The sequence below is a fragment of the Actinomadura sp. B10D3 genome (assembly GCF_039871695.1).
Lineage (GTDB): Bacteria > Actinomycetota > Actinomycetes > Streptosporangiales > Streptosporangiaceae > Spirillospora > Spirillospora madurae.
In genome coordinates this window covers 395,004-497,121 of the sequence record NZ_JBDPLY010000003.1, presented here as the reverse complement: position 1 = coordinate 497,121, position 102,118 = coordinate 395,004, and the positions used below count along the sequence as shown (strand labels likewise).

Sequence of the window (102,118 nt, the reverse complement as noted above, 5' to 3'; positions counted from 1 at the left end):
CCTCCTGCGGGAACCGGGACTCCTCATCCACCTCCGCCGCGAAAGGAGCGATCTTGGCCTCGGCCAGTTCACGTACCGTGGCCCTCAGCAGCTCATGCTCCTCGGACGGGGCGTACGCGGGAAAGTCGCTCATCGGATCCTCCACGGCACCGGACGCACGGCGCGCCTCAATACTTTGACGACCAATATTTGGACGCCAAAATAAACGAGCCGGAAGGCGCCGTCAAGGCAGGGCCCCCCGCCGGAACCGCCCGGCCCGGCCCATGATTCCCTGCGGGTATCACTGGATGCCATTTTCGTGTTGGACCTGGATCAATCGGCCATCCTAGCCTCGGAGCATGAAGCAGACTGCGCCCGACGACATCGCCCGCCGGCTCGGGTCCGGGCTCCTCTCGTTCCCCGTCACCCACTTCCGCGACGACCTGGCGTTCGACGAGGACGCCTACCGGGCGCACATCGTCCGACTCGGCGGGCACGACGTGGCCGGGCTGTTCGCCGCGGGCGGGACGGGCGAGTTCTTCTCGCTGACGCCGGACGAGGTCGGGCGGGTCGTGCGCGCGGCGGTCGCGGAGGCGCGCGAGGGGCTCCCGGTGATCGCCCCCGCCGGGTACGGGACGGCGACCGCCGTGGAGATGGCCAGGGACGCCGAGCGCGCCGGCGCCGCCGGCCTGCTGCTGTTCCCGCCGTACCTGACCGAGGCCTCGCAGGAGGGCCTGGCCGCGCACGTCCGGGCGGTGTGCGCGGCGACCGGGCTCGGCGTGACGCTCTACAGCCGGGCGAACGCCGTGTACCAGGACACGACGGTCGCCGCGCTCGCCGAGGAGTGCCCCACCCTCGTCGGCTACAAGGACGGCGTCGGCGACCTGGAGCTGATCACGCGGGTCCGGTCCCGGCTCGGCGACCGCCTCGTCTACATCGGCGGGCTCCCCACCGCCGAGACGTTCGCGCTCCCCTACCTGGAGCTCGGCGTCACGACGTACTCGTCGGCGATCTTCAACTTCGTCCCGGAGTTCGCGCTGGCCTTCTACGCCGCCGTCCGCGCGGGCGACCGGGACGGGGTCCGGCGGCGGCTGGCCGAGTTCGTCCTGCCGTACTGCGACATCCGCAACCGCAGCAAGGGCTACGCGGTCAGCATCATCAAGGCGGGCCTGCGTGTCACCGGGGCGCCCGCCGGCCCCGTCCGCCCGCCCCTGACGGACCTGACCGAGGCGGAGACCGCCGACCTCGCGGCGCTGGTGAAGCGGGCGGTCTGACGTGGCGGGCGTCCCGGCGGGCGAGGCGACCCTGGACCGGATCGCCTGGATCGAGCTGTCCTCGGTCACGCTGCCGCTCGCGTCGCCGGTCAGCGACGCGAAGGTGCTGACCGGCCGGCAGCGGCCGATGACCGAGGTCGTGTTCCTGTTCGCCGAGATCGGCACCGAGCGGGGCCACGAGGGCATCGGCTTCGGCTACTCCAAACGCGCCGGCGGCCCCGGCCAGTTCGCGCACGCCGCGGAGATAGCGCCCGCCCTCCTCGGCGAGGACCCGAGCGACATCGGCAGGCTCGGGACGAAGCTGCTGTGGGCGGGCGCGTCCGTCGGCCGCAGCGGGCTCGCCACGCAGGCGATCGCCGCCATCGACATCGCGCTGTGGGACCTGAAGGCCCGGCGGGCGGGCCTGCCGCTGGCCAAGCTCCTCGGCGCGCACCGCGACTCCGTCCGGTGCTACAACACCTCGGGCGGGTTCCTGAGCGCGCCGCTGGAGGAGGTGCTCGATAACGCGGAGGCGTCCGTGCGGGCCGGGATCGGCGGCGTCAAGATCAAGGTCGGGCATCCCGACCACGCCGAGGACCTGCGCCGCGTCACGGCCGTGCGCGAGCGCCTCGGCGACGCGTTCCCGCTGATGGTGGACGCGAACCAGCAATGGGACCGGCCCGCCGCCCTGCGGATGGGACGGGCCCTTGAGGAGTTCGGCCTCACCTGGATCGAGGAGCCCCTCGACGCCTACGACGCCGAGGGCCACGCCGCGCTCGCCCGCGCGCTCGACACGCCCATCGCGACCGGCGAGATGCTCACCAGCGTCGCCGAGCACTGCGAGCTGATCGACAAGGAGGCCGCCGACATCCTCCAGCCGGACGCGCCGCGCATCGGCGGCATCACCGGCTTCCTGCGCCTCGCCGCGCTCGCCGACCACCGGCACCTCGGGCTCGCGCCGCACTTCGCCATGGAGATCCACCTCCATCTGGCCGCCGCGTACCCGAGCGAACCGTGGGTGGAGCACTTCGACTGGCTGGACCCGCTGTTCGAGGAGAGGCTGACGATCGAGGACGGGCGGATGCACGTCCCGGCCCGTCCCGGCCTCGGCATCACGCTGAGCGAGCAGGCCCGCGCCTGGACGACGGCCCGCACGCTGGTCGGCGACCGCCCCTGAGACTCTGTTGACCGGACAGGATTCGAACCTGCGACCCGCTGCTTGTAAGGCAGCCGCTCTCGCCGACTGAGCTACCGGTCACCGCCTCCGCCGGAGTGGAGGCCGCTGCTGGAGCAGGGGTCGAACCTGCATGACGTGATTCAGAGTCACGCATCCTGCCATTGGATGATCCAGCATGGGTGCCCGCCGGCGGGCGGTGGCGTCCGCCCGCCTCGGGCACGTGCAGAACCAGCCGGGGGTCGTTACTCCCGCCGGTCCAGTCCAGAGCCGCACGCGGGAATCGAACCCGCTCCTCCTGGTTGGAAGCCAGGTGCCTCACCATTTCGGCCTGTGCGACATGGCAATCTCGGATGTATAGGAAAGAGGTGGACGAAAAAGGCCGCCGGGATCTTTCCCTGACGGCCTCCGGAGAACCTGGCGGTCCTATCCAGAGGCGGTTCCGGCGACGGCGAAGCCTCGCCCCGGCCCGGCTCCGAAGGGCTGCGGCGCCTGCTGCTCGTTGACCACGGTCATCTCCGCCGCTCCCTCCCTGTCCGTTCCGTTCGGCTCGTTACTCATATGATGCGGAACCCCGCCCGATGGTTCAACGCATTTTCACAGAGGGCCGCCCCGGGCCATTCTGGATGAGTGGCCCGGGGCGGTCGGTCGATCCCGTCAGACCGCCTTGCGGCGCGTGCGGGCCGGGCGGCCGCGCGAGGGGGTCAGCAGCCGCTGCAGAACGCGGAACGGCAGGGTCACGATGCTGACGATCGTGCCGATGATTGCGCTGAGCGCTGCGCTGATGCGGCGCATCTGGGTTCACTCCTTCAGGTCGTCCTGAACGACCCGTACCCGTACGCCGCGTTTTACACGGATTTGGCGCCGGCAATGACCGTTGCGGAGAATTCCTCGGACACGGCGACCCCGGCCCCCAGGCCGCCGCGCTCGACGGCGGCGACCGCGCCGGCGACCTGCCGCTCGCTCGTCTCGAACAGCAGGTGGCCGCCGGGAGCGAGCCATCCCGCCGCCTCGGCGGCGACGCGGCGCAGGACGCCGAGACCGTCCGGGCCGCCGTCGAGCGCCACCCGCGGCTCGTGGTCGCGCGCCTCCGGCGGCAGCAGCGCGACCTCGCCGGTCGGGACGTAGGGGACGTTGCAGAGCAGCACGTCCACGCGCCCGCGCAGCGCGTCCGGGAGCGGTGCGAAGAGGTCGCCCTCGTAGGCCAGCCCGCCGTAGGGCGCGATGTTGCGGCGGGCGCAGCGCACCGCCGGGGGCTCGATGTCGGCGGAGTGCAGGATCGAGCCGTCCAGGCGGGCGGCGAGCGCGGCGCCGAGCGCGCCGGAGCCGCAGCACAGGTCGAGGACGACGGGCCGCGCCGGGGCGAGCGCCTCGGCCCGCCGGACGAGGAACTCGGTGCGCCTGCGGGGCACGAAGACCCCGGGCTCGACGGCGATCCGCAGCCCGCAGAACTCGGCCCAGCCGAGGACGTGTTCGAGCGGCTCCCCGGCCGCGCGCCGCTCGACCATGGCGGAGGCGTCGCCGGGGGTGCGGGCGGTCGAGAGGATCAGCCGCGCCTCGTCCTCGGCGAACACGCAGCCCGCGGAGCGGAGCCGGGCGGCGATCCCGGATTCGGTGAAGGAGTCAGTCATGGGCGCCGGAAACTGTATCTCACTCCCGCAACCGTCCTGCCGCGGGCGGTGTTCACCCGGTATGAACATCTATGCGAGCAGGGCCGCGGAGGCCGACTGGGCCGCGCTCGCCGGCGAGATGGACGCGTACGGCAGCGCATTGACGCCCCCGCTCCTGACCAAGGACGAGTGCGCGGACATCTCCTCCCTCTACGGCGAGGTGGAACGGTTCCGCTCGACGATCGACATGGAGCGGTACCGGTTCGGCGCCGGGCAGTACCGCTACTTCGCCGAACCGTTCCCCGCGCCGGTCGGCGAACTGCGCGCGGCGCTGTACCCGCATCTGCTGCCGATCGCGCGGGAGTGGGCGGGCAGGCTGGGGCGTCCCGCCCCGTGGCCCGACACGCTCGCGGAGTGGCTGGAGATGTGCCACGCGGCGGGCCAGACGAAGCCGACGCCGATCCTGCTGAGCTACGGGCGGGACGACTGGAACGCGCTGCACCGCGACCTGTACGGCGACCTGGTGTTCCCGCTGCAGGTCGTGATCGGCCTGGACGAGCCGGGCGCCGACTACACCGGCGGCGAGTTCCTGATGATGGAGCAGCGGGCCCGCGCGCAGTCGCGCGGGACGGCGACGCTGCTGCCGCGCGGCCACGGGCTGGTCTTCACGACCCGGGACCGGCCGGTGCGCACCAAGCGCGGCTGGTCGGCGGCCCCGATGCGGCACGGCGTCAGCGTCGTCCGGTCGGGGCGGAGGCACACGCTGGGGCTGGTGTTCCACGACGCCGCGTGAACGTACGCCGCGTGACCGTACGGACCACGCATCCTGGGGCGGGAGAATGAGGCGTCGTCCAGATACGGGGGTCACGGGTTGCCGGAGAAGCTCGACCTGAGGGCCGACTGCGCGAGCTGTGCCGGGCTGTGCTGCGTGGCGCTGCCGTTCGCGAAGTCGGCCGACTTCGCGTTCGACAAGGACGCGGGCGAGCCGTGCCGGAACCTTCTCGCCGACTTCCGCTGCGCCGTCCACGCCGATCTCCGGCGGCGCGGGTTCACGGGCTGCACGGTCTTCGACTGCTTCGGCGCCGGCCAGAAGGTGTCGCAGCAGACCTTCGCCGGCCGGGACCGGCGGAAGGATCCCGACCTCGCCCGCCGCATGGTCGAGGTGTTCCCGGTCATGCGGCGGTTGCACGAGATGCTCTGGTACCTGGACGAGGCGGTGGCGATGCCCGCCGCCGAACCGATCCGGCCCGAACTCGGGGCCGCCTACGACGAGGTCGACCGGCTCACCCGCCAAGAACCCGGCGACCTCGCCGGACTCGACGTCGGGGCCGTCCATGAGCACGTGAACGTCCTGCTGGTGCGGGCCGGCGAGCTCGCGAGGGCCGGCGTCCCCGGGCCGAAGAGGAACCGGCGCGGGGCGGACCTCATCGGGGCGAAGTTGAAGGGCGCCGACCTGCGCGGGGCCGACCTGCGCGGGGCGTACCTGATCGCGGCCGACCTCCGGGGCGCCGACCTGCGCGCCGCCGTCCTGATCGGGGCGGACCTGCGGGACGCCGACCTGCGCGGCGCCGACCTCACCGGAGCCGTCTTCCTGACCCAGCCGCAGGTGGACTCGGCCCGGGGCGACGCCGCGACCGGCCTGCCGCCGGCGCTCCGCCGGCCCGCCCACTGGGCGGCCCGCGCGACCTGATCTTGTTTAGGGCGCCGGTCCAGGGGGCATTTCCGCAGCGCACGTCATCGGGGGGTGCGCGTGGCACGGGTGAGATGGTGGGGCACGGGTGCCGTGGCGCTCGTGATGCTCGTCCTCGGCGCCGGCCTGCCGCTGGTCGACCGGGCCCTCGGAACCCGCGGGAAACGGCTGGCGGCGGGAACGGTGGTGGCGGTCGGAGCGCTGCGCGACGGCGTCCGGCCGGTGACGTTCTCCGTCCCGTCCGGCGGCTGGGTGCTGGACCGGGCCGGTAGTTCGCTCGCCGTCGACGCCGAGTTGTCCAGCGGCGGCGTCGTCTTCACCCTCAGCGTGGTGGTGCCGCTCGGCACCCTGGACTCGCGGAGGCTGTGGCACGGCCTCGGACGGATCGTCGCCGCCGGCGGGCACGCGCGCCTGGGCGCCGAACCCGCCCCGATCATCACCTCGCACGGCCTGACCGGGCTGACGGGACGGCTCGCCGGGCGGGAGCGCTTCGGGACGGCCGCGGTGTTCACCGGGGAGACCCTGGGCGCCACGGTGACGGCGGCGGGGCCGCCCGCCGCCTACCGGAAGATGGCCGCGGAGGTCGAGGCGATGGTGCGGACGGTCAGGATCGCGGCGCCATGGCACTGACCCGCGACGCGACGGCACCGGCCCGCGGCGCGATGGCGCGCCGCCCGGCGTTCTGGCTGTGGGCGGGCGCGTGCCTGCTCGGCGCGTTGATCGCGTTCCGGCTGATCGGCGCGCACGTCGCGGCGTTCCCCGGCGGCTCCATCGCCGGTCTCGCGCTGATGGCGCCGGCCCTGGCCGCCGGGGTGTGGATGCTAAGGCGGCTGCACCCGGTCCGGTCGCGCCCGGTCGGGTACGCGCTGATCAGCGTGGCGTGGGGCGGGCTGGCGGCGTTCGGGACGGCGCTTCCCGCGAACGCGGCGTTCCAGGCCGTGCTCGCCAAGACGGCGGGGCCGGACTTCGCCGCGGTGTGGGGCGCGGCGATCGCCGCGCCGGTCGACGAGGAGATCCTCAAGCTGCTCGGGGTGGCGACGCTGGCGCTGATGGCGCCCTCGGCGATCCGCGGCCCGCTCGACGGCTGGGGGTACGGCGCGCTGTCCGGGCTGGGGTTCCAGTTCGCGGAGAACTTCCTGTACGTGCTGAACACGATCGTCCTGACGGGGGCGACACAGGACGCCAACGCGGCGTTCTTCTCCTTCGGGAGCCGGGTGGTCGGCGGAGCCTGGTGGAGCCACTGGGCGATGACGGCGGTCGGCGGCGCGGGCCTCGGCTGCCTGCTCGGCAGGGCGTCCCGGACGGCCTTCCTGGCCGCGGCCGGGGCGTTCGTGCTCGCGATGGCGCTGCACTCGTGGTGGGACGCGCCCGTGATGTCCGGTCTCGCGCTGATGCCGGTGAAGGGGGCGCCGATCCTGCTCGCCGCGATCGTCACGTACCGGCTGGCCCGCCGCCGCTACCTCTCCCATTTCCGGCGGACGGTGCACGCGGAGACCGCGAGCGGCGTGTTCGTGCCGGGCGAGGGCCATGTGCTGGCGTTCCGCAAGTGGCGGCGCAAGGAGCGGTGGGACGTGCCGGCCGGGGAGCCGCGCCGGCTGCTCGCCCGGCTCCGGGCCGCCGAGCTCGACCTGATCGAGGAGGGGCTCGGCGGCCTCGAACCCGACCCGCTGGCCGCAGCCCGGCTGCGGGCCCGCATCCGCGACCTGCGCCGCGACCTCAGGGCCTCGGCCGCGAACCCGCGCGTGGCGTGACGAGCAGGACGGCGCCGCACACGGCGGCGGCGAGGAACATCGCCCGCGCGGAGCCGCCCGCGTCCGGCCCGACGGACGCGAACGCCCCCATGATCGCGGCGCCGAGGGTGGCGCCGAGCTGCCGGACGGCGTTGAGCAGGCCGCCCGCCGCCCCCGCCGTCCCGCCGGGCGCCGCGGCGACGACCATGGTCGCGAGGGCGGGGAGCGCGAAGGAGACCCCGAAGCCGGTGCAGAGCAGCCCCGCGACGAAGGCCGGGTAGGACGCGCCGGCCAGCAGCGCCGCGCCGAAGAGCACTCCCCCGGCGGTCAGCAGCCCGAGCCCGGCGAGGACGGGCGGGCGCGCCCCCGTCCGCGCGACGATCCGGCCGGTGAGGAGCGGGTTGAACGCGAACGGCAGCGTCATCGGCAGGAACGCCAGCCCGGTCTCGAACGGTGTCAGTCCGAGGGCCTGCTGGAACACCAGCGGCAACACGAACAGGACACCGGTCATGACGAACGTGACCGCCGCGCCGGCGGCCAGGGCGGCCGGCATGCCGGGGGCGCGCAGCACGGACGGCACGAGGACCGGAGCCGCGCTCCGCCGCTCCCGCGCCGCGAACGCGGCACCGGCCGCGACCGCACCGGCGGCCGAGCACGTGGCGTGCACGCCGGCCCCGTCTCCGAGGGCGATGAGCGCGTCGGTGAGCAGGCCCAGCGTCGCGCAGGCGAGGAGCTGCCCCGGCACGTCGATGCCGCGCGGGCCGCGCGGGCAGTGCACGGGCCGCCCGGCGACGAGGGCGAGGACGACGGCCGCGATCGGCACGTTGATCAGGAAGATCGCCCGCCAGCCGGCCAGGCCGACCAGCGCGCCGCCCGCGAGGGGGCCGGCGGCGAGCGCGGCGCCGCTGGTCGCGGCCCAGGCCGCCACGGCGCGGGCGCGTTCGGCGGGCGCCGGGTACAGCCGGGCGATCATGGCCATGGACGCGGGCACGCAGGCCGCGGCGGCGGCGCCCAGCACCGCGCGCAGCGCGACGAGCGTCCACAGGTCCGGCGCGGCGGCGCTGAGCAGGGACGCCAGGGCGAAGGCCGCGATGCCCGCGCGGAAGACGCGGTGCGCGCGGTACCGGTCGGCGACGGCCCCGGCCGACAGGAGCAGCGCCCCGAACACGACGGTGTAGCCGGTGACGGCCCATTGCAGGCCCGCGACCGTCCCGTGCAGCGAGCGGGCCAGGTCGGGTTCGGCCACGGCGAGGACGGTCGTGTCGAGCAGAACCATGAAGTACCCGAGGGAGACGCCCAGCAGGGCGAGGCGGCGCCGCCTGCCGGAGACGTCCGCGGGCGCGGGTGAGAGAACCGAGGTCATGGCCGCCAAGTCTCGGAATCCGGGGCGCCGCGCTCCACCGGCGCGACCGTACGGAGCGTTCGGAATATCCGAACGGACGCCGCAGGTTGCCACCGTCATGGAACTGCGCCAGCTGAGGACGTTCGAGGCCGTCGTCCGCCACCGGACCGTCACCGACGCCGCCAACGCGCTCGGTCTCGCGCCCTCGTCGGTCTCGGAGCAGATCCGGTCGCTGGAGCGGTCGCTCGGCGTGGCGCTGTTCGAGCGCGGCCCGCGGGGCATGGTGCCGACCCCGGCGGGCGAGCGGATGCGCGAATGGGCCCGGCGGCTGCTCCGGCAGGCCGAGCAGGCCCGCGCCGAGGTCGCCGGGGAGCGGCCGGCGCTGCGGCTCGGCGCGCTGGAGTCGATCGCCGCCGCGTACGTCCCGGGCGTCCTGGCGAGACTGGAGCGGCGCCGTCCCGACCTGCGGGTGGAGGTCCGCTCGGACGCGGCCCGCGACCGGCTCCTGGACGCGGTCGCCGCCGGCGAGCTGGAGGCCGCGCTGCTGCTGGACGCCGGCGACGGCGTCGGCGGCCTCGGCTTCACCCCTCCGCCCGCCCCGCTGGACCACGTCGACCTGGAGGCCGTGCCGCTCGCCCTCGTCGCCGCGCCGGACCACCGCCTCGCCGGCGCGGCCCGCGTCTCCGCCGGCGACCTGCGGGGCGAGAGGCTGCTGGTGAACATGCCGGAATGCTCGTTCTGGATGGCCGGCGAGCGGCTCCTCGGGTCCGCGGTCGAGCGGGTGAGGGCGGGGAGCGTGACCGTGATGGCGGCCTGGGCGGCGCGGGGCCTCGGCATCGCACTGCTGCCGGAGTTCGCCGTCCGGGACCGCCTGGAGGCCGGGACCCTCGTCCGGCTGGCGCTCGACACCCCCGGCCTCGGCCTGCGCCTCGTCTGGCGCGCCGACCGGGAGGCCCTCCCGGGCATGCGCGAGATCCTGTACGCGGCAAGCGCCTGAGCTGCCCTGACACGCCCGGAGACGGTCTCCGGGTGGCGTTTGCCCTACCCCGCCCCGGGTACCGGGCCAGCGGAAACGGTGCTCTGCCTGGGAGAGGCACGATGGCGGGACGGAAGAGGCGCGGGGCGGCGGCCGCCGACAGGCTGGAGAAGATCGTCTGGGGCGTCAACGACCGGCTCGGCTCGGGCGAGTTCCTGAACCGGAACATCCGCAAGGCCTTCCCCAAGCACTGGTCGTTCCTGCTCGGGGAGATCGCACTCTACTCGTTCGCCATCCTGATCCTCACCGGCGTGTACCTGACGCTGTTCTTCAAGCCGAGCGGCGGCACGGTCGTCTACGACGGCTCGTACACGCCGCTCCGGGGCGTCACGATGAGCGAGGCGTACGCGTCCACGCTGCACATCTCGTTCGACGTGCGGGGCGGGCTGCTGATGCGGCAGATCCACCACTGGGCCGCGATCGTCTTCATCGCGGCGATCTGCGTGCACCTGCTGCGCATCTTCTTCACCGGGGCCTTCCGTAAGCCGCGGGAGATCAACTGGCTGATCGGCACCACGCTGTTCGTGCTCGCCATCGCCGAGGGGTTCGCGGGCTACTCCCTGCCCGACGACCTGCTGTCGGGGACCGGGCTGCGGATCATGCAGGGCATCGTGCTGTCGATCCCGGTCGCCGGGACGTACCTCGCGCTCTGGGTGTTCGGCGGGGAGTTCCCCGCGAGCGAGGAGTTCCTCCCGCGCCTGTTCACCGTGCACATCCTGCTCGTCCCCGGCATCCTGCTGGCGCTCGTCGCCGCGCACGTGATGATCCTCTGGCACCAGACGCACACCATCTTCCCGGGACGGGGGCGGCGCGAGCGGGCGGTGACCGGCGAGCCGACGTTCCCGCACTTCGCCGCGCAGAGCACCGCCTACTTCCTCATGGTCTTCGGCGTCCTGGCCGGGATGGCGGCCTTCCTCCAGGTCAACCCGGTGTGGCTGTACGGCCCGTACGACCCGGACCAGATCTCGGCCGGCTCGCAGCCCGACTGGTACGTCGGCTTCCTCGAAGGCGCGCTGCGCATCATGCCGGCCTGGTCGACGACGGTGTTCGGCTACACCGTCTCCTGGAACGTCCTGCTCCCGGCGGTCATTCTGCCCGGGGTCTTCTTCACGCTCATCGCGCTTTACCCGTTCGCGGAACGCTGGGCCACCGGCGACGAGCGGCTGCACCACCTGCTGGACCGGCCGCGCAACGCCGCGACGAAGACCGCCATCGGCGTCGCGGTCGTCGCCTGGTACGGGAACCTGTGGGCGGCCGGCGGCAACGACGTCCTCGCCGAGACGTTCGGCATCCCGCTCTTCGTGACCACGTGGATCTTCCGGGTCGGGTTCTTCGTCGCCCCCCTCATGGCGTTCGCGGTCACCCGGCGGATCTGCCTCGGCCTCCAGCGCCGCGACCAGCAGGTCCTTCAGGAGGGCGTGGAGAGCGGCCTGATCATGCTGCGGCCCGACGGCTCCTACGCCGAGCGGCACGTGCGGCCGCCGGAGGAGACGGAGGCGGTGCTGAACGTCCGCCGGCCCCGCGAGCTGGTCGCGCCCTACCCGCACCACGTCATCCCGCTGCCGACCCCGGACCGCGTCCGCACGCAGGTCCGGACCCGCGTCAACCGCTTCTACATGAACTACCAGTCCGAGTCGCACGGCGGCGGCCAGGGCAACCTGGAGAAGGGGCCCGAGGAGGACGGCCGGAACGGCACGTGACCGCCGTCACCGGCCCCGGCTTCACCGGCCCCCGGGCGGCGGCAGCGCGGGCCGGGCCTCCTGGGGCGGCTCCGTCAGCGGGTGGTGCAGGTCGAACGCCGGCCGGACGGAGCGGATGCGCGGCATCGACGTGAAGTTGTGGCGCGGCGGCGGGCAGGAGGTCGCCCACTCCAGCGAGCCGCCCATGCCCCACGGGTCGTCGGTCCCGACCTTCTCGCCGCGCCGCCACGTGCGCACGACGTTCCACAGGAACGCGAACGTCGACGCGCCGAGGACGAACGACCCGATGGACGAGACGAGGTTCAGGGCGGAGAACTCGTCCGCGTAGTCGGCGACCCGGCGCGGCATCCCCTCGGCGCCCAGCCAGTGCTGGGCGAGGAACGTGGTGTGGAAGCCGATGAACAGCGACCAGAAGTGTATCTTGCCCCACGTCTCGTCGAGCTTGGTGCCCGTCATCTTCGGCCACCAGAAGTAGAAGCCGCCGAACATGGCGAACACCACGGTGCCGAACAGGACGTAGTGGAAGTGCGCGACGACGAAGTAGGAGTCGGTGACGTGGAAGTCCAGCGGCGGGGAGGCGAGGATCACCCCGGTCAGCCCGCCGAACAGGAACGTCACGAGGAACCCGACGGCGAACAGCATGGGCGCCTCGAAGCTGAGCTCCCCCTTCCACATGGTGCCGACCCAGTTGAAGAACTTGATCCCGGTCGGTACTGCGATCATGAACGAGGTGATCGAGAAGAACGGCAGCAGGACGCGCCCGGTCGCGAACATGTGGTGCGCCCACACCGTCATCGACAGGCCGGTGATCGCGATGGTGGCGGCGACCATGCCGAGGTAGCCGAAGAGGGGCTTGCGGGCGAACACGGGAACGATCTCGGTGACGATGCCGAAGAACGGCAGCGCGACGATGTAGACCTCGGGATGGCCGAAGAACCAGAACAGGTGCTGCCACAGCAGCGCGCCGCCGGTCGCGGGGTCGAAGATGTGCGCGCCCAGCCTGCGGTCGGCCTCCAGCCCGAGCAGCGCGGCGGCGAGGACGGGGAAGGCCATCAGCACCATCAGGCTGGTCAGCAGCGTGTTCCAGGTGAAGATCGGCAGCCGGAACATGACCATGCCGGGGGCGCGCATCGCGATGATCGTGGTGATCAGGTTCACCGAGGTGAGGATCGTCCCGAAGCCGGACACCACCAGGCCCATGATCCACAGGTCCCCGCCGTGGCCGGGCGAGTACGTCTGCGACGTCAGCGGCGCGTAGCCGAACCATCCGAACGCCGCAGCCCCGCCGGGCGCGGCGAACCCGAGGAGCACGATGACCGCGCCGAACAGGAAGAGCCAGTAGCTCAGCGTGTTCAGCCGCGGGAACGCGACGTCCGGCGCCCCGATCTGCAGCGGCACGACGACGTTGGCGAACCCGGCGAACAGCGGCGTCGCGAACAGCAGCAGCATGATCGTGCCGTGGATCGTGAACAGCTCGTTGTACCGCTGGGCGCTCACGACCTGGAGTCCGGGCTCCAGCAGCTCGGACCGCATGATCACGGCCATGACCCCGGCGATCAGGAACATCGTGAAGGAGGTGGCGAGGTAGAGGTGGCCGACGACCTTGTGGTCGGTGGTCGACAGGATCCTTCCGACCCGCGTGCCCTTGCGGTGACGAGCGAGCGCGTCGCCGACGCTCGTGTCCTGCACGGCCGTCATCCGGCCCTCCCCTCCCTCGTCCCGACCCATCCGGGCACTTGCCGCACAGGACGGTTCCAAACGCGGCGGCGGCGCGGCGGTGATCCGGGGGATGAAGCCGGGACGATCGGGAAGGGCGCCCCGGAAAGGCACACGCAAAGGAGTTCCCCCCGTGCGACAGGACAATCTCACCCCGACCGGGGGCGACCCGCTCGTGACGCTCGACCTGGCGCACCGCATCGCGCCCGGCTGGCGGCTGTGCCAGGTCACCACCGCCGACCGGGACGCCCACCGCTGGCATCTGCGGCACGACGGGCACGCGGCCGGCGCGGTGACGCACGTCCTCGACCTGCGCGGGCGCCGGACGGGCTGGGAGGCCCGCGACGCGCGCGGGTTCAGGCTCCGCCCCGGTCCCGGCCCGGAGGCGTACCGGCGGGCCGCCCCCCACCTGTGGGCGACGCGGACGGCCGCCGTCCGGGCCGCGGCGCGCGCCCACCGCTGCCCGTGAGGCCCCCGGCGGCGGACGTTTCGCCGCGGACACCGGGGTAGGGCCGCCTGGGAACCGGGCCCCGTCCACGGGAGGAGCACGATGAAGGCTGTCACCTGGCACGGCAAGCGCGACGTCCGCGTCGGCACCGCGCCCGACCCGGAGATCAAGGAGCCGGACGACGCGATCATCCGGGTCACCTCGTCCGGCATCTGCGGCTCGGACCTGCACCTGTACGAGGTGCTCGGCCCGTTCCTCACCGAGGGGGACGTGCTCGGCCACGAGCCGATGGGGATCGTCGAGGAGACCGGCTCCGAGGTCACCCACGTCAAGCCTGGCGACCGCGTGGTCATCCCGTTCAACATCTCCTGCGGCCACTGCCACATGTGCGAGATGGAGCTGTTCGCCCAGTGCGAGACGACCCAGGTGCGCGAGCACGGCATGGGCGCCGCACTGTTCGGTTACACGAGGCTCTACGGGCAGGTTCCGGGCGGCCAGGCCGAGTACCTGCGGGTGCCGCAGGCGCACTTCGGGCCGATCAAGGTCCCGGAGGGGCCGCCGGACGAGCGCTTCCTCTACCTGTCGGACGTCCTGCCGACCGCCTGGCAGTCCGTCGACTGGGCCGACATCCCGGCGGGCGGATCGGTCACCGTGCTCGGCCTCGGCCCGATCGGGCAGATGGCCGCCCGGATCGCCCGGTACCTGGGCCACCGGGTGATCGCCGTCGACCTCGTCCCGGAGCGGCTGGAGATGGCGCGCCGGCACGGCATCGAGGTGATCGACTCCGACGAGGCCGACGACGTCCCGGACGCGGTCCGGCAGCTCACGGGGGGCCGCGGCACCGACTCGGTGATCGAGGCGGTCGGGATGGAGGCGCACGGCTCGCCCGGCGCCAAGCTGGCGCAGACCCTCACCGGCCTCATGCCCGGCACCGCCGCCGCGCCGCTGATGCAGCGGGTCGGGGTGGACCGGCTCGCCGCGCTCGGCACCGCCATCGAGATCGTCCGCCGCGGCGGGACGATCTCCGTCATCGGCGTGTACGGCGGCATGACCGACCCGCTGCCGATGCTGCGGATGTTCGACAAGGGCATCGGGCTGCGGATGGGCCAGGCGCACGTGAAGAAGTGGATCGGCGACCTGATGCCGCTCGTCACCGACGACGCCGACCCGCTCGGCGTGATGGACCTCGCCACGCACCGCTGGCCGCTGGACGAGGCGCCCCGGGCGTACGAGATGTTCCAGAAGAAGCAGGACGGTGCCATCAAGGTGCTGCTGCAACCCTGACCATTTTGCGTTCAGCGGGCCCACCCGATCGCGAGGTAGGCCGCGAACGTCAGCAGCAGGTAGAGGGGAGGCGCGGCGGGCGGCCATCGGGTCCGTCCGCGCCGGAAGCGCCACACGGCGAGCGCCGGGACGATGAGCGGGAGGACCGCGAGGAGCGTCCACCCGTCCGGCGCCCGCGAGAAGGCCGCCAGCAGGCAGACCGACAGCACCGGCACGGCCAGGGCCAAGGCCACCGTGCCCTCGACGCCGAGCGTCGTGACGTAGGTCCGCTCCCCCGGCCGCGGCGCTCGCGTGATCTTCCCGGCGAGCTCCGGGTGGCCCGCCGCCAGCACGACGACGGCGACGGCGACGAGGCCGTACCGGTCCGCCCCGTGCCCGGCCTCGTCCAGGTAACCCGCGTAGAGGTACAGGTGGAGCAGGACGGGCACGGGGAGGCTCACCAGCAGGCTGGTGAACAGCTTGTCGGCGGACGGGCGCCGCCACCGCAGGTGCACACCGATCGCCCCGGCCGCATAGCCGAGCTGGACGAGGAGGATGCCCGCCCGCCACGGCCAGGCGGCGTTGAGGAGGCCCAGCACCACGACTCCCGCGCCGTACAGCACGGCCAGGTCGCCGGCACGCACCGCCCCGGCCGCGAGCGGGCGTCCCGGGTGGAACCGCCGGTCGTAGTCCAGGTCGCGGATGTCGTCCAGCGCCCGCATCAGCAGCAGGTCGACGAAGAGCGACACCGCCGCGACCGCGGTCCCCGTCCCGGGCCGCCGTCCCGGCGCGTCCGGGTCGACGGCGGCGAAGAGGCCGCCGACCCCGCAGGCCAACAGCACCGCGACCGCCAGCGACGGCACCGGCGGATGGCTCCCCCGGACGAACCGGACGATCCGCCCGCCCCGGCCCGTCACGGCCGGCGGGGCCAGGTGACGGGCAGGTGCCACAGGCCGCGGACGAACATGTGGTCGCGCCAGGCGAGCCGGGCCGGGTCGACGGCCAGGGCGAGGTCGTCGAAACGGCGCAGGAGCGCGGCGATGGCGATCCCCAGCTCCGCGCGGGCGTGCGGCGCGCCGAGGCACCTGTGGCGGCCGTGCCCGAAGCCCAGGTGGGGGTTCGGGGACCGGCCCGGGTCGAACGCGTCCGCCCTGGGGAAGGCGGCGGGGTCCCGGTTGGCCGCGTCGGTGAGCGGCACGACGACGTCGCCGCGGGCCAGCGGCGTCGCCGCCAGCTCCGCGCCGGCGAGCAGGACGTGGGGGTGCCCGCCCGTGCCGGCGAACCACACCCAGCGCAGGTACTCCTCCACGGCCGCCGGGATCAGGGACGGGTCGGCGCGGAGCCGGGCGGCGAGACCGGGACGCGTGACCAGGTCGAGCACGCACGCGGCCAGGAAGTTCGACGTGGTCTCGCCGCCCGCCATCAGCAGCCCGTACCCGAACACGACGATCTCGTCCTGGGACAGCTCGCAGCCGTCGAGGAGCGCGGTGAGCAGGTCGTCCCCGGGCAGGGCCCGGCGCGCCGCGACCTTGCCCGCGAAGTAGCCGCGCAGGCCCTCGTGCGCCGCCTGCACCTCGCCGCCCGAGTGGTGCCCGGCCGACATCAGCGCGCTGACCCACGGCAGCAGGAGCCCGAGGTCGCCGGTGGGGACCCCGAGCATGTCGCAGATCACCGCGTACGGGAACGGGGTGGCGAACCGGGCGATCAGGTCGGCGGGCGGGCCGTCCGCCTCCATCTCGTCCAGGAGCCGTTCGGCGACCGCCTCCATGCGGGGCCGGGCCTCCTCGGCGCGGCGGGCCGTGAACCAGGCCTGGACGGCCCTCCGGCGGCGGGTGTGCGCCGGAGGGTCGCTCGCGGCCAGGGCGAGGGTCTCGGGCGTCCGGGCGAACAGCGTGCCGCCCTTCCAGGCCTCGCGGCTGAACCGGTCGTCGGACAGCACCGTCCGCACGTCGGCGTGCCGCGTGACGAGCAGGGCCTTGTGCCCGCCCGCCAGCACGACCGGCACCAGCGGGCGCTCGCGGAGCCGCCGCAGGTGCTCCTCGTCCAGCGGGACGCCGGGACGGGCCGGCAGGGGGAAGTCCATGAGTCTCCTTCAGGCGCTCAGCGGCGGGGGCAGCGAGGCGTCCTGGGCGCGGTGCCCGTCCCGTTCCAGACCGGCCAGGCGCGCCGAGGTGAGGGCCGCGCGGAACAGCTGGATGCCGCGGGCCGAGCTGGGGTCGACGCCGGACAGGTCCCGGATGCGGTCCAGCCGGTAGTGCAGGGTGCGGCGGTGGATCCACAGCTCCCGCGCGGCGCGCTCGCGGTCGAGGTTGCAGGCCAGCAGCACCTCCAGCGTCCGGCGCAGGTCGGTGCCGGCGTCGAGCGGGGACAGCACGGAGGCGAGCCGGCCGCGGATGCCGGGCTGCCCGAGGATGGCGAGCTCGACCAGCAGCTCGTCCGCCCGGTAGGGGCGGTCCTCGGCGTCCGGGATGGCCTTGACGATCGTCAGCACCCGGGACGCCTCCTCCAGCGCGGCGGGGATGTTCGCGACGCCGCGCCGGCAGGACTCGGCGGCGTGCACCGGCCCGCGCGTGCAGGCGGCGAGCCCGGCGGTGAACTCGGCCGCCTGGTCCTCGGCGCGCAGCTGGTCGGCGGCGGGGAACAGCACGACGAGGCCGGACAGGTCGCCGGAGTACAGCACGCCCTCCCACGATTCGAGCAGCTCGCCGGCCCGCTCCCAGTGCGCGTCCGCCACGCGCCCGGGGACCTCGCAGCGCAGCGCGAGGTACGCCGGCGCCAGGCGGACGCCGGCCGCCTCGGCGATGACGCCGGCCGGGGCGCCGTCGATCAGGGTCTCGGCGAGGAGCCGGCGCAGCGGCCGCGACCGCGCGCCCTCGCACGGCACCTCCGCGTAACCCTGGATGCAGGCCTCCCGCGCGCCGACGGCGAGCCGCGCCGCGTGCGCGGTCAGCTCGGCCATCTCGGCGAAGCAGCCGGGCGGCGCGATCGTCCAGCAGGTGCGCGCGGCGGCGGCGAGCGCGAGGTCCCACGCCTCCGACAGCACCGGCAGCGGGATCGCCTGCCGGGCCGCGAGGACGCCGAGGTCGCGGAACCGCCCCCAGTCGTCCTCGGGGAGGGGGCCGCCCGCGAGGACGAGCCCGAGCAGCCGCGCGCAGGTCTCGCGGCCCCCGCCGAAGATCGGGCCCGCCGCCCGCCTGATCGGCTGGTAGGCGGGGTGCCCGTGCAGCGCCTCCCGGACCGCCGTGGCGAGCCGCGGGCAGTGCGCGGTGAGGACCTCCCGGAGTGCCCCGGAATCGGTCATCGGCGAATCCCCCCTACGCGACGGCCAGCCGGAACCTGGGCAGGTGGCCGGCGGTCTCGTCCACCAGCCGGTGCAGCTCCCGGACGCAGCCCGGATCGCCGCCCAGCCCGTCGAGCAGGCCGTGGGCGCGCTCGACCAGCGGCGCGACGCAGTCGGCGTAGGACTCGATGATCTCGTCGTCGAGCATCCAGGCGGTCAGCTCGGTGCGCGCGGCCGCCGAGTGGCGGGCGGCGGCGTGCAGGGCGAGCGCCTCCCGGCGGCGCGCGGCGGGCAGCGCGGCCAGCAGGTGGACGAGCAGGTAGGTCGCGGTGCCGTTGGCGAGGTCCTCGTGCCGGCCCGAGGCGAGGTCGCGCTGGTCGTTGACGAGCTGGCGCAGCACACCGAGCGCGCGCCCGTACGCGCGCCAGCCGTCGACCCGGCGGCCGCCGACCCCGGCGAGGCACGCCGCCGAGGCGGCGGCCATGGCGTAGGGGGCGCCGGTCTTGCCCTCGTACCCGTGCAGCACCGACGCCGGCGACGCCACCGGTGCCCGCTCGGTGAGGTCGCGGAGCTGGCCGTCCACGGCGTCCAGCCACCCGCGGGAGACCTCGTCGGCGAGCGCGGCCCGGACGGCGGCCCCGGCGGGCAGCCCGGCGATGATCCGGCCGGGCAGCTGGCCGCCGACGGCGAGCGCGGTGAGGATCTTCATCCCGGAGGCGCGGGCCTCGACGCTCCGGGCCGCGGTGTCTTCGGCCGGGGCGGCGTCGGTGAGGTCGTCGAGGTAGCGGGCCGACGCCCACCAGAGCAGGTGGATCACGGCGACGGGCGCGGCGGGGGCGGGATCGCCGGTCTCCGCGCAGTGCACCAGCAGCGGCAGCGTGATCATGCCTTTCATACCGGGACGCGAGCCCTTGGCCCGGACGAGCTCGAAGAACTCGGCGAGGAACTCCGCTATGGCGCCGCCGACCATCTCGCGGCCCTCGTCCAGGCCCATCGCGAGGCCCTCGGCGAGCAGCTCGCACAGCCGCGCCATCTCCGCCTCGACCTCGGCGATCGCCCGTTCCTGGGCGGCCCTTCCGAACACTCCTTCGTCCACGTGCCAAGCTCCTCTGCTGCTGCGGGGTGTATCCGGGCCCGGCCCGGAGGTCGCGATGCGCGCCGGCCGCCCGGCGGCGCCCGTCATCGGGTGGCGCGCTCGTCCATGACCCGGACCGTGCCGGCGCGCCCGTCCAGCTCGATCCAGGCGCCGTCGGGGATGCGGGCGACGGCGCCGCCGACCGCGACCGCGGTGGGCACGCCGAGCAGCCGTCCCGTGACGGCGGTGTGCGAGAGCAGGGTGCCGCGCTCGACCACCAGGCCGGACGCGGCGATCATGAGGGACAGCCAGCCGGGGTCGGTCTCCCGCGCGACGAGGATCCGGCCGGCGCAGCCCGCCGGGGCGATGCCGGGGTCGAGGACCACCTTGGCGCGGCCCCGGACGGTGCCGCCGCTCGACCCGAGCCCGCGCAGCACGTCGCCGCCGTCCGCGGCCGGCCGCGGCCCCACCGGGCGGGCATGCGCGAGGGCCGCCGCGACGGGCCGCCCGGCCGGAACCGAGAACAGCGCCGGCGGGAGCGGGACGTCCAGGTGGCGGAGGCGCTCCGCGCGCCGCACCGCCGCGAGGCCGCGCAGGTCCGAGCCGGGGAGGGTGCCGTCGAACGCGCCGGTCACCTCGTCGGCGGTGAGGTCGAGGACGTCCCTCGGGTCGTCCAGCGCCCCGGCCGCGGCGAGTTCGGCGCCGAGCCGCCACAGCACCTCGCGGGAGAGCCCGAACAGCTGGGTGCGGCAGAACCGGGTGTCCTCCCGCGCCCGGACGAACCACCGCATCAGGGACAGCAGCGCGTCCAGCACGGCGCGCTTCGCCGGGTTGCGGCACGCCTCTCGCAGCCGCCTCCGGGCCTGCGCCGCGGCGCGCGCCTCGTCCGCCCGGCCGCCCGCGACGGTGGCGCCGCGCCGGACCAGCGGGGCGATCGTCCCGGCGAGCATCCAGGGCCGCTGCCGCGGGGTGGGCTCGTCGAGCTTGAGGTCGTGGAGCGCGCGGTCCCCGTAGCGGCGCAGGTACGCGCGGGCGGCGGCGGCGATGCCCGAGCCGTGCCGGCCGGCGGCGATGTCGTCCCAGACGGCCCGCAGGTGCTCCTCCTCGGTCCGCCCGCCGGGGCCGGCCAGGAGCGCGTCCTTCAGGTCCGGGATCCCGGCGGCGCGCTCGGCGAGGGCGACCGCGGCGCGGGCCGCGGCGAGCGAGCGGTTCTCGCGGCCCCCGCACAGCAGCCCGGCGAGCAGGTCGGGACCGGCGCCCGCCCACCGCCGCAGCAGCGCCGTGCCGGCCCGCAGGACGAGCAGCCCGTAGATCCCGTTGGCGAGCGTGACGCCCCAGCGCACCGACACCTCGGCCCACACCCGCCGGTACAGGGCGATCAGCTCGTCCGGGGACCGTCCGGCGAGCGGGCGGGCCGCCGGGTCGTACACCTCCGCCATCAGTCCGTCCCACCAGCGCAGGAACCGGGCGGTCGCGCGGCGGTGCCCGGCCGCGCGCCAGGCGGTCGCGGGCAGCGCGGCGGCGACGCGCGCCCGCGGCCACCGCCGGGCCGCGCGCGCCTCGCCGGTGACGCCCATGGCCTCCTCCCAGCCGGCGCGGACGAGCTCGAAGGCGGGGAGCCGCCCGTGCAGCTCCTGCCAGTCGTCCAGCCGGTAGTGGACGCGGCCGTCGAGAAGCCCGACCATCCGCCCCGTCCGGTGCGCGTTCGCGCGCAGCCGCCGGGCCGGCACGCCCATCCGTCGGTAGAGGTCGGTGAAGGCCAGCTCGTAGAACGTCCGGGCCTGCGAGTAGGTGAGCGCGCCGGACACCCCGGGGAAGCTCTCGGTGATGTTGTGGTTCCCCCAGTACACGCGGGGGCCCGTGTCCCGCGCCTCCCCGGCGAGAGGCCGCGCCTGGACGAGGTGGACGGTCCCGTCGGGCGTGATCGTCCCCTCGATGTCCTGGGGGCGGCCGAAGTGCTCCTCCACCCGGGCCGCGAGATCCGCGACGTCGCGTGCCTCGGGGTCGGTGAGCACCGGCGCCCGCCGCAGCCCGTCCGGCACGGCGACCACGCGGGTGCCGCTCTCGCCCGGGGCGGGCGGCCCGGCCATCCGCCGCTTGAGGACGATCTCCGCGCGGACCCCGCCGGTCTCCGGATCGACGAAGAAGTGGTCCACGTCGGCCTTCTCCTGGACGACGCCCTCCCCGATGCCGTGCGCCGCCGCGACGACGTGGCGGCGCGCCCCGTCCCGCGGGTCGCGGGTGAACGCGACGAACGAGCGCGTCCCGGGGACCATCCGCTGGATCCCGACGGCGACCCTGGCGCCCGCGGGGTCGGCGCCCTTCAGGATCCGGTAGCGGACGGCCTCGGGCTTGAACGCCGACGCCCAGCAGCGCGCCACCGCCGCCAGGAGCCCGGCGCGGGGCACGTACAGGAAGCTGTCGCTCATCCCCGCGAACGGGTCGTCCTCGGAGTCCTCGCCGCCGCCCTCCCCCGGCACCACGCAGGCGCGGACGGCCGCCGTCCCGCCGGGGCCGGCGAGCGCGTCGAACGCCTCAAGGAGCCCGCCGGCGAGGTCGCCGGACGGCACGGCGCCGGACAGGGCCGACGCCGCCGAGGCGCACCAGTCCGCCACCGGCAGCGAGGCGGCCGGCGGGAGCGCGTCCCGCAGGGAGGCGAGCGCCCGGTCGAACTCGTCCGCGGGCAGGCAGAAGAAGCCGGGGACGGGGAAGCCCGCCGCGCGCAGCGCCTCCAGCCGCGCGAACTTGTGGCCGATCTCGCCCATGGTCACCACACCTTCGGCAGGACGCGCGGCGTGCCCGCGGCGTACTGCGCATAGCCGGGAACGTCCGAGAGCGCGCTCTCCTCCACCCGGATCCGCCAGCCCACGGCGGCGCCCAGCAGGAGCAGCGCCGCCGCGCTCGCGGGGCCGGGGAAGAAGCACGTGAAGCCGACGTGCGCGAGCAGCATCCCCGCGTAGGCCGGATGCCGGACGATCCCGTAGAGCCCGCCCGTGACCACCCGATGGCCGTCCTGGCGCATCACGTGATGGGAGTAGAACCGCCCGAGCGCGCGGATCGCCGCCTGCCGCAGCGCGACGCCGGCGGCGAAGGCGGCGGACGGGACGAGCAGCCACGGCGACCAGCGCTCCCACGGCAGGGGCCCGAACGAGGCCGCCGCGACCAGCAGGAGGCGCGCCAGACCGTACGGGAGCAGCGTCCGCGCGTCGGACGGCGGGGCGGCGGCGCGGCGGAACGTCACCGGGACCTCCAGCAGGAGCCAGCCCAGGTAGCCCGCCAGCAGGCACGCCGCGTGCGCCTCGGCCCCACCGTCCCGTCCCGCGTGCAGGACGATGCCGGCGACCGCCGTGCCCGCCCCGGCGAGGAAAAGCAGGCGAGGCGCGAGCGTCAGGAGCCTCATGGCGCCGCTCACCGCGCCCTGGCGCGCTCGTACTGCTCGGGATCCACCGCGTACGCCTCGTACGCGAGCGACCCGAGACAGGCACCGGTCGCGGCGTCCGCCAGCGTCGCCGCGCACCGCGACCGGCGTCCCGGGACGCGGGCGACGGGCCAGCGCAGCAGCAGCGGGACGTCGCGGTCGACGCGGTAGGGGATGTCCAGCCGCAGCGCCACCCACAGCAGCGTCGTGTCCATCGGCCGGCCGTGCTCCGCGTGCTCCAGCAGGGTGGCGAACTGCCGGCCCGCCTCGACGATCTCCACGGGCGACCGGAACGCGGGCGGCGGCCCCTCCCCCGCGGGCGGCTGGAGGACGGCGGCCTCCACCACCGCCCGGCCCCGCCGCACCGGCTCGCCGACCAGGATGTTCTCCGGACGGTGCCGGTGCACGAGATCCGCGGGCGCGCTCCGGGACGGGGCCGCCGCCCCGGCGGTGCCCGTCCGCGCCGGCGGGTGCGGCGCCTCGCCGCTGAACGCGATGGAGCCGCCGCACACCTCCTCGCCGCCCTGCCGGGCGGCGACCGTCCACGCCCGGTTGTCGCCCGGCACCGGGCGGCACGAGAGCGTGGTCCCCCGGTCCAGCTCGCAGAACCGGCTGAAGCCGAGGCCGGCGACGACCCGCTCCGGGCACCGGCCGCGCGCCCGCAGCCGGTCCGCGCGAACCGCCAGGTCGAGCAGGCCGCTGAACAGCAGCATCCCCGGCACGTGGTCGAGCGGGTGGTCGAAGTAGAAGGGATCGGACTCGTCGACGACCAGCTCGCGGAATCGATCGATGACGGACCCGTTCATGCGCCACTCCCTCCATTTGCTGACCCCAAGCGCGCCGGCCCGCGCCGAAAACGGCGCCGCCGCCCTTCTCGGGAAGCGCGGATAAGCCGACCGGACGGCCGTCATCTTGCTACAGAATTGCGCGGGGCTGTACTGCACTGCCGGGCAGTCCGGGCCGCGCCCGGTTGCCGGGCCGGGCAGCCCGGCGCGGCCCGGACACGCTCCGTACAAGGCCTCCCGGGGACGAAAAGCGCATGTCAGCGTCCGCTTGCAGGACGCGGCCGGGCGGCGGGCGCGGCCGACCGCGCACGTCACCCGGCTCCGCGAAGATCGACCGCCGCGCGTTTCCGAGAGATCAGCAGCGCGTTTTTGCGCGCGAATCTCACAAGGTATATTTTCAAATTATTGAGAGTTTGACGGGATACCGACTCGGCCTGTGATGTTGCCCACAAATAATTGGCAGAATGCGGCCAGCGCGGCGGGGCGGGGGGCCGGGCCCGCCGGGGCGCCGCCCGGCGCGCCCGGCGCCGTGTTGTCAGCGGGCTGACAAACGCCGCCCCTGACGGTGAAGGCCGCTGAGTGTCGCGGATCACCCCGCCTGCCTAGGTTTGGGACGACGCGGGCCCGGGCCCGCCGAGCACGCGCGACGGAGGTGCCACCGTGACGACGGCGTACGACGACACGCGCCCCGGATCACCGGCCATCGAAAGCCTCACGGACGAGCCGTGGCGCGACGTCCCGGCGGAGGAGGCGCGGTGGATGCGCCCCCGGCTGCCGGACCTGCTCGGCGTGATGGTCGAGGGCGTGCTGCGGCATGTGCCCGAGTACGACCGGCCGGGCCACGCGGCGTACTGGCGGGTGGCGGAGGCCGCCGTCGCGCAGGCGATGGAGCACTTCGTGCAGGTCATCGCCGACCCGGACACCTCGTGGGCGGAGGTGTACCAGGTCTTCTTCGACGTCGGGTACGGCGAGGCCGTCGAGGGCCGCAGCCTGGAGCATTTGCAGAACGCGATGCGGGTCGCGTCGCGGATCGCCTGGCGGCACCTGGCGGTCGAGGCCGAGCGGCTCGGCCGCCCGCCGGCGCTCGTCAGCCTGCTCGCCGAAGCGAACTTCGCCTACCTGGACGCGCTGGCCTCCGCCGCGGCGCACGGCTATGCCCGCGCCCGGGAGAAGGCCGCCGGGGAACGCGAGCAGCGGCGCGGCCGGCTGCTGACCCTGCTGCTGTCGGACCCGCCGGCGCCGCCCGAGGTCGTCCGCGAGCAGTCCGCCCGCGCGGGCTGGCCGCTGCCCCGGCGGCTCGCGGTCATCGTGCTGCGGCCCCGGCCCGGCAGCGGCGGGGAGGGCCCGGCCGGGCTGCCGCCGTCCCTGCTGACCGGCCTGGACCGCGGCCGCCCCTGCCTGGTGATACCCGACCCGGACGGGCCCGGGCGCCTCGACGAGCTCGGCGCGACGCTGGCCGGGTGGACGGGCGCGATCGGCCCCGCCGTGCCGCCCGGGGAGGCCGCGACGTCGCTGACGTGGGCGCGGCGCGCCCTCGACCTGGCGCCCGCCGCGCCCGCCTCCGCCCGGGGCGCGCCCATCTCCGCCCGGGGCGCGCCCATCTCCGCCCGGGGCGCGCCCATCTCCGCCCGGGGCGCGCCCATCTCCGCCCGGGGCGGTGGGCGGCGCGCCCGGCGCGGTGGGGTCCTGGTGCGGGCCGAGGAGCATCTGCCCGGCCTGCTGCTGCGCGAGGGTGCGTCGCTCGCCGCGCTCGTGGCGGCCCGGCGCCTCGCTCCGCTGGACGAGGCCGGCCCGCGGCAGGGACTGCGGCTCGCGGTGACGTTGCTGGAATGCATGAAGCACGGATTCAACGCCACCGGCGCCGCCGAAGTCCTGTGCGTGCATCCGCAGACGGTCCGTTACCGGCTGGCGCAACTGCACCAGATGTTCGGTTTCGACATCGAGGACCCTGGGATCCGGCTTGAGATGATGCTGCTTCTGCACACCTGGATCCAGCGCAACGGCGGCTGATCCGCCCGCCCCGCCGCTCCCCGCGCCGGGCCCCGAAATCCGCTACGGTCGGGGTCGCCGCGTAGGCGAGGGGAAGGAAGTCACAGAACACATGGCCGAGAAGGTCATTCGGGTGGACGACATGGACGGCTCCGAAGGAGCCGATGTCGCAAAGCGAGACTTCGAAGTCTTGGGCCGCACGTTCACCATCGACTTGAGCGATGACAACTACAAGCGGCTGAACGAGATGCTGGACGCCCTCGCGCCCTTCATCGAGAACGCCGCGGAGGTGAAGCCCGCGGGGAAGGGCCGCAAGTCCCGCGTCGCGAAGATCAAGGGCTACACGAACGGCGATGTCCGCGACTGGGCATTGCGTCAGGACATCGAAGTCTCCGAACGTGGCAAGATATCGGATGAGGTCTATGCTGCATTCATCGAGGCACATCCGGACGCCAAGCCGGACGCATAGCTAGAGGGAGTCCCCGCATGGCACAGAAGGTCGAAGTCCTTCTCGTCGACGACATCGACGGTGGAGAGGCCGACGAGACCGTCAGCTTTTCCATCGATGGCACGTCATATGAGATCGACCTGAGCAAGAAGAACGCCGCCAAGCTGCGCAGCGGCCTTGAGCCGTTCGTGGCGAGCGCGCGCAAGGCGCGCAAGACCCCCGGCAGGGGTGGTCGCGGGACGCGTACCGCGGGCAGCCGCGAGCGCTCCGCCGAGATTCGCGAGTGGGCGAAGAGCCGGGGCATCAAGGTCAATGAGCGGGGCCGTATCCCCGCCAATGTGATCGAGCAGTACGAGGCCGCGCACTAGCGGCGCGCGCCGCGCGGCCGGCGGCGTTCCGGCGCGACAGCGAGGGGCCGGGGTGAGAATTCGCATCACCCCGGCCTCTTGCGTGCGCAAACGTGCGCAACGGGCAAATCGCCCTCATTCTCGGGGTGAATGCCGGGAATGGAGCGCCCGCGCAATAGGCGGGCACGGGCGTGATAGAGGCCCCACGGGGCGCGGCTCACACGGGCGGCAGGTCCAGTTCCCGTCCCGCGCGCACTGCGCCGGCGACGCGCTCGCGCAGTGCCTTCTCGGCCCGCCGGGCGTCCTCGGCCATTCCGCGGATCTCCTCGCCGGCCATCTCGTCCCCCACGGTGCTCGCCAGCAGGTCCCGGTAGCGGGCGTTCTGCTCGGGCAGGCCCTGCAGGACGCGCGCCTCGTGGTAGGCGTCGTCGGCCTCGCCGGCCCGCCGCGCGTACGCCTCCAGCGCCTCGATCCGGCCGCTGACCGAGCGGACCGAGAGCGCCAGCGCGCGGTCCTGCGGCTCCAGGAGGGCCCGGACGTCCGCCGACAGCCGCTCGGGCTGCTGGGCGAGGCGCTCCCGGCGCAGCCGCGTGTGGGTCGCGAGGGCCTCCGCGATGGCCCACTCCTGGCGGGGCAGGACGACCGCGTTGTTGATGTCGTCCAGCAGCCCGGCGCCGTGCGCCTGCGACCCGAGGACGGCGTCGACGGCCCGCTGCGCGCGGACGAGGAGCCGGGCGGCGGGCCGGTCGAAGTCGCCGGGCAGCAGGTAGCGGCCGTGGTTCTCGCGGGCGGCGCGGGCGGCGGCCGGCTCGCCCGCGTGGCGCAGCGCGCCGAGGGCCCAGCCGGCGAAGCTCGCGGCGGTGAGGACGACCGCGGCCTCGATCTGGCCGAGCAGGAGCAGCAGGATCTGCAGGGCCGGGGTGAGCATCATCGCGAGGACGGGCAGCCTCCCCCACCGGCTCGCCTCGCCCACCAGGGTGTCCTCGTCCAGCGAGGCGACGAAGCAGACCCGCAGCCACCCTCCGGGCAGCACCCCGTAGAACATCGCGAACGCCGGGATCCACACCAGCCGCGCCACCACCGTGGCCGCGCGCAGCCGCGGTGGCGGCGGCGCGGGCATGCAGGCGGGGACGAGCCGCTCGGACGATCCGGCCAGCAGCGCCCGGTCTCCGCCGCCGATGGCCGGATCGAACACCGGACGGGGACGGTCCTGCTCGTTCATCGCCACTCCCCACCGCGTCTCGGAGCCTGGCTCCGGCGCCGCACCCGCGGCGCCCCGCTAGTCCTGGAGTTCCGCCCACACCTGCCGGTCGCGCTCGGCCGTCCAGATGCGGGGTCGCTCGACGCCGTCCATCTCGTCCCAGAGGCGGGAGACGTCGAACGGCAGGCAGTGCTCGAAGATCGGCCAGTGCCCGTACCCGGGGGCGAGCGCCTTGTGCACGGCCTCGAAGGCGTCCTTGAGGGTGCCGCCGTCCCGGCGGACCCGGCCCACCTCGTCGATCATGGTGGTCAGGAAGGCGCGGGTCTGCGCGACCGCGGCGTGCGCGGCGTCCCGGCCGTGCGCGACGGCGCCGCGCCCGCCGACGAGCGTCTCGGCGCCGAAGGAGCCGACGTGGTCGAGCGTGCCGGACGCCCATTCGCGGTGGAACGCGTCCCCGGTGTAGAGCGCGGCCTGCGTCTCCACGAGGTCGCCGGCGAACAGGATCCGGTGCCGGGGCAGCCACGCGACGATGTCGCCCTCGGTGTGGCCGCGGCCGCAGTAGGCGAGGTCGAGGTCGCCGCGGTCTCCGCCGAGGTCGATGGTCAGGGTGCCGGAGAACGTCACGGTCGGCCAGGTGAGCCCGGGGATGCCGTCCGGGTCCTTGAAGAGCCGGGGCATCCTGCCGTACTCCGACTCCCAGTCCTGTGCGCCGCGCTCGGCGATCAGCGCGCGGGTCAGGTCGTGCGCGATGACCACCGGGGCGCCGAACGCGCTCGCCCCGAGCGTGCGGACGGCGTGGTAGTGCGACAGGACCAGGTACCGGACGGGCTTGTCGGTGTGCTCGCGCAGGACGGCGAGCCAGTCGCGGGCCGCCGCCGGGGTGGCGAGGGCCTCGAAGCAGACGACGAAGTCCTCGCCCTCCACGGCGCCGACGTTCGGGTCCCCCTCGGCCGTGAGCGCGTACACCCCGTCGGCCAGGACCTCAAGCGTCTGCGTCTTGTCGCCCAGATCTGCGGACGACGCGAACGGTCTGGGCATCGGTGCCCCCTCGCACTCGTGGCCGCGGGTCTTCCCGTGCACAGATTTTCATTCCACGCATAGCGGGTGATAACCGTCCCGGCCGCCGGGTGGGGAGGACGCCGCCCGCGGGGTAGGAGGGATCTTGAACGCGCCGCGCGGAAGGAGGGGCCCGGGTGAACGCCGCGCTCGGACTGCTGGCCGTCCTCGTGCTGACCGCCGCGACCGGTTACTTCGTGGCGCAGGAGTTCGCCTTCGTCACCGCGGACCGCCCCGCCCTGGCCCAGCGCGCGGCGGAGGGCGACCGCGCCTCGGCCCGCGCCCTGAAGGTGATGGGCCGGCTGTCGTTCATGCTGTCCGGCGCGCAGCTCGGCATCACGGTCACCGCGCTGGTGGTCGGGTTCATCGCCAAGCCGGCGCTCGCCGACCTGATCGACCCGGTGCTGCGCGCGGGCGGGGTGCCGGACGCGGCGTCCGGCGGCGTGGCGGTGGCGCTCGGGTTCGCGCTCGCGACGGTGGTCCAGATGGTGATGGGCGAGCTGTTTCCGAAGAACCTGGCGCTGGCGCGGGCCGAGCCGCTCGCGCGGGCGCTCGCCGCGTCCACGCTCGGCTACCTCGCGATGGCGGGGCCGCTGATCCGGCTGTTCGACGCGTCGGCGAACCGGCTCGTCCGTGCGGTGGGCATCGAACCGGTGGAGGAGCTGCGGCACGGCGCGACGCTGGAGGAGCTCGGGCACATGATCGGCGAGTCCGGCGAGCAGTTCCAGGAGGGCCACGCCGACCTGCTGGAGCGCGCCCTGGTCTTCTCCGAGCGGGACGCCGAGGCGGTCATGGTGCCCCGCGTCGACGTGGTGAGCGTGGCCGCGACCGCGGACGCCGCCGGGCTGAGCGAGATCATCGCGGCCAGCGGGCACACCCGCTACCCCGTCCTCGGCGAGGGCGTCGACGACGTCGTCGGGGTCGTCGGGCTGGAGGAGCTGGTGAGGCTCGGGCCGGACGAGGCGGCGCGGACCGCGGTCGGCGCGATCGCCCGGCCGCCGCTCCTGCTGCCCTCGACGCTGCCGCTGCCGGACGTCGTGCTGCGCCTGCGGGGCGCCGCCGAGCCGCTGGCGTGCGTGGTGGACGAGTACGGCGGGTTCGCCGGCATTCTCACCTGGGAGGACGTCGCCGAGGAACTGGTCGGGGAGATCGCGGACGAGAACGAACCCGACGACGACCTGGCGATCCGCACCGGCGAGTGGTGGACGACGGACGCGGGCCTGCGGATCGACGAGGTCGCCCACGAGACCGGGATCGCGCTGCCGGAGGGCGACTACGAGACGGTCGCCGGGCTGCTGATGCGGCGGCTCGGCCGGATCGCGCGGCCGGGCGACGTCGTCCGGGTGGAGCTGCCGCGCGAGCGGCTGGACGAGCCGGCCCGCACCGCCGTGGTGGAGGTGCTGACGATCAACCGGCACGTGCCCGAGCTGATCCGCGTCCGCGCCGTGGAGGAGGACCGGTGAACCTCGCGCTGGGCGCTCCCGTCACGCTGGCGCTGCTGGCGGCCAACGGGTTCTTCGTCGCCACCGAGTTCGCGCTCGTCGCGGCGCGGCGGCCCCGGCTGGAGCGGGCCGCGGCGCGGGGCTCGCGGGCCGCCCGCGCGGCGGTCGCCGGGATCGACGAGCTGTCGCTGACCCTCGCGGGCGCCCAGCTCGGCATCACCATGTGCTCGCTCGGTCTCGGCCTGGTGTCCGAGCCGGTGTTCGCGGAGACGCTGACGCCGCCGTTCCACGCCGCGGGGCTGCCGGAGGGGGCGGCGCACGCGGTCGCCTTCGTGCTGGCGCTGGCGCTGGTGACGTTCCTGCACATGGTCGTCGGCGAGATGGCGCCGAAGTCGTGGGCGATCGCGGGGCCGGAGCGCTCGGCGACCGTCCTCGGCCTGCCGTTCCGCGCGTTCACGACCGTCGCCCGCCCGGCCCTGGCCGCGCTGAACGGCACGACGAACCTGCTGCTGCGGGCGGGGGGCGTCCGGCCGGCCGACTCGCGGGAGGTGTCGCGCACCCCCGAGCAGCTGCGCAGCATCGCGCAGGAGTCGCGGCGGCTCGGTCTGATCGGGGAGACCGAGCTGACGCTGCTCACCACCGCGCTGGACGCGCCGCGCGCCCCGCTCGCCGGCCTGGTCGTCCCCGTCTCGGGGATCGTGTCGGTCCCGCCGGAGGCGTCCCCGCAGGAGATCGTGGACGTCGCCGCGGAGACCGGCCACACCCGGTTGATGGTGCGGGGCGCCGGCGCCCGGGGCCAGGCGGCGCGCATGGTGCACGTCCGCGACGCCTACGTGGCACGGGCGCGGGGCCGGTCGACCCCGGCCGGGGAGCTGGCGCACCCGGTGCCGGCGCTGCCGGTCGGGACCCCGGTCGGCGAGGCGGTCGCGACCCTGAAGGCGAACCACAGCCACCTCGGCCTCGCCATCGCCCCCGACGGCCGCATCGCCGGCCTGGTCAGCCTGGACGACCTCCTGACCACGCTGCTGGCGGTCCGCTGACGCACCTTGCCGTCAACGTTGGTTGACATAGGAGCGGTGTCAACCTACATTGACGGCCATGAGCGATGGAGTGACGCTCGCCCAGGAGGCGAGCAGCCGGGACCCCGCGGTGGGCCTGCGGGCCGTGCGGGCCCTGCGCGAGCTGGCCGAGCGGCTGGAGGCGCTGCAGGTCCAGAGCGCCCGCGACCAGGGCTGGTCCTGGCAGGAGATCGCGGTCTGCCTCGGCGTGAGCCGGCAGGCCGTGCACAAGAAGCACGGCGGCGGCCGCCGCCTCCCCCTCGGGAAAACACAGAAGGAGTCGTAGCGAGATGTTCGAGCGTTTCACCGAGGATGCGCGCGCGGCCGTCAAAGGCGCGCAGGCGGAGGCGAGGGCGCTGCGCGACCACCACATCGGCACCGAGCACGTCCTGCTCTCCCTCACCACCGCCGACCACGCCGTGGGGCAGGTCCTGCGCGAGCACGGGCTGGACCCGGACGCCCTGCGGACCCGGATCGCCGAGGTCAACCGGACCGGCGGGGACGTCCTCGACCCCGACGCCCTGCGGAGCATCGGCATCGACCTCGACGCCGTCCGGGAGGCCACCGAGCAGAGCTTCGGCGAGGGCGCCCTCGACGTGCCCGCCGGGAAGCTCGACCGGTACCGGCGGGGGCACATCCCGTTCACACCGAAGGCGAAGAAGGCGCTGGAACTGAGCCTGCGGCACGCGATCCGGCTCAAGCAGAAGAGCATCCGCAGCGGGCACATCCTGCTCGGCCTCCTCCACGACGACGACTTCCTGTCCGCACGGCTCGCCACGGAGGCGGGCGTGGACGTCGCGGCGCTGCGCGCCCGGGTCGAACGGCTGCTCGGCGCCGAAGCGGCGTGACCGCGCCGGTGTGGTGGTGATGTGATTACGTGGGGACATGCCCGAACCGCTGAATTCGCTGCGCCGCCTCGTCCCCGCCGACCGGATCGTCACCGACCCCGACGTGATCGCCTCCTACGCGCACGACGAGGCGGAGTGGGCGCCCTACGGGGCGCCCGCGGCGCTCGTCCGGGCCGGGTCGACCGAGGACGTGCGGGCGGTGGTCGCCGTGTGCGCGGAGCAGGGCGTGCCGATCGTCCCGCGCGGCGCGGGCACCGGGCTGTCGGGCGGCGCGAACGCGCTGGACGGCTGCGTGCTGCTGTCCCTGGAGGCGATGAACGAGATCGTCGAGATCGACGCCGCCGAGCGGCTCGCGGTCGTCCAGCCGGGGGTGGTCAACGACGCCCTCCGGCTGGCCTGCGCCGAGCGGGGACTCTGGTACCCGCCCGACCCGGCGAGCGCGCCCTGGTCGACGATCGGCGGGAACGTCGCCACCAACGCGGGCGGCCTGTGCTGCGTCAAGTACGGCGTGACCCGCGACTACGTCCTCGCGCTGGAGGCGGTCGTGGGACGCGGCGAGGTGGTCCGGCTCGGCCGCCGGACGGCCAAGGGCGTCGCCGGGTACGACCTGTGCGGGCTCATGGTCGGGTCCGAGGGCACCCTCGGCGTGATCACCGAGGTCACCGTGCGGCTGCGCGGCGCCCGCGCCCCCGAGCACACCATCGTCGGGTACTTCGACACCCTCCAGGCCGCGGGCGAGGCCGTCGCCAGGGTCACCGCGGCCGGGATCGTCCCGAGCGCGCTGGAGCTGATCGACCGGCACTGCCTCCAGGCGGTCGACGCGTGGCGCAACATGGGCCTGTCCGCGGACGCGGACGTCCTGCTCCTCGGCCGCACCGACCTGCCCGGCGAGTCCGGGGACGCGGAGGCCGACGCGATGGCGCGGCTGTTCAAGGAGGCGGGCGCGACCTGGAGCGCCCGGTCGTCCGACGAGGCCGAGGCGGACGCGCTGTTCGCCGCGCGCCGGCTCGCCTACCCGGCGCTCGAACGGCTCGGCCCCGTCCTGACCGAGGACGTGTGCGTGCCGCGCGGGCTCGTCCCGGAGATGCTGACCCGCATCGAGGCCGCCGCCGCGGACACCGGCATTCACATCGCCAACATCGCCCACGCCGGCGACGGCAACCTGCATCCGCTGATCATCGCGCCGGCCGGGGACGACGGCGCCCGCGTCCGGGCCCAGCGCGCCTTCGACCGCATCGTCGCCGACGCGATCGCCCTCGGCGGCACCGTCACCGGCGAGCACGGCGTCGGCCTGCTCAAGCGGCGCGGCCTGCACGACGAACTGGACCCGGCCGTGATCGCCATGCACCACGCGGTGAAGGACGCGCTCGACCCGGCGGGCGTGTTCAACCCGGGCAAGGTCTTCGGGACGCCCTGACCCGGTCAGCCCCGGGCGGCCTCCCAGCCCTGGACGAGCTCGGCGGTGTGGTCGCCGACGAGGCCCACCTGGAGGCTGTCCCCGTCCAGCTCGACCTGCACGCCGACCGGCCGCAGGTCCGGGACGCGCCCGGAGAACAGCGCGTCGCGCTCGGCCATCTCCTCGTACCGGCCGGGCCGCCACCAGTACACCTGCGCGGTGATCGGCTTCTCGCCCGACCCGGCGAACCTGGCCGCGACGTCCTGCATGGTCTTCAGCGCGAGGACCAGGTGCGTCTCGGTTCCGATCTCGTGGACCGTCACGTATTCCGGCAGCGGGAACGCCACCAGCGCCCCGAACGGCAGCGGGCCGGGGAAGTGGCGCCGCAGGACCTGCGCGTGCGCGCCGATGTAGCGGTGCTGCTCCCCGATGTTGGACATCTTCACCCCGTCCAGGTCGTTGCCCTGGACGTAGTGGGGCTCCCGCTCGATCGACTGCGCCAGCGCGTGCCCGAACGCCGCGTCCTCGGCGAGCCCGCCGAGGTCCGCGCGGTTCAGCGGCACGATCGAGTCCGGGTAGTCGACCACGACGGCCTGGAGCAGGCCGGGCGCGAACGGCCGGGTCACGAGGGCGGCCTGCATCCGCTCGTCGAGGGCGTCCTCCGGGTAGAGGCGGACGCGCAGGCTCGCGGTGTCGAGCCCCCCGCCAGAGGGGGCGGGGGGCGTCTGCCGCTCCAGCGCCTGGACCGCCTGGTCGGCGTACTGGGCCGCGACGCCGGGCAGCGCGGACCGCGGGTTGCGCCCGGCGTGCTGCCGCCACTGCGCGATGTCCGCCTGCGCGCGGTTGCCGTCCTTGAGCGTCACGACGACGGTGTCCGGAGCCGCCAGCTCCGCCCGGTAGCCGCGCTGCGCGAAGGCGTCTATGAGTGCCATGCCGATGATGTCGTGTTGGCTGGGGTTCATGGTTATGTACGACTCCCCGGGCGGCCGGTGAGTTCCCGTCACCTCCCGAAGGCCTCCGTTCACCTTCCGAAGGCCTCCGTGAGCGCTGCGACGCACGCGGACCTGCGGAAGGAATCGGCCGGGTACCTCCGCCGGCACTCGGCGGCGATCCACGACGGGGCCTTCGGCCGGACGGCGCGCGGCGTGCGCGTCGCGGCCGGGCGGGGCGGGCGCGCGGGCCGGCCCTTCTCGCTCGGCGGAGGCACGGCGTGCGTCCGGCGCGGGACCCTCCGCGGACCCTGGGGACGGTCGGCGGACGACCGTGCATGCGGTTCCGCCGCGGTCCGCCCGGTGCGGGACGAGACGGGTGAGGGCCGGGCGGACGCGGCCGGAGCGGACGCCTCCGGGGTGGCGGCGCCCGGCGTCACCGAGCGATCCGGGACCGCGCGGCGCGGGGCCGTTCGCGCCGTCCCGTCATCGACGGCCAGGAACAGGCCGGCGCCCACGACGAGCGCGGCGGCGGCGACCGCCATGCGGGGCGGGCGGCGGGCGGGCGGGCTCGGTTCGGCGCGGGTGAACCCGGCGGGCGGGAGGCTGGGGGAAAGGCGCACCCACCGATCGTCACGCTGAGCGCAGGCCCGGACACGCGGAACCGGGCGACCGTTGTCACCTCGATACACCGGCGGCCGTCACCGCCCGGCGAGCAGCTCCACCACCGGCGCGAACTCCTCGACGAACGCGGAGGAGACCGACACGTACGACACGCCCAGCTCGTCGCGGCGGCGGGCGAGCGTGTCCGCCATCTCGCGGGGCGTCCCGGACAGCTTCGCGATCACGTCCGACGTCGCCATGGCGGCGAGGTCCACCTTCATCTGGCGGCCCAGCCACTCGGGCACGTCGTCGCCCACCACATGGACCTGCGTGCACAGCTCCAGGTCGTCGAACCGGTCCTCCGCCGCCTTGCGGACGATGTCCACGTACCCGGCGAGCTCGGCGTCGCCGGTCATCGGCGGGACGCCGAACGCCACCGTGTCCGCGCGCCGCGCCGCCAGCCCCAGCATCCGGGGCCGGGACGCCGCGACGACCACGCGCGGCGGGCGTCCCGTCCCCGCGAACAGCCCCTCGGGCGGGTTCGCGACCGCGTCCAGCGCCGCCTCCACCCGGGCGATCCGCTCGGCGCCCGACCCGTAGGGGACGCCGAAGAGCGCAGCGTCGTCCTCCCCGCCGGGCCGTCCCGCGCCGATCCCGAGCTCGAACCGGTCGCCGGTGGCGAGCGCCATCGAGGCCGCCTCCCACGCGATCATGTGCGGCGTCCGGGTCGCCGCGGAGAGCACGAACGTGCCGACCCGCAGCGTCGTCGTGGCGCCCGCCGCCGCGGCGAGCATCGCCGCCGGCATGGCCGTGCCGGACGTGTCGGGGGTCAGCAACGTCGCGTACCCGAGCTCCTCCGCCCGGCGCGCCTGCGCCGCCCAGTCGGCGGCGCTGCGCGCCCACCCCGCCATCACCGCGAACCTGAATCGCCGATCGGCCATCGTCCCGCCTCCCGTTCACCTCGGATGCCTCTATTTGAGTGAGTACTCACTCATTTGTCAAGGGCACTCGGCCGCCGAGGCGCCGCCGAGGCGACGTCCTAGCCGGCCGGAGTGACGGTGAAACGGCGCAGGGCGAGCGCCGGGTTCTTCTGCCGGACGGCGCCCACGCGCTCGGGCGAGACCTCGCCCGACGCGATCCCCGTGCCCTCCCCGAGGGAGGCGGTGACCACGCCCATCGGGTCGACGATCATGCTGTTGCCGGCGCCGGTCGGGGCGCACTGGTCGGCCGCCGCCACGTAGATCGTGTTCTCGATCGCGCGGGCCCGCACCAGCGTCCGCCAGTGGTCCTCCTTGAGCGGGCCCGGCACCCACTCGGCGGGCACCGCGACGACGTCGGCCCCGGCGTCCACGATCCGGCGCGTCACCTCCGGGAACCGCACGTCGTAGCAGGTCTGCATGCCGAACGTCACGCCGTCCACCGTGAAGGTCTCCGGCTCGCCGATGGCGCCGTGCCGGACCAGCGACGACTCCTCGTACCCGAACGCGTCGTAGAGGTGGATCTTGCGGTACTCGGCGACGACGCCGCCCGGCCCGAGGGCGACGAGCGTGTTGGAGATGCGCTCCGGGTCGTCCAGGCGCTCGTTGACCCCGGCCACCAGGTGGACGCCGTGCCGGCGCGCCAGGTCGCCGAGGCCGGTCACGAACGGGCCGTCCAGCGGCTCGGCGGAGTCCAGGAACCGCCGGTCCATCTTCGGCGCGGTGAACATCGCGAACTCGGGGAACACGACGACCTTCGCGCCGCGCCCGGCCGCCTCACCGGCCAGCTTGCCGATCGCCGCCAGGTTCTCGTCCTTGCCCTCGCCCGGCGCGAACTGCGCCACCGCGACCTGCACCATCTCGGCCTCCCTACATCCGGTCGACGCCGGTCACCCGGACGACGGCCTCGCCCTCCTGATCCGAACCCGCGAGGTCGACCTCGGCGCTGATGCCCCAGTCGTGATGGCCCTCGGGGTCGTCGAACACCTGCCGGACCCGCCACAGGGCGTCCTCCGGCACCTCCTCGATCTGCAGCAGCTTCGGCCCGCGCGCGTCCGGCCCGGTGAGCAGCTCGTCGTGCTCCTCGAAGTAGTCGTCCATGGCGTCCGCCCACGCGTCGGCGCCGAAGTCGGGATCCAGCGCGCCGAGCTCGGCGTAGCGCTCCAGCGCCGCCAGTTCCACCCGCCGGAACATCGCGTTGCGCACCAGCACCCGGAACGCCCGCGCGTTCGCGGTCACCTTCGTGACCCGCTCCTCGATCGGCTCGTCCAGGTCCTCCTCGGCGGGGTTGGCGAGCTGCTCCCACTCGTCCAGCAGGCTGGAGTCGACCTGCCGGACCAGCTCGCCCAGCCACTCGATCAGGTCGATCAGGTCATCGGTCTTGATCGACTCCGGGACTGTCTGCTGCAGCGCCTTGTAGGCCCCCGACAGGTACCGCAGGACGAGCCCCTCGGTCCGCGCCAGCTCGTAGTACGCGATGTACTCGGTGAACGTCATCGCGCGCTCGTACATGTCGCGCACGACCGACTTCGGCCGCAGCGGATGGTCGCCGACCCACGGGTGCCCGGCCCGGTAGATCTCGTACGCGGCGTCGAGCTCGTCCTCCAGCGGCTTCGGGTGGTCGACGTCCTGGAGCAGCTCCATCCGCTCCTCGTACTCGATCCCCTCGGCCTTCATCTCCTGGACGGCCTCGCCGCGCGCCTTGTTGACCTGCGCGGCGAGGATCTGCCGCGGATCGTCCAGCGTCGCCTCGATCACCGACAGGACGTCCAGCGCGTACGACGGCGAGGCCGGGTCGAGCGCCTCGAACGCCGCCAGCGCGAACGTCGACAGCGCCTGGTTGAGCGCGAAGTCCTCCTGCAGGTCGACGGTGACCCGCGCGTACCGGCCGAGGTCGTCCGGCTCGGGCAGCACCTCGACCACACCGCCCGCCAGCAGCGACCGGTAGATCGCGATCGCCCGGGAGATGTGCCGGCGCCGCGCGGCCGGGTCCTCGTGGTTGTCGGTCAGCAGCCGCTTCATCGCCTGGAACGCGTTGCCGGGCCGCGCGACCACCGACAGCAGCATCGCGTGGCTGACCTGGAACCGGGACCGGAGCATCTCCGGCTCGGCGTCCTGGAGCTTCTTGAAGACCTCCTCGTCCCAGCCGACGAACCCCTCCGGCGGCTTCTTGCGCTGGACCTTCCGCCGCTTCTTCGGGTCGTCTCCCGCCTTGGCGAGTGCCTTCTCGTTCTCGACCACGTGCTCGGGCGCCTGCGCGACGACGAACCCGACCGTGTCGAACCCGGCCCGCCCGGCCCGCCCGGCGATCTGGTGGAACTCCCGCGCCCGCAGCCGCCGCACCCGGTGTCCGTCGTACTTGCTCAGCGCGGTGAACACCACCGTCCGGATCGGCACGTTGACGCCGACGCCGAGCGTGTCCGTCCCGCAGATGACCTTCAGCAGCCCGGCCTGCGCCAGCCGCTCCACCAGCCGCCGGTACTTGGGCAGCATCCCGGCGTGGTGCACCCCGATCCCGTGCCGGACGAACCGCGACAGGTTCCGCCCGAACTTCGTCGTGAACCGGAAGTTGCCGATCAGCTCGGCGATCCGGGCCTTCTCCGCCTTGGTGCACACGTTGATGCTCATCAGCGCCTGCGCCCGCTCGATCGCCGCCGCCTGCGTGAAGTGCACCAGGTACACCGGCGCCTTCTGCTCGGCCAGCAGCTCCTCGATCGTCTCGTGCAGCGGCGTCACCCGGTAGTCGTAGATCAGCGGGACCGGCCGCTCCGCCGACGTGACCAGCGCCGTCTGCCGCCCCGTCCGGCGCGTCAGGTCCTTCTGGAAGAACGAGACGTCGCCCAGGGTGGCCGACATCAGCAGGAACTGGGCCTGCGGCAGCTCCAGCAGCGGGATCTGCCAGGCCCATCCCCGCTCGGGCTCGGCGTAGAAGTGGAACTCGTCCATGACCACCACGCCGATGTCGGCGTCGGCCCCGTCCCGCAGCGCGATGTTCGCCAGCACCTCGGCCGTGCAGCAGATGATCGGCGCGTCGGCGTTCACGCTCGCGTCGCCGGTCATCATCCCGACGTTCTCGCGCCCGAACATCTCGCACAGGTCGAAGAACTTCTCCGACACCAGCGCCTTGATCGGCGCCGTGTAGAACGCGACCTGATCCCCGCCGAGCGCCGCGAACAGCGCCCCCGCCGCCACCAGGCTCTTCCCGGACCCGGTCGGCGTCGACAGGATCACGTTGGCGCCGGACACGACCTCGATGAGCGCCTCCTCCTGCGCGGGGTACAGCGTGATCCCGCGCCCCGACACCCACCGCTCGAACGCCTCGAACAGCGAATCGGCGTCAACGTCGTCTCTGGAGGGCAGCTCATCGATAAGGCTCACCCCTCCATCCTGCCCCCGATCCGCCACTGCCCGCGTCGGGCATCAGACCACAACGTGACCGTGGCCCTCCGCCAGCGACGCGAGATCCGGCTCCCCGAAGAGCTCGCGCATGCCCTCGAACACCGCCACCTTCTCCTCGCCGTACCGGCGCACCCGGACGGCATAGGTCTCCGCGGACACGAAGGTGGGCGGCTCGGTCTTGCTGTGGAACTTGTCGGCGTACATGACGAGCCGCTCTTCCCCGGTCTCGGCCACGAGATCGGCGGCGGGCACGGGAAGCCCCAGGCGCGCGATGTCGTCCCGGGTCAGCCCGACCCCGGTATGCCGGGAGCAGAACCGGCAGATCTCCTCGGGGAACCCCTCGTCCCGCAGCAGTTCGTGCCCCAGCACCCCGTGCCGCACGTACCGCGGGTAATCGAGCCGTCCGCCGGCGTCGTACAGCCGGTAGACCCCGATGTCGTGCAGCAGGCACCCGGCACGGACAAGGTCCTTGTCCACGTCCAGCCCGCCGCCCTGCATCAGCTCCTCGGCGATCTCGCACACGATCGCGCAGTGCGTCCAGACGAGGTCGAACGCCTCCCGGCTCGGCGCGTGCCGCTCATGCAAAGCCCGGATCTCATCGTCTTCAGGAACCCGCATCCCGCCACCCTATGGCGTCCGACGGCGACGAGCAGTGACGATCCAGACCGACGTCGTTCCAGCCCGCCGCGTGGTCGAGAACGTGACGACGCCCCCGGGATGGGATCCCGGGGGCATCGTCACACGAAAGCGCTACCTGCCCAAGCCCTCGGACTTGGCGACCAGGCGGGCCAGCGTCCCGGCCATCTCCTCCTGGCGGGCGGCCATCTTGCCGAGCTCACCCATGAGCAGGTTGACGGCCGACCCCAGCTCCTGCCTGACCGACCCGATCTCCTGCCTGATCTCCTGCCTGATCTCCTGCTTGAACAAGCCGAGCTGCGTGGCGAGCTCGTCCTTGGTGACGAGGTCCTTCAGGTCGTCCTTGGTGACCAGGTCGCCAAGGGTGACCTGGTCGAGGGGCTTGGGCGCCATGACGGGCATGCTATCTCTCCTTCGGGTCACCTGCTCTCCTTCGGGTCCTGTCTCCGTCGGAGAGTGCCTCCTCAACCTGCCACGCCATCGGGACGCTCGGTCATCAACCGATCACGGTTGGCCACAACGAGCTATCCGGAGATCACCCCACCTTCCGACACGGTTTTTACCTTCTGCCAGGCGACGGTGTAGCAAGACGGGCGCGTCAGGAGGTGACTTCGGTGCGGGGGCCGCCCCAGAGGGTGTGGAAGGAGCCCTCGCGGTCTACGCGGCGGTAGGTGTGGGCTCCGAAGAAGTCGCGCTGACCCTGGGTGAGCGCGGCCGGGAGGCGGTCGGCGCGGAGGGAGTCGTAGTAGGCCAGTGCGGTGGAGAAGCCCGGGGCCGGGATGCCGAGGCGGGCGGAGGTGGCGACCACGTCGCGCCAGGCGTCCTGGGCGTCGCCGAGGGCCTCGGCGAAGTGGTCGTCGGTCAGCAGCGTCGGCGCGCCGGGGTCGGCCTCGTAGGCGGCGCGGATGCGGTCGAGGAAGCGGGCCCGGACGATGCAGCCGCCGCGCCAGATGGTGGCCATCGCGCCGAGGTCGATGTTCCAGCCGTACTCCGCGCTGCCCGCCTGGATCTCGTGGAAGCCCTGCGCGTAGGCAACGATCTTGGAGGCGTAGAGGGCCTTCTCGACGGCGTCGGCGAAGCCGGAGTCGGCGACGGCGCTGCGGGACGGGCCCGGCAGGCCCTGCGCCGCCTCGCGGAGGGCGGCGTGCCCGGAGACCGAGCGGGCGAAGACGGCCTCGGCGATGCCGCCGACGGGGACGCCCAGGTCGAGCGCGGTCTGCACGGTCCAGCGGCCGGTGCCCTTCTGCTCGGCCTGGTCCAGGACGACGTCCACGAACGGCTTGCCGGTCGAGGCGTCGGTGTGCGCGAGGACCTCCGCGGTGATCTCGATGAGGTAGGACTCCAGCCGGCCGGTGTTCCAGGTGCGGAAGACCTCGGCGATCTCGGCGGGCGCGAGGCCGGCGGCGTGCCGCAGCAGGTCGTAGGACTCGGCGATCAGCTGCATGTCGGCGTACTCGATGCCGTTGTGCACCATCTTCACGAAGTGCCCGGCGCCGTCGGGGCCGACGTGGGTGCAGCAGGGCGTGCCGTCCACCTTGGCGGAGATGTCCTCCAGGAGCGGGCCGAGGGCCTCGTAGGACTCGGCCGAACCGCCGGGCATGATGCTCGGGCCGTGCAGGGCCCCTTCCTCGCCGCCGGAGATGCCGGTGCCGACGAAGTGGATGCCGCGCTCGCGCAGCGCGGCCTCGCGGCGGCGGGTGTCGGCGAAGTTGGCGTTGCCGCCGTCGACGATCATGTCGCCGGGCTCCAGCAGCGGGGCGAACTCGTCGATGACGGCGTCGGTCGGCGCGCCCGCCTTCACCATGATGACGAGGCGGCGGGGCCGCTCCAGGGACGCCACGAACTGCTCCGGTGTGTCGGCGGGGAGGAACGTGCCCTCGTCGCCGAACTCCTCCACCAGCGACTTCGTCCGGGTGGGAGTGCGGTTGTGCACGGCGACGGGATGCCCGTGCCGGGCGAGGTTGCGAGCCAGGTTCCGGCCCATCACCGCCAGTCCCGTGACACCGATTCGCGCCTTCTGCATTGGCTCACTCCTCCTCGTGTGCGACCCTGACCAAGGGTTGTACGTGGATCATGATCCGCCCGTTCGGTCGGCGGGTCCGGATGACCGCGTTCGGCTGCGGAAACGGGACGGGATTCAAGAACATTCCGATGGTGACATTCTCCAGGGGGGTGCGGATGCTGGGACTGCCGGACGAAGCGGCGGCGTGTCTCTTCGATCTGGACGGGGTGCTGACCCGGACGGCGTCCGTCCACGCGGCGGCGTGGAAGGAGATGTTCGACGGTTTCCTGCGCGAACGCGCCGAGCGGACCGGTGAGACGTTCACCGAGTTCGACCCGGTCCACGACTACGGCCGGTACGTCGACGGCAAGAAGCGCGAGGACGGGACGCGCTCGTTCCTGGAGTCGCGCGGCATCACCCTGCCGGAGGGCGATCCGGACGACCCGCCCGAGGCCGAGACCGTGCGGGGGCTGGGGAACCGCAAGAACGCCCTCGTCCTCAAGCTGATCGAGGAGAAGGGCGTCGAGACGTTCGACGGGTCCATCGACTACGTCCGCGCGGCGCGCAAGGCCGGGCTGAAGACGGCCGTGGTGTCGTCGAGCGCCAACACCGTCCAGGTGCTGCGGACCGTCGGCATCACCGACCTGTTCGACGCTCGGGTGGACGGCGTGGTGGCGGCCGAGCGGCACCTGCCCGGCAAGCCCGCGCCCGACATGTTCCTGGAGGGGGCGCGGGAACTCGGCGTCCCGGCGGAGCGGGCGGTGGTGTTCGAGGACGCGCTCGCCGGGGTCCAGGCGGGACGCGCCGGCGGGTTCGCCCAGGTGGTCGGCGTCAACCGGGTGGGCGAGGCGCATGCCGAGGCGCTCGCCGAGCACGGGGCCGACGTGGTGGTCAACGATCTATCTGAGCTGCTGGAGAACCATTGAGTGACCGGGAGGGGCAGAGCGCCGTGGACAGGCCGGTGTTCACGGTGGAGCCCTGGTGCGTCCGGGAGCCCGAGCTGCGGCTGGACCGGCTGGCGCAGACCGAGTCGGTGTTCGCGCTGTCCAACGGGCATCTCGGCATGCGCGGCAACCTGGACGAGGGGGAGCCGCACGGGCTGCCCGGCACCTATCTGAACTCGTTCTACGAGCAGCGCCCGCTGCCGCACGCCGAGACCGCCTACGGCTACCCCGAGTCGGGCCAGACGGCGATCAACGTCACCAACGGCAAGGTGATCCGGCTGCTGGTGGACGACGAGCCGCTCGACGTGCGCTACGGCCGCGTCCACCACCACGAGCGGGTCCTCGACATGCGGGCGGGGACGCTCACCCGGCAGGTCGAGTGGACGTCTCCGGCGGACCGGACGATCCGGGTCACGTCGGTGCGGATGGTCTCGCTGACGCAGCGGGCCGTCGCGGCGATCTGCTACGAGGTCGAGCCGGTCGACGAGGCGGTCCGCGTGGTCGCCCAGTCGGAGCTGGTGGCCAACGAGGCGCTGCCGGGCGGCGGTAAGGACCCGCGCGCGTCCGCGATCCTGGACAGCCCGCTGGTCAGCGAGGAGCACGTCGCCAACGGCAAGAAGGTGCTGCTGCTCCACCGGACGCGGCGCAGCGGCCTGCGGATGGCCGCCGGGATGTCGCACGACATCGAGGGCCCGGAGTCGCTGGCGATCGACACCGAGAGCTCCAACGACGTGGGCCGGCTGACGGTCGCGACCCGGCTGGAGCCGGGCCAGCGGCTCCGCATCGTCAAGTACATCGCGTACGGGTGGTCGAGCCGGCGGTCCCGGCCGGCGCTGCACGACCAGGTGGTCGGGGCGCTGGCGGGCGCGCGGCAGACCGGCTGGGACGGGCTGCTGGCCGAGCAGCGCGAGTACCTCGACGACTTCTGGGAGGGCGCGGACGTCGAGGTCGAGGGCGACGCCGAGATCCAGCAGGCGGTCCGGTTCGGGCTGTTCCACGTCCTCCAGGCGGGGGCGCGGGCGGAGCGCCGCATGATCCCGGCGAAGGGGCTGACGGGTCCCGGCTATGACGGGCACACGTTCTGGGACACCGAGACGTTCGTGCTTCCCGTGCTGACCTACACCTCGCCGGGCGCCGCGGCGGACGCGCTGGCGTGGCGGCACATGACCCTGCCGCTGGCGGTGGAGCGCGCCAACCAGCTCGGGCTCGGCGGGGCCACGTTCCCCTGGCGGACGATCCGCGGGCACGAGTGCTCCGGGTACTGGCCGGCCGGCACCGCCGCGTTCCACATCAACGCCGACATCTCCGACGCCGTCGTCCGGTACGTGGACGCCACCCGGGACGAGCAGTTCGAGCGGGAGGTCGGCCTGGACATCCTGGTCCAGACCGCCCGGCTGTGGCGCAGCCTCGGCCATCACGACGTCGGCGGCGTCTTCCGCATCGACGGCGTCACCGGACCGGACGAGTACAGCGCGGTCGTGGACAACAACGTCTACACCAACCTGATGGCGCGCCGGAACCTGCAGGAGGCCGCGGAGATGGCGATGCGCCACCCCGACGTGGCCGACCGGCTGGGCGTGAACGCCGAGGAGGCCGCGTCGTGGCGGGACGCCGCGGCGGCCATGCTCATCCCCTACGACGACCGGCTGGGCGTCCACCCGCAGAGCGAGAGCTTCACCAACCACGCCCGCTGGGACTTCGCGGCCACGAAACCCGACCACTACCCGCTGCTGCTGAACTTCCCCTACTTCGACCTCTACCGCAAGCAGGTCGTCAAGCAGGCGGACCTGGTGCTCGCCCTGCACCTGTGCGGGGACGCGTTCACCTACGAGCAGAAGGAACGCAACTTCGCCTACTACGAGGGCCTCACCGTCCGCGACTCGTCGCTCTCGGCGCAGACGCAGGCCGTGGTCGCCGCCGAGGTCGGCCAGCTGGAGCTGGCGCACGACTACCTGGGCGAGACCGCCCTGATGGACCTGCACGACCTGAACCACAACACCCGCGACGGGCTGCACATCGCCTCGATGGCGGGCGCGTGGAGCGGGCTTGTCGCCGGGTTCGGCGGGATGCGCGCGGGCAAGGGGCGGCTCCGGTTCGCGCCGCGGCTGCCCGGCGGGATCAGCCGGCTGACGTTCCGGATGCGGTACCGGGGCAGCATGATCAAGGTGGCGGTGACGGCGGAGTCGGCGTCCTACGAGCTGCTGGACGGGCCGGGCATCACGCTGTGGCACCACGGCGCGGAGTTCACCCTGTCCGACGACGAGCCGGCGGAGCTGCCGATCGAGCCGATCCCGGTGCGTCCGGCGCCGACCCAGCCGTCCGGGCGGGAGCCGGCGCCGCGCCGCATCGACCCGCACGGCCGCGTCCCGCTCCGCAGGTAGCGCCGGTCAGCCCTCAGGGCCGCAGGGGCTCCCGCACTGCTCGTCGTGGGCGGCCCCCGCGGCGGGCGCCGCCCCCGCGACGGGGGCCGCCTCCGCGGCCCGGTTCTCCAGCAGGCGGCGCGGCCCGGGGCCCTCGTCGCCGAGCCGGTCGTAGGGGTTGGCGAGCGCGCATCTGTTGATCGACAGGCAGCCGCAGCCGATGCAGTCGGTGAGGTCGTCGCGCAGCCGCTCCAGCTGCCGGATGCGCGCGTCGAGGTCGCTGCGCCACGCCTCCGACAGCCGCGCCCAGTCCTCCACCGTGGGGGTGCGCTCCTCGGGGAGGGTGGCGAGCGCGTCTCTGATGTCGCTGAGCGGGATGCCGACGCGCTGCGAGACCTTGATGAACGAGACGCGGCGGAGGGTGTCGCGGCTGAACCGGCGCTGGTTGCCCGCCGTGCGGCGGCTGCTGATCAGCCCCTTGGACTCGTAGAAGTGCAGCGCCGATACGGCCACGCCGCTCCGCTCGGCGAGCTGCCCGACGGTCAGTTCGTACACCCGGTGCTGCAGCCGCGTCATGCGCGCATCTTATGCGACCTCAAGCGCGGTCGAGGTTCCCGCTCACCCGGGGCGGCGATCAGGGGTGGGCGGTCCTGGGGCCGCCGAAGGCGCCCTCCGTCCGGCGCACCTCGCGGCCGAGCCTGCGCAGCCGGAACGCGGCGCCGACCAGGGCGGCGCCGAACAGGATCGCGAACAGCCCGATCAGCCAGACGATGGCCAGCGCGCCGGACACCGGCCAGGCGAACAGCAGGATGCCGAAGATCACCGAGACCGCGCCCGTCAGCACGTACGCCCACTCGCCCCGCAGCTCCTTGCGCAGCGCGATCGCGGCGACGATCTCCAGCACGCCGGTGGCGACCGCCCACGCGGCGATCAGCATCAGCAGGACGAACGCGGTGATGCCGGGCCACACCAGCGCGACGATGCCGAGGCCGACCCCGGCGACGCCGGCCAGCAGGAGCATGCCGCGCGGCCCGCCGGTCGTGGCGCGGAACGCCGCCGCGAGCGCGAACACGCCGTCCACCAGCGCGTACGCGCCGAACAGCACGACGAGCGCCCAGACGGTGATGCCGGGCCACACCCAGGCCGCGATGCCGAACAGGATCGCGAACGCCCCCCGCAACGCGAGGACCCACCAATGGCGGGTCATCGGCTCGAACATGACTGCCTCCCCGGGCCGCGGACGGCGATGCGTGTATCTCACTGGTTGCCGCCCGGTGCCGCGGGGAAGCCCAAGCTCGTCTTTTAATTGGGCAAATTCAACATTCCACCCAATTAACCCCAAAATGGGGACGCCGAACGCGGCGTGCCCGCCCCCGGCGGCGGGAACGCCGGGGACGGGCACGCGGAGGACGGACGGCCTAGTGCTCCAGGCGGCGCACCAGGTCGTGGTACTCGTCCCACAGCGCCTTCGGCGTGTGGTCGCCGAACTTCTCGAAGAACTCCGGCACGAGGGCGGCCTCCTGCTTCCACACCTCGGTGTCGACCGACAGCAGCATGTCCAGGGCGGCGTCGTCGAGGTCCAGGCCCTCGGTGTCCAGCGCCTCCCTGGTCGGCAGGTGCCCGATCGGGGTCTTGACCGCGTCGGCCTTGCCGTTGAGCCGCTCGACGATCCACTTCAGCACGCGGCTGTTCTCGCCGAAGCCGGGCCAGACGAACCGGCCGCCGGCGTCCTTGCGGAACCAGTTGACGTAGTAGATGCGCGGCAGCTTCTCGGCGTCGGTGGCCTTGCCGATCTCCAGCCAGTGGCCGAAGTAGTCGCCCATGTTGTAGCCGCAGAACGGCAGCATCGCGAACGGGTCGCGGCGCAGCTCGCCGACCTTGCCCTCGGCGGCGGCGGTCTTCTCGGACGCGACGTTGGCGCCGAGGAACACGCCGTGCTGCCAGTCGAACGACTCGGTGACGAGCGGGACGGCGGAGGCGCGCCGGCCGCCGAACAGGATCGCCGAGATCGGGACGCCCTTCGGGTCCTCCCACTCGTCGGCGATGATCGGGCACTGCCCGGCCGGGGTGGTGAAGCGGGCGTTCGGGTGCGCGGCCGGGGTCTCGGACTCCGGCGTCCAGTCGTTGCCCTTCCAGTCGGTCAGGTGCGCGGGCGGCTCGTCGGTGAGGCCCTCCCACCACACGTCGCCGTCGTCGGTCAGCGCCACGTTGGTGAAGATGCTGTTGCCCCAGAGCGTCTTCACCGCGTTGGCGTTGGTGCTCTCGCCGGTGCCGGGCGCGACGCCGAAGAACCCGGCCTCCGGGTTGATGGCGTAGAGGCGGCCGTCGTCGCCGAACCGCATCCAGGCGATGTCGTCGCCGATCGTCTCGACCTTCCAGCCGGGGATGGTCGGCTCCAGCATGGCGAGGTTGGTCTTGCCGCACGCCGAGGGGAAGGCCGCGGCCACGTAGCGGGTCTCACCGGTCGGCGGGGTGAGCTTGAGCACGAGCATGTGCTCGGCCATCCAGCCCTCGTCGCGCGCCATCGTCGAGGCGATCCGCAGCGCGTAGCACTTCTTGCCGAGCAGGGCGTTGCCGCCGTACCCGGAGCCGTAGGACCAGATCTCCCGGGTCTCGGGGAAGTGGGTGATGTACTTGGTGGAGTTGCACGGCCACCTGGCGTCCTTCTGGCCGGGCTCCAGCGGGGCGCCGACCGAGTGGACGGCCTTGACGTAGGACCCGCGCTCCTCGATGAGCCGCAGCGCGCCCTCGCCCATCCGCGTCATGATCCGCATCGACACCGCGACGTAGGCGGAGTCGGTGATCTCGACGCCGAGCTGGGAGATGTTGCCGCCGAGCGGGCCCATGCAGAACGGCACCACGTACATGGTGCGGCCCTTCATGCAGCCCTTGAAGAGGCCGCCCAGGGTCTCCCTCATCTCGGCGGGCGCGACCCAGTTGTTGGTCGGGCCGGCGTCGGACTCCTTCTCGGAGCAGATGAACGTCCGGTCCTCGACGCGGGCGACGTCGGTGGGGTCGGAGGCGGCGTAGAAGCTGTTCGGCCGTTTGGCCGGGTCGAGGCGCGTGAGGGTGCCCTGCTCGACGAGAAGGCCGGTCAGGCGCTCCCACTCGGCGTCCGAGCCGTCGCACCACTCGACCCGGTCCGGGCCGGTCAGCTCGGCGATCCCGCGTACCCACTCAATCAGTTCGGTGTGGCCGGTTGGGGCCTGGTCGAGGCCGGGGACCTGGTTGGACACGGGCATCTCCTTCAGCTGTTCGCAGGATGCTCGCATAATGAACAACACCCGTCGTTTTTGCCATTTGGTCTGGACCAATCCCGTCGGCTTATAGGACTTCCTGCCCGATTCTGTGATCGATATCACCCGTGGACGGGCTGACGGGCGGCTTCCCGCACAGACAGTCTCAAGCTGGGTAAATGTGTGTTTCGGTAGCCTTCACGGCGGCCCATATCCGGCTGCCCTCCGACAATTGGAGCTCGGCGACGGCGGCCGGGGTCACGTCCGCGACCGCCTCGAAGGGCGGGCCGGACAACCGCACCCGGACCCGGTCTCCCTGCCGCTCGATCGCGCCGACGCGGGCCTGCCAGAGGTTGCGGGGGCTGCCGTCGGGACGGGTCCGGTACAGCGCCACCGCGGATGGCGCGAAGGCCAGAAAGACCTCACCGTCGAGCGAGTCGACACTGTCGAGCCTCGCGGCGCCGTCGCCGATCGTCACCGTGCCGCCCTCGGCCCGCCCCCGGTACAGGTTCAGCCCGACCAGCCGCGCGACGTACCCGGTGCGCGGGCGCCGGGCGACGTCGGCGGGCGTCCCCTCCTGGACGAGCCGGCCGTCCTCGACGACGACGATGCGGTCGGCCAGCACCATCGCGTCCAGGGGGTCGTGGGTGACGAGCACGGCCGCTCCCGGGAACCCGGCGAGGTGGCGGCGCAGCGCGGCCCTGATCTCCATCCGGGTGTGCGCGTCGAGGGCGGCGAGCGGCTCGTCCAGCAGGAGCAGCCCCGGGTCGACGGCCAGCGCGCGGGCCAGCGCGACGCGCTGCGCCTGCCCGCCCGACAGGGCCCGCGGGCGGGCCGACGCGTACTCGGCGAGCCCGACCCGCTCCAGCCACCGCGCGGCGGTCCGGCGGGCGGCGCGGCGGCCGGCGCCCTGGCAGCGCGGGCCGAACGCGACGTTCTCGAGCGCGCTGAGGTGCGGGAACAGCAGGTAGTCCTGGAAGACCATGCCGATGCCGCGGCGGTCGGGCGGCAGCGGGCGCAGGTCCGCGCCGTCCAGCCGGACGTGCCCGCCCGCCATCGGGACGAGCCCGGCGAGGGCGCGCAGCGCGGTGCTCTTGCCGGCGCCGTTCGGGCCGAGCAGCGCCACGACCTCGCCCGGCCCGGCGGTGAGCGCGAGATCGAGGTCGAACGCGGCGCGCCGCACCACGACCCGCGCCTCCAGCCCCGCGCTTCCCGCGCTCCCCTCGACCCGGGGCGCCGCCGCGCGGTTCACGAGCCGCCCACCCAGCGGTCCCGGAGCGCGGCCAGGACGAGGACGGACACGGCGAGCAGCACCAGGCTGAGCACGATCGCCGCCTGCGGGTCGGTCTCCAGCGCCAGGTACACCGCGAGCGGCATCGTCTGCGTCCGGCCGGGGAAGTTGCCTGCGAACGTGATCGTCGCGCCGAACTCGCCGAGCGCCCGCGCCCAGCACAGGATCGCGCCGGCCGCGACGCCGGGGGCCACGAGCGGCAGCGTGACCCGCCGGAAGATCGTCCAGCGGCCGGCGCCGAGGGTGGCGGCGGCCTCCTCGTAGCGCAGGTCGGTGGCGCGCAGGGCGCCCTCCACGCTGATCACCAGGAACGGCATCGCCACGAACGTCTCGGCGAGGACCACCCCCGCGGTGGTGAACGGGAACGTGACGCCGAACGCGGCGTCCAGCCAGCCGCCGACCAGCCCGCGGCGGCCGAGCGCGAGCAGCAGCGCGACACCGCCGACGACCGGGGGCAGCACGAGCGGCACCGTCACCAGCGCCCGGACGAGCCGGACGCCGGGGAACCGGACGCGGGCGAGCACCCAGGCCAGCGGCACGCCGAACACCAGGCACAGGCAGGTGGCGAGGGTGGCGGTGACCAGCGAGAGCCGCAGCGCCTCCAGCACCTGCGGCTCCATGAGGCGGGTGCCGAGCGTCGACCACGGCGCCCGCGCGAGCAGGCCCACCAGCGGCAGCACCAGGAACGCGAGCCCGGCCGCCGCGGGCAGGAGCAGGATCGACGGTGGCCGCACCGGCAGCGGGTCCCGCTCACCGGCCCGTGTCCGCCGCGCCTGCCAGGCCTTCCGGGGCGCCTTCGGCACGGGCCTCACGGCACCTCGAAGCCCGCCCCGGTCGGCGCCGCCCCGCCCCGGCTTCCGAGGACCAGCCGGAGCGGCAGGGCCGCCGCGGGCGCGATGCGCTCGTCCACGATCCTCCTCACCGGCCGGGCTCAGCCCGGCTCCGGCACCTCGACCACGACGTTCGTCGACTTCACGACGGCGTCGGCGACGACGCCCGCCTCCAGGCCGAGGTCGTCCGCCGCCTCGCGGCTCATCAGCGACACGACCCGGAAGGGGCCCGCCTGGATCTCCACCTGCGCCATCACCCCGTCCCGCACGACCTCGGTGACGATCCCCCGCAGCCGGTTGCGCGCCGAGGAGAACCGCTCGGCCTGGTCGGACGGCCCGCCGCCGCGCGCCTGCTCGCGCACGAAGGCCGCGAGGTCGGCGCCCGGCACCCGCCGGTGCCCGTGCTCGTCCCGGGACGCGGGGAGCCGCCCTCCGTCCACCCAGCGGCGGACGGTGTCCGCGCTGACCCCGAGAAGCGCCGCGGCCTCGCCGATCCTGAACGTCGTCACACGGCCAAGCCTAGCCATCCGCAGATGCGAGGGAAAGACGCGGTTCTCGCCAGGATGTGCGGATCTCTCCGCGTGATGACCTGGCATATGCGTCCACCGGGAGGCCGGGTCAGCACACCTCCAGCAGCACCTCGGCGATCATGCCGAGGTTGGCCGCGTCGACGAGCCGCTCCCGCCTGATCCGCCCGAACCCGGTCACCTCGACGTAGGTGCGCTCGCCGTCGGCGGCCACACCATGCGGCCCGGCGGCCCGGAGCCGGTCCGCCTCGGCCGCGGTGATCTCGGCGGAGAACAGGTGCGCGCGGTGCGCGGACGGTGTAGTCGTCGTAGCGGCCGTGGCGGTGCTCGGGGACGAACACCACGAGCCGTCCGGGGCCGCGCCACCGTCCGCGCAGCTCGGCGACCGCGTCCGGCCGCCACGAGGGGACCTCCGGCGAGCGGGGGGACGGCCCGGCGAGGAACACCGCGGCGTCCCAGTGATCCGGTGGCTCCTCCCGCGCGTAGACGACGGTGATGTCACCTTCCATTCGCCCTTGCCCCTCTCCGACCGTGTGGACCGCCTTGCTCCGGGTAAAGCCTGATTCAAACCAGAATCACCCGCCCGGTCAGGAGGATCGATCATGACTGGGACCATGCGAGTACCACGCTCCCGGGGCGCCTTCTGTGGGTTCCTGCTGGTCCTGCTGGGCCTGTGGGGCGCGCTCCTGCCCCTCGCGGGGCCCTATTTCGACTTCGGGTTCGCACCGGACGACCCCTGGGTCTACAACACCGACCGGCTCCAGCTCAGCATCGCGCCCGGTGCGGCCGCCGCGCTGGGCGGGCTGATCGTGCTCCTCAGCGCCAACCGCGCCTCCGGGATGGTCGGGGCCTGGCTGGCGGCGCTCGGCGGCGCCTGGTTCGCCGTCGGGACGTCCGTCGCGACGCTGTGGGACGTCCCCGGCGTCGGCGCGCCGCTCGGGACGGAGGAGGCCCGGCGCCTCGGCGAGCAGCTCGCCGGCTTCACCGGGCTGGGCATCGTCGTCGTGTTCCTCGCCGCGCTCGCGCTCGGGCGGTTCGCCGTGGCCGGCGTCCGGGACCAGGAGCCGCTGGACGAGGAGCCGGTGTTCACCGGCGCGAACAGCACGCAGCCGCTCGTCTACGGCCGCTACGCGCGGGAGAACCCGCCGGGGCACGGTCCCCCGCCCCCGGGCGACCAGCCCGTGGCGGGCGACACGCGCTTCGACCGCTAGCGGTTCCAGCGGCGCATGTTGCGGACGGCCTTCGTGGTCTCGTAGCTGCCGCGCTCGTCGTCGGTCCGCACGTCGTCGCGGTCGGTGAACATGGCGATGAAGGCGACCAGCAGGCCGACGCCGCCGATCCACGGTTCCCGCCAGGCGAAGCTGAGCGCCACGCAGACGCCGGCAACGGAGATCAGCAGCAAGAGCTTCACGTCGCACCTCTCGGCCCGCGCCCCGGTGTCCGGGAGGCCCCGGACGAGAGCAAGTGTCCGTTCCACGACGCCGCGAGTAACGGAAGACTTACTCGGGCCCGCAGAGGCATCCTGACATGCCGCGGCCCGCCCGGGAAAGATCCCCGGCGGGCCGCGTGCGGGATATTTCCGCTACTTCTTCGCCTTGCCGCGCTTCTCGCGGATCTTCATCGCGATGTCGAGCGGCGTCCCGGCGAACCCGAACTCCTCCCGCAGCCGCCGCTCGATGAACCGCCGGTAGCCCTCCTCCAGGAACCCCGACGTGAACAGCACGAACCGCGGCGGCCGCACCCCCGCCTGCGTCGCGAACAGCACGCGCGGCTGCTTGCCGCCGCGCACCGGATGCGGGTGCGAGTTCACCAGGTCGGCGAAGAACTGGTTCAGCTTGGACGTCGGGACCCGCGTCCCCCAGCCCTCCAGCGCCGTGTCGATCGCCGGCACCAGCTTCTCCATGTGCCGGCCGGTCTTGGCCGAGATGTTCACCCGCGGGGCCCACCGCGCGTTGTGCAGCTGCCGGTCGATCTCGCGTTCCAGGTAGTGGCGGCGCTCCTCGTCCAGCAGGTCCCACTTGTTGTAGGCGATCACCAGCGCCCGGCCCGACTCGACCACCATCGAGATGATCCGCAGGTCCTGCTCGGCGAGCGGCTGGTCGGCGTCCACCAGCACGACCGCGACCTCCGCCCGCTCCAGCGCCGACTGCGTGCGCAGCGTCGCGTAGAAGTCGGCGCCCTGGTTCTCCTTGTGCCGCCGCCGGATCCCCGCGGTGTCGATGAACCGCCACGTCCGGCCGCCGAGGTCGATCAGCTCGTCGACCGGGTCGCGGGTCGTGCCCGCCACCGAGTCCACGACCGCGCGGTTCTCCCCCGCCAGCTTGTTCAGCAGGCTCGACTTGCCGACGTTGGGACGGCCCAGCAGCGCCACCCGGCGCGGCCCGCCCACCTCGCCGAACGTCTCCGCCGGCGGCTCCTCCGGCAGCGCCTCCAGGACCGCGTCCAGCAGGTCGCCGCTGCCGCGCCCGTGCAGGGCGCTGACCGGGTGCGGCTCGCCGATGCCGAGCGACCACAGCAGCGCCGCGTCCGACTCGGCGCCCACGTCGTCGACCTTGTTGGCGACCAGCACCACCGGCTTGCCGGACCGGCGCAGGATCTCCACCACGGCCTCGTCCACGTCGGTCGCGCCCACGGTCGCGTCCACCACGAACATCACGACGTCGGCGAGGTCGACCGCCAGCCGCGCCTGCTCGGCGATCGCCGCGGCCAGGCCGGAGGAGTCCGGCAGCCACCCGCCGGTGTCGACGACGGTGAACCGGCGGCCGCTCCAGGTCGCGTCGTAGGCGACCCGGTCGCGGGTCACCCCCGGCACGTCCTCCACGACGGCCTCGCGGCGGCCGAGGATCCGGTTGACGAGGGTGGACTTGCCGACGTTCGGCCGCCCCACCACCGCCACCACCGGCGCCTGGCCCTCGTCCGCGGCGACGTCGTCCACCACGTCGACGGTCTCGATCTCGTAATCGCTCACTGCTCACTCATGCTCTTTGGCGAGGCGGACGACCGCCTCGATGACCTCGGCCAGGCTCAGCTCGGTCGAGTCGATCTCGTGCGCGCCCGCCGCCTTCGTCAGCGGCGACGCCTTCCGGGTCGAGTCGAGCCGGTCCCGCCGCGCCTGCTCGGCCTGCGTGACCGTCACCGACGCACCCGGATCGGCGGCGAGGTCCTTGGCCCGGCGCGCCGCGCGGGCCTCCTCGCTCGCCGTCAGGTACACCTTCACCGGCGCGTCCGGCACGACGACCGTGCCGATGTCGCGCCCCTCCACCACGACGCCGCCGGCCCCGATGATCTCCCGCTGCAGCTCGACGAGCCGCGCCCGGACCGCCGGGACGGAGCTGACGGCGCTGACCGCGTTCGTCACCTCGCGGGTGCGGATCGGGCCGGACACGTCCGTCCCGTCCACCGTGATCGTGGGCCCGTCCGGGTCGGTGCCGGACACGATCCGCGGCTCCGCCGCGCGGGCCGCGACGGCCGCGCCGTCCTCGACGGGCACGCCGTGCTCCAGCATCCACCACGTCATGGCGCGGTACATCGCGCCGGTGTCCAGGTACCGGAGCCCGAGCGCGCGGGCGACGCCCTTGGACGCGCTGGACTTGCCGGACCCCGACGGGCCGTCCATGGCGATGACGAGCGGCACGGTCGTTCCCTCTCTGATCGTCACGAAGCGGGCGGCGCTCGTCGTCGCGCGGCGCGCGGGTCCCCCGGGACAAGCTCCAGCGAACCAGGCTACCGGCCCCAGCACACCATTACGGTCGCCGCAGACCGCCGCCCAGGCTCCGAGCTCAGCCGGGTACCGACCAGCCGCGGGCGCGGAGTTCGGCGGCGAGGCGTTCGGCGGCCTCCGGGACGACCGTCAGCTCCAGCACGCCCAGCGGGCGGCCGGGCGAGTGCTCGATCGCCACGTCCTCGATGTTGACCTGCGCGATCCCGGCCGCCTGGAAGATCATCGCCAGCTCGCCCGGACGGTCCGGGATGACTACCTGCACGGTCGCGTAGGCGGGCTGGTCGCCGCCGTGCTTGCCGGGGATGCGGCCGCGGCCCGCGTTCCCGCGCAGCAGCAGGTCGGCGACGTGCGCGGCGGCCTCGTCGCTCCCGTCGCGCAGCAGCGACGCGGCCACCGCGAGGTCGGTCGCGACGGCCTCCAGCACGTCCGCGACGGGCTGGGAGTTCGCCGTCAGGATCCCGATCCACAGCCGCGGGTCGCTCGCCGCGATCCGGGTGACGTCCCGGACGCCCTGCCCGGCGAGGCCCAGCGCCACGTCGTCCGCGCCGGTCAGCCGGGCCGCGACCGCGGCCGACACCACATGCGGGCCGTGCGAGACCATGGCGACGGCCCGGTCGTGCTCGGCCGCGTCCACCTCGACCGGCATCGCGCCGCACGCCTTGGCCAGCGCGGTGACGGCGGCGACGGTCTCCGGCGTCGCCTCCGGGGTCGCGCACAGCGCCCACGGGCGGCCGAGGAACAGGTCGGCGCGCGCCGCGCTCGGCCCGGACCGCTCGCTGCCGGCCAGGGGATGCCCCGCCACGAACGTCGTCAGGTCGCAGCCCAGCTCCGCCGCCTGCGCCAGCGGCAGCGCCTTCACGCTCGCCACGTCGGTGTAGGCGGTGGCCAGGCCGCGCTTCTGCGCGTCCAGCAGCGTCACCGCCACCGCCGCCGGCGGCACGGCGAGCACCGCCAGGTCGGCGGGCTCCTCGTGCGCCCCGTCGGGCAGCGCCTCGCCCGCGCCGAGCTCCACCGCCAGCGCCAGCGCCGCCGCGTCCCGGTCGGTCAGCAGCACCTCGGCGCCTTGCTCACGCATCGCCAGCGCGATCGATGTCCCGATCAGTCCGGTCCCGACCACGACGATGCGCCGGGCCACCACGTCCTCGCTCACGCCGGTCACCCTACTTGCCCGGCGCCACCGAACGATGTCACGGCGCTACTGGGCTATGTCGAGCCGCAGCGCCGTCGCGCCGCGCAGGTACACGTGCTGGACGTCCGAGCGGGGTCGGTCCGTCTCGATGTGCGCCATCAGCCGGATCACCCGCGGCAGCGAGCCGGGGACGCCGATCTCCGTCGCGCACAGCAGCGGCACCTCGTGGAAGCCGAGCTTGCGGGCGGCCAGCGCCGGGAACTCCGCGGTGATGTCCGGCGTCACCGTGAAGATCACGCTGATGACGTCGTCGGTGGTCAGCCCGTTGCGGGTCATCACCTCCGCGACCAGCTCCGTCGTCGCCTCCAGGATCTGGTCCCGGACGTCGGCGTCGATCTGCGTCGCTCCCCGGACCGCGCGTACCGCCACAGTCGCCTTCCTTTCCACACCCGGTGTCCGTTTACAGCCCGACCGTCTTGTACAGCTCCCCGATCTCCTGCACGCTCAGCGCCCGCATCCCGCCCGGCTTCAGCGAGCCCAGGCGGATCGGCCCGAACTCGATGCGGGCGAGCTGCTGGACGGGGAAGCCGACCTCCTTGAGCAGGCGCCGCACGATGTGCTTGCGCCCCTCGTGCAGGGTGATCTCGACCAGCACGCGCCGGCCGACCTGGTCGAAGACGCGGAACCGGTCGGCCTTCGCCGGCCCGTCGTCGAGCGTCACACCGGCCTTCAGCCGCCGGCCGAGGTCGCGCGGGATCGGCCCGTGGATCTCCGCCAGGTAGGTCTTGGCCACGCCGTAGCTCGGGTGGGTCAGCCGGTGCGACAGCTCGCCGTCGTTGGTGAGCAGGATCAGGCCCTCGGTGTCGGTGTCGAGGCGCCCGACGTGGAACAGCCGCTCGGGCACCTCCACGTAGTCGGCGAGGGACCTGCGGCCCCGCTCGTCCGACATCGTGGACACCACCCCGCGCGGCTTGTTGATCGCGTAGTACCGCATCTCGGACCGGGTCTCGACCCGCTTGCCGTCCACGTGGATGACGGCGCGCTGCGGGTCGACGCGCTCACCGAACCGGAACACCTTCTTCCCGTTGACGGTGACGCGGCCCTCGCCGATCAGCTCCTCGCAGTGGCGGCGGCTGCCGATCCCGGCCTCGGCCAGGACCTTCTGCAGCCGCACGCCCTCGTTCTCGGTCACGTGTCCTCAACTATCTCTTCCGGAAGGTCATCGGGCAGGTAGGGGGCGAGCTCGGGCAGCTCGTCGAGGTCGCGCAGGCCCAGCCTCTCCAGGAAGTACCCGGTGGTCCGGTACAGGTGCGCCTGCGACTCCGGGTCCTGGCCGGCGTCCTCGATCAGGCCGCGCAGCGTCAGCGTGCGCATGACGCCGTCGCTGTTGACGCCGCGGATCGCCGACACGCGGGCCCGGCTCACCGGCTGCCGGTAGGCGACCACGGCGAGCGTCTCCAGCGCGGCCTGGGTCAGCCGCGCCTGCTGCCCGTCGGTGACGAACCGCTCCACGACCGGGGCGCACACGTCCCGGGTGTAGAACCGCCAGCCTCCGGCGACCTCCCTGAGATCGAACCCGCGCCCCTGCTCGGTGTATTCCGCGGCGAGCTCCCGCAGCGTCTCCGCGATCTCGCCGCGCGGACGCTCCAGCAGCTCCGCCAGCGCCATCTCGGTGACGGGCTCGTCCACCACCAGCAGGATCGCCTCGATGGACGCCCGCAGCCCGGGGAGCTCCGGCGCGCCCGCGCCGGGTTCCTCAGTCATCGTCTCCCTCGTCCTTCCGGCTCTTCTCGTCGTCCTTCGCGGGCGCGCCCTCGTAGTCGTCGCCGACCTCGACGTCGCCCTCGTCCGTGCCGGTCCACGTGATGTGCAGCTCGCCGAGGGGCTCCAGCTGCTCGAACGTGACCGCCTGCTCCCGGTACAGCTCCAGCAGCGCCAGGAACCGCGCGACCACCTCGTAGGTGCCCTCCGCGTCGGACGCGATGACGCGGAACGTCGTCCTGCGCAGCCTGCGGAGCCGCTCCACGACGATCGCGGCCTGCTCCCTGACGCTGGCCTTCGGCTGGTACATGTGCTCGACCGACACCGCCGGCGGCGCCTTCGGGGTCAGCGCCTTGACGGCCAGCCGCGCGAACTCGTCCGGGCCGAGACCGAGCAGCACCTCCGGCAGCAGGTTCGCGAACCTCGGCTCCATCGGCACGAGGCGCGGGTAGCGCCGGCTCGCGTCGGCGATGTGCCCGGCGATGACCTGCGCGACCTCCTTGTAGGCGCGGTACTGCAGCAGCCGCGCGAACAGCAGGTCCCGGGCCTCCAGCAGGGCCAGGTCCTCCTCGTCGTCGACCTCGCCGGACGGCAGCAGCCGGGCGGCCTTCAGGTCCAGCAGGGTCGCGGCGACGAGCAGGAAGTGGCTGGCCTGGTCGAGGTCCCAGTCGGCGCCGTGCGAGCGGATGTGCGCGATGAAGTCGTCGGTGACCTTGTGCAGGGACACCTCGGTGATGTCGAGCTTGTGCTTGGAGATCAGGCCGAGCAGCAGGTCGAACGGGCCCTCGAAGTTGTCCAGGTGGACGCGGAAGCCCTGCTCCTGCTCGCTCTCCTGCCCCGGTTCCGGCGACGTCTCGGCCACGTCGCTCACGGTAGCGGAGGACTCCTCCCGCGCTGTGCTCACCGGCCCCATCGTCCCATGCCCGGTGGGTCCCCCGCGCCACGGACGATCACGAGCGGTGACGGGCCGCCCGGCGCTACCGTCCGGTCAGCCGCTGGACGATGCCCTCCACGTGGGCGCGGTCGAAGGTGCCGGACGGCCCGCTGATCTGCACCTGGCCTCCGGTGATGGCCTGGGTCACCTGCGCGGGCTCCGACACGAGGCCCCCGCCGACGAGCATGCCCATGCGCCCGGCCGGCTGCCGGGAGGCGGCCGCCGCGGCGGCCTTGCGGGTGAGCTCGGCGAAGCCGGGCGCGTCCGCGGAGGTCAGGGTGATCTGGACGACCCAGCCGGGGTTGCCCTTCGCGGGGTCGGGGCCGACCGCCTGCACGGCCTCCAACCTGCGCACGATCAGCTCGTACTCGCCGAACGTGTAGCAGGAGCGGGCGCCGGTGACGGTCACCGCCCCGCCCGAGCACGGCGGCGGAGACTCCTTCTCGACCAGCGCGAACGTCAGCGGCACGCGCAGGTCGACCGGACCCGACGAGGCGAGCGGCTGGGGCTCGTCGCCGTCGCCGCCGGTGGCCACGAGGTAGCCCACGACGACCGCGACCAGCAGGATGAAGCCCACGATCACGGCGCCGACCACGATCAGCGCCGCCCCCGGCCCGCCCGCGGGCGGCGGGGGCGGTGGCGGTGCTCCGGGCGGCGTGTCATGGGGAGAGGGCGGGGGATGACCCATGTGCGCTCCGTCGCTCAGGGGGTGCCGGACGGCCTCAGGCGGCCTGCTCGGCCCACCTGATGAGCACCTCCCGCGCCAGGCTCCGGTACGCGTTCGCGCCCATCGAGCTCGGGTCGAAGAACGTGATCGGCTCGCCGGCCACGGTCGCGTCCGGGAACCGCACCGTCCGGTTGATCACGGTGTGGAAGACCTTGTCGCCGAACGCCTCGACGATCCGGCCGAGGACCTCCCGGGTGTGCAGCGTCCGCGAGTCGTACATCGTGCCGAGCACGCCGTCGATCACCAGGTTCGGGTTGATCCGGCCCTGCACCTTCTCGATGGTCTCCATCAGCAGCGCCACGCCGCGCATCGCGAAGTACTCGCACTCCAGCGGGATCAGCACGCCCTCGCTGGCGGCCAGCGCGTTGACGGTGAGCAGGCCGAGCGACGGCTGGCAGTCGATGAGGATGTAGTCGTAGTGGTCGACGGCCGACTTCAGCGCGCCCTGCAGGATGTACTCGCGGCCCACCTCGTGGACGAGCTGGACCTCGGCGCCGGACAGGTCGATGTTGCTCGGCAGCAGGTCCATCCCGTCGACGCCGGTCTCGATGACGATGTCCTCCCACTCGGTGTCGCGTTCGAGCAGCAGGTTGTGGATCGTCACGTCGAGCTGGCGCGGGTCGCCCTTGCCGAGGCCGACCGACAGCGCGCCCTGCGGGTCGAAGTCGACGAGCAGGACGCGGCGGCCGTACTCGGCCAGCGCGGCGCCCAGGTTGATCGTCGTGGTGGTCTTGCCGACGCCGCCCTTCTGGTTGCAGACGGCCACGATCCGCGCAGGCCCGTGCTCGTCGAGGGGTTCCGGTTCAGGGAACACCGGCACGGGTCGCCGAGTAGGCCCGAGGGCCCGGCTCGGATCGGTCTCTATGGTGGCGGAGGAAAGGACTCCATCCGCACCGTCAGTGCTGGTCACCAGATCCCTCCCCGGCGGCCCGGAAATGCCATCCAGAACGGGGACTCTAGGGCCGTCGACCTCGTCGCTCAAGCCGACGCGCGCCGAACGTCGGGATTTGTCGGCGCGGCGAACCGTCCGGTTCGTCCCTCGGTGCGCCGCTCCCGGGTCAGGTCCGCGCCCGCGGGTGCGAGGTGGCGTAGACCTCGCGGAGCAGCTGGACCGTGACGAGGGTGTAGACCTGCGTGGTGGTCACCGAGGCGTGGCCGAGGAGCTCCTGGACGACGCGGACGTCGGCGCCGCCGTCCAGCAGGTGGGTGGCGAACGAGTGCCGCAGCGTGTGCGGGGACACCTCCGACAGCTGCGCCCGGTCGGCCGCAGCGCGCAGCACCATCCACGCGCCCTGCCGCGACAGCCGCCCGCCGCGCGCGTTGAGGAACAGCGCCGGGCCGCCCCGCCCGGCCCCGGCCAGCTCGGGCCGGGCCCGCACGAGGTAGGCGTCCACGGCCTCGCGGGCGTAGTCGCCGATCGGCACGACCCTGGCCTTGCCGCCCTTGCCCGCGACGCGGGCGAACCCGTCGCGCAGGTCGAGGTCGTCGACGTCCAGGCCGACGGCCTCGGAGATCCGTGCGCCCGACCCGTAGAGCAGCTCCAGCAGCGCCCGGTCGCGCAGCCCGCGCGCGCTGCCCGGGTCGCCGGACGGCCCGGCCGCCGCGGCGAGCAGCCGCTCGACCTCCGCCAGCGAGATCGCCTTCGGCAGCCGGCGCGGCGGCGTCGGAGGCTTGACCTCGTGCGCCGGGTCGGTCGCGGCCAGGCCCTCCCGCAGCGCGAACCGGTGCAACCCTCGGACGGCGACGAGCGCCCGCGCCGCCGAGCCCGCCGACAGCGGCGGATGGTCCAGGTCGCCCTCGCGCAGCACCACCAGGAACGCCCGGACGTCGTCCTCGGCGACCTCGCCGATGGCCGCGCGGCCCCGGCCGTCCAGCACCTGGGCGTACCGGCGCAGGTCGCGGCGGTAGGAGCTGAGCGTGTTGGCGGCCAGGCCCCGCTCGACCGCCAGGTGCCCGAGATAGGCGCGGACGGCCGCGTCGACCGCGGGGCCCGCGGCGCCGGCCGCGACCCGCGTGCTGCTCCTGGAGGACGGGCTCGGGGACAGTGCGGCACCTCTTCCGGCCGTGGGCTCCGGGGACCCGCCCATCATGCCCCCTCCGGCGGCCGGAGGGGGACCTCATCCGGGGCTCAGTGCTCCGGCGCGTCGACCGGGCGCAGATCGGCGTACCCGGAGTCGCGCGCCGCGCGCACCGCGAGGACCCCCATGCAGGCGATCATGTTGTGCAGCTCGCCCGCGAACACCTTGCGGACCGCTTCCTCCAGCGGCACCCACACGACCGGCATATCGGCCTCCTCGTGGATCCGCTCGAAGTCGATCTGGTCGGCGGGCACCTCGGTGAGGCCCCGCGCCAGGAAGATCCGGACACGTTCGTCGGCCATGCCGGGCGAGGGGTACACGTCGAGCAGGGTGTCCCAGCGCTCGGCGCGGTACCCGGCCTCCTCCAGCAGCTCCCGCTCGGCGAGCTTGTGCAGCGGCTCGCCGTCCACGTCCCGCAGCCCGGCCGGCGCCTCCCACAGCCGCCGCGCCACCGGGTGCCGGTACTGGCGCAGCAGCAGCACCCGGTCGCGGGCGTCGACGGCGATGACCCCGACGGAGCCGATGTGCTCGATCACGTCGCGGCGGACGACCTCCACACCGTCGCCGCCCGGCATCTCCACCTGGTCGACGCGGACGCCGAAGACGCGTCCCTTGTAGGGCGTGGACGACTCGACGACCGTCCAGCGCTCGGGACGGTCGCGGACGTCGTCCGGGCCGAGCTCCTCGCCGCTCATGACGTGGCCACGGTCCCCGTCCCGCCCTCGCGCGCCTCGGCGTAGTCGAGGGCGGCGGAGATGAGACCGGTGAACAGCGGGTGCGGCCGGGTCGGGCGGGACCGGAACTCCGGATGCGCCTGCGTCCCGACGAAGAACGGGTGCTGCTCGCGCGGCAGCTCGACGTACTCGACGAGCCGGCCGTCCGGCGACAGGCCCGAGAACCGCAGCCCCGCCTCCTCCAGCCGGTCGCGGTAGGCGTTGTTGACCTCGTAGCGGTGCCGGTGCCGCTCGGACACCTTCGCCTCCCCGTACAGCTCCCGGACCACGGACCCCTCGGCGAGGTCGGCCGGGTACAGGCCGAGCCGCATCGTGCCGCCCATGTCGCGCTCCCCCGCGACGACGTCGAGCTGCTCGGCCATGGTGGCGACCACGGGATGCGCCGTCGTGGCGTCGAACTCGGCGCTGCCCGCGTCGGTCAGCGCGCAGAGCGTCCGCGCCGCCTCGATGACCATGCACTGCAGCCCGAGGCAGATGCCGAGCAGCGGGACCCGGTTCTCCCGGGCGTGCCGGACGGCGCCGAGCTTGCCCTCGATCCCGCGGACCCCGAACCCGCCCGGGACGAGGACCCCGTCCACGCCGTCCAGCTCCCGCTTGGCGCCCTCGGGCGTCTCGCAGTCATCGCTCTTCACCCAGCGGATGTGCACCTTGGCGTCGTTGCCGAACCCCCCGTGCCGCAGCGCCTCGGTGACCGACAGGTACGCGTCCGGCAGATCGATGTACTTGCCGACCAGCGCGATCGTGACCTCGCGGGCGGGCTTGTGGACGCGGCGCAGCAGCTCGTCCCACGACCCCCAGTCCACGTCCCGGAACGGCAGGTCGAGGCGGCGCACCACGTAGGCGTCCAGCCCCTCCGAGTGCAGCACCTTCGGGATGTCGTAGATGCTCGCGGCGTCCACCGCCGACACGACCGCCTCGCGGTCCACGTCGCACATCAGGCTGATCTTGTGCTTGAGCCCGTCGGTGATCGGCCGGTCGGACCGGCACACGATCGCGTCGGGCTGGATGCCGATCGAGCGCAGCGCCGCCACCGAGTGCTGCGTCGGCTTCGTCTTCAGCTCCCCCGACGGGCCGATGTAGGGCAGCAGCGACACGTGCAGGAAGAAGCAGTTCTCCCGCCCGATCTCGTGCCGGATCTGCCGCACCGACTCCAGGAACGGCAAGGACTCGATGTCGCCGACCGTCCCGCCCACCTCGGTGATGACGACGTCGACCTCGCCGTCCTCACCCATCCCGCGGATCCGGTCCTTGATCTCGTTGGTGATGTGCGGGATCACCTGCACCGTGTCACCGAGGTACTCCCCGCGCCGCTCCTTGGCGATCACGTTGGAGTAGACCTGCCCGGTCGTGACGTTCGCGGACCCGTGCAGCTCGGTGTCCAGGAACCGCTCGTAGTGCCCGATGTCCAGGTCGGTCTCGGCACCGTCGTCCGTGACGAACACCTCACCGTGCTGGAACGGGTTCATCGTCCCGGGATCGACATTGAGGTACGGGTCGAGCTTCTGCATGGTGACCCGCAGGCCGCGGAGAGCGAGAAGCCGCCCAAGACTGGACGCCGTCAGTCCCTTGCCGAGGCTGGAGGCGACACCGCCGGTAACGAAGAGATGCTTGGTAGGACGCGGCCTACCAGTGGCTGCCGAAGGCAAGAAGAGACTCCCGTGGTCGTTGCGAGGCGGACACGCTCACTGTCCACGGGCCTCTAGCTTATTGCATTTCTCTCCTCCCTCGGGCCTGGCGGCCCTCTATCGTCGAGAAACGCGTGCGATCGCTGCATCGCTCCGACTCGCCTAGCGGCTCGCTGCTGTCTTTATGGCAGTGCCCTCCTCCTTCGGGCCTGGCGGCCCTCCATCGTCGGGCACCGCGGGCGATCGCTGCATCGCTCCGGCTCGCCTAGCGGCTCGCTGCGCGATCAGAGTCTCGCTTCGCTCGCCCCTGCCTTCGGACGCGATCGCAACCGTTCCGGTTGTTGCGGGGTTGCTGTGGTGGCTGATGTCTGCGCGCCCCCGCCCACCTCACTTGGCTGAGCACCCCCCGCCACGCTCTTGGCTGGGGCCCCCGACGCTCTCGGACGGGCACGACTCGCAAGGCTCCTGCGTGACTTGACCCACAGCGCTCCGCGAAAGCACGCCCCCACGATGCCCTTGAACAAGCCCTATCCACAGCGCTTCCAGGGGGGCCAGCCTCCTAGGGCTCTTCGTGAACACGACCGCGGCGCTCGTGGGTGAGCGCCATTCGCCACGTTCCCGGGTGAACCGGCTCGCGAGACCCTCGGGTCAGCGCGGCCCATGACGCTCTTGGACGTGGACGATTCGTGCGGCTCTTGGTGGTGGGGGCCGAGGTTGTGCGCGGAGCTCAGTGCGTGACCTGCGGGTCGGGCGGCCGGAGGGCGCTCTGGCGCCCGGAGGTCGCCCGACCCATCGGGCGGGAGGCCGTTTCGCGAGACGCGCCAGCGGATCGGGAAACGGCCTCCCGCCCGTGACGGGGGTCAGGGGGTCGTCCCCCTATAGGCGAGGCGTGGCCGCCGTCGGCATGATCGTGCGCAGTTGCCTCGTCAGCTCGTCGATCAGGCTGCGGGCCTGGTCGGCGGCCTGGCGGGCGGCGTCGCGCTCCTGGGAGAGTTCGGCGATCTGGGCGCGCTGCTCGGTGACGGCCTGGGCGAGCTGGTCGACCCACTGGTCGCGTTCGGCGAGCTTCTCGGCGACGGCGTCGCGTTCGGCGGCCAGCTGGCGCATCGCGGCGACGGTCTTGTCGCGTTCGCGGCCGGCCTGGTCGGCGCGGCCGCGGGCGAGGGTGAGCTCGGACTCGGCGCGGGCCTGCGCCTGGACGGCGGCCTCCCGGTTCCGGTCCGCGGTGTCCCGCGCCTTGGCGGCGGCGTCGCGCTCCCGCTCGGTCTTCTTGGCGGCCTCCAGCGACTGCGCGGCGGTGTCGAGGGCCTGCTGGCGCTCGGCCTCGGCGGCGTCGGCACGGGCGACGGCCTCCTGGACGCGGCGCTCGGCCTCCTGCGCCCGCCGCTCGGCCTCCTGCGCGCGGCGCTCGTTCTCCTGGGCGCGGCGTTCGGAGACCTCGGCGCGGCGGCGGCTCTCCTCGGCCTCCTTGCCGGTGGCGGCGACGGCGTGCTGGAGGTTCTGCGCGGTCATCTCGGCGTCGGTGACCTTGGCGCGCAGCTGCGACAGCTCGGCGTGCGCGGCCTCCAGCGCGCGGGACAGTTCGGCGGCCTGCTCGGCGACGCGGTCGCGCTCGGACTCGGCGGAGCGGCGGCCGCCGACGGCGTCCTCGACGGCGCGCAGGGCGTCGTCGCGGGCCTCGCTCATGGCGTCGCGCTGCTGGATCGCCTGGCGGACGGTGGCCTCGGCCTCGGCGACGCGGCGCTCGGCCTGCTCGACCTGGGCCTGCACCTGCTCCAGCTGCGCGCGCGCCTGGTCGGCCTGGGCGCGGGCCTGGTCGGCCTGGGCGCGTCCCTGCTGGGCCTGGTTCCAGGCGGCGGCGGCGTCGCGCTGCGCGTTCTCCTTCTCGGTCTGGAGCGCGGCGATCTGCGTGACGGCCTCGTTCTGGACCTCGGCGGCCTGGCGCTCGGCCTCGACGGCGCGGCGCTCGGCCTGCTCGGCCTGGCCGCGGGCACGCTGCACCTCGCCCCAGGCGGCCGCGGCGTCGCGCTGCGCCGACTCCTTCTCCTGCTGGATGGCGGCGACCTGCGACGCGGCCTCGTTCTGGGCTTCGGCGAGGCGGCGCTCGGCCTCGACGGCGCGGCGGTCGGCCTGCTCGGCCTGGCCGCGGGCACGCTGCACCTCGCCCCAGGCGGCGGCCGCGTCGCGCTGCGCCGACTCCTTCTCCTGCTGGATGGCGGCGACCTGCGAAGCCGTCTCGGTCTGCGCCTCGTTGACCTTGCGCTCCCCCGCGGCGAGCGCGTCGCCGATGAGGTCGGCCATCTGGCGGAGCCGCTCGACGATGTCCCAGGGCTGGGCCTCGTGCTGCTCGACGTCGGGGCGCACGATCTCGCCCGTCCGGGCGTGCGGCGCCTGCGGCGCCTGCGGGCCGGGCTTGGACATCTGGATCGGCTGCTGGGCGGCCGGCAGCGCCTGGGGGGCGCGGTTCGGGTCGCGTCCCATGGCGGGCCAGGGGCCGGCGGCGTCCGGGACGCCGCGGGAACCGCCCGATCCGTTCAGCTCGCTCACCGGTCTCCTCGCCTCCCGGGCGGGGGCACAGCGGCCGGCACGGCACCGTTCACCCTGCTCGTCACTTCGCTCACGTGTCTCCTCGCCCGGCGGCGCGCGGCCGCGTTCGCGGGGGTCGATGTGCTCATCTCGTTCGCTCCGCAGCCGGCCCTGTGGCTCCTCGCTTCGCTCACTAGAGGCACTCTAGTCCCGACCAGCGGAACGTTTGCCCAGTTTGGGGTTTACTTTCTCGACTCTCGCGCGGTGTTCCCGCACGCCGGACGCCTGTTGGCGGCGCGCGGCCCGCCGGACGGTGCCGTGGGTCACACCGCTGCGGGACGGGGCCGTGGTGGGACAATCGCGCCCCATGGAGCTTCGCACCCTGTATCCGCCGATCGAGCCGTACGATTCCGGGCTGCTCGACGTCGGCGACGGCAACCGTATCTACTGGGAGGTCTGCGGGAATCCGGAGGGCAAGCCCGCGGTCATGGTGCACGGCGGGCCGGGCGGTGGGTGCAGCCCCGCGCACCGCAGGCAGTTCGACCCGGAGGCGTACCGGATCGTGCTGTTCGACCAGCGCAACTGCGGGCGGAGCGAGCCCCACGCGAAGGACCCGGAGGTGTCGCTGGAGGCCAACACCACCTGGCACCTCGTCGCCGACATGGAGCGGCTCCGCGAGCACCTCGGCATCGAGCGCTGGCTGGTGTTCGGGGGGAGCTGGGGCAGCGCGCTGTCCCTGGCGTACGCGCAGACGCATCCGGAGCGGGTGAGCGAGCTGGTGCTGCGCGGCATCTTCATGCTGCGGCCGTTCGAGCTGTACTGGTTCTACCAGGAGGGGGCGTCGCTGCTGTTCCCCGACCTGTGGGAGAAGTACGTGGAGCCGATCCCCGAGGACGAGCGCGAGGACCTCATCTCGGCGTTCCGGGAGCGGCTGGAGTCCCCCGACCGGGAGGTGCGGGTCGCGGCGGCGAAGGCGTGGGCGACGTGGGAGGGCTCGACGCTCACGCTGCGGCCCGATCCGGAGCTGGCCGGCGGGTTCGGGGAGCCGGACTACGCGGTGGCGTTCGCCCGCATCGAGAACCACTACTTCGTCAACGAGGGGTTCTTGGAGGAGGACCAGCTGCTCCGGGACGTCGACAAGATCCGGCACATCCCGGCGGTCGTCATCCAGGGCCGCTACGACGTCTGCACTCCGGTCGCGACGGCGTGGGATCTGCACCGCGCGTGGCCCGAGGCGGAGTTCCACATCGTCGACGACGCGGGACACGCCTACAGCGAACCGGGGATCCTGCACCGCCTCATCGAGGCGACCGACCGCTTCGCCGGGAAGGGTTGACGCCGCCCGCGGTCGAATCGGTTGCACCCTAATACGGCGGACTGATGTCCGGAAGGCGGCCGGGGGCGGACTTCGGGGTCCGGCCCCGGCCGCCGCATGTGCGGCCCGAAACCCCCGATTTCTTACCTGACAGCAAGCAAGCTCTTACCTCTGTGCCATGGACCTCACGCCTTGAAGGTGAGGAAACCAGGCCGCCCAGAGCCCGCATCGACGCGTTGTCCCCCACTCGTCCCAGGACGCCCGCGAGCGGACGACCTCCGGAGACGCGACGTGACGCCCGCCGCACGCATCCAGTTGACAACGAATCTGAGTGACTTACCTCACACAACCGATACCAAAACGCGCCCTCAGACCGGCGGCCGAACATTAAGGTGACGTTCAGGAAACGTCCCGGACGCTTCCGCGGCGCACCCGGCAGTTACTCCTGCGTATCACCGGGAAAAGCGCACGACGGCCCGGGCAAAGCCCGCCGGAATTGCACCAAAATCCGCAAAGCCATTAACCATACCCACTGGCGGTCGGGGCTAAACATCACGCAGATAACAATCATCTGCGATCACCGGTCGAGATTCGCTAAGTTGCCTGGACATGGCAGCGCAACCCCTGGAATCACCGACCGGACGCCCCGATGGAAACGAGACGAACGCGGAAGTGGCAATCCAGGAGCCGAGCCTCACCGACGGCCCGCAGCTTTGGCGGCTCGCCCGGGACTCACGTGTCCTGGATGTCAACTCGCCGTACAGCTACACGCTTTGGTGCCGTGATTTCGCGGACACGTCCGTGGTGGCGCGCGACGGCGCGGGCGCCTGCGGGTTCATCACCGGGTACGTCCGGCCGTCCCGCCCGGACACGTTCTTCGTCTGGCAGGTCGCCGTCGACCACGACCATCGCGGCCAGGGACTCGCCCGCCGGATGCTCGACCGCCTCGCCGACCGGCTCGCCCCGCGCGGGCACCGGTACATGGAGGCGACGGTCACGCCGGCGAACACGGCCTCGACAGCGATGTTCGCATCGTTCGCCCGGGACCGCGGCTGCGAGCTAGCCCGCAGCCCGCTGTTCGGCGCGGAGCACTTCCCCGAGGGGGGACACGAGCCCGAGGTGCTCTTCAGGATCGGCCCGATCACCGGCGCGCACTGACCGACCGACCCCGTTCCCACCCCCTGCCCGCTCCCACCCCTACCTGCCTGGAGGCAGACATGGACGTCTTCGCCCGCCTGGAATCCGAAGTCCGCGGCTACTGCAGAAGCTGGCCCACCGTGTTCACCACCGCGCGGGGCAGCCACATGACCGACGAGAACGGTAAAACCTACCTTGATTTCTTCGCCGGCGCCGGGACGCTCAACTACGGGCACAACAACCCTCAGCTGAAACGCCGGCTGATGGATTACCTCGCCAGTGACTCGGTCGTGCACAGCCTCGACATGTACACGACCGCCAAACGCGAGTTCCTGGAACGATTCAACGAGTACATCCTGAAGCCGCGCGGCTTCGACTACAAGGTGCAGTTCCCGGGCCCGGCGGGCAACAACTCGGTCGAGGCGGCCCTGAAACTCGCGCGCAAGTACACCGGCCGCGAGACGGTGGTCAGCTTCACCAACGCCTTTCACGGGATGACGCTGGGCGCGCTCGCCGTCACCGGGAATTCGATGAAGCGCACCGGGGCGGGCGTTCCGCTCGGGCACGGCGTGGCGATGCCGTACGACAACTACCTCGACGGCAGGACGCCCGACTTCCTGCTCTTCGAGACGATGCTGGACGACAGCGGCAGCGGCCTGGACAAGCCCGCCGCCGTGATCGTGGAGACCGTCCAGGGCGAGGGCGGCATCAACGTCGCCACCGCCGAGTGGCTGCGCGGCCTCCAGGACCTGTGCCACCGGCACGACATCCTCCTCATCGTCGACGACGTGCAGATGGGCTGCGGCCGCACCGGGCCGTTCTTCAGCTTCGAGGAGGCCGGGATCACCCCGGACATCGTCTGCCTGTCCAAGTCCCTCAGCGGCTACGGGCTGCCGTTCGCGGTGACCCTGATGAAGCGCGACCTGGACGTGTGGGACCCGGGCGAGCACAACGGCACCTTCCGCGGCTTCAACCCCGCGTTCATCACCGCCGTCGCCGCGATGGAGGACTACTGGACCGGCGACGACATGGAGAAGGAGACCGTCGCCAAGGGCCAGCAGGTCCAGTCGGCGCTGGAGGAGATCGCGCTCGCGCACGCCGGCGCGATCAGCGGCGTCCGCGGCCGCGGCCTCGCGTGGGGCCTGGTGATGAACGACGCCGACATGGCACCGGAGGTGTGCTCCGAGGCGTTCGCGCGGGGGCTGCTGATGGAGACGTCCGGCCCGGAGGGCGAGGTCGTCAAGCTGCTGCCGCCGCTCACCACGACGGAGGCCGAGCTGGGCCGCGGCCTGGAGATCATCGCGGACTCCATGGAGGCCGTCCGCCAGAAGGTCACCGTCTGAACACCCCCGGGCACATCTGAAAAGAGGAGAGTCATGATCGTTCGTTCCCTTGGGGAGATCATCGGCACGGAGCGCGACGTGCAGGCGCCGACCTGGTGCAGCCGGCGGTTCGTGCTGGCCAAGGAGGGCGCCGGGTTCTCGCTGCACGAGACGATCCTGTACGCGGGGACCGAGACGAAGATGTGGTACGCCAACCACATCGAGGCCGTCTACTGCGTGGAGGGCCAGGGCGAGCTCACCAACGACGAGACGGGCGAGAAGCACAAGATCGAGCCGGGCGTGATGTACCTGCTCGACGGACACGAGCACCACACCCTGCGGGCCCACACGGACGTGCGGACCGTCTGCGTCTTCAACCCCCCTTGCACGGGGCGGGAGGTCCATGACGAGAACGGTGTCTACCCGCTGCTGACCGAGGAGGACGCATGAGCATCATCGAGTCCCATCCGACCATCGACGACGCATACCCGACCCGGAAGTCCACCGAGGCGGCGCTGCTGTACCGCCAGGACCCGGTCGTGCACGGCGATGCGCAGGACGGGCCGATCGACGCCGCGACGCTCGACTCCTTCGAGGCCAACGGGTTCCTGTCCGTCGACCAGCTGCTCGCCCCGGAGGAGGTCGAGGACTACCGCGCCGAGCTGCGCCGGCTGTCGTCGGACCCGCAGGTCCTCGCCGACGAGCGCACGGTCACCGAGCGCGGGTCCGACGAGGTCCGCTCGATCTTCGAGGTGCACAAGATCAGCGAGGTGTTCGCCGAGCTCGTGAGCGACCCCCGCGTCGTGGGCCGGGCCAGGCAGATCCTCGGCTCGGAGGTTTACGTCCACCAGAGCCGGGTGAACTACAAGCCAGGGTTCACTGGCAAGGACTTCTACTGGCACTCGGATTTCGAGACCTGGCACGCGGAGGACGGCATGCCCCGGATGCGCGCGGTGAGCATAAGCATCGCGCTCACCGAGAATTTCGTGCACAATGGCGGGCTAATGATCATGCCTGGCTCGCACAAGACCTTCGTGGCCTGCGTCGGGGAGACGCCGGACGACCACTACAAGGAGTCCCTGCGCGGACAGGAAGTCGGCACGCCCGACCCGAACAGCCTGTCGATCCTGGCCGACAAGCACGGGATCGAGCTGTTCACGGGCCCCGCGGGCTCGGCGACCATGTTCGACTGCAACTGCATGCACGGCTCGAACGGGAACATCACCCCGTTCCCGCGATCCAACGTGTTCATCGTGTTCAACAGCGTGGAGAACACCTGCGTCGAGCCGTTCTCGGCGCCCGCGCCCCGTCCGACGTTCATCGGCGCGCGTGACTTCACTCCCGTCGGCGCCGGGGGCGCCGAGGGAGGCCCGGTCGGCGCCTGACCGAACACAACAATTCGATAACCCCGACCCACCCGCTCCGCGCCCGCGGGGACCCTGACCGGTCCCCGCGGGCGCGGAGCACACCCATCCCAGGAGTTCAACGATGACTTCCTCAAGACGCGACTTCCTCCGTACCGCCGTTCTGCTGTCCGCCGCGGTGCCGCTGGCCGCGGCGGGCTGCTCCACGACGGATCCGGAGGAGGAGAAGGCCGGCGGCGGCACGCTGGAGAAGGCCAAGAGCGCCGGCACGATCACGGTCGGGTTCGCGAACGAGGCCCCCTACGGCTACACCGACAAGTCCGGGAAGCTGACCGGCGAGGCCCCCGAGCTCGCCCGCGTCATCTTCAAGAACCTCGGCATCAACGACATCAAGGGCGTCCAGGTCGACTTCGGCGGGCTCATCGCCGGGCTGAACGCGAAGCGGTTCGACGCGATCGCGGCCGGCATGTTCATCACGCCGGAGCGGTGCGCCTCGGCGGCGTTCGCCAACCCCGAGTACGTCGCCAAGAGCGCCTTCATGGTGCCCGAGGGCAACCCGAAGGGCCTGAAGGCCGCCGAGGACCCCGGCAAGAAGGGCGTCAAGGTCGGCGTGCTCACCGGCGCGGTCGAGGCCGGCTACGCCGAGAAGACGGGCGTGAAGAAGGGGAACATCAAGACCTACGCCGACCAGGCGAGCGCGTTCGAGGGCCTCAAGGCCGGGCGCATCGACTGCATCTGGCTGACCCGCATCTCGCTGGCCGACCTGCTGACCAAGCACCAGGGCGAGGGCTTCGAGGTCACCGAGGCGTTCACGCCCGTGATCGACGGCAAGGAGCAGCTCGGCGCCGGCGCGTTCGCGTTCCGCAAGGCCGACGGCGACCTGCTGAACGCCTGGAACGGGGAGCTCGCCAAGCTCAAGCAGGAGAACAAGCTGCTGCCGATCCTGCAGCCGTTCGGCTTCACGCAGGCGGAGATGCCCGCCGCCGGCGACACCGCCGCCAAGTTCTGCCAGGGCTGACCTGTGTCCGATGTCCTCGACAGCTATCCCCAGTGGCTGGACGGGGCGTGGGTCACGATCCGGCTCACCCTCCTCGGCGGCGCGCTGGCGCTGGTGCTCGCGCTGATCTTCGGGATGGCGGGCACGTCCCGCCACGCGGGGGTGCGGGTACTGAACCGGGTGTACGTGGAGTTCTTCCGCGGCAACGCCACGCTGGTGCTGCTGTTCTGGTTCTTCTACGCGCTGCCCCTCATCGGCCTGCGCTTCACCACGACGTTCGCGGCCGTGCTGGCCCTCGGCCTGAACGTCGGCGCCTACGGCGCGGAGGTGGTCCGCGGCTCGATCAACGCCGTCCCGAAGGCGCAGTACGAGGCCACGGTGGCGCTGAACTTCACACCGGTCCAGCGGATGCGGCGGGTCCTGCTGCCGCAGGCCTTCGCGCTGATGCTGCCGCCCTTCGGCAACCTGATCATCGAGCTGATGAAGGGCACGGCCATCGTGTCCCTGGTCGGCCTGGTCGACCTGACCCGCGTCTCCAAGAACATCCAGGGCAGTACCGGTGAGACCGTCGCGGCGTTCTCGGTGGTCCTCGTCCTGTACTTCGTGATCGCGCAGCTGCTGCAGCTGTTCGTCCGCTACGCCGAACGGCGCGTGGACCGGATGCTGGGCCGCAGGCTGCCGAGCGAGCCGTCGCTCGGGACCATCGCCGCCGGCGCACCGGGAGCGGGGGTGGGCAGCTGATGAACTGGGACTGGCAGTACTCCGGCGACATCCTGCCCGACCTGCTGGACGGGTTGCGCTACACGGTCATCGCGACCCTCGCCGGCTACGTGATCGCGCTCGTCCTCGGCCTGGTGTGGACGCTGCTGCGCCGCACCCCGAGCCGGGTGTTCAACCAGACGATCCGGTGGATCACCGAGTTCATCCGGTCGACGCCGCTGATCCCCCAGCTGTACTTCGTGTTCTTCGTCCTGCCCGCGTGGGGCGTGACCATCGGGTCGCTCACCGCGGGGATCATCACGCTCGGGATCCACTACTCGACCTACACGGCCGAGGTGTACCGCGCCGGGATCGCCGACGTGCCGAAGGGGCAGTGGGAGGCGTGCACCGCGCTGAACCTGCCGCGCTCGCGGGTGTGGCTGGACGTGATCCTGCCGCAGGCGATCCGGCGGGTGATCCCGACCCTCGGCAACTACCTGATCGCGATGTTCAAGGACTCGCCGATGCTGCTGGCGATCAACGTCTCGGAGCTGCTGTTCACCGCGTACCAGGTGGGTTCGCGGTCGCTGCAGTTCCTGGAGCCGATCACGATGGTCGGCCTGTTGTTCGTCATCGTCAGCGTCATATCCTCGATACTCGTCCGCCGCTTGGAGAGGCGTTATGCCACCAACTGACACGACACCGGACGCGCCCTCGCCGAACGACTCCGAGGGCGGCGCCGAGAAGAAGGACGCCGCCTCCGGGCAGGGCGTGTCCACCGAGAAGGGCGGCCCTGTGAAGGGCGGCGGCGAGAAGGCGGGCGTCACGAAGGGCGAGGCCCCCGTGGAGCTGCCGCACGGCGAGGCGCCGGGCATCCGCTTCGAGAAGGTCATCAAGCGGTTCGGGTCGAACGTCGTGCTCCGCGAGCTGAACTTCACCGTGGAGCCCGGCGAGCGCGTGACCCTCATCGGGCCGAGCGGATCGGGCAAGACCACCATCCTGCGGCTGCTGATGACCCTGGAGAAGCTCGACGAGGGCCTCATCTGGATCGGCGACGACACGCTCTGGCACGAGGAGCGGGGCGGCAAGCGCGTCCCGGCCGGCCAGAAGCACCTGCACGAGATGCGCAAGCAAGTCGGCATGGTGTTCCAGCAGTTCAACCTGTTCCCCAACATGAACGTGCTGCGCAACCTCACCGAGGGGCCGGTGCGCGTGCTGGGGGTGTCCAAGGACGAGGCGGTCGAGCGCGCCAGGGGCCTGCTCGACTTGGTCGGCCTGGCGGACAAGGAGAACGCGCATCCGACGCAGCTGTCCGGCGGGCAGCAGCAGCGGGTGGCGATCGCGCGGGCGCTCGCGATGCAGCCGCGCGTCCTGCTGCTGGACGAGGTCACCTCGGCCCTGGACCCCGAGCTCGTCGTCGGCGTCCAGGACCTGCTGCGCGACATCGCCCGGCAGAGCGACCTCACGATGCTGTGCGTCACCCACGAGATGGGCTTCGCGAAGGACATCTCCAACCGGGTCCTGATGTTCGACCAGGGCCAGATCGTGGAGGCGGGACCGCCGGACCAGATCTTCGGCGAACCCTCCGAGCAGCGCACCCGGGACTTCCTGCAGGCGGTCCTCGCGTCCTGAAGGAGCCCGAACCCGCGTCGCCCGCGTCCCCGTCGCCCCGGGGACGCGGGCGACCTCGTTCTCACGCGGGACCGACGCTCGGGCACACCCCGCCGCGGACAGCGGCGGGGTCAGGTCATGATGCCCGGCCAGGCGGAGGACGTGAGGTCTGCCCAGCTCGGGGCCTCCGGGCCGATGCCGTACTGGCGGGCGAGTTCGGCGGTGAACGTGCCCAGCGGCGCCTTGGCCGGGTTCGCGGTGATCTGGTCGAGGATGAGCGCGGTGAGGCCGCAGTCCTGTTCGAGGCGGGGTTCGGGTCGCCGGTGACGCTGCGCGCCCATTTCGCCCGCCGGGTCGGCGCGTCCCCGCTGGCGTACCGGAGTGCGTTCCGGGCCCGTCCGGACGCTTGATCGCCCCCACCGGAGCGTCTACCGAACGCGATTCTGTACCGTGGCGCTTACGGACGAGGAGAGCGAGGCGATGGGCACTTCGATCGTGGGGCTCGGGATGACCGAGCTCGGCAGGGTCTACGGACGGAGCCCGCGGCGGCTCGCCGCCGACGCGGTGCGGCTCGCCGCCGCCGACGCGGGCCTGGCGCTCGGCGACCTGGACGGGCTGCTCGTCAGCCACGGCATGGGCGGCTCCCCCGGCATCGAGCTGGCCGACACGCTGGGGCTGCGCGACCTGCGGATGCTGTCACTGGTCAACGCCTACGGCGCCACGGCCGGGGCGATGGTGTCGTACGCGGCCATGGCGGTGCTGAACGGGACGGCGACCACCGTCGCGTGCGTGTTCGCGGACGCGCCCTTGAAGCCGAAGCAGTCCGCGGGTTCGGCCTATAACCGGGACGCCCCGGCGGGGTCCGGGGTCGCTCCCGGGAAGGCGGAGTGGTACGGGTTCGGCGGGATGACGGCGGCGCTCGGGCTGCGCAGCGTCAACTCCCACTACGCCCTCGCCGCGCAGCGGCACATGGCCCGGTACGGGACGACGAGTGAGCAGCTCGGCGCGATCGCCGTGTCGACCCGCGCCTGGGCCGTCCGCAACCCGCTCGCCCAGATGCGCGAGCCGATCACGCTCGCGGACCACCAGAACTCCCGCTGGGTGTCCGAGCCGCTGCACCTGCTGGACTGCTGCCTCGTCTCCAACGGCGCCGTCGCCGTCATCGTGACGAGCGACGACCGGGCGCGCGACCTCGCGCGCCCGCCCGTGCACCTGTGGGGCTGGGGACAGGGGCATCCGGGGCATCGCAAGGAGCGCGGGAGCGACTTCGGCCTGACGACCGGTGCCGCCGCGTCCGGGGCGGCGGCGATGAAGATGGCCGGGATCACCGTGACCGACGTGGACATGTGCGAGCTGTACGACTGCTACACCTACACCGTCCTCGTGTCTCTGGAGGACTACGGGTTCTGCGGCAAGGGCGAGGGCGGCGCGTTCGCGGCGTCCGGCGCCCTCGGGCCCGGCGGGTCGCTGCCGACCAACACCGGCGGCGGGCAGCTGTCGGCGTACTACATGTGGGGCATGACGCCGCTGTCGGAGGCCGTGATCCAGGCGCGCGGCGACGGCGGGGAGCGGCAGGCGCCGTCCAACGACGTGATCCTCGTCAGCGGCAACGGCGGGATCCTCGACCACCACTCCACGCTGATCGTCAGCCCGCACCGGAAGGAGTCCTGACCGTGGAGATCGGCATCCTGCGCCGGGACGGCCGGACCGACCCGTTCTTCGACGGGACCGCCGCCGGCCGGCTCGTCATCCGGCGCTGCGCGGCGTGCGACCGCTGGTTCGCGCCGGACGCGTCCGGCTGCCCCGGCTGCGGCGAGGAGGACCTCGCCTGGGCCGACGCGAGCGGCGAGGCGTCGCTGGTGACCTGGACCGTCCTGCCGAAGGACCCTCCCGCCTACCTGGCGCTGGTGGAGCTGGCCGAGGGCCCGTGGATGCACACGCGCCTGGACGGCGTCTCCCGCGGCGACCTGCGCGAGGGCCTTCCCCTGCGCGCCGCGTTCGTGCACCCGGACGAGGGCGAGTCGTACGTGCTGTTCCGCCCCTAGACCGAATAGCGTTCGGTCCGTTAGCGTCGGGCCATGAACACCGAGGTCTGCGCACGGTTCGGCATCGAGTTCCCGCTGTTCGCCTTCAGCCACTGCCGCGACGTCGTCGCCGCCGTCACCAACGCCGGCGGCTTCGGCGTCCTCGGGGCCGTCGCGTACACCCCCGACCGGCTCGAAGAGGAGCTGCGCTGGATCGACGACCACGTGCACGGGCGCCCGTACGGTGTGGACGTCCTCGTCCCCGGCAAGATCGACAAGTCGGCGGAGGGCGGCGGCCTCGACGCCATGCTCGCCGCCATCCCGGACGAGCACTGGACCTTCCTCACCGGCCTGTTCGCCAAGTACGACGTCCCGCTGCCGGACTTCGAGGGCGCCAAGCGGTCCAACGCGCGCGGCGGCACGCAGGTCACCGCCAAGGGCGCGACCGAACTGATCGACGTGTCGCTCGCCCACCCGATCGGCCTCATCGCCAGCGCCCTCGGCACCCCTCCCCCGCTCATGGTCGAGAAGGCCCGGGCCGCCGGCGTCCCCGTCGCCGCGCTCGTCGGGACGTCCGAGCACGCCCGCCGCCAGGTCGCGGCCGGCGCCGACCTGATCGTCGCGCAGGGCGGCGAGGCCGGCGGCCACACCGGCGAGATCTCCACGATGGTGCTCGTCCCCGAGGTCGTCGACACCGTCGCGCCGGTGCCCGTCCTCGCCGCGGGCGGCATCGCCACCGGACGCCAGATGGCCGCCGCGCTCGCCCTCGGCGCGTCCGGCGTCTGGTGCGGCTCGGTGTGGCTCACCACCGAGGAGGCCGAGACGTCCCCGCCGGTGAAGGAGAAGATGCTCGCCGCGACGTCCCGCGACACCGTCCGCTCCCGCTCGCGCACCGGCAAGCCCGCCCGCCAGCTCCGCTCCGCCTGGACCGACGAGTGGGAGGGGCCCGCCAGCCCCGGCCCGCTCGGCATGCCACTCCAGATGATCGTCGCCGAGGGCGCCATGCGGCAGATCACCAAGATCGCCGAGTCCGGCAACCCGGGCGCCCAGGCCCTCGCCAACTACTTCGTCGGCCAGTGCGTCGGCCTCATGAACACCGTCAAGCCCGCCCGCCAGGTCGTCTACGACATGGTCGAGGACTTCGCCGGAGCCGTCGAGCGCCTCAACGCCATCACCGAGGCGGACTGACCCGCAGCCCCGCGTCGAGCCGCCGGTGGAGCGCCCCCAGCCGGGTGCGGACATGGGCGCCGGACGGGAAGCGCCGGACGACCGCGCGCACCTCCGGCGACGCGTGCTCGACCGCCCAGCGGATCTCCTCGTCGCCCGCGCCCGGGTCACCGCCCGCCGCGAGCTCGCGCGCCTGCGCCTGGCGGAGCGCGGTCGCGAACACATGGTTCACCTGCTGCGGCGACACCAGGTCGTGGACGTACGGGCTCGCCGCGGCGTAGGCCGCGGCGCGCGCGGCGGCGGTGGCGACCGGATCCCCGGCCTCGCGCGCCGCCGCCAGCGCAGCCGAGGCGAGCGGGCGCAGCGGCCCCTTCCGCATGTCCCCGTGCGCATAGGCGCGGATGCCCGCGATCGCCTCGCGCGGACGGGAGTCACCGGGCGCCCTCGCCTCGAACAGCGGCAGCACCCGCTCGGCGCAGTCGGCGGCCCACCGCCCGACCGCACGCCGATCGTCGTCGGTCAGCGTTATCCCAGGTTCGGCCATCGTCATGAGCCTCAATCATATCGTTGCAACGCCGGTTGAAACTTTGACGGACCATGCCCGCACCAGGGCCACCAAGTCTCAAACCATGGTGATCCCCCTACCGGTCGCCTACGGTAAACGCCGGGGGGAGAACTCAACACATGTCGACCGAGAACATCCGTATCGGGGACGAGTGGCCGGTGCGGCGGCTCGGGTTCGGGGCCATGCAGCTGCCGACCGAGCCGGGCGAGGCCCGCACGAACTCCATCGCGGTGGTCCGGCGCGCCGTCGAGCTGGGCGTCACGCTGATCGACACCGCGTATCTGTACGGGTGGGGCGCCAACGAGGAACTCCTCGTCGAGGCGCTGCACCCCTATCCGGACGAGGTGCTCATCACCACGAAGGTGGGCGTCGTCCCACCGGCCCCGCCGCGCGAGGCGGCCCTGTGCGGGCGCCCGGAAGTCCTGCGGGACCAGGTCGAGCGAGCCCTGCGCCGGCTTCGGGTCGACCGGCTTGAGCTGCTCCAACTGCACCGCGTCGACCCGAAGGTGCCGCTGCCCGATCAGGTGGGGACGCTGGGCGAGCTGCGCGCCGAGGGCAAGATCGGCCACATCGGCCTGTCGGAGGTCACCGTCGCCGAACTCGCCCAGGCGCGGCGGATCGTGGACGTCGCCAGCGTGCAGAACCGCTACAGCATCCTCGACCGCGAGCATGAAGCGGTGCTCGACGCGTGCACGGCGGCGGGAATCGCCTTCCTGCCCTGGCGGCCCGTCCTCCCGGCGGCCACGGCGCGCGCGAGGGAGATCACCGCCGTCGCGGCCGAACTCGGCGCCACCCCCGCCCAGGTCGCGCTCGCGTGGCTGCTCGACCGTTCGCCGATCATGGTGCCCATCCCGGGGACCTCGTCGATCAGGCATCTGGAGGAGAACGTCGCAGCGGCGAGCCTGCGGCTGGACGACGACCAGCGGGGCCGCCTGGACGCCGTCCGGCCACCCGCGTGATCGCCCGTCATCGCAGGGGCGGCGGGCCGGGGAACCGCATCCACACCGCCGTCCGCTCCCCGTCGGCCCGGACGCTCCACTCCAGGGTCAGCGCATCGATGATCCGCAGGCCGCGCCCGTCCACGGCGAGCGGATCGTCCCGCATCACCGGCCGCGCCCCGAGCGCCCCGTCGTCGACCACCTCCGCCACGATGTCCGCGCCGAAGGCGGAGAACATCACCGTCACCCGCCCGCCGCACCCCGACGCGGTGTGCTCGACCGCGTTGGTGAACGCCTCGTTGACACAGGTCTGGACGTCCCCGAGCGAGGGGTGCCCCTCCCCCAGGACGTCCCGCGCGAACCCCCGCACCTGCCGCGCCGCCCGCTCCGCCCCCGGCAGCGTGAGCGCCGCGATGACCTCGCTGATCGCCATCTGAGTCCTCTCTCTCGGACCCACAGACTCCAAGCGCAGCGCAGTCACCTCAACACGTTCCGTGTCACCCGAAAGGACTCCCGGCTGAATTTTCAGCGGTGGTCGATTCTCCGGACATCTGACTTCGTAGCGTGACACTCTGATCACATGTCGGAAGCGACCCTCTCCACCACGCGCCGCCGCAAGATCGGAAGAGTCCTCCGCCAACTCCGGGAGGAGGCCGGGTACACCCTCAAGACCGCCGGTAAGCAACTCGAACGCTCCCCGTCGTCCCTCAGCCAGATAGAGAACGGCGTGCAATGGCTGCGCCTCCGCGACCTCGGCTTCATCCTCGACCAGTACAACGTCCCCACGGACCTCCGCGCCGCCCTCATGACCCTCAACGAGCAAGACCGCCAACCCGGCTGGTGGGACGCCTACAAGGACCTGGTCACCCCCGAGGCCCTCGACCGCGTCTCTCTCGAACACGACGCCTCCCAGATCCTCGTTGGGGAGACGACCTTCATCCCCGGTCTTCTCCAGACCGAGGCATATGCTCACACCGTGATCCAAGGGATCACCCCTAAGCACTCAGAGACGGTCATTGAGCGTTTCGTGGAGTTTCGGCTGGCACGACAGAACGTCCTGCACCAGGATCCGGTGACCAAACTCGACGTGGTGCTCGACGAGGCGGCGCTTCGCCGGATGCGCGGCGGTCGTCAGGTCATGCGATCCCAACTCCGGCGGTTGGTCAATCAGTCAGAGCTTGAGAATGTTCAGCTCAGCATCCTTCCCCTGGCGATCGATGCCGGATCGGATTACGCGGGGCAGTTCGAACTGCTGGATGTGGGCAGACCCCCGATACTCACGGTCGTGCTCACAGAACACCTGGCGGGCCAGGCCATCATCGAGGCCAGTCCGGAGACGGCCCACTACAGGGTGACGTTCGAGCAGATCCGTTCTCTCTCGCTCTCAGAAACCGCTTCGCGCGACCTGATCAACGAAATAATCTCGGAGCTATGAAGGCTACGAACTTGCCCGACGCAGTCTGGCGAAAGAGCAGTTGGACAGGCTCTTCAGGAACTGATTGCGTCGAGCTTGCCAGCGTCGACCGGGTGGTGGCGGTGCGGGATTCGAAGGACCCGGACGGGCCTGTCATCACCTTCGAAGCACGGGCATGGAGCGCGTTCCTCAGCACGCTCAAGGCGCGGGGCTGAGGCTGTGCATAGGCCGGGGCGGCCTGGGGATCTGCCGGAGCCTTGGGAGCTGTGGGTGCGGGGCGCGGCGATGGCGGCGGTGGAGGCCACGATCCCGGAGGACTTGAACGCGTCGTTCCTGGTGCACTCCAGAGGCGTCTCGCATGACGATTCCGGCGGCAACGAGTGGACGCTGGCGCTCATCGAGGGCGGGCGTGCCGTCCTTTACGGCTGCGACCACGAGGCGAGCAGGACGAGGTTCCGCGAGCCGTGCCTCGATCTGCTGGCGGGCGCGCCGTCCTGGCTGCCGCTCGAATGGCTGCGCGACCTCCTGGAAGCGGACGAACTGGGGTTCGTCTATTGGTTCGACGGCGAGTGGACTCGGGTCGAGTATCCGGCGGGCGTCCGGGACGACGGGCTCGCCGGCACGGTGGGGCGCACCATGGACATGCAGAAGCTGGTCGCCATGGTGACCGACGTCGTGTTCGGCTACAAGCTGGCCGAGGCCGTCGGCGCCGACGATGACGAGGACGTGGACAGCGCCTTGGACGAAACCATCGGCAGGGCGCGGAAGGGCGCTCTGGAGGAGATGGTGAGGCAGGCGCGGGAGCGTGCCCTGTCCGCCGATGGCTTCGCCTGGTTCAGCGAGCGTTTCGACCTGGATCTCACTGCGGCGCTCCGGACCGCTCAGCGGGCAGGGCTGACCCCCGGCAGCGCCTTCCCGGAGCTGCCCGCCGGCGCGGGTTGAGCGCGATCAGCGGGTGATCTTGTCGAGGAAGGCGTCCAGGTTGGTCCGCATGCGGGCGATCTTCTCGTCCAGGGTGAGGGCCTCCTCGTACTCGCCGGCCGCGACCGAGTGCTTCTTGTCGCGGACGTAGAGGGAGCAGTCGAGGTCGTCGCAGAGGTACTGGCCGACCGAGTTGCCCTGGCGCCCGGCCTCGCCGGTGCGGCGGGCCGTCATCAAGGACACGGCGCCGCCGGTCCGTGTCGTCAGGCACAGCGAGCACATGCTGCGCGCGGTGAAGCCTCGGGACGCGCCGGAGGCTCTGCGCAGGGCGATGCCGGTGAGGCGGCCGTCGTGCTCGGCGACCAGGTAGGCGCGCTCTGGGGCGCCGGGATCTCGCCAGCCCAGGTAGTCCAGGTCGTCCCAGGGAAGGTCGGCGAAGTCCTTGGGCAGGCCGAGGCGCTTCGCCTCGCCCTTGGAGCAGTTGACGAAGGACGTGCGGATCTCACGCTCGGTCACGGGTCTCATGTGCGGCGAGGCTAGTCTTCCTAATAGGCTTAGGCAAATGCATTGATCCTTTAGGCGATTGAGGAGGGGTCCATGGCTCGGGCGGGGGTGACCGTCGAGCGGCTGACCGGGGCGGCGGCGGAGCTGGCCGACGAGGTCGGCTTCGGCAACGTGACCGTCGCGGCGCTCGCGCGCCGGTTCGGCGTCAAGGAGGCGAGCCTGTACTCGCACATCAAGAACGCCCACGACTTGAAGACGCGCGTCGCGCTGCTGGCCCTGGCCGAGCTCGCCGACGAGGTCGCCGCGGCGGTGGCGGGGCGCGCAGGCAAGGACGCCCTGGTGGCCTTCGCGAGCGCCTACCGCGACTACGCCAAGCGCCACCCGGGCAGGTACGCCGCCGCCCGGATGGACCTGGACCCCGAGACGGCCGCCAAGAGCGCGGCTCGGCGGCACTCGGAGATGATGCGGGCGCTGCTGCGGGCCTACGACCTGGCGGAGCCCGACGAGACCGACGCGGTCCGGATGCTGGGCAGCGTCTTCCACGGCTACGTGAGCCTGGAGACCGCGGGCAGCTTCAGCCACACTCCCCGTGATGTTGAGGCGTCCTGGAGCCGAACACTGGACGCACTCGATGTCGCCCTCAAGAACTGGCCCCCGGCCTGACTCGGCGGGATCGCCGTCCCGGGTTGGTGCAGGATCTTGGTATGAGTCTTCCTGATGATCTGGACGAGCTGGCGCGGAGCGTCATCGACGGGAACCGGTACATGACGCTCGCAACGAGCGAGGACGACGGCCGGCCGCGAGTGTCGCCGGTGTACTTCACGCACGCCGGCTACCGCACGTTCTACTGGGTGTCGTCTCCGGACGCGCGGCACTCGAAGAACGTCGCCGCGCGCCCCGAGGTGGCGATCGTCATCTACGACTCGTCCGTGGAGATCGGCAAAGGCCGCGCCGTCTACCTCGACGCCGTGGCGGCGAGGGTGCCCGACGAGGAGCTGCCGCGGCGGTGCGCCGAGGCGTTCGCGGAGGTGGATCCCGGCGCCTACCGGCTCGAACCGCGGGACCTCGTCGGGGACAACCCGTGGCGGCTGTACCACGCGGACGCGACCGGGTGGGAGGTGCACCTGCCCGGCCGCGACCCGCGCAACCCCACGGGCACCGACACCCGGCGCCGCGTGACGCTCTGATCAGCCGGTCCGCGTCGTGGTGACGGCCATCGTGACGTAGGGCAGCGTGAAGCCGCCGCCCAGCGCGTCGATGGCGGCGCCGACGCCGTCGAGCACCTCTGTCGCCTTCTCGGGCGGGAGGGTGGTCAGGCTGCCATGTGTGGGCATCTGGTCGAGCCACTCGTCCCGGGTGTAGTGGTGCTCCCAGTCGAAGCGCCACTGCTCGGGATCGGTGAACGCGCCCGCCTGCCGCATGCCGTCGGCGGCCTTGTCGAACATCGCCTGGTAGACGTCCAGGGCGGGCCGCCCCGCCTGGCCGGAGAGCGGGGAGCCGGGCGCCACGCGCTCGTAGACCTCGACGAGCGCGTCCGCGACCTCGGCGGGAAGCTGGAAGACGTGCCAGAACGCGGCGAGGCGGCCGGCGGGGCGGAGCACCCGCGCCGCCTTGGCCGCGCCCGCGACCGGGTCGATCCAGTGCCAGGCCGTCCCGGCGACGACGGCGTCGAAGTCGCGGCCCGCGGCGCCCCAGGCCTCGAAGGTCGCCACCTCGACGTCGAGGCCGCGGCGCCGCGCGAGATCGGCCATGCGGGCGTCGGGCTCGACGCCCAGCACGGTGCAGCCGGCCGCCTGGAACTGCCGGGCGGCGGTGCCGGTACCGCAGCCGACGTCGAGGACGTCCGGGCCCGGACTCGCGGCGGCGATGCGCTCCACCATGGCGGTGGGATACGCGGGACGGGTCCGGTCGTAGCGTTCGGCGTCCGTGCCGAAGGACTCGGCGACGTGCCTGGCACGATGGGGTTCGGTGTGAGATTCAGACGGCAGAGTGGGCATGCGCCCACTATGGATGGGCAAGCGCCCACTCGTCAACGGGAGAGGTGGAACCACGGTGCCGACCGGGGTCGCCCTGCGCGACGTGCGCGAGCAACTGTTCGACGCCGCCGAGCGCGTCCTGCTGCGGGACGGGCCGAGCGCCCTCACCAGCAGGGCGGTCACCGCGGAGGCGGGCTGCGCCAAAGGCGTCCTTCACCGGCACTTCGCCGACTTCGACGCCTTCCTCGCCGAGTTCGTGGTGGACCGCGCCCGCCGGATGGAGGCCCAGGCCGCCGTCCTGCGCGAGTCCGCCGGCACGGGCACCGTGGTCGGCAACCTCGCGGCCGCGATGACGGCCGTGTTCGAGTCGGTCGCAATGGCGATCCTCCCGCTCATCACGTTCCGGGACGAGCTGCGCGCCCGGCTGCGGACGGCCTGGCCCACCGGGCTCCCCGTCATCGCCGAGGCCGTGGAGATGGTCGCCGCCTACCTCGCCGCCGAGCGGGACCTCGGCCGCATCGCGCCGGACGCCGAGGTCGAGGTGCTCGCCCCCACCCTGCTCGGGGCGGGGCACCTGCAGTACGCCGACCGGGCGGCCCCAGCGCCGGACCCCGAGGCGGTCCGCAAGACCGTGACCACGGTCATCGGCGGCGTCCTGCGCTGATCCGCGTCGCGCGCCTTGCGCGGGCGCCGCAGGGGTGGTTTTATAAATGCACGTTCATTCATTAATGGAGGTGCGATGGCGGGGCGACCACGGGGCGTGGACGACGCGGTGATCCTGCGGGCGGCGGTCGAGGTGATCGGCAGGGTCGGCCCGGCGAAGCTGACGCTCGCGGCGGTGGCGGACGAGGTCGGCCTCGTACCGGGCACGCTCGTCCAGCGCTTCGGGTCGAAGCGAGGCCTGCTGCTGGCCCTGGCGGAGCGGTCGGTCCAGGACACCGGCACGCTGCACAAGCGGGTGCGGGACGGGCACGAGTCCCCGCTCGCGGCGCTGCGGGCGTTCGCCGCCGCGTCGATGTCCGAGCTGGCCACGCCGGAGAAGTACGCCAACCACCTGGCGTTCCTGTGCATGGACCTGACCGACCCGGAGTTCCACGAGCGCGCGCTGGCCGTCCACGAGGCGCACGGCCGCGTGATCGAGATGCTGCTGGACGAGGCGGTGTCCGGCGACGAACTCCGGCCCGGGACCGACACCGGGGCCGTGGCCGGATCCATCCAGGTCGCCGTCGCGGGGGCCGGGCTGACCTGGGCGCTCGACCGCCGGGGAACACTGGCGGACCGGATCGCGCACGAGGTCGGCACCGTCCTGGCGCCGCACGTGAAGGAGGGACCATGACGCTCGAAGGCAAGGTCGCGCTGGTGGCCGGGGGCACCCGGGGCGGCGGGCGCGGCATCGCCGTCCGGCTCGGGGCGGCCGGAGCGACCGTGTACGTGACGGGACGCAGCAGCGGGTCCGAGCGGTCGGACCTCGGCCGCCCGGAGACCATCGAGGAGACCGCCGAGCTGGTCACGGCGGCCGGCGGGACCGGCATCCCCGTCCGCGTCGACCACAGCGTCCCGGACGAGGTCCGCGCGCTGGCCGGGCGGATCGCGGCCGAGCAGGACGGGCGGCTCGACGTCCTCGTCAACTCGGTGTGGGGAGGCGACCCGCTGACCGACTGGGAGCACCCGCTGTGGGAGCAGGACCTCGACCGGGGCCTGCGGCTCCTGCGGCGCGCCGTCGAGACCCACGTGATCACCAGCCGGTTCGTGCTGCCACTGATGGTCGCCCGGAAACGCGGCCTCGTGGTGGAGGTGACCGACGGCAACACCGCCCGCTACCGCGGATCGTTCTTCTACGACCTCGCGAAGTCGAGCGTGATCCGGCTCGCGTTCGCGCAGGCCGCGGAGCTGAGGCCGCACGGGGTCGCCGCCGTCGCGATCACGCCCGGCTTCCTGCGCTCGGAGCACGTGCTGGAGCACTTCGGGGTCACCGAGGAGAACTGGCGGGACGCGGTGGCCAAGGACCCGCATTTCGCGTACTCCGAGACCCCGGCGTACCTGGGGCGCGCCGTCGCCGCCCTCGCCGCCGACCCCGAGATCATGAGCAAGACGGGACGGGCCCTGGCCACCTGGGGCCTGTACGAGGAGTACGGCTTCACCGACGTCGACGGGACCCAGCCCGACTTCGCCGCGCACTGGGCGGACGCGCTGGTCGAGGAGTACGGGCCGCTCGGCGACCCGCTATGACCACCCCCGCTATGACCACCCCCGCTATGACCACGGGGGCGGCGCGTCGACGACCAGCCGGCCGTCCCGGACGGTCACCGGCGTGCCGAACCCGGCACAGGCCCGGGTGAACCGGTCGGCGATCCAGGCGCGGTCCGCCCCGTCGGCCAGGCGGGTGCGGCAGAAGTCGAGCCGCAGCGGCACCGCCTCGATCCGGGACGGCCCGGCGGCCTCCAGCCTGACCAGGAACACCAGCCCCAGGTCGTTGCGGAGCCCGGCGTCGACGGCGTAGTCGTCGACGAAGTCGCCCATGTCGAAGACGACCGGCCAGGCGATCCCGTGGAAGACGTGCGCCGAACTCCCGGCGACGAGCGTCGCGCCCGCGTCCACCAGGGCGCGCGCCGCCCGCCGGACGTACGGCAGCGGCTCGGAGGTCATGTTCGGGCCCCAGTGCGGGAGGACGAGCACGGCGTCGTGCTCGTCCCGGAGCCGCCGCACCCCGTCCAGCAGGAACCCGGGGACGCCCCGCTCCAGATCGGCGAGGGCGACCCCCGGACGGTCCTCCCCCGCGGCGAAGTCGGACGGGTGATCGGTGACGCCGACGACCGCGACCCGCGCTCCCCCGGCGTCCAGGACGGCCGGCTCCCGCGCCCGCTCCAGGTCGGCCCCGGCGCCCACCGTGCGGATGCCCGCACGGCCGAGGAGGGCGAGCGTGTCCGCCAGCGCGTCGGGTCCGAAGTCCAGCGCGTGGTTGTTGGCGACCGTCACGCAGCCGACACCGAGATCGGCGAGGGCGTCGACCGCGGCCGGCGGCGCCCGGAAGTGGAAGGGCTTGCCGGGCGCGTCCCACCGCCGTCCGCGCGCGGACACGCAGCACTCCAGGTTCAGCACGGCGAGATCGGCCTCCGCGAAGACCTCGCGCACGCCGCCGGAGAACAGCCCGTGCGGGCCGGACGCGGCGATCTCGTCCGCCACGCCCCGGCCCAGCATGGTGTCCCCGGCGAGTGCGAGCGTGATCGTCATGCCGTGGTCGCCATCCTTCCGGGCCTCACATCCTCAACCGGTAGATCCGCCAGAAACCGGTGTCGCTCACGTCGAGCGTCTCCACCCCGTCATACCCGGCGTCCGACGCGTACGACGCGAGCGTCCCCGGGCGCATGACCGCGCCGGTGCCGGCCGACCCCTCGTGGCTGAGCGAGTCGGGCAGGCAGATCAGCAGGCTGAAGCCGTACAGCAGGCGCTGGATCTCGTCCCCCGGCGTGGTGAGGACCTGGTCGGCGGCCTCGTCGACGACCAGCACGACCGCGTCCGGCGCCGCCGCGTCCCGCATCCCCGCCAGCACCTCGGTGGGACGCGGCATGTCGTGCAGGCACTCCACCAGCATCAGCACGTCGTACGGGTCGCCGGGGAGCCCCGCCGCGGCGTCGGCGTGATGGAACCGCACGCGGTCGGCGACACCGGCCTCCGTGGCGTGCTTGCGCGCGGCGTCCAGCGCGACGTCGTCAAGGTCGAACCCGTCGACCTCGATCCGCGGATGGGCCTTGGCCAGCCCGATCGCCGACCAGCCCTGCCCGCAGCCGACGTCGGCGACCCGGGCGCCCGCGGCGAGCCGCTCGCGCAGCCCGGGGATCTGCGGCGCCCAGTCGCGGGGCAGGGCGTGCAGCAGCATCGGCCGGTTGAGGTCGCCCTGGGCGTTGGACATGTCCTCCCCGTAGGCGTCCCAGGGCACGCCCCGCCCGGCCCGGTACGCCTCCGCGATCGCGGGCAGTTGCAGCACCGCCGCCATGACCTGGCGGACCAGCGGCTCGGTCCAGGCCGGGCTGTCGGCGTCCAGCAGCGCCTCGGCGTGCCCGGCCGGGAGCTCGTACCGGCCGTCCGGCAGCCGGACCAGGACGCCCGCGACGGCCTGCTGCTCCAGCCACTCCGTGGCGTACCTGGGCTGCGCCCCGGTCCGCCCGGCGAGCTCCTCGGGGGTCGCCGGACCGTCCTCATGGAGCGACGCGTACCAGCCGAGCCGCCCCCCGAGCCAGACGGCCGCGGCCTCCATCGTGGCCACTGCCTGCCCGAACAGCCGTTCCGACAGGGCACCCGGGCTATATTCGGTCATGAGGTCTCCTTTCCTCCTCTACCGAAGGGATAGGCCTCGGCACATGCAGCCGCCTTGCACGGCGCTTGCACGCGGCGGCGACCGCACGGGGGTGCACGGCCATGGAGTTCCGGGTGCTCGGCTCGCTGGCGCTGGTGGACGGCGAGCGGGAGATCATCCTCACCAGCGCGCACCAGCGGCGCCTGCTGGCGGCGCTGCTGCTGGAACCCGGGTGCCCGGTGTCGGTCGGCCCGCTGGTGGACGCCCTGTGGGGTGAGGACCCTCCCGCGTCCGCCGCCACGACCGTCCAGTCCTACGTGTCGCGGCTGCGCCGCGTCCTCGGCCCCGGGCTGCTGCAGCGGAGCCCCGGCGGGTACCTGCTGGCCGTCGGCCCCGACTCGACCGACGCGGGACGGTTCGAGCGGCTGGCCGCACGCGGGCGGTCCGCCGCCGCCTCCGCCGACCGGATCCGCCTCCTGGACGAGGCGCTCGCGCTGTGGCGCGGCGACGCCTTCACCGACCTCGCGCACCACCCGCCCGGCCAGGCGGAGGCCACGCGGCTGGCCGAACTGCGCGCCTCCTGCCGCGAGGACAGGGCGGCCGCGCTGCTCACCCTCGGCCGGTTCGCCGAATCCGTCGCCGACCTGCGGGCCCTGACCGTCGCGGAGCCGTTACGGGAACGGCCGTGGCGGCTGCTCATGCTCGCGCTGCACCGCTCCGGCCGCCAGGCCGAGGCCCTCGCCGCGTTCCGCGCCTACGACGGGATCCTCGCCGAGGAAGGGCTGGAGCCGTCCTCGGCGATCAGAGCCGTGCAGGCGACGATCCTCGCCGAACCGGACCCCGCCCCTCCCGCCGAACCCCTCCGGACCGCCCGCCGCCCGCCCCGCCCCCTCACCCCGCTGATCGGACGGGAGGACGAACGCGCGTTCGTGCTGGACCTGCTGAAGAAGCACGCGCTCGTCACCGTCACCGGGCCCGCGGGGGTCGGGAAATCGCGCCTGGTGGCGGAGGTCGCCGCCGCCGAGGCCTCCGTCCGCCTCGACGGCGCCCGCGTCGTGCACCTCGCCGCGGTCGCCGACCCCGGCAAGGTCTGGTACGCGGTCGCCCAGGAACTGGGCGTCAGCGGACAGGGACCCGAACGGCTCGCCGACGCGCTCGCCGCCCGCGACATGATCCTCGTCCTCGACGGCGCCGAGCACGTCCTGGACGCCGTCGCGTCGCTGGTGGCGACCGTCCTCGCCCGCTGCCCCGGCGTGACGGCGCTCGTGACCGCGCAGGAACGCACGGGCGTCGCCGGAGAGTGCGTCGCGCCGCTGTCCCCGCTGTCCGCGGACGGGCCGGACTCCCCCGCCGTCCGGCTGTTCACCGAGCGCGCGACCGCCGTCAACCCCGCCTTCCGGGCGGACGGCCCCGGCGCCGCCGGCACCGTCGCCGCGCTGTGCCGCCATCTCGACGGGCTGCCGCTGGCGCTGGAGATGGCCGCCGCCCGCATGGGCTCCTACACGCCCCGCGACCTGCTCGACCGGCTCGACCGCCGGTTCGCGCTGCTGCACGGCGTCCGGGCGACCGAGCCCGGCCGGCACCGCACCCTGCGGGCCGCGGTCGACTGGTCCTACCGGCTCCTCGCCCCCGCGGAACGCGACGTCTTCACCGACCTGTCGGTCTTCCCCGCCTCCTTCGACGCGCCGGCCGCCGCGGCGGTCTGCGACGGCGACCCCGAGCACGTCCGCGACGTGCTGGCCCGGCTGGTCGAGCGCTCCATGGTCACCGCGGAACTGCGCGGCGGCCGGGCCCGGTTCGCGCTGCTGGAGACCCTCCGCGGCTACGGGCGGGACGTGCTCGCGGGCCGCGGCGACCTCGACGCCGCCCAGGGCCGGCACGCCGCCTGGGCCGCCGGCCTCGCGGAACGGGCCGACGCCGGGATGCGCGGCCCCGGCGAGGCCGCATGGACCGCCCGGATCGACGACGCCCTGCCCGACCTGCGCGCGGCCTTCGCCTGGGCCTCCGCCGGACGGCACGCCGGCCTCGTCCGGCGGCTGACCGCGGCGCTGCTCGCCTACGCCTACCACCAGCTGGTCCTGGAACCCGCGGACTGGGCGGCGCGGGCGCTGGAGACGTTCGGAGACGACGCCCCGGCCGCCCTGCACGTCCTCGCCGCGATCGGGCCGCTGAACAGGGGTGACCTGCCGGCCGCGGAGGCCCTCGCCCGCACCGGCCACGACCTGGCCCGTCCCGGCGCCCCCGAACGGAACATGGCCGCGCTCCTCCTGGCGGACGCCGCGGGCTACGGAGGAAGCGCCGAGGCCGTGGCCGGACTGGTCACCGAACTCCTCACGGCCGACGACCCCTACTTCCAGACGCTCGGCCATGTGACGGCCGGCATCGCCGAGGTGTATCTCGGCCGCCCGGACGGCGCCCGCGAGCACGCCGCCCGGCTGCGGGCCCTCGCCGGCCGCGCCGCCGCCCCCACCCTCGCCGCCTGGCGGCACTACCTCGCCGGAGAGATCTCGGCCGCCGGGGACGGCATCGCCGCCGTCCACGACCTCGACACCGCGGTCCGGACCGCCCGGCAGGTCGGCAACCGGCTGATCGAGGGCGTCGCGCTGGTCGCCGCCACCGCCTGCCGGACCCGGCACGGCCTGCCCGAGGCCGCGCTGCCGGCGGTCGCCACCGCGATCGGACACTGGCGCCGCCAGGGCGACTGGACGCACCAGTGGCCGACGCTGCGGACGGCCGCCATCCTGCTCTCCCGGCTCGGCGGCCACCGCGACGCGATCGTCCTCACCGCCGCCGTCGCCGCCCTCGGCCCGGCGCCCTACGGGCAGGAGGCCGACGACCTCGCCGCGGTCGAGGCGCGGGCCCTCTCGGCTCTCGGACCGGACGGGTCGGCCGAGGCGCGCGCGGCGGGCGCCGCGCTCGGCCCGGCCGACGCCGCCCTGTACGCGCTGAACGCCATCGACGCCCGATCTCGGGACGCGCGCCCGCGTGCGGGCGTCACGGACTCCGGCTGAACCAGGTGACCTGCGCCCCGTTGCCGAACGACTCGCGCCGCTCCGGCGTGAACAGGGCGGGACGGAACTCGCCCGCGAAGGCCGGGACCCCCGCTCCGGCCACCACCGGGTAGGACTTGACGATCAGCTCGTCGATCTCGGGCAGGAGGACGGCCGCCAGCCGGCCACCGCCGGCGAGCCAGATGTCCTTGTCGCCTTTCTCGGCCTTGAGCTCCCGGACGGTGCCGAGCGGTTCCCGCACCAGCTCGACGCCCGGATCGTCGATCGCCTCCAGTGAGGTGGACGCGACGTACTGGCGGACGTGCGCGTACGGGCTGGTCACGCCGATGTCGAGCGCGGGCCGGTAGGTTCCGAGGCCCATGATCAGCGTGTCGAACCGCTTGTTGGGAGCGTCCTCCAGCCCGGCCTGCGGGCGGACGTGGGTCGGGACGGTCTCCGGATACCGCTCGTTGATCCAGGCCGCCATGTCGTCCCCGAGCGGGTAGAAGTCGACCTCGCCGCGGGGGCCGGCGATGTAGCCGTCGATGCTGACGCCGACGTAGTAGACGAGTTTTCGCATACCAACACTCCACTCGTAGTACTCTCTCTGTAGTGGTTTGAACGTAGTACTACAGATGGAGTGGTGTCAACATGCGGCGGAACACCGAACGGAGGGCGGCCCTCGTCGACGCCGCCATCGAGGTGCTGGCCAGGGAGGGCGCGCGCGGGCTGACGTTCCGCGCCGTGGACTCCGAGGCGGGCGTGCCGACCGGCACCGCCTCCAACTACTTCGCCAACCGGGACGACCTGTTCACCCAGGCGGGCGGCCGCATCTACGAGCGCCTCACACCGGACGCCGCCACCATGGCCGGGATGCACGAGGGCCCGCGCGACCTGGCCAAGGTCACCGGGCTCCTGCGGGAGACCGTCGGCCGGATCTCCGAGTTCCGCACCGGCTACCTCGCGCTGCTGGAACTGCGCCTGGAGGCGACGCGCCGGCCCGCCCTGCGCACCGTCCTGACCGAGCGGGTGCGCAAGGACGTCGAGACCAACATCGCCCAGCACCTCGACTCCGGCCTGCCCGGCGACGCCACCTCGGTCCGCCTGCTCTACCTCGCCCTCAACTGGCTGATCGTCGAGCACCTGACCCTGCCGGACGTGTTCTCCGACGAGGAGGTCCAGGAACTGGTGGGGCTCGCGGTGGAGCGCGCCGCCCCGCGCGGGGACCGCTAGGACAGCGGCCGGCCGGGGCCCTTCCTGATCTGGTCGACGAAGAGCCGGGAGAGCGCCCGCTGGCCCGCGACCGTCGGGTGGTAGCTGCGCGGCTCCGCCTCCAGCGCCGACAGGTTCAGCGTCAGGCCGTTCATGTAGGCGTCCTTGCTGCCCACCTCGTGGCCGGCGAACGCGCTGTAGGCGTCCACGAACTCCACGCTGCCGGGACGGCGCCCGGAGACCTTCCGCGCGTCGGCCTCCACCACCGACTGCCGGATCAGCCGGTCCAGGTCGTAGGTGCGCGCGTTCAGCCAGCGCTGGTCCGACACCGTGATGTTGTCCCCGTCCGCCCCGCTGACCTCGGAGAACGCCTTCGGGTACCCCATCACGATCACCCGTGCCCGGGGCGCCCGCTCGGTGATCTTCGCGAGGAGGTCCGGCAGGCTGCGGCGGAGCTCGGCCATCCGCCCGGCGATCTCCTCGCCCTGCGCGGTGCACCCCTTGCTCCACGGCAGCCGCACCACGCAGCCCGCCAGCACCTTGGAGAACCCGACGTCGTTGCCGCCGATGCTGATCGTCACCAGGCTCGTGTCGGCGCCGAGGCGCCCGATCTGCGGGGGCTCACCGCCCCGCCCCTTCAGCACGTCGCCGGTCTTGGCGCCGGAGCACGCCCAGAACGCGCCGCCCTTCGCGAAGCGGAACGCCTTCACGACCTCGTGGTAGTACGCCGCGGACGTCCGGTGGCAGCGATCGAGCGGGTTCTGGTCGGCCACCGTCGCCTCCGCGCCGACGCCCGCCGAGTAGGAGTCGCCGAGCGCGACATAGGAACCGCGCGTCGCCACCTCCAGCGGCGTCGGCGCCTTCGCGGCCGCCACCGGGTCGGCCCGCGCCTCCGGCTCCGGCGTCCGGCACCCGCTCCCGAAGACCTCGCACCGCGCCGCCGGCAGCACCACCAGCGGGACGACGGCCAGGGCCAGCAGCACCACCAGCAGGGCGAGCGCGGTTCCCCGCTGGCCGAGCCGGTCCCGCACCCATGCGACCGGGCTGATCATCGTTCTCCTTCGCGTCCCATGGGCCAGACGTCCATGAGCCGCCCCGGGTTCCCGCCTTTACATTGTAGATCTATTTCAGCGGCGCCCACATGATGAGGCGCGGGCCGAGTTCGTGCAGGCCGGCCTCGATCTCGGCGTCCCAGTGGGCCCTGAGCCCCGGCCCCCAGTGGTCCTGGGGAAGTTCGGCGAACCCGTGCCGGGCGTACCAGGGGCCGTTCCACGCGACGTCCCGGAACGTCAGCAGGCTGACCCCGGGCGACCCCGCGGCGGCGGCCCGCGCCTTCACCTCGTCCAGCAGCCGGGCGCCGATCCCCCGCCCCACCAGGTCGGCGCGCACCGAGATCTGCTCCAGGTGGACGGCCCCGTCGACCTCCTCGACGGCCGCGAACCCGACCGGCGGGTCGCCCGCCACCACGATCTCCGCGCCCTTGGCGATCATGTGCTCGACCACGGGCGGGCCGGGCGGGAACACGATCCCGATCTCGTGGAACATGGGGTCGCCCGAGTTCTCGATCGCCCCCAGTCCTGGCAGGTCTTCAGGGCCGGCGAGGCGAACCGTGTAGTCCATGCCGCGATCGTAGGCCGCGCCGCGCGAGCCGTCGCCCCATTAAGGGGCGGGTCAGGAGTAGAAGCGCATGTGCCAGTCCAGCGGGGGCTCGCCGTAGGAGTCGGCCGGCGGGTTGGGGCCGAACTCGATCTCGCTGCCGTGGGCGAGCTCGACGATGGCGGCGCCGCCCTCGACCGTGTCGCGCCAGTGCTCGGGGACGGCCCGCGCGCCGTACCGCGCGCCGAGCAGGTGGCCGGCGAGGGCGCCGGTCGAGTCGCTGTCGCCGGAGTGGTTGACGGCGAGGAGCAGCCCGCGCGGGACGATCTCCAGCGGGTACCCTCCCCCGGCCTCCGCGGCGAGCGCGGCGTAGACGGCGATGGCGAGCGCCTCGGGGCCGGTGAAGCCGCGTCCCAGGCCTTCCAGCCGCCGGGGGGAGGGCCGGCCGCTCCCCGCCAGCTCGACGGCCCGGTCGAGCGCGGCGGCCGTCTCCTCGTGACCGGGGTGCTTGCGGAGCTCCGCCACGGCCTGCCGCACGGCGACGGCGAGGTCCGCGCCGTGGACGAGCGCCGACACCGCCACGGCGAGCGTCCCGGCGGGCAGGCGACCCGACGGGTGGCCGTGGGTGAGGGCCGCCGTGCCCTGGCCACGCGTGAACACGGCCTCGGGATCCGGGTATCCGAATCCGGCCGGTGCCGCGCGGACCGTCCCGGCGCAGCCCTTCGAGTCATTGACGGGCTCGTCGACCGTGCCGAGCGGCCATCCCGGCTTGCCGCGCTCCCCCGCCGCGACGAGCGCGGCCCGGGTGGTGCGGCTGACGCCCCGGCGGGCCATCACGGCCGGGTCGCGCGACGCCGGCCCGGCCGCGACCAGGTCACCCGCCGGGAACCGCTCGCCCTGGACCCTCATCCACGAGAGGTAGTTCGACTGCACCAGCCCGAAGTACGCGCCGCCGATCCCCCTGGAGCGGGCCCGGATGGACGCCTGGAGGCCCGCCTGCGCGGTGAGCAGGCAGAGCTGCGTGGCCTCCCCGATCTCGGGCCGCCCCGTGTACCCGGTCACGCCGCCGGGCCCGTACGCCTCCCGGATCTCCTCCAGCGACATGCCCTCCACGGGCCGCCCCAGCGCCTCCCCGACCGCCCCGCCGAACAGGCACCCGCGCATCCGATCACCCGTCGTCTCCGCCATAACCGGACACGGTAACGACACCGTCCCCTGCCCTCACCCGGCACCGAGAACGTCGCGGGCCTTCGCGCGGAACTCCTTGACCGTCTCGTAGAGGCGACGTTCACGCTCCACCGCGGCCGCCTCGTCCTCGGCCTTGCGGGTGGTGTCCCCCGCGTGCGCGTCCTCCACCATCCGCCGCATGACCTCGGACAGCCGTTCCGACGCGTCCTGGACGCGCTGCGCCGCCACCGCCATCGAGGGTCGTGAATGAACCGAGTGCGGCGCCGAGGAGGGCGGCGATGCCTGCGTCCATCGGCACAGTGTTCCGCACGTACCGCCCAACCAGGCCCTGCGGCGAGGGGGTTTCCGTCTGGGTGGGGAGGTGGATCACCCGCGGGAGGGAGGTCCCGGTGTTCCTGGCGGCCGTTCACTTGCTCTGAACGTTTCCCTATGAGCGAGAAGGGCCTGGTCTATGGCTGGGAACGCTGTGTCCATCGTGCGGCGCGTGCATGGAAGGACCGTCGACGGTGCGCCGCGGTGGGGGGTGTGGGCCGCCTACGGCGCCAGCCTGCTCGTGCTGCCGTCCTGCATCTGGCGGATCGCGCTGGGCTTCGGCGCGCCGATCGGCCCGATCATGGCGGACGGCGCCGACACGCACGGCGACGTGCCCGGCTGGGTGCCGATGTGGGCGTACACGATCCTGCTGAGCATCGTCAGCGAGTTCCTCGCCTTCCTCGGGGTGGGGCTGGTGAGCCAGTGGGGCGAGGTGTTCCCGTCCTGGATGCCCGTCGTCGGCGGCCGCCGGGTGCCGACCCTGGCGGCCGTCCTGCCCGCGAGCATCGGCGCTCTGCTCCTGATCCTCATCACCTCCTCGCGCGTGTCCGGTTTCGACACGTTCACCGCGCCGGACGGGAGCACGGTCCACATCGAAGGGTGGCGGCTCGTCCTGTTCGTCGCGACCTACGGGCCGCTCCTGGCGTGGGGCCCGCTGCTCGCCGTCGCCACCGCCGCCTACTGCGTCCGGCGGAGGAGGGCGCGGTCATGGCCGGGTCAGGCCCCCAGGCACGCCGCGAAAGCGGGTGCGGTGGCGGGCGGACCGCGGTGATGCTGGAGGCATGGCCTGGACGCTGACCAGTGATCTCGAAGAGTTCCGTGCGCGGGCGGGCGCCTTCCTGCGGGCCGACCCCGTCCGCAACACCGTCGCGCTCACCGTGACCGAGGCGATGCGGAAGCAGGGGCCCGGCCCCTCCGAGGGCGCGCTGTTCGGATGGTGGCCGCGGGACGGAGGGGTCGCGGCCACCGTCCTGTGGGCCGGCGCGCACCCGCCGTTGCTGAGCGCGATGCCGGACGAGACCGCGCGGGACCTCGCGGACGCGCTCGCCGCGCGGGGCGCGACCGCGCGGGGGGTCGACGGGACGCCCGGCGCCGCCGAGGCGTTCGCGCGGGCGTGGACCGGCCGGACCGGGACGGCGTCACGGGTGGTGATGCGGCAGCGGCTCTACCGGCTGGACCGGCTGGAGGCCCCCGGCCCGCCGCCGGACGGTGCGGCGCGCGTCGCCGGGGACGCCGACCGCGACCTGGTGCTGGACTGGTTCGCGCAGTTCCACCGGGACGCCGGCGACCACGGCGAGGTGGACACGGCGCTGATCGACGGGCGGCTCCGCGCGGGCGGCGTCCTGCTGTGGGAGGCCGGCGGGCGGCCGGTGGCGATGGCCGGGCGGACCCAGGCCGTCGGCGGGATGGCGCGGGTGGCGCCCGTGTACACGCCGGCCGGGCACCGCCGGCGCGGCTACGGCGCCGCGGTCACCGCGGCGGCGACCAGGAACGCGCAGAACGCCGGGGCCTCCGAGGTCGTGCTGTTCACCGACCTCGGGAACCCGACGAGCAACGGCGTCTACCGGCGGATCGGCTACCGGCCGGTGGAGGACCGGGTGGTGCTGGCGTTCACCTGACGCCGGCCTCCTTCATGTCGCGCAGCTCGCGCTTGAGCTCCTTGATCTCGTCGCGGAGGCGGGCCGCCAGCTCGAACTGCAGATCGGTGGCGGCCTGGTGCATCTGCTCGGTCATCTGCTCGATGAGGGCCTCCAGCTCCTCGCGGGGCCGCTCGCCGACCAGGTCGGCGGCGTGCCGGCCGACGTCCCTGGTGCGGGACGCGAGGCCCGGGACGGGGGCCTTGCCGCGGGACTGCTGGCGCCCGGCGCCGCCGATGAGGGTCTCGGTGTCGGCGTCCTCGCGGGCCAGGGAGTCGAGGATGTCGGCGATGCGCTTGCGGAGCGCCTGCGGCTCGATGCCGTGCTCCTCGTTGTACGCCTGCTGCTTCGCGCGGCGCCGGTTCGTCTCGTCGATCGCCCGCTCCATGGACGGGGTCACCGTGTCGGCGTACATGTGCACCTGGCCGGACACGTTGCGGGCCGCGCGGCCGATCGTCTGGATGAGGGACGTCTCGGAGCGCAGGAACCCCTCCTTGTCGGCGTCCAGGATCGCGACGAGGGAGACCTCGGGCAGGTCGAGGCCCTCGCGCAGCAGGTTGATGCCGACGAGGACGTCGAACTCGCCGGCGCGCAGCTCGCGGAGCAGCTCGATGCGGCGCAGCGTGTCGACCTCGCTGTGCAGGTAGCGGACCTGGATGCCGAGTTCGAGGAGGTAGTCGGTGAGGTCCTCGGCCATCTTCTTGGTGAGCGTGGTGACGAGGACGCGCTCGTCGCGGTCGGTGCGCTCGCGAATCTCGTGGACGAGGTCGTCGATCTGGCCCTTGGTGGGCTTGACGACGATCTCGGGGTCGATGAGGCCGGTGGGTCGGATGACCTGCTCGACGACGTCGCCCTGGACGCGGTTCATCTCGTAGGGGCCGGGCGTCGCCGACAGGTAGACGGTCTGGCCGATCCGGTCGAGGAACTCCTCCCACTTCAGCGGCCGGTTGTCCATGGCGGACGGCAGCCGGAACCCGTGCTCGACCAGCATCCGCTTGCGGGACGCGTCGCCCTCGTACATGGCGCCGATCTGCGGGACGGTCTGGTGGGACTCGTCGATGACGAGGAGGAAGTCCTCCGGGAAGTAGTCGAGAAGGGTGTTGGGGGCGCTGCCGGGGCCGCGGCCGTCGATGTGCCGGGAGTAGTTCTCGATGCCGGAGCAGGTGCCGACCTGGCGCATCATCTCGATGTCGTAGGCGGTGCGCATCCGCAGCCGCTGCGCCTCCAGCATCTTGCCCTGCCGCTCCATGACGGCGAGGGTCTCCTCCAGCTCGGCCTCGATGTCGCGGATCGCCCTCTCCATCCGCTCGGGCCCGGCGACGTAGTGGGAGGCGGGGAAGACGTACAGCTCGTCGTCCTCGGTGATCAGCTCGCCGGTGAGCGGATGCAGGGTGGCGAGCTTCTCGATCTCGTCGCCGAACATCTCGATCCGGACGGCGAGCTCCTCGTACTGCGGGATGATCTCGATCGTGTCGCCGCGGACCCGGAAGGTGCCGCGGGTGAAGGCGAGGTCGTTGCGGGTGTACTGCATGCCGACGAGCTGGCGGAGCAGGTCGTCGCGGTCGATCTCCTGGCCGACGTGCAGGCGGACCATCCGGTCGACGTACTCCTGCGGCGTTCCGAGGCCGTAGATGCAGGACACCGACGCGACGACGACGGTGTCGCGGCGGGTGAGCAGCGAGTTGGTCGCCGAGTGCCGCAGCCGGTCGACCTCGTCGTTGATCGAGGAGTCCTTCTCGATGTAGGTGTCGGTCTGCGGGATGTACGCCTCGGGCTGGTAGTAGTCGTAGTACGAGACGAAGTACTCGACGGCGTTGTTCGGCAGCATCTCGCGCAGCTCGTTGGCGAACTGGGCGGCGAGGGTCTTGTTCGGCTGCATCACGAGGACGGGCCGCTGCAGCTTCTCCACCAGCCAGGCGATCGTGGCGGTCTTGCCGGTGCCGGTGGCGCCGAGCAGCACGGCGTCCTTCTCGCCGCCCTGGACGCGGGCGGTGAGCTCGGCGATCGCCTGCGGCTGGTCGCCCGACGGCGTCATCTCGGTGACGACCTCGAACGGCGCCACCCGGCGCCGCAGATCCGTGATCGGGCGCATTCGGCATCTCCCTGGTCCGGCGTACTCCCTGCTCTCCAACTGTATGCAGGGGGTGCGACATTCCGGCCCGGGCGGCTCAGGACGCCGGGAGCGGGATCCTGGCGCGGACGGCGTAGCCGCCCTTCCGCGGTCCGGCGTCGAAGCTGCCGCCGAGGGCGGTGACCCGCTCGCGCAGCCCGACCAGTCCGTTCCCGCCGCTCGGCAGCCGGTGCTCGGGCGGGGCCGTGGACGGCTCGTTGGCGATCTCCACCTCGATCGCCTCGGGCAGCAGGCCGAGGTCGACGCGGGTGTCGGCGGCCCCGGCGTGCTTGTGCACGTTGGTGAGGGCCTCCTGGACGAGGCGGTAGACCGTCCGCCCGACGGCGACGGGCATCGGGCGCTCCTCGCCGCGGATCATCAGGTCGACGCGGAGCCCGGCGGCGCCGGACTGGTCGACCAGCTCGCGGACGTGGGCGAGGGTCACCGCCTCCTGCGGGAGGGCGTTCTCGCCCTGCCTGAGCACGCCGATGACGTGGCGGAGCTCCTCCAGCGCCTGGCGGCCCATGTCGCCGATGACGGAGGCGGTCTCCGCGGCGCGGGCGGGGTCGCGGACGGCGATCGCCTTGAGCGCGCCCGCGTGGACGACCATGACGCTGATCCGGTTGGCGACGACGTCGTGCATCTCCCGGGCGATGCGGGTGCGCTCCTCGCCCCGCGCGCGCTCGGCGAGGAGGTGCTGCTCGCGTTCGAGCCGCGCCGTGCGCTCCTGGAGCGACGCGATCAGCTGCTTGCGCGCGCCCATGTAGAGGCCGAGCAGGACGGGGACGGCCACGAACGCGATGCCGAAGATGGACTGCGCGAGGAAGCTCTCGGTGTTCGACGTCGGGGAGGGGAACGCCAGCCCGGCGACGTAGGCGGTGACCGCGAGCACCACCACCGTCCGGCGGGAGGTGGTGTAGGCGGCGAGCGAGTACAGGATGACCAGGGCCGCGAAGACCCCCGCACCGGTGATGGTGCCGAACACCACCATGAACACGGTGAGCCCCACGGGGTGGAGGCGCCGCACGACCAGGGCCAGCCCGAGGACGGCGCTGCAGACCGACACGACCGGCGGCGGGAGCCAGAACATCTGGTCGGCGAACCACAGGAAGATGCTGTCGAAGGTGGCGAGGGTGAGGGCCAGCGCGATGTCGAAGGCACGCGAACGCCGCGTGGGCCATGCCCCCGCCACCCAGCCCCGCACGTGCATGGCGACGAGCCTATAGCGACCGGAGGGGCGGATTGTCGCACACGTGAGCGAACCCCTTACCTGCGAGGCTTTTCCGGCCCATGACCCCTGGTTACGATGAACGACGCGCCAATGAGGGACGGGGTAGCCACCGACCATGACCCGATTCACCGACTGGTTCGGGAAGAACGCCGACGCGGTGATCGCGCTCGTGCTGGCCGTGATCGTCGCGATCCTCGGGCTCGGGGTGAACCTGCCGAACGAGGACGAGATCACCAACAGCGGGATCCTCGCCGTGATCGGCCTGCTGGCGACGTCGGTGCTGCGGGACCGCGGGCGCCGGATCCCGGTCGAGGCGGAGGTCCGCGACACGCTGCGCGCGTCCTCGGCCACGCTCGACGACCTGAGCGGCAAGCTCGCCCACATCGAGACGTTCGAGGGCGTCCTGTCCGACACCAAGCGGGCGCTGGACGAGACGGCGGTCGTCCGGGTCATCAGCGGGGCGCAGGTGGCGCAGGTGCTGGCGGAGGCCCGCCGCGACACCGACCGCTGGTTCTTCAAGGGCGGGACGGGGACCTACATCCGTGCCCGGACGCTGCCCGAGTGCGTGAGCGCCGCCCGGAGGGAGCGGCGGACCCTGCTGTTCCGCCTGGAGATCCTCGACCCGACGAACGTGGAGGTGTGCGAGGCGTACGCGCGGCACCGCCGCTCGGTGGCGGACGGCCCGGACGCGACCGGCGAGCCGTGGACGCTGGAGCGGACGCGCAAGGAGGCGTACGCCACGCTCCTTGCCGCGTGCTGGCACAAGCAGCGGTTCGCGATGCTCGACATCGACATCGGCCTGGCGCAGACCATGACGACGCTCCGCTACGACCTGTCGTCCTCGCGCGTGGTGGTCACCCGCGACGACCCGCGCGGCGAGGCGCTGGTCGTCGACAGCAGCAAGTTCTACTACAGCTGGGTGAGCGCGGAGCTCCAGACCAGCCTGGACCAGGCGCGCCGCGTCCCGGTCGAGCAGGCCCGGCTGGCGCCGCTGGACGACGAGCCCACGGTCGAGGAGGCCCGCAAGCTCTTCGAGGTGATCGGGATCGACCTCGCGCCGTCCTACACCGACCGCGACGTCATCGAGATCATCCGGAAGGGGCTGCGTGCCAAGGACCCGTACGAGTGATGACCGGATGAGGCCGCCGCCGTGAGGTACGAGGAGATCCGGGAGGAGATCCGCGCCGGGACCGCGGCGCGGACGCTGCCCGCGTGGGCGGAGGGCGTCCTCGGCGAGGTCCTGGACGGCGCCGCGGCCGGAGGCCCGCCCGTCCCGGCGGTGCGGCACCCGCTCGGCTTCCTGTGCCTCCCCGTGGAGCGCAGCGGCGACCTCGGCGTGTG

The 102,118-nt window shown here is 73.1% G+C and carries 105 protein-coding genes, 3 tRNA genes and 1 pseudogene (1 of these 109 running past the window's edge); 49 read left to right on the top strand and 60 right to left on the bottom strand.

The features are described 5' to 3' along the window. Window positions 1-133 (bottom strand): acyl-CoA dehydrogenase family protein (locus ABGB11_RS08475; protein WP_347630570.1); only part of this gene is annotated, 133 nt, incomplete at its 3' end. A 205-nt stretch (window positions 134-338) separates the two neighbouring features. Here ABGB11_RS08475 and kdgD point away from each other — a divergent pair. Together kdgD and ABGB11_RS08465 are read left to right on the top strand one after the other, a co-directional pair. Beyond that, window positions 339-1,253, top strand: coding sequence for a 5-dehydro-4-deoxyglucarate dehydratase (gene kdgD, locus ABGB11_RS08470; protein ID WP_347630531.1), 915 nt, complete (start codon window positions 339-341; stop codon window positions 1,251-1,253). 1 nt (window position 1,254) lies between these two features. After that, window positions 1,255-2,409: a mandelate racemase/muconate lactonizing enzyme family protein gene (locus ABGB11_RS08465; protein WP_347630530.1), complete on the top strand. Its 1,155-nt coding sequence runs from the start codon at window positions 1,255-1,257 to the stop codon at window positions 2,407-2,409. A 7-nt stretch (window positions 2,410-2,416) separates the two neighbouring features. On the opposite strand, the gene ABGB11_RS08460 is transcribed toward ABGB11_RS08465, so the two are convergent. The 5 genes from ABGB11_RS08460 to ABGB11_RS08440 all read right to left on the bottom strand — a co-directional run bounded on the left by ABGB11_RS08460 (window position 2,417) and on the right by ABGB11_RS08440 (window position 4,037). Beyond that, window positions 2,417-2,490, bottom strand: a tRNA-Val gene (locus tag ABGB11_RS08460). Between the two features lie 24 nt (window positions 2,491-2,514). Then, window positions 2,515-2,585 (bottom strand) — tRNA-Gln (locus tag ABGB11_RS08455). Between the two features lie 89 nt (window positions 2,586-2,674). Continuing rightward, window positions 2,675-2,746: transfer RNA gene (locus ABGB11_RS08450), tRNA-Gly, on the bottom strand. A gap of 317 nt (window positions 2,747-3,063) precedes the next feature. After that, on the bottom strand, window positions 3,064-3,201 hold the full coding sequence (locus ABGB11_RS08445) for an LPFR motif small protein (RefSeq protein WP_347630528.1): 138 nt from the start codon (window positions 3,199-3,201) through the stop codon (window positions 3,064-3,066). 53 nt (window positions 3,202-3,254) lie between these two features. Next, window positions 3,255-4,037 (bottom strand): putative protein N(5)-glutamine methyltransferase, encoded by a 783-nt coding sequence (locus tag ABGB11_RS08440; protein ID WP_347630526.1) that lies wholly within the window; start codon window positions 4,035-4,037, stop codon window positions 3,255-3,257. A 61-nt stretch (window positions 4,038-4,098) separates the two neighbouring features. Between ABGB11_RS08440 and ABGB11_RS08435 the strand changes: the two genes are divergently transcribed. The 4 genes from ABGB11_RS08435 (at window position 4,099) to ABGB11_RS08420 (ending at window position 7,457) form a co-directional block, all read left to right on the top strand. Continuing rightward, window positions 4,099-4,809, top strand: a complete 711-nt coding sequence (locus ABGB11_RS08435) for a 2OG-Fe(II) oxygenase (RefSeq protein WP_347630524.1) — start codon at window positions 4,099-4,101, stop codon at window positions 4,807-4,809. Between the two features lie 78 nt (window positions 4,810-4,887). After that, on the top strand, window positions 4,888-5,706 hold the full coding sequence (locus tag ABGB11_RS08430) for a pentapeptide repeat-containing protein (protein ID WP_347630522.1): 819 nt from the start codon (window positions 4,888-4,890) through the stop codon (window positions 5,704-5,706). A gap of 60 nt (window positions 5,707-5,766) precedes the next feature. Continuing rightward, the gene (locus tag ABGB11_RS08425; protein ID WP_347630520.1) at window positions 5,767-6,336 is read left to right on the top strand and encodes a hypothetical protein; all 570 of its coding nucleotides are present in this window, start codon (window positions 5,767-5,769) and stop codon (window positions 6,334-6,336) included. Beyond that, window positions 6,327-7,457 carry a PrsW family glutamic-type intramembrane protease gene (locus ABGB11_RS08420; RefSeq protein ID WP_347630518.1) on the top strand — a complete coding sequence of 377 codons (1,131 nt, stop codon included), beginning with the start codon at window positions 6,327-6,329 and terminating at the stop codon, window positions 7,455-7,457. The genes ABGB11_RS08425 and ABGB11_RS08420 overlap by 10 nt, the downstream gene beginning before the upstream one ends. Here ABGB11_RS08420 and ABGB11_RS08415 read toward each other — a convergent pair. Continuing rightward, the gene (locus ABGB11_RS08415; protein WP_347630516.1) at window positions 7,423-8,799 is read right to left on the bottom strand and encodes an MFS transporter; all 1,377 of its coding nucleotides are present in this window, start codon (window positions 8,797-8,799) and stop codon (window positions 7,423-7,425) included. The two genes, ABGB11_RS08420 and ABGB11_RS08415, sit on opposite strands and share 35 nt — an antisense overlap. A gap of 97 nt (window positions 8,800-8,896) precedes the next feature. On the opposite strand from ABGB11_RS08415, the gene ABGB11_RS08410 reads away from it, so the two are divergent. Beyond that, window positions 8,897-9,775, top strand: a complete 879-nt coding sequence (locus tag ABGB11_RS08410; protein ID WP_347630514.1) for a LysR family transcriptional regulator — start codon at window positions 8,897-8,899, stop codon at window positions 9,773-9,775. A gap of 101 nt (window positions 9,776-9,876) precedes the next feature. Next, window positions 9,877-11,514, top strand: a complete 1,638-nt coding sequence (locus ABGB11_RS08405; protein WP_347630512.1) for a ubiquinol-cytochrome c reductase cytochrome b subunit — start codon at window positions 9,877-9,879, stop codon at window positions 11,512-11,514. Window positions 11,515-11,535: 21 nt separating this feature from the next. On the opposite strand, the gene ctaD is transcribed toward ABGB11_RS08405, so the two are convergent. Next, entirely contained in the window at window positions 11,536-13,212 is a 1,677-nt protein-coding gene (gene ctaD / locus ABGB11_RS08400; protein WP_347630510.1) for a cytochrome c oxidase subunit I, read from the bottom strand. A 151-nt stretch (window positions 13,213-13,363) separates the two neighbouring features. Between ctaD and ABGB11_RS08395 the strand changes: the two genes are divergently transcribed. Together ABGB11_RS08395 and ABGB11_RS08390 are read left to right on the top strand one after the other, a co-directional pair. After that, window positions 13,364-13,699: a hypothetical protein gene (locus ABGB11_RS08395; protein WP_347630508.1), complete on the top strand. Its 336-nt coding sequence runs from the start codon at window positions 13,364-13,366 to the stop codon at window positions 13,697-13,699. 81 nt (window positions 13,700-13,780) lie between these two features. Beyond that, on the top strand, window positions 13,781-14,962 hold the full coding sequence (locus ABGB11_RS08390) for a zinc-dependent alcohol dehydrogenase (RefSeq protein WP_347630506.1): 1,182 nt from the start codon (window positions 13,781-13,783) through the stop codon (window positions 14,960-14,962). A gap of 11 nt (window positions 14,963-14,973) precedes the next feature. Here the strand turns inward: ABGB11_RS08390 and ABGB11_RS08385 are convergent, their stop codons facing one another. The 7 genes from ABGB11_RS08385 to ABGB11_RS08355 all read right to left on the bottom strand — a co-directional run bounded on the left by ABGB11_RS08385 (window position 14,974) and on the right by ABGB11_RS08355 (window position 23,520). Continuing rightward, entirely contained in the window at window positions 14,974-15,858 is an 885-nt protein-coding gene (locus ABGB11_RS08385; protein WP_347630504.1) for a hypothetical protein, read from the bottom strand. Continuing rightward, window positions 15,855-17,024: a cytochrome P450 gene (locus tag ABGB11_RS08380; protein WP_347630502.1), complete on the bottom strand. Its 1,170-nt coding sequence runs from the start codon at window positions 17,022-17,024 to the stop codon at window positions 15,855-15,857. Before ABGB11_RS08380 ends, ABGB11_RS08385 begins: the two co-directional genes overlap by 4 nt. A gap of 9 nt (window positions 17,025-17,033) precedes the next feature. Next, window positions 17,034-18,242 (bottom strand): helix-turn-helix domain-containing protein, encoded by a 1,209-nt coding sequence (locus ABGB11_RS08375; RefSeq protein ID WP_347630500.1) that lies wholly within the window; start codon window positions 18,240-18,242, stop codon window positions 17,034-17,036. 13 nt (window positions 18,243-18,255) lie between these two features. After that, window positions 18,256-19,317 carry a polyprenyl synthetase family protein gene (locus ABGB11_RS08370; RefSeq protein WP_347630499.1) on the bottom strand — a complete coding sequence of 354 codons (1,062 nt, stop codon included), beginning with the start codon at window positions 19,315-19,317 and terminating at the stop codon, window positions 18,256-18,258. An 83-nt stretch (window positions 19,318-19,400) separates the two neighbouring features. Continuing rightward, window positions 19,401-22,061: a PEP/pyruvate-binding domain-containing protein gene (locus tag ABGB11_RS08365; RefSeq protein WP_347630497.1), complete on the bottom strand. Its 2,661-nt coding sequence runs from the start codon at window positions 22,059-22,061 to the stop codon at window positions 19,401-19,403. Between the two features lie 2 nt (window positions 22,062-22,063). Next, window positions 22,064-22,696, bottom strand: coding sequence for an isoprenylcysteine carboxylmethyltransferase family protein (locus ABGB11_RS08360; protein WP_347630496.1), 633 nt, complete (start codon window positions 22,694-22,696; stop codon window positions 22,064-22,066). An 8-nt stretch (window positions 22,697-22,704) separates the two neighbouring features. Further along, window positions 22,705-23,520: an AfsA-related hotdog domain-containing protein gene (locus ABGB11_RS08355; RefSeq protein WP_347630494.1), complete on the bottom strand. Its 816-nt coding sequence runs from the start codon at window positions 23,518-23,520 to the stop codon at window positions 22,705-22,707. 639 nt (window positions 23,521-24,159) lie between these two features. Here ABGB11_RS08355 and ABGB11_RS08350 point away from each other — a divergent pair. From ABGB11_RS08350 to ABGB11_RS08340, 3 genes are all read left to right on the top strand, one after another. Continuing rightward, complete coding sequence (locus tag ABGB11_RS08350) at window positions 24,160-25,509, top strand: helix-turn-helix domain-containing protein (protein WP_347630493.1); 1,350 nt, start codon at window positions 24,160-24,162, stop codon at window positions 25,507-25,509. 91 nt (window positions 25,510-25,600) lie between these two features. After that, a complete protein-coding gene (locus ABGB11_RS08345) occupies window positions 25,601-25,957 on the top strand; it encodes an Lsr2 family protein (RefSeq protein ID WP_347630491.1) in 357 nt (118 codons plus the stop codon). A 17-nt stretch (window positions 25,958-25,974) separates the two neighbouring features. Beyond that, window positions 25,975-26,304: an Lsr2 family protein gene (locus ABGB11_RS08340; protein ID WP_347630490.1), complete on the top strand. Its 330-nt coding sequence runs from the start codon at window positions 25,975-25,977 to the stop codon at window positions 26,302-26,304. Between the two features lie 196 nt (window positions 26,305-26,500). Here the strand turns inward: ABGB11_RS08340 and ABGB11_RS08335 are convergent, their stop codons facing one another. After that, on the bottom strand, window positions 26,501-27,505 hold the full coding sequence (locus tag ABGB11_RS08335) for a hypothetical protein (RefSeq protein ID WP_347630489.1): 1,005 nt from the start codon (window positions 27,503-27,505) through the stop codon (window positions 26,501-26,503). A 57-nt stretch (window positions 27,506-27,562) separates the two neighbouring features. Continuing rightward, window positions 27,563-28,522, bottom strand: a complete 960-nt coding sequence (locus ABGB11_RS08330; protein WP_347630488.1) for an MBL fold metallo-hydrolase — start codon at window positions 28,520-28,522, stop codon at window positions 27,563-27,565. A 155-nt stretch (window positions 28,523-28,677) separates the two neighbouring features. On the opposite strand from ABGB11_RS08330, the gene ABGB11_RS08325 reads away from it, so the two are divergent. The 6 genes and pseudogenes from ABGB11_RS08325 to ABGB11_RS08300 all read left to right on the top strand — a co-directional run bounded on the left by ABGB11_RS08325 (window position 28,678) and on the right by ABGB11_RS08300 (window position 33,305). After that, window positions 28,678-30,003: a hemolysin family protein gene (locus tag ABGB11_RS08325; protein ID WP_347630486.1), complete on the top strand. Its 1,326-nt coding sequence runs from the start codon at window positions 28,678-28,680 to the stop codon at window positions 30,001-30,003. Further along, the gene (locus ABGB11_RS08320; RefSeq protein WP_347630484.1) at window positions 30,000-31,022 is read left to right on the top strand and encodes a CNNM domain-containing protein; all 1,023 of its coding nucleotides are present in this window, start codon (window positions 30,000-30,002) and stop codon (window positions 31,020-31,022) included. The genes ABGB11_RS08325 and ABGB11_RS08320 overlap by 4 nt, the downstream gene beginning before the upstream one ends. A gap of 58 nt (window positions 31,023-31,080) precedes the next feature. Then, on the top strand, window positions 31,081-31,326 hold the full coding sequence (locus ABGB11_RS08315) for an RNA polymerase subunit sigma-70 (protein WP_347630482.1): 246 nt from the start codon (window positions 31,081-31,083) through the stop codon (window positions 31,324-31,326). A 4-nt stretch (window positions 31,327-31,330) separates the two neighbouring features. Then, a pseudogene (locus ABGB11_RS08310) lies at window positions 31,331-31,510 on the top strand (Clp protease N-terminal domain-containing protein); the annotation flags it as partial. Window positions 31,511-31,636: 126 nt separating this feature from the next. Beyond that, on the top strand, window positions 31,637-31,888 hold the full coding sequence (locus ABGB11_RS08305; protein ID WP_347630568.1) for a Clp protease N-terminal domain-containing protein: 252 nt from the start codon (window positions 31,637-31,639) through the stop codon (window positions 31,886-31,888). Window positions 31,889-31,925: 37 nt separating this feature from the next. Then, window positions 31,926-33,305 carry an FAD-linked oxidase C-terminal domain-containing protein gene (locus ABGB11_RS08300; RefSeq protein ID WP_347630480.1) on the top strand — a complete coding sequence of 460 codons (1,380 nt, stop codon included), beginning with the start codon at window positions 31,926-31,928 and terminating at the stop codon, window positions 33,303-33,305. 5 nt (window positions 33,306-33,310) lie between these two features. Here the strand turns inward: ABGB11_RS08300 and ABGB11_RS08295 are convergent, their stop codons facing one another. The 8 genes from ABGB11_RS08295 to gndA form a co-directional block, all read right to left on the bottom strand. Beyond that, the gene (locus ABGB11_RS08295) at window positions 33,311-34,246 is read right to left on the bottom strand and encodes a hypothetical protein (protein ID WP_347630478.1); all 936 of its coding nucleotides are present in this window, start codon (window positions 34,244-34,246) and stop codon (window positions 33,311-33,313) included. A gap of 59 nt (window positions 34,247-34,305) precedes the next feature. Then, window positions 34,306-34,836: a hypothetical protein gene (locus ABGB11_RS08290; RefSeq protein WP_347630476.1), complete on the bottom strand. Its 531-nt coding sequence runs from the start codon at window positions 34,834-34,836 to the stop codon at window positions 34,306-34,308. 78 nt (window positions 34,837-34,914) lie between these two features. After that, window positions 34,915-35,757, bottom strand: a complete 843-nt coding sequence (locus ABGB11_RS08285) for an LLM class flavin-dependent oxidoreductase (protein ID WP_347630474.1) — start codon at window positions 35,755-35,757, stop codon at window positions 34,915-34,917. A 98-nt stretch (window positions 35,758-35,855) separates the two neighbouring features. Then, entirely contained in the window at window positions 35,856-36,653 is a 798-nt protein-coding gene (locus ABGB11_RS08280; RefSeq protein ID WP_347630472.1) for a carbon-nitrogen hydrolase family protein, read from the bottom strand. Window positions 36,654-36,663: 10 nt separating this feature from the next. Then, window positions 36,664-39,171, bottom strand: coding sequence for a DUF3516 domain-containing protein (locus ABGB11_RS08275; RefSeq protein ID WP_347630470.1), 2,508 nt, complete (start codon window positions 39,169-39,171; stop codon window positions 36,664-36,666). Between the two features lie 42 nt (window positions 39,172-39,213). Next, the gene (locus tag ABGB11_RS08270; protein WP_347630468.1) at window positions 39,214-39,810 is read right to left on the bottom strand and encodes an HD domain-containing protein; all 597 of its coding nucleotides are present in this window, start codon (window positions 39,808-39,810) and stop codon (window positions 39,214-39,216) included. A gap of 132 nt (window positions 39,811-39,942) precedes the next feature. Further along, complete coding sequence (locus ABGB11_RS08265; protein ID WP_347630466.1) at window positions 39,943-40,221, bottom strand: hypothetical protein; 279 nt, start codon at window positions 40,219-40,221, stop codon at window positions 39,943-39,945. A gap of 205 nt (window positions 40,222-40,426) precedes the next feature. Further along, entirely contained in the window at window positions 40,427-41,851 is a 1,425-nt protein-coding gene (gene gndA, locus ABGB11_RS08260) for an NADP-dependent phosphogluconate dehydrogenase (RefSeq protein WP_347630464.1), read from the bottom strand. A 155-nt stretch (window positions 41,852-42,006) separates the two neighbouring features. Here gndA and ABGB11_RS08255 point away from each other — a divergent pair, with 155 nt between their 5' ends. Together ABGB11_RS08255 and ABGB11_RS08250 are read left to right on the top strand one after the other, a co-directional pair. Beyond that, window positions 42,007-42,756: a beta-phosphoglucomutase family hydrolase gene (locus ABGB11_RS08255; protein WP_347630566.1), complete on the top strand. Its 750-nt coding sequence runs from the start codon at window positions 42,007-42,009 to the stop codon at window positions 42,754-42,756. Continuing rightward, window positions 42,753-45,155: a glycosyl hydrolase family 65 protein gene (locus ABGB11_RS08250; RefSeq protein ID WP_347630462.1), complete on the top strand. Its 2,403-nt coding sequence runs from the start codon at window positions 42,753-42,755 to the stop codon at window positions 45,153-45,155. The genes ABGB11_RS08255 and ABGB11_RS08250 overlap by 4 nt, the downstream gene beginning before the upstream one ends. A 6-nt stretch (window positions 45,156-45,161) precedes the next feature. On the opposite strand, the gene soxR is transcribed toward ABGB11_RS08250, so the two are convergent. The 7 genes from soxR to ABGB11_RS08215 all read right to left on the bottom strand — a co-directional run bounded on the left by soxR (window position 45,162) and on the right by ABGB11_RS08215 (window position 51,232). Next, window positions 45,162-45,710 carry a redox-sensitive transcriptional activator SoxR gene (gene soxR, locus ABGB11_RS08245; RefSeq protein WP_347630460.1) on the bottom strand — a complete coding sequence of 183 codons (549 nt, stop codon included), beginning with the start codon at window positions 45,708-45,710 and terminating at the stop codon, window positions 45,162-45,164. Window positions 45,711-45,768: 58 nt separating this feature from the next. Then, window positions 45,769-46,353 carry an HdeD family acid-resistance protein gene (locus tag ABGB11_RS08240; protein WP_347630458.1) on the bottom strand — a complete coding sequence of 195 codons (585 nt, stop codon included), beginning with the start codon at window positions 46,351-46,353 and terminating at the stop codon, window positions 45,769-45,771. Between the two features lie 199 nt (window positions 46,354-46,552). Further along, on the bottom strand, window positions 46,553-48,370 hold the full coding sequence (locus ABGB11_RS08235) for a phosphoenolpyruvate carboxykinase (GTP) (RefSeq protein WP_347630456.1): 1,818 nt from the start codon (window positions 48,368-48,370) through the stop codon (window positions 46,553-46,555). 166 nt (window positions 48,371-48,536) lie between these two features. Further along, on the bottom strand, window positions 48,537-49,622 hold the full coding sequence (locus tag ABGB11_RS08230; RefSeq protein ID WP_347630454.1) for an ABC transporter ATP-binding protein: 1,086 nt from the start codon (window positions 49,620-49,622) through the stop codon (window positions 48,537-48,539). Further along, complete coding sequence (locus ABGB11_RS08225) at window positions 49,619-50,401, bottom strand: ABC transporter permease (RefSeq protein ID WP_347630564.1); 783 nt, start codon at window positions 50,399-50,401, stop codon at window positions 49,619-49,621. Before ABGB11_RS08225 ends, ABGB11_RS08230 begins: the two co-directional genes overlap by 4 nt. Before the next feature lie 191 nt (window positions 50,402-50,592). Then, window positions 50,593-51,000 (bottom strand): helix-turn-helix domain-containing protein, encoded by a 408-nt coding sequence (locus ABGB11_RS08220; protein WP_347630452.1) that lies wholly within the window; start codon window positions 50,998-51,000, stop codon window positions 50,593-50,595. A 109-nt stretch (window positions 51,001-51,109) separates the two neighbouring features. Continuing rightward, on the bottom strand, window positions 51,110-51,232 hold the full coding sequence (locus ABGB11_RS08215) for a hypothetical protein (protein WP_347630450.1): 123 nt from the start codon (window positions 51,230-51,232) through the stop codon (window positions 51,110-51,112). Window positions 51,233-51,620: 388 nt separating this feature from the next. Here ABGB11_RS08215 and ABGB11_RS08210 point away from each other — a divergent pair, with 388 nt between their 5' ends. Further along, window positions 51,621-52,229 carry a hypothetical protein gene (locus tag ABGB11_RS08210; protein ID WP_347630448.1) on the top strand — a complete coding sequence of 203 codons (609 nt, stop codon included), beginning with the start codon at window positions 51,621-51,623 and terminating at the stop codon, window positions 52,227-52,229. On the opposite strand, the gene ABGB11_RS08205 is transcribed toward ABGB11_RS08210, so the two are convergent. From ABGB11_RS08205 to ABGB11_RS08140, 14 genes are all read right to left on the bottom strand, one after another. Beyond that, window positions 52,226-52,429 (bottom strand): hypothetical protein, encoded by a 204-nt coding sequence (locus ABGB11_RS08205; RefSeq protein ID WP_347630447.1) that lies wholly within the window; start codon window positions 52,427-52,429, stop codon window positions 52,226-52,228. The genes ABGB11_RS08210 and ABGB11_RS08205 overlap by 4 nt on opposite strands. 171 nt (window positions 52,430-52,600) lie before the next feature. After that, window positions 52,601-53,971, bottom strand: coding sequence for a ribosome biogenesis GTPase Der (gene der, locus ABGB11_RS08200; RefSeq protein WP_347630562.1), 1,371 nt, complete (start codon window positions 53,969-53,971; stop codon window positions 52,601-52,603). Window positions 53,972-53,989: 18 nt separating this feature from the next. Then, window positions 53,990-54,652 carry a (d)CMP kinase gene (gene cmk, locus ABGB11_RS08195; protein ID WP_347630445.1) on the bottom strand — a complete coding sequence of 221 codons (663 nt, stop codon included), beginning with the start codon at window positions 54,650-54,652 and terminating at the stop codon, window positions 53,990-53,992. A gap of 145 nt (window positions 54,653-54,797) precedes the next feature. Beyond that, complete coding sequence (locus tag ABGB11_RS08190) at window positions 54,798-55,889, bottom strand: prephenate dehydrogenase (RefSeq protein WP_347630443.1); 1,092 nt, start codon at window positions 55,887-55,889, stop codon at window positions 54,798-54,800. A 45-nt stretch (window positions 55,890-55,934) separates the two neighbouring features. Next, window positions 55,935-56,297 (bottom strand): chorismate mutase, encoded by a 363-nt coding sequence (gene aroH, locus ABGB11_RS08185; protein WP_347630441.1) that lies wholly within the window; start codon window positions 56,295-56,297, stop codon window positions 55,935-55,937. Window positions 56,298-56,328: 31 nt separating this feature from the next. Then, entirely contained in the window at window positions 56,329-57,060 is a 732-nt protein-coding gene (locus ABGB11_RS08180) for a pseudouridine synthase (protein ID WP_347630439.1), read from the bottom strand. Continuing rightward, window positions 57,057-57,632 carry an SMC-Scp complex subunit ScpB gene (gene scpB, locus ABGB11_RS08175; RefSeq protein ID WP_347630437.1) on the bottom strand — a complete coding sequence of 192 codons (576 nt, stop codon included), beginning with the start codon at window positions 57,630-57,632 and terminating at the stop codon, window positions 57,057-57,059. The genes ABGB11_RS08180 and scpB overlap by 4 nt, the downstream gene beginning before the upstream one ends. Continuing rightward, a complete protein-coding gene (locus ABGB11_RS08170; protein WP_347630435.1) occupies window positions 57,625-58,491 on the bottom strand; it encodes a segregation/condensation protein A in 867 nt (288 codons plus the stop codon). Before ABGB11_RS08170 ends, scpB begins: the two co-directional genes overlap by 8 nt. A 115-nt stretch (window positions 58,492-58,606) precedes the next feature. Continuing rightward, window positions 58,607-59,251, bottom strand: a complete 645-nt coding sequence (locus ABGB11_RS08165; RefSeq protein WP_347630433.1) for a hypothetical protein — start codon at window positions 59,249-59,251, stop codon at window positions 58,607-58,609. A 34-nt stretch (window positions 59,252-59,285) separates the two neighbouring features. Beyond that, window positions 59,286-60,110, bottom strand: a complete 825-nt coding sequence (locus ABGB11_RS08160; protein ID WP_347630431.1) for a ParA family protein — start codon at window positions 60,108-60,110, stop codon at window positions 59,286-59,288. A 238-nt stretch (window positions 60,111-60,348) separates the two neighbouring features. Beyond that, the gene (xerD, locus tag ABGB11_RS08155) at window positions 60,349-61,380 is read right to left on the bottom strand and encodes a site-specific tyrosine recombinase XerD (protein WP_347630429.1); all 1,032 of its coding nucleotides are present in this window, start codon (window positions 61,378-61,380) and stop codon (window positions 60,349-60,351) included. A 38-nt stretch (window positions 61,381-61,418) separates the two neighbouring features. Further along, entirely contained in the window at window positions 61,419-62,063 is a 645-nt protein-coding gene (locus tag ABGB11_RS08150) for an NUDIX hydrolase (protein WP_347630427.1), read from the bottom strand. Further along, on the bottom strand, window positions 62,060-63,748 hold the full coding sequence (locus ABGB11_RS08145) for a CTP synthase (RefSeq protein ID WP_347630425.1): 1,689 nt from the start codon (window positions 63,746-63,748) through the stop codon (window positions 62,060-62,062). The genes ABGB11_RS08150 and ABGB11_RS08145 overlap by 4 nt, the downstream gene beginning before the upstream one ends. Before the next feature lie 855 nt (window positions 63,749-64,603). Further along, entirely contained in the window at window positions 64,604-66,274 is a 1,671-nt protein-coding gene (locus ABGB11_RS08140; protein WP_347630423.1) for a hypothetical protein, read from the bottom strand. A gap of 346 nt (window positions 66,275-66,620) precedes the next feature. Here ABGB11_RS08140 and pip point away from each other — a divergent pair, with 346 nt between their 5' ends. The 9 genes from pip to ehuA all read left to right on the top strand — a co-directional run bounded on the left by pip (window position 66,621) and on the right by ehuA (window position 74,719). Next, the gene (pip, locus tag ABGB11_RS08135; protein ID WP_347630421.1) at window positions 66,621-67,589 is read left to right on the top strand and encodes a prolyl aminopeptidase; all 969 of its coding nucleotides are present in this window, start codon (window positions 66,621-66,623) and stop codon (window positions 67,587-67,589) included. Window positions 67,590-68,240: 651 nt separating this feature from the next. Beyond that, window positions 68,241-68,726, top strand: coding sequence for a diaminobutyrate acetyltransferase (ectA, locus tag ABGB11_RS08130; RefSeq protein WP_075019957.1), 486 nt, complete (start codon window positions 68,241-68,243; stop codon window positions 68,724-68,726). A gap of 59 nt (window positions 68,727-68,785) precedes the next feature. Next, window positions 68,786-70,048, top strand: coding sequence for a diaminobutyrate--2-oxoglutarate transaminase (ectB, locus tag ABGB11_RS08125; protein WP_347630419.1), 1,263 nt, complete (start codon window positions 68,786-68,788; stop codon window positions 70,046-70,048). A gap of 33 nt (window positions 70,049-70,081) precedes the next feature. Next, the gene (locus ABGB11_RS08120; protein ID WP_347630417.1) at window positions 70,082-70,477 is read left to right on the top strand and encodes an ectoine synthase; all 396 of its coding nucleotides are present in this window, start codon (window positions 70,082-70,084) and stop codon (window positions 70,475-70,477) included. Next, on the top strand, window positions 70,474-71,412 hold the full coding sequence (thpD, locus tag ABGB11_RS08115) for an ectoine hydroxylase (RefSeq protein WP_347630416.1): 939 nt from the start codon (window positions 70,474-70,476) through the stop codon (window positions 71,410-71,412). The genes ABGB11_RS08120 and thpD overlap by 4 nt, the downstream gene beginning before the upstream one ends. Before the next feature lie 103 nt (window positions 71,413-71,515). After that, complete coding sequence (gene ehuB / locus ABGB11_RS08110; protein WP_347630414.1) at window positions 71,516-72,409, top strand: ectoine/hydroxyectoine ABC transporter substrate-binding protein EhuB; 894 nt, start codon at window positions 71,516-71,518, stop codon at window positions 72,407-72,409. A gap of 3 nt (window positions 72,410-72,412) precedes the next feature. Beyond that, window positions 72,413-73,129 carry an ectoine/hydroxyectoine ABC transporter permease subunit EhuC gene (gene ehuC / locus ABGB11_RS08105; protein ID WP_347630412.1) on the top strand — a complete coding sequence of 239 codons (717 nt, stop codon included), beginning with the start codon at window positions 72,413-72,415 and terminating at the stop codon, window positions 73,127-73,129. Further along, a complete protein-coding gene (ehuD, locus tag ABGB11_RS08100; RefSeq protein WP_347630410.1) occupies window positions 73,129-73,782 on the top strand; it encodes an ectoine/hydroxyectoine ABC transporter permease subunit EhuD in 654 nt (217 codons plus the stop codon). The genes ehuC and ehuD overlap by 1 nt, the downstream gene beginning before the upstream one ends. Next, window positions 73,769-74,719, top strand: coding sequence for an ectoine/hydroxyectoine ABC transporter ATP-binding protein EhuA (gene ehuA / locus ABGB11_RS08095; protein ID WP_347630408.1), 951 nt, complete (start codon window positions 73,769-73,771; stop codon window positions 74,717-74,719). The genes ehuD and ehuA overlap by 14 nt, the downstream gene beginning before the upstream one ends. Before the next feature lie 110 nt (window positions 74,720-74,829). On the opposite strand, the gene ABGB11_RS08090 is transcribed toward ehuA, so the two are convergent. Further along, window positions 74,830-75,039: a hypothetical protein gene (locus ABGB11_RS08090; RefSeq protein WP_347630406.1), complete on the bottom strand. Its 210-nt coding sequence runs from the start codon at window positions 75,037-75,039 to the stop codon at window positions 74,830-74,832. A 139-nt stretch (window positions 75,040-75,178) separates the two neighbouring features. Between ABGB11_RS08090 and ABGB11_RS08085 the strand changes: the two genes are divergently transcribed. From ABGB11_RS08085 to ABGB11_RS08075, 3 genes are read left to right on the top strand one after another with little or no spacing between them, the layout of a single operon-like run. Beyond that, window positions 75,179-76,369 (top strand): thiolase family protein, encoded by a 1,191-nt coding sequence (locus ABGB11_RS08085; protein ID WP_347630404.1) that lies wholly within the window; start codon window positions 75,179-75,181, stop codon window positions 76,367-76,369. 2 nt (window positions 76,370-76,371) lie between these two features. Beyond that, window positions 76,372-76,743 carry an OB-fold domain-containing protein gene (locus ABGB11_RS08080; protein WP_347630402.1) on the top strand — a complete coding sequence of 124 codons (372 nt, stop codon included), beginning with the start codon at window positions 76,372-76,374 and terminating at the stop codon, window positions 76,741-76,743. A gap of 33 nt (window positions 76,744-76,776) precedes the next feature. Beyond that, window positions 76,777-77,910, top strand: coding sequence for a nitronate monooxygenase (locus tag ABGB11_RS08075; RefSeq protein ID WP_347630400.1), 1,134 nt, complete (start codon window positions 76,777-76,779; stop codon window positions 77,908-77,910). On the opposite strand, the gene ABGB11_RS08070 is transcribed toward ABGB11_RS08075, so the two are convergent. Then, window positions 77,894-78,439: a putative immunity protein gene (locus ABGB11_RS08070; protein WP_347630398.1), complete on the bottom strand. Its 546-nt coding sequence runs from the start codon at window positions 78,437-78,439 to the stop codon at window positions 77,894-77,896. The two genes, ABGB11_RS08075 and ABGB11_RS08070, sit on opposite strands and share 17 nt — an antisense overlap. A 134-nt stretch (window positions 78,440-78,573) precedes the next feature. On the opposite strand from ABGB11_RS08070, the gene ABGB11_RS08065 reads away from it, so the two are divergent. Continuing rightward, on the top strand, window positions 78,574-79,413 hold the full coding sequence (locus ABGB11_RS08065) for an aldo/keto reductase (RefSeq protein WP_347630396.1): 840 nt from the start codon (window positions 78,574-78,576) through the stop codon (window positions 79,411-79,413). Between the two features lie 7 nt (window positions 79,414-79,420). On the opposite strand, the gene ABGB11_RS08060 is transcribed toward ABGB11_RS08065, so the two are convergent. Then, window positions 79,421-79,825 carry an ATP-binding protein gene (locus tag ABGB11_RS08060; protein WP_021598833.1) on the bottom strand — a complete coding sequence of 135 codons (405 nt, stop codon included), beginning with the start codon at window positions 79,823-79,825 and terminating at the stop codon, window positions 79,421-79,423. Between the two features lie 147 nt (window positions 79,826-79,972). Between ABGB11_RS08060 and ABGB11_RS08055 the strand changes: the two genes are divergently transcribed. The 3 genes from ABGB11_RS08055 to ABGB11_RS08045 are packed head-to-tail and all read left to right on the top strand — an operon-like array spanning window position 79,973 to window position 81,748. Further along, window positions 79,973-80,827, top strand: coding sequence for a helix-turn-helix transcriptional regulator (locus ABGB11_RS08055; protein ID WP_347630394.1), 855 nt, complete (start codon window positions 79,973-79,975; stop codon window positions 80,825-80,827). Beyond that, entirely contained in the window at window positions 80,824-81,021 is a 198-nt protein-coding gene (locus tag ABGB11_RS08050) for a DUF397 domain-containing protein (RefSeq protein WP_347630392.1), read from the top strand. Before ABGB11_RS08055 ends, ABGB11_RS08050 begins: the two co-directional genes overlap by 4 nt. 55 nt (window positions 81,022-81,076) lie before the next feature. Further along, window positions 81,077-81,748, top strand: coding sequence for a hypothetical protein (locus ABGB11_RS08045; protein WP_347630390.1), 672 nt, complete (start codon window positions 81,077-81,079; stop codon window positions 81,746-81,748). Between the two features lie 6 nt (window positions 81,749-81,754). Here ABGB11_RS08045 and ABGB11_RS08040 read toward each other — a convergent pair whose 3' ends face one another. Further along, complete coding sequence (locus ABGB11_RS08040) at window positions 81,755-82,252, bottom strand: FBP domain-containing protein (protein ID WP_347630388.1); 498 nt, start codon at window positions 82,250-82,252, stop codon at window positions 81,755-81,757. A gap of 72 nt (window positions 82,253-82,324) precedes the next feature. Between ABGB11_RS08040 and ABGB11_RS08035 the strand changes: the two genes are divergently transcribed. Both ABGB11_RS08035 and ABGB11_RS08030 read left to right on the top strand, forming a co-directional pair. Beyond that, complete coding sequence (locus ABGB11_RS08035; RefSeq protein WP_347630386.1) at window positions 82,325-82,894, top strand: TetR/AcrR family transcriptional regulator; 570 nt, start codon at window positions 82,325-82,327, stop codon at window positions 82,892-82,894. Between the two features lie 41 nt (window positions 82,895-82,935). Next, window positions 82,936-83,418, top strand: a complete 483-nt coding sequence (locus ABGB11_RS08030; protein WP_347630384.1) for a pyridoxamine 5'-phosphate oxidase family protein — start codon at window positions 82,936-82,938, stop codon at window positions 83,416-83,418. Here ABGB11_RS08030 and ABGB11_RS08025 read toward each other — a convergent pair whose 3' ends face one another. Then, a complete protein-coding gene (locus ABGB11_RS08025) occupies window positions 83,419-84,228 on the bottom strand; it encodes a class I SAM-dependent methyltransferase (RefSeq protein ID WP_347630382.1) in 810 nt (269 codons plus the stop codon). A 55-nt stretch (window positions 84,229-84,283) separates the two neighbouring features. Here ABGB11_RS08025 and ABGB11_RS08020 point away from each other — a divergent pair, with 55 nt between their 5' ends. The 3 genes from ABGB11_RS08020 (at window position 84,284) to ABGB11_RS08010 (ending at window position 86,436) form a co-directional block, all read left to right on the top strand. Then, the gene (locus ABGB11_RS08020) at window positions 84,284-84,871 is read left to right on the top strand and encodes a TetR/AcrR family transcriptional regulator (protein ID WP_347630380.1); all 588 of its coding nucleotides are present in this window, start codon (window positions 84,284-84,286) and stop codon (window positions 84,869-84,871) included. A 75-nt stretch (window positions 84,872-84,946) separates the two neighbouring features. Next, window positions 84,947-85,543, top strand: a complete 597-nt coding sequence (locus ABGB11_RS08015; RefSeq protein WP_347630378.1) for a helix-turn-helix domain-containing protein — start codon at window positions 84,947-84,949, stop codon at window positions 85,541-85,543. After that, the gene (locus ABGB11_RS08010) at window positions 85,540-86,436 is read left to right on the top strand and encodes an SDR family oxidoreductase (protein WP_347630376.1); all 897 of its coding nucleotides are present in this window, start codon (window positions 85,540-85,542) and stop codon (window positions 86,434-86,436) included. Before ABGB11_RS08015 ends, ABGB11_RS08010 begins: the two co-directional genes overlap by 4 nt. Before the next feature lie 24 nt (window positions 86,437-86,460). On the opposite strand, the gene ABGB11_RS08005 is transcribed toward ABGB11_RS08010, so the two are convergent. Together ABGB11_RS08005 and ABGB11_RS08000 are read right to left on the bottom strand one after the other, a co-directional pair. Next, window positions 86,461-87,438, bottom strand: a complete 978-nt coding sequence (locus ABGB11_RS08005; RefSeq protein WP_347630374.1) for a CapA family protein — start codon at window positions 87,436-87,438, stop codon at window positions 86,461-86,463. 25 nt (window positions 87,439-87,463) lie between these two features. Further along, window positions 87,464-88,522: a class I SAM-dependent methyltransferase gene (locus ABGB11_RS08000; RefSeq protein ID WP_347630372.1), complete on the bottom strand. Its 1,059-nt coding sequence runs from the start codon at window positions 88,520-88,522 to the stop codon at window positions 87,464-87,466. A 101-nt stretch (window positions 88,523-88,623) separates the two neighbouring features. Between ABGB11_RS08000 and ABGB11_RS07995 the strand changes: the two genes are divergently transcribed. Then, window positions 88,624-91,512, top strand: a complete 2,889-nt coding sequence (locus tag ABGB11_RS07995; protein WP_347630370.1) for a BTAD domain-containing putative transcriptional regulator — start codon at window positions 88,624-88,626, stop codon at window positions 91,510-91,512. On the opposite strand, the gene ABGB11_RS07990 is transcribed toward ABGB11_RS07995, so the two are convergent. Continuing rightward, complete coding sequence (locus ABGB11_RS07990; protein WP_347630368.1) at window positions 91,496-92,071, bottom strand: dihydrofolate reductase family protein; 576 nt, start codon at window positions 92,069-92,071, stop codon at window positions 91,496-91,498. The genes ABGB11_RS07995 and ABGB11_RS07990 overlap by 17 nt on opposite strands. 71 nt (window positions 92,072-92,142) lie before the next feature. On the opposite strand from ABGB11_RS07990, the gene ABGB11_RS07985 reads away from it, so the two are divergent. Then, window positions 92,143-92,724, top strand: coding sequence for a TetR family transcriptional regulator (locus tag ABGB11_RS07985; RefSeq protein ID WP_347630367.1), 582 nt, complete (start codon window positions 92,143-92,145; stop codon window positions 92,722-92,724). Here ABGB11_RS07985 and ABGB11_RS07980 read toward each other — a convergent pair. The 4 genes from ABGB11_RS07980 to ABGB11_RS07965 form a co-directional block, all read right to left on the bottom strand. After that, complete coding sequence (locus tag ABGB11_RS07980; RefSeq protein ID WP_347630365.1) at window positions 92,721-93,755, bottom strand: SGNH/GDSL hydrolase family protein; 1,035 nt, start codon at window positions 93,753-93,755, stop codon at window positions 92,721-92,723. The two genes, ABGB11_RS07985 and ABGB11_RS07980, sit on opposite strands and share 4 nt — an antisense overlap. 70 nt (window positions 93,756-93,825) lie before the next feature. Beyond that, window positions 93,826-94,323 carry a GNAT family N-acetyltransferase gene (locus tag ABGB11_RS07975; protein ID WP_347630363.1) on the bottom strand — a complete coding sequence of 166 codons (498 nt, stop codon included), beginning with the start codon at window positions 94,321-94,323 and terminating at the stop codon, window positions 93,826-93,828. A 51-nt stretch (window positions 94,324-94,374) separates the two neighbouring features. Then, window positions 94,375-95,487 (bottom strand): ADP-ribosylglycohydrolase family protein, encoded by a 1,113-nt coding sequence (locus tag ABGB11_RS07970; protein WP_347630361.1) that lies wholly within the window; start codon window positions 95,485-95,487, stop codon window positions 94,375-94,377. A gap of 33 nt (window positions 95,488-95,520) precedes the next feature. Beyond that, window positions 95,521-95,715: a hypothetical protein gene (locus tag ABGB11_RS07965; protein WP_347630359.1), complete on the bottom strand. Its 195-nt coding sequence runs from the start codon at window positions 95,713-95,715 to the stop codon at window positions 95,521-95,523. Window positions 95,716-95,971: 256 nt separating this feature from the next. On the opposite strand from ABGB11_RS07965, the gene ABGB11_RS07960 reads away from it, so the two are divergent. Then, window positions 95,972-96,571, top strand: a complete 600-nt coding sequence (locus ABGB11_RS07960) for a hypothetical protein (RefSeq protein WP_347630357.1) — start codon at window positions 95,972-95,974, stop codon at window positions 96,569-96,571. A 10-nt stretch (window positions 96,572-96,581) separates the two neighbouring features. Next, the gene (locus tag ABGB11_RS07955; protein ID WP_347630355.1) at window positions 96,582-97,418 is read left to right on the top strand and encodes a GNAT family N-acetyltransferase; all 837 of its coding nucleotides are present in this window, start codon (window positions 96,582-96,584) and stop codon (window positions 97,416-97,418) included. Here ABGB11_RS07955 and uvrB read toward each other — a convergent pair. Beyond that, window positions 97,411-99,528, bottom strand: a complete 2,118-nt coding sequence (uvrB, locus tag ABGB11_RS07950; RefSeq protein ID WP_347630353.1) for an excinuclease ABC subunit UvrB — start codon at window positions 99,526-99,528, stop codon at window positions 97,411-97,413. The two genes, ABGB11_RS07955 and uvrB, sit on opposite strands and share 8 nt — an antisense overlap. Window positions 99,529-99,604: 76 nt before the next feature. Further along, the gene (locus ABGB11_RS07945) at window positions 99,605-100,756 is read right to left on the bottom strand and encodes a histidine kinase (protein WP_347630351.1); all 1,152 of its coding nucleotides are present in this window, start codon (window positions 100,754-100,756) and stop codon (window positions 99,605-99,607) included. Between the two features lie 136 nt (window positions 100,757-100,892). On the opposite strand from ABGB11_RS07945, the gene ABGB11_RS07940 reads away from it, so the two are divergent. Together ABGB11_RS07940 and ABGB11_RS07935 are read left to right on the top strand one after the other, a co-directional pair. Beyond that, window positions 100,893-101,906, top strand: a complete 1,014-nt coding sequence (locus ABGB11_RS07940) for a hypothetical protein (RefSeq protein ID WP_347630349.1) — start codon at window positions 100,893-100,895, stop codon at window positions 101,904-101,906. Between the two features lie 21 nt (window positions 101,907-101,927). Continuing rightward, window positions 101,928-102,118: the 5' end (the start) of a hypothetical protein gene (locus ABGB11_RS07935; protein ID WP_347630347.1), read on the top strand. The gene runs 490 nt beyond the window's last position; the window shows 191 of its 681 coding nt (coding positions 1-191); its start codon is at window positions 101,928-101,930; the stop codon falls past the right edge of the window.

Coding starts and splice junctions, on each gene's coding strand:
- kdgD (WP_347630531.1), top strand. CDS start 339: ATGAAGCAGACTGCGCCCGACGACATCGCCCGCCGGCTCGGGTCCGGG.
- ABGB11_RS08445 (WP_347630528.1), bottom strand. CDS start 3,201: ATGCGCCGCATCAGCGCAGCGCTCAGCGCAATCATCGGCACGATCGTC.
- ABGB11_RS08440 (WP_347630526.1), bottom strand. CDS start 4,037: ATGACTGACTCCTTCACCGAATCCGGGATCGCCGCCCGGCTCCGCTCC.
- ABGB11_RS08435 (WP_347630524.1), top strand. CDS start 4,099: ATGAACATCTATGCGAGCAGGGCCGCGGAGGCCGACTGGGCCGCGCTC.
- ABGB11_RS08420 (WP_347630518.1), top strand. CDS start 6,327: ATGGCACTGACCCGCGACGCGACGGCACCGGCCCGCGGCGCGATGGCG.
- ABGB11_RS08415 (WP_347630516.1), bottom strand. CDS start 8,799: ATGACCTCGGTTCTCTCACCCGCGCCCGCGGACGTCTCCGGCAGGCGG.
- ABGB11_RS08410 (WP_347630514.1), top strand. CDS start 8,897: ATGGAACTGCGCCAGCTGAGGACGTTCGAGGCCGTCGTCCGCCACCGG.
- ABGB11_RS08405 (WP_347630512.1), top strand. CDS start 9,877: ATGGCGGGACGGAAGAGGCGCGGGGCGGCGGCCGCCGACAGGCTGGAG.
- ctaD (WP_347630510.1), bottom strand. CDS start 13,212: ATGACGGCCGTGCAGGACACGAGCGTCGGCGACGCGCTCGCTCGTCAC.
- ABGB11_RS08390 (WP_347630506.1), top strand. CDS start 13,781: ATGAAGGCTGTCACCTGGCACGGCAAGCGCGACGTCCGCGTCGGCACC.
- ABGB11_RS08380 (WP_347630502.1), bottom strand. CDS start 17,024: ATGGACTTCCCCCTGCCGGCCCGTCCCGGCGTCCCGCTGGACGAGGAG.
- ABGB11_RS08375 (WP_347630500.1), bottom strand. CDS start 18,242: ATGACCGATTCCGGGGCACTCCGGGAGGTCCTCACCGCGCACTGCCCG.
- ABGB11_RS08365 (WP_347630497.1), bottom strand. CDS start 22,061: ATGGGCGAGATCGGCCACAAGTTCGCGCGGCTGGAGGCGCTGCGCGCG.
- ABGB11_RS08360 (WP_347630496.1), bottom strand. CDS start 22,696: ATGAGGCTCCTGACGCTCGCGCCTCGCCTGCTTTTCCTCGCCGGGGCG.
- ABGB11_RS08355 (WP_347630494.1), bottom strand. CDS start 23,520: ATGAACGGGTCCGTCATCGATCGATTCCGCGAGCTGGTCGTCGACGAG.
- ABGB11_RS08345 (WP_347630491.1), top strand. CDS start 25,601: ATGGCCGAGAAGGTCATTCGGGTGGACGACATGGACGGCTCCGAAGGA.
- ABGB11_RS08340 (WP_347630490.1), top strand. CDS start 25,975: ATGGCACAGAAGGTCGAAGTCCTTCTCGTCGACGACATCGACGGTGGA.
- ABGB11_RS08335 (WP_347630489.1), bottom strand. CDS start 27,505: ATGAACGAGCAGGACCGTCCCCGTCCGGTGTTCGATCCGGCCATCGGC.
- ABGB11_RS08330 (WP_347630488.1), bottom strand. CDS start 28,522: ATGCCCAGACCGTTCGCGTCGTCCGCAGATCTGGGCGACAAGACGCAG.
- ABGB11_RS08315 (WP_347630482.1), top strand. CDS start 31,081: ATGAGCGATGGAGTGACGCTCGCCCAGGAGGCGAGCAGCCGGGACCCC.
- ABGB11_RS08300 (WP_347630480.1), top strand. CDS start 31,926: ATGCCCGAACCGCTGAATTCGCTGCGCCGCCTCGTCCCCGCCGACCGG.
- ABGB11_RS08295 (WP_347630478.1), bottom strand. CDS start 34,246: ATGAACCCCAGCCAACACGACATCATCGGCATGGCACTCATAGACGCC.
- ABGB11_RS08285 (WP_347630474.1), bottom strand. CDS start 35,757: ATGGCCGATCGGCGATTCAGGTTCGCGGTGATGGCGGGGTGGGCGCGC.
- ABGB11_RS08280 (WP_347630472.1), bottom strand. CDS start 36,653: ATGGTGCAGGTCGCGGTGGCGCAGTTCGCGCCGGGCGAGGGCAAGGAC.
- ABGB11_RS08270 (WP_347630468.1), bottom strand. CDS start 39,810: ATGCGGGTTCCTGAAGACGATGAGATCCGGGCTTTGCATGAGCGGCAC.
- ABGB11_RS08265 (WP_347630466.1), bottom strand. CDS start 40,221: ATGGCGCCCAAGCCCCTCGACCAGGTCACCCTTGGCGACCTGGTCACC.
- gndA (WP_347630464.1), bottom strand. CDS start 41,851: ATGCAGAAGGCGCGAATCGGTGTCACGGGACTGGCGGTGATGGGCCGG.
- ABGB11_RS08255 (WP_347630566.1), top strand. CDS start 42,007: ATGCTGGGACTGCCGGACGAAGCGGCGGCGTGTCTCTTCGATCTGGAC.
- soxR (WP_347630460.1), bottom strand. CDS start 45,710: ATGACGCGGCTGCAGCACCGGGTGTACGAACTGACCGTCGGGCAGCTC.
- ABGB11_RS08240 (WP_347630458.1), bottom strand. CDS start 46,353: ATGTTCGAGCCGATGACCCGCCATTGGTGGGTCCTCGCGTTGCGGGGG.
- ABGB11_RS08210 (WP_347630448.1), top strand. CDS start 51,621: ATGACTGGGACCATGCGAGTACCACGCTCCCGGGGCGCCTTCTGTGGG.
- scpB (WP_347630437.1), bottom strand. CDS start 57,632: ATGACTGAGGAACCCGGCGCGGGCGCGCCGGAGCTCCCCGGGCTGCGG.
- ABGB11_RS08165 (WP_347630433.1), bottom strand. CDS start 59,251: ATGGGTCATCCCCCGCCCTCTCCCCATGACACGCCGCCCGGAGCACCG.
- xerD (WP_347630429.1), bottom strand. CDS start 61,380: ATGATGGGCGGGTCCCCGGAGCCCACGGCCGGAAGAGGTGCCGCACTG.
- ABGB11_RS08150 (WP_347630427.1), bottom strand. CDS start 62,063: ATGAGCGGCGAGGAGCTCGGCCCGGACGACGTCCGCGACCGTCCCGAG.
- pip (WP_347630421.1), top strand. CDS start 66,621: ATGGAGCTTCGCACCCTGTATCCGCCGATCGAGCCGTACGATTCCGGG.
- ectB (WP_347630419.1), top strand. CDS start 68,786: ATGGACGTCTTCGCCCGCCTGGAATCCGAAGTCCGCGGCTACTGCAGA.
- ABGB11_RS08120 (WP_347630417.1), top strand. CDS start 70,082: ATGATCGTTCGTTCCCTTGGGGAGATCATCGGCACGGAGCGCGACGTG.
- thpD (WP_347630416.1), top strand. CDS start 70,474: ATGAGCATCATCGAGTCCCATCCGACCATCGACGACGCATACCCGACC.
- ehuB (WP_347630414.1), top strand. CDS start 71,516: ATGACTTCCTCAAGACGCGACTTCCTCCGTACCGCCGTTCTGCTGTCC.
- ehuD (WP_347630410.1), top strand. CDS start 73,129: ATGAACTGGGACTGGCAGTACTCCGGCGACATCCTGCCCGACCTGCTG.
- ehuA (WP_347630408.1), top strand. CDS start 73,769: ATGCCACCAACTGACACGACACCGGACGCGCCCTCGCCGAACGACTCC.
- ABGB11_RS08090 (WP_347630406.1), bottom strand. CDS start 75,039: ATGGGCGCGCAGCGTCACCGGCGACCCGAACCCCGCCTCGAACAGGAC.
- ABGB11_RS08085 (WP_347630404.1), top strand. CDS start 75,179: ATGGGCACTTCGATCGTGGGGCTCGGGATGACCGAGCTCGGCAGGGTC.
- ABGB11_RS08075 (WP_347630400.1), top strand. CDS start 76,777: ATGAACACCGAGGTCTGCGCACGGTTCGGCATCGAGTTCCCGCTGTTC.
- ABGB11_RS08070 (WP_347630398.1), bottom strand. CDS start 78,439: ATGACGATGGCCGAACCTGGGATAACGCTGACCGACGACGATCGGCGT.
- ABGB11_RS08065 (WP_347630396.1), top strand. CDS start 78,574: ATGTCGACCGAGAACATCCGTATCGGGGACGAGTGGCCGGTGCGGCGG.
- ABGB11_RS08060 (WP_021598833.1), bottom strand. CDS start 79,825: ATGGCGATCAGCGAGGTCATCGCGGCGCTCACGCTGCCGGGGGCGGAG.
- ABGB11_RS08055 (WP_347630394.1), top strand. CDS start 79,973: ATGTCGGAAGCGACCCTCTCCACCACGCGCCGCCGCAAGATCGGAAGA.
- ABGB11_RS08050 (WP_347630392.1), top strand. CDS start 80,824: ATGAAGGCTACGAACTTGCCCGACGCAGTCTGGCGAAAGAGCAGTTGG.
- ABGB11_RS08040 (WP_347630388.1), bottom strand. CDS start 82,252: ATGAGACCCGTGACCGAGCGTGAGATCCGCACGTCCTTCGTCAACTGC.
- ABGB11_RS08035 (WP_347630386.1), top strand. CDS start 82,325: ATGGCTCGGGCGGGGGTGACCGTCGAGCGGCTGACCGGGGCGGCGGCG.
- ABGB11_RS08030 (WP_347630384.1), top strand. CDS start 82,936: ATGAGTCTTCCTGATGATCTGGACGAGCTGGCGCGGAGCGTCATCGAC.
- ABGB11_RS08025 (WP_347630382.1), bottom strand. CDS start 84,228: ATGCCCACTCTGCCGTCTGAATCTCACACCGAACCCCATCGTGCCAGG.
- ABGB11_RS08015 (WP_347630378.1), top strand. CDS start 84,947: ATGGCGGGGCGACCACGGGGCGTGGACGACGCGGTGATCCTGCGGGCG.
- ABGB11_RS08010 (WP_347630376.1), top strand. CDS start 85,540: ATGACGCTCGAAGGCAAGGTCGCGCTGGTGGCCGGGGGCACCCGGGGC.
- ABGB11_RS08005 (WP_347630374.1), bottom strand. CDS start 87,438: ATGACGATCACGCTCGCACTCGCCGGGGACACCATGCTGGGCCGGGGC.
- ABGB11_RS08000 (WP_347630372.1), bottom strand. CDS start 88,522: ATGACCGAATATAGCCCGGGTGCCCTGTCGGAACGGCTGTTCGGGCAG.
- ABGB11_RS07995 (WP_347630370.1), top strand. CDS start 88,624: ATGGAGTTCCGGGTGCTCGGCTCGCTGGCGCTGGTGGACGGCGAGCGG.
- ABGB11_RS07990 (WP_347630368.1), bottom strand. CDS start 92,071: ATGCGAAAACTCGTCTACTACGTCGGCGTCAGCATCGACGGCTACATC.
- ABGB11_RS07985 (WP_347630367.1), top strand. CDS start 92,143: ATGCGGCGGAACACCGAACGGAGGGCGGCCCTCGTCGACGCCGCCATC.
- ABGB11_RS07980 (WP_347630365.1), bottom strand. CDS start 93,755: ATGATCAGCCCGGTCGCATGGGTGCGGGACCGGCTCGGCCAGCGGGGA.
- ABGB11_RS07975 (WP_347630363.1), bottom strand. CDS start 94,323: ATGGACTACACGGTTCGCCTCGCCGGCCCTGAAGACCTGCCAGGACTG.
- ABGB11_RS07970 (WP_347630361.1), bottom strand. CDS start 95,487: ATGGCGGAGACGACGGGTGATCGGATGCGCGGGTGCCTGTTCGGCGGG.
- ABGB11_RS07955 (WP_347630355.1), top strand. CDS start 96,582: ATGGCCTGGACGCTGACCAGTGATCTCGAAGAGTTCCGTGCGCGGGCG.
- uvrB (WP_347630353.1), bottom strand. CDS start 99,528: ATGCGCCCGATCACGGATCTGCGGCGCCGGGTGGCGCCGTTCGAGGTC.
- ABGB11_RS07945 (WP_347630351.1), bottom strand. CDS start 100,756: ATGCACGTGCGGGGCTGGGTGGCGGGGGCATGGCCCACGCGGCGTTCG.
- ABGB11_RS07940 (WP_347630349.1), top strand. CDS start 100,893: ATGACCCGATTCACCGACTGGTTCGGGAAGAACGCCGACGCGGTGATC.